Source organism: Oceaniferula marina, from assembly GCF_013391475.1.
Lineage (GTDB): Bacteria > Verrucomicrobiota > Verrucomicrobiia > Verrucomicrobiales > Akkermansiaceae > Oceaniferula > Oceaniferula marina.
Genome location: NZ_JACBAZ010000001.1, coordinates 1 through 115,343 on the forward strand (window position 1 = coordinate 1; position 115,343 = coordinate 115,343).

At 52.4% G+C, this 115,343-nt stretch carries 93 protein-coding genes, 2 tRNA genes, 2 rRNA genes and 1 other RNA gene (1 of these 98 running past the window's edge); 54 read left to right on the forward strand and 44 right to left on the reverse strand.

What is annotated here, in order from left to right; all coding sequences use genetic code 11:
* Positions 1-29: 29 nt before the first annotated feature.
* The 16 genes from HW115_RS00005 (at position 30) to dgt (ending at position 19,173) form a co-directional block, all read left to right on the forward strand.
* Positions 30-105, forward strand: a tRNA-Ala gene (locus HW115_RS00005).
* Between the two features lie 95 nt (positions 106-200).
* Positions 201-277 (forward strand) — tRNA-Ile (locus HW115_RS00010).
* Between the two features lie 444 nt (positions 278-721).
* Positions 722-3,566, forward strand: a 23S ribosomal RNA gene (locus HW115_RS00015).
* Positions 3,567-3,935: 369 nt separating this feature from the next.
* Positions 3,936-4,051, forward strand: a 5S ribosomal RNA gene (rrf, locus tag HW115_RS00020).
* A 142-nt stretch (positions 4,052-4,193) separates the two neighbouring features.
* A complete protein-coding gene (aqpZ, locus tag HW115_RS00025) occupies positions 4,194-4,898 on the forward strand; it encodes an aquaporin Z (RefSeq protein ID WP_178930531.1) in 705 nt (234 codons plus the stop codon).
* 178 nt (positions 4,899-5,076) lie between these two features.
* Positions 5,077-7,179 (forward strand): RecQ family ATP-dependent DNA helicase, encoded by a 2,103-nt coding sequence (locus HW115_RS00030; protein ID WP_178930532.1) that lies wholly within the window; start codon positions 5,077-5,079, stop codon positions 7,177-7,179.
* Positions 7,180-7,422: 243 nt separating this feature from the next.
* Positions 7,423-8,505 carry a BAR domain-containing protein gene (locus HW115_RS00035; protein ID WP_178930533.1) on the forward strand — a complete coding sequence of 361 codons (1,083 nt, stop codon included), beginning with the start codon at positions 7,423-7,425 and terminating at the stop codon, positions 8,503-8,505.
* 180 nt (positions 8,506-8,685) lie between these two features.
* A complete protein-coding gene (gene trpD / locus HW115_RS00040) occupies positions 8,686-9,738 on the forward strand; it encodes an anthranilate phosphoribosyltransferase (protein ID WP_178930534.1) in 1,053 nt (350 codons plus the stop codon).
* 123 nt (positions 9,739-9,861) lie between these two features.
* Entirely contained in the window at positions 9,862-10,905 is a 1,044-nt protein-coding gene (locus tag HW115_RS00045) for an LOG family protein (protein WP_227021186.1), read from the forward strand.
* A gap of 130 nt (positions 10,906-11,035) precedes the next feature.
* Positions 11,036-11,767 (forward strand): RDD family protein, encoded by a 732-nt coding sequence (locus tag HW115_RS00050; protein ID WP_178930536.1) that lies wholly within the window; start codon positions 11,036-11,038, stop codon positions 11,765-11,767.
* A 15-nt stretch (positions 11,768-11,782) separates the two neighbouring features.
* A complete protein-coding gene (locus HW115_RS00055; RefSeq protein WP_178930537.1) occupies positions 11,783-12,787 on the forward strand; it encodes a stage II sporulation protein M in 1,005 nt (334 codons plus the stop codon).
* A gap of 163 nt (positions 12,788-12,950) precedes the next feature.
* On the forward strand, positions 12,951-14,291 hold the full coding sequence (locus tag HW115_RS00060; protein WP_178930538.1) for a DUF4129 domain-containing protein: 1,341 nt from the start codon (positions 12,951-12,953) through the stop codon (positions 14,289-14,291).
* 20 nt (positions 14,292-14,311) lie between these two features.
* Positions 14,312-15,517, forward strand: coding sequence for a DUF4350 domain-containing protein (locus HW115_RS00065; protein WP_178930539.1), 1,206 nt, complete (start codon positions 14,312-14,314; stop codon positions 15,515-15,517).
* 4 nt (positions 15,518-15,521) lie between these two features.
* Entirely contained in the window at positions 15,522-16,511 is a 990-nt protein-coding gene (locus tag HW115_RS00070; protein WP_227021187.1) for an AAA family ATPase, read from the forward strand.
* Between the two features lie 118 nt (positions 16,512-16,629).
* A complete protein-coding gene (locus HW115_RS00075) occupies positions 16,630-17,850 on the forward strand; it encodes a DUF58 domain-containing protein (RefSeq protein WP_178930540.1) in 1,221 nt (406 codons plus the stop codon).
* Between the two features lie 42 nt (positions 17,851-17,892).
* Positions 17,893-19,173: a dGTP triphosphohydrolase gene (dgt, locus tag HW115_RS00080; protein WP_178930541.1), complete on the forward strand. Its 1,281-nt coding sequence runs from the start codon at positions 17,893-17,895 to the stop codon at positions 19,171-19,173.
* A gap of 79 nt (positions 19,174-19,252) precedes the next feature.
* On the opposite strand, the gene galK is transcribed toward dgt, so the two are convergent.
* The 4 genes from galK to HW115_RS00100 form a co-directional block, all read right to left on the reverse strand.
* Positions 19,253-20,410, reverse strand: coding sequence for a galactokinase (gene galK / locus HW115_RS00085; protein ID WP_178930542.1), 1,158 nt, complete (start codon positions 20,408-20,410; stop codon positions 19,253-19,255).
* 75 nt (positions 20,411-20,485) lie between these two features.
* Positions 20,486-23,569 carry a glycoside hydrolase family 2 TIM barrel-domain containing protein gene (locus HW115_RS00090; RefSeq protein ID WP_178930543.1) on the reverse strand — a complete coding sequence of 1,028 codons (3,084 nt, stop codon included), beginning with the start codon at positions 23,567-23,569 and terminating at the stop codon, positions 20,486-20,488.
* 177 nt (positions 23,570-23,746) lie between these two features.
* The gene (locus HW115_RS19625) at positions 23,747-25,771 is read right to left on the reverse strand and encodes a sodium:solute symporter family transporter (RefSeq protein ID WP_227021188.1); all 2,025 of its coding nucleotides are present in this window, start codon (positions 25,769-25,771) and stop codon (positions 23,747-23,749) included.
* A 137-nt stretch (positions 25,772-25,908) separates the two neighbouring features.
* Positions 25,909-26,985, reverse strand: a complete 1,077-nt coding sequence (locus HW115_RS00100) for an aldose epimerase family protein (protein ID WP_178930544.1) — start codon at positions 26,983-26,985, stop codon at positions 25,909-25,911.
* Between the two features lie 107 nt (positions 26,986-27,092).
* On the opposite strand from HW115_RS00100, the gene HW115_RS00105 reads away from it, so the two are divergent.
* Positions 27,093-27,956 carry a phosphodiester glycosidase family protein gene (locus HW115_RS00105; RefSeq protein ID WP_178930545.1) on the forward strand — a complete coding sequence of 288 codons (864 nt, stop codon included), beginning with the start codon at positions 27,093-27,095 and terminating at the stop codon, positions 27,954-27,956.
* Here HW115_RS00105 and HW115_RS00110 read toward each other — a convergent pair.
* The 3 genes from HW115_RS00110 to rpoD all read right to left on the reverse strand — a co-directional run bounded on the left by HW115_RS00110 (position 27,925) and on the right by rpoD (position 31,645).
* Positions 27,925-29,202, reverse strand: coding sequence for an inner membrane CreD family protein (locus HW115_RS00110; RefSeq protein ID WP_178930546.1), 1,278 nt, complete (start codon positions 29,200-29,202; stop codon positions 27,925-27,927). The two genes, HW115_RS00105 and HW115_RS00110, sit on opposite strands and share 32 nt — an antisense overlap.
* Before the next feature lie 148 nt (positions 29,203-29,350).
* Entirely contained in the window at positions 29,351-29,725 is a 375-nt protein-coding gene (locus HW115_RS00115) for an FKBP-type peptidyl-prolyl cis-trans isomerase (RefSeq protein ID WP_178930547.1), read from the reverse strand.
* Positions 29,726-29,824: 99 nt separating this feature from the next.
* Complete coding sequence (rpoD, locus tag HW115_RS20010; protein ID WP_178930548.1) at positions 29,825-31,645, reverse strand: RNA polymerase sigma factor RpoD; 1,821 nt, start codon at positions 31,643-31,645, stop codon at positions 29,825-29,827.
* Between the two features lie 198 nt (positions 31,646-31,843).
* On the opposite strand from rpoD, the gene HW115_RS00125 reads away from it, so the two are divergent.
* Positions 31,844-32,941: a substrate-binding domain-containing protein gene (locus tag HW115_RS00125; protein WP_178930549.1), complete on the forward strand. Its 1,098-nt coding sequence runs from the start codon at positions 31,844-31,846 to the stop codon at positions 32,939-32,941.
* A 9-nt stretch (positions 32,942-32,950) separates the two neighbouring features.
* On the opposite strand, the gene argH is transcribed toward HW115_RS00125, so the two are convergent.
* On the reverse strand, positions 32,951-34,303 hold the full coding sequence (gene argH / locus HW115_RS00130) for an argininosuccinate lyase (protein WP_178930550.1): 1,353 nt from the start codon (positions 34,301-34,303) through the stop codon (positions 32,951-32,953).
* Between the two features lie 272 nt (positions 34,304-34,575).
* On the opposite strand from argH, the gene gspG reads away from it, so the two are divergent.
* The 16 genes from gspG to rlmB all read left to right on the forward strand — a co-directional run bounded on the left by gspG (position 34,576) and on the right by rlmB (position 50,433).
* Positions 34,576-35,064 carry a type II secretion system major pseudopilin GspG gene (gene gspG, locus HW115_RS00135; RefSeq protein WP_178930551.1) on the forward strand — a complete coding sequence of 163 codons (489 nt, stop codon included), beginning with the start codon at positions 34,576-34,578 and terminating at the stop codon, positions 35,062-35,064.
* Complete coding sequence (locus HW115_RS00140) at positions 35,057-35,641, forward strand: pilus assembly FimT family protein (protein ID WP_178930552.1); 585 nt, start codon at positions 35,057-35,059, stop codon at positions 35,639-35,641. The genes gspG and HW115_RS00140 overlap by 8 nt, the downstream gene beginning before the upstream one ends.
* A 65-nt stretch (positions 35,642-35,706) precedes the next feature.
* Positions 35,707-36,099 carry a hypothetical protein gene (locus HW115_RS00145; RefSeq protein WP_178930553.1) on the forward strand — a complete coding sequence of 131 codons (393 nt, stop codon included), beginning with the start codon at positions 35,707-35,709 and terminating at the stop codon, positions 36,097-36,099.
* Between the two features lie 54 nt (positions 36,100-36,153).
* Positions 36,154-37,014: a PulJ/GspJ family protein gene (locus HW115_RS00150; protein WP_178930554.1), complete on the forward strand. Its 861-nt coding sequence runs from the start codon at positions 36,154-36,156 to the stop codon at positions 37,012-37,014.
* Positions 37,015-37,045: 31 nt separating this feature from the next.
* A complete protein-coding gene (locus tag HW115_RS00155; RefSeq protein ID WP_178930555.1) occupies positions 37,046-37,984 on the forward strand; it encodes a type II secretion system minor pseudopilin in 939 nt (312 codons plus the stop codon).
* Between the two features lie 63 nt (positions 37,985-38,047).
* Complete coding sequence (locus tag HW115_RS00160; protein ID WP_178930556.1) at positions 38,048-39,301, forward strand: hypothetical protein; 1,254 nt, start codon at positions 38,048-38,050, stop codon at positions 39,299-39,301.
* Positions 39,298-39,864, forward strand: coding sequence for a hypothetical protein (locus HW115_RS00165; RefSeq protein ID WP_178930557.1), 567 nt, complete (start codon positions 39,298-39,300; stop codon positions 39,862-39,864). Before HW115_RS00160 ends, HW115_RS00165 begins: the two co-directional genes overlap by 4 nt.
* A 79-nt stretch (positions 39,865-39,943) precedes the next feature.
* A complete protein-coding gene (locus HW115_RS00170) occupies positions 39,944-40,483 on the forward strand; it encodes a hypothetical protein (protein ID WP_178930558.1) in 540 nt (179 codons plus the stop codon).
* Positions 40,484-40,541: 58 nt separating this feature from the next.
* Complete coding sequence (locus HW115_RS00175; RefSeq protein WP_178930559.1) at positions 40,542-43,052, forward strand: secretin GspD/PilQ domain-containing protein; 2,511 nt, start codon at positions 40,542-40,544, stop codon at positions 43,050-43,052.
* A gap of 43 nt (positions 43,053-43,095) precedes the next feature.
* Complete coding sequence (locus HW115_RS00180) at positions 43,096-44,469, forward strand: alkaline phosphatase family protein (RefSeq protein ID WP_178930560.1); 1,374 nt, start codon at positions 43,096-43,098, stop codon at positions 44,467-44,469.
* 61 nt (positions 44,470-44,530) lie between these two features.
* Complete coding sequence (locus HW115_RS00185) at positions 44,531-45,061, forward strand: RNA polymerase sigma factor (protein WP_178930561.1); 531 nt, start codon at positions 44,531-44,533, stop codon at positions 45,059-45,061.
* A complete protein-coding gene (locus tag HW115_RS00190) occupies positions 45,048-45,548 on the forward strand; it encodes a hypothetical protein (protein ID WP_178930562.1) in 501 nt (166 codons plus the stop codon). The genes HW115_RS00185 and HW115_RS00190 overlap by 14 nt, the downstream gene beginning before the upstream one ends.
* A gap of 17 nt (positions 45,549-45,565) precedes the next feature.
* Complete coding sequence (locus HW115_RS00195; protein WP_178930563.1) at positions 45,566-46,360, forward strand: PDZ domain-containing protein; 795 nt, start codon at positions 45,566-45,568, stop codon at positions 46,358-46,360.
* Between the two features lie 119 nt (positions 46,361-46,479).
* Positions 46,480-48,315, forward strand: coding sequence for a GreA/GreB family elongation factor (locus tag HW115_RS00200; protein WP_178930564.1), 1,836 nt, complete (start codon positions 46,480-46,482; stop codon positions 48,313-48,315).
* Between the two features lie 92 nt (positions 48,316-48,407).
* A complete protein-coding gene (eno, locus tag HW115_RS00205) occupies positions 48,408-49,685 on the forward strand; it encodes a phosphopyruvate hydratase (RefSeq protein ID WP_178930565.1) in 1,278 nt (425 codons plus the stop codon).
* Between the two features lie 178 nt (positions 49,686-49,863).
* Entirely contained in the window at positions 49,864-50,433 is a 570-nt protein-coding gene (gene rlmB, locus HW115_RS00210) for a 23S rRNA (guanosine(2251)-2'-O)-methyltransferase RlmB (protein ID WP_178930566.1), read from the forward strand.
* 321 nt (positions 50,434-50,754) lie between these two features.
* Here the strand turns inward: rlmB and HW115_RS00215 are convergent, their stop codons facing one another.
* From HW115_RS00215 to HW115_RS00240, 6 genes are all read right to left on the reverse strand, one after another.
* On the reverse strand, positions 50,755-51,159 hold the full coding sequence (locus tag HW115_RS00215; RefSeq protein WP_178930567.1) for a DUF2752 domain-containing protein: 405 nt from the start codon (positions 51,157-51,159) through the stop codon (positions 50,755-50,757).
* Positions 51,160-51,213: 54 nt separating this feature from the next.
* Positions 51,214-51,741 (reverse strand): CD225/dispanin family protein, encoded by a 528-nt coding sequence (locus HW115_RS00220; RefSeq protein WP_227021189.1) that lies wholly within the window; start codon positions 51,739-51,741, stop codon positions 51,214-51,216.
* 183 nt (positions 51,742-51,924) lie between these two features.
* Positions 51,925-53,436, reverse strand: a complete 1,512-nt coding sequence (locus HW115_RS00225) for an OFA family MFS transporter (RefSeq protein WP_178930569.1) — start codon at positions 53,434-53,436, stop codon at positions 51,925-51,927.
* 278 nt (positions 53,437-53,714) lie between these two features.
* On the reverse strand, positions 53,715-54,551 hold the full coding sequence (gene pflA / locus HW115_RS00230; RefSeq protein ID WP_178930570.1) for a pyruvate formate-lyase-activating protein: 837 nt from the start codon (positions 54,549-54,551) through the stop codon (positions 53,715-53,717).
* Positions 54,538-56,829: a formate C-acetyltransferase gene (pflB, locus tag HW115_RS00235; protein ID WP_178930571.1), complete on the reverse strand. Its 2,292-nt coding sequence runs from the start codon at positions 56,827-56,829 to the stop codon at positions 54,538-54,540. Before pflB ends, pflA begins: the two co-directional genes overlap by 14 nt.
* Before the next feature lie 241 nt (positions 56,830-57,070).
* Positions 57,071-57,919 carry a hypothetical protein gene (locus tag HW115_RS00240; RefSeq protein WP_227021190.1) on the reverse strand — a complete coding sequence of 283 codons (849 nt, stop codon included), beginning with the start codon at positions 57,917-57,919 and terminating at the stop codon, positions 57,071-57,073.
* An 86-nt stretch (positions 57,920-58,005) separates the two neighbouring features.
* Here HW115_RS00240 and HW115_RS00245 point away from each other — a divergent pair, with 86 nt between their 5' ends.
* The 3 genes from HW115_RS00245 to HW115_RS00255 all read left to right on the forward strand — a co-directional run bounded on the left by HW115_RS00245 (position 58,006) and on the right by HW115_RS00255 (position 62,173).
* Positions 58,006-59,457: an NfeD family protein gene (locus HW115_RS00245; protein WP_178930572.1), complete on the forward strand. Its 1,452-nt coding sequence runs from the start codon at positions 58,006-58,008 to the stop codon at positions 59,455-59,457.
* A gap of 60 nt (positions 59,458-59,517) precedes the next feature.
* A complete protein-coding gene (locus tag HW115_RS00250; protein WP_178930573.1) occupies positions 59,518-60,207 on the forward strand; it encodes a response regulator transcription factor in 690 nt (229 codons plus the stop codon).
* A gap of 79 nt (positions 60,208-60,286) precedes the next feature.
* Entirely contained in the window at positions 60,287-62,173 is a 1,887-nt protein-coding gene (locus HW115_RS00255; RefSeq protein ID WP_178930574.1) for a sensor histidine kinase, read from the forward strand.
* Positions 62,174-62,211: 38 nt separating this feature from the next.
* Here HW115_RS00255 and HW115_RS19640 read toward each other — a convergent pair whose 3' ends face one another.
* From HW115_RS19640 to HW115_RS00270, 3 genes are all read right to left on the reverse strand, one after another.
* Entirely contained in the window at positions 62,212-65,199 is a 2,988-nt protein-coding gene (locus HW115_RS19640) for an alpha-amylase family glycosyl hydrolase (RefSeq protein WP_227021191.1), read from the reverse strand.
* 23 nt (positions 65,200-65,222) lie between these two features.
* Positions 65,223-66,056, reverse strand: a complete 834-nt coding sequence (locus tag HW115_RS00265; RefSeq protein ID WP_178930575.1) for an HAD-IIB family hydrolase — start codon at positions 66,054-66,056, stop codon at positions 65,223-65,225.
* Positions 66,057-66,276: 220 nt separating this feature from the next.
* Entirely contained in the window at positions 66,277-66,966 is a 690-nt protein-coding gene (locus HW115_RS00270; RefSeq protein ID WP_178930576.1) for a CHAP domain-containing protein, read from the reverse strand.
* A gap of 135 nt (positions 66,967-67,101) precedes the next feature.
* Here HW115_RS00270 and HW115_RS00275 point away from each other — a divergent pair, with 135 nt between their 5' ends.
* Both HW115_RS00275 and HW115_RS00280 read left to right on the forward strand, forming a co-directional pair.
* A complete protein-coding gene (locus HW115_RS00275) occupies positions 67,102-68,805 on the forward strand; it encodes a GspE/PulE family protein (RefSeq protein WP_178930577.1) in 1,704 nt (567 codons plus the stop codon).
* A 25-nt stretch (positions 68,806-68,830) separates the two neighbouring features.
* On the forward strand, positions 68,831-70,132 hold the full coding sequence (locus HW115_RS00280) for a type II secretion system F family protein (RefSeq protein ID WP_178930578.1): 1,302 nt from the start codon (positions 68,831-68,833) through the stop codon (positions 70,130-70,132).
* 108 nt (positions 70,133-70,240) lie between these two features.
* Here the strand turns inward: HW115_RS00280 and HW115_RS00285 are convergent, their stop codons facing one another.
* Together HW115_RS00285 and HW115_RS00290 are read right to left on the reverse strand one after the other, a co-directional pair.
* A complete protein-coding gene (locus tag HW115_RS00285) occupies positions 70,241-70,501 on the reverse strand; it encodes a DUF1844 domain-containing protein (protein ID WP_178930579.1) in 261 nt (86 codons plus the stop codon).
* Between the two features lie 59 nt (positions 70,502-70,560).
* Positions 70,561-73,077 carry a M16 family metallopeptidase gene (locus HW115_RS00290; protein WP_178930580.1) on the reverse strand — a complete coding sequence of 839 codons (2,517 nt, stop codon included), beginning with the start codon at positions 73,075-73,077 and terminating at the stop codon, positions 70,561-70,563.
* Positions 73,078-73,208: 131 nt separating this feature from the next.
* On the opposite strand from HW115_RS00290, the gene ssrS reads away from it, so the two are divergent.
* The 3 genes from ssrS to ppnP all read left to right on the forward strand — a co-directional run bounded on the left by ssrS (position 73,209) and on the right by ppnP (position 75,129).
* Positions 73,209-73,389: non-coding RNA, 6S RNA (gene ssrS, locus HW115_RS20275), on the forward strand.
* Between the two features lie 147 nt (positions 73,390-73,536).
* Positions 73,537-74,685: a homoserine O-acetyltransferase MetX gene (metX, locus tag HW115_RS00295; protein WP_178930581.1), complete on the forward strand. Its 1,149-nt coding sequence runs from the start codon at positions 73,537-73,539 to the stop codon at positions 74,683-74,685.
* A 123-nt stretch (positions 74,686-74,808) separates the two neighbouring features.
* The gene (gene ppnP / locus HW115_RS00300; protein ID WP_178930582.1) at positions 74,809-75,129 is read left to right on the forward strand and encodes a pyrimidine/purine nucleoside phosphorylase; all 321 of its coding nucleotides are present in this window, start codon (positions 74,809-74,811) and stop codon (positions 75,127-75,129) included.
* Between the two features lie 145 nt (positions 75,130-75,274).
* On the opposite strand, the gene HW115_RS00305 is transcribed toward ppnP, so the two are convergent.
* From HW115_RS00305 to kdsB, 3 genes are all read right to left on the reverse strand, one after another.
* Positions 75,275-75,733, reverse strand: coding sequence for a RidA family protein (locus tag HW115_RS00305; protein ID WP_178930583.1), 459 nt, complete (start codon positions 75,731-75,733; stop codon positions 75,275-75,277).
* Between the two features lie 63 nt (positions 75,734-75,796).
* A complete protein-coding gene (gene pyrG, locus HW115_RS00310; protein ID WP_178930584.1) occupies positions 75,797-77,413 on the reverse strand; it encodes a CTP synthase in 1,617 nt (538 codons plus the stop codon).
* A gap of 51 nt (positions 77,414-77,464) precedes the next feature.
* Positions 77,465-78,208 carry a 3-deoxy-manno-octulosonate cytidylyltransferase gene (gene kdsB / locus HW115_RS00315; protein ID WP_178930585.1) on the reverse strand — a complete coding sequence of 248 codons (744 nt, stop codon included), beginning with the start codon at positions 78,206-78,208 and terminating at the stop codon, positions 77,465-77,467.
* Positions 78,209-78,332: 124 nt separating this feature from the next.
* Between kdsB and HW115_RS00320 the strand changes: the two genes are divergently transcribed.
* The 4 genes from HW115_RS00320 (at position 78,333) to HW115_RS00335 (ending at position 83,728) form a co-directional block, all read left to right on the forward strand.
* Positions 78,333-79,922, forward strand: a complete 1,590-nt coding sequence (locus tag HW115_RS00320) for a sodium:solute symporter family transporter (protein WP_178930586.1) — start codon at positions 78,333-78,335, stop codon at positions 79,920-79,922.
* 378 nt (positions 79,923-80,300) lie between these two features.
* Positions 80,301-81,803: a chromosomal replication initiator protein DnaA gene (gene dnaA / locus HW115_RS00325; protein ID WP_178930587.1), complete on the forward strand. Its 1,503-nt coding sequence runs from the start codon at positions 80,301-80,303 to the stop codon at positions 81,801-81,803.
* A gap of 192 nt (positions 81,804-81,995) precedes the next feature.
* On the forward strand, positions 81,996-83,093 hold the full coding sequence (gene dnaN / locus HW115_RS00330; RefSeq protein ID WP_178930588.1) for a DNA polymerase III subunit beta: 1,098 nt from the start codon (positions 81,996-81,998) through the stop codon (positions 83,091-83,093).
* Positions 83,094-83,200: 107 nt separating this feature from the next.
* Positions 83,201-83,728: a rhodanese-like domain-containing protein gene (locus HW115_RS00335; protein ID WP_178930589.1), complete on the forward strand. Its 528-nt coding sequence runs from the start codon at positions 83,201-83,203 to the stop codon at positions 83,726-83,728.
* Positions 83,729-83,812: 84 nt separating this feature from the next.
* Here the strand turns inward: HW115_RS00335 and HW115_RS00340 are convergent, their stop codons facing one another.
* The 9 genes from HW115_RS00340 to HW115_RS00380 form a co-directional block, all read right to left on the reverse strand.
* Entirely contained in the window at positions 83,813-84,268 is a 456-nt protein-coding gene (locus tag HW115_RS00340; RefSeq protein ID WP_178930590.1) for a GNAT family N-acetyltransferase, read from the reverse strand.
* Positions 84,269-84,288: 20 nt separating this feature from the next.
* Positions 84,289-85,842: an FMN-binding glutamate synthase family protein gene (locus HW115_RS00345; protein WP_178930591.1), complete on the reverse strand. Its 1,554-nt coding sequence runs from the start codon at positions 85,840-85,842 to the stop codon at positions 84,289-84,291.
* A 157-nt stretch (positions 85,843-85,999) separates the two neighbouring features.
* Positions 86,000-86,545, reverse strand: a complete 546-nt coding sequence (locus HW115_RS00350; RefSeq protein WP_178930592.1) for a hypothetical protein — start codon at positions 86,543-86,545, stop codon at positions 86,000-86,002.
* 314 nt (positions 86,546-86,859) lie between these two features.
* Positions 86,860-87,846 carry a TlpA family protein disulfide reductase gene (locus tag HW115_RS00355; protein WP_178930593.1) on the reverse strand — a complete coding sequence of 329 codons (987 nt, stop codon included), beginning with the start codon at positions 87,844-87,846 and terminating at the stop codon, positions 86,860-86,862.
* A gap of 142 nt (positions 87,847-87,988) precedes the next feature.
* Positions 87,989-88,426 (reverse strand): LysM peptidoglycan-binding domain-containing protein, encoded by a 438-nt coding sequence (locus HW115_RS00360; RefSeq protein WP_178930594.1) that lies wholly within the window; start codon positions 88,424-88,426, stop codon positions 87,989-87,991.
* An 88-nt stretch (positions 88,427-88,514) separates the two neighbouring features.
* Positions 88,515-89,336 (reverse strand): TatD family hydrolase, encoded by an 822-nt coding sequence (locus tag HW115_RS00365; protein WP_178930595.1) that lies wholly within the window; start codon positions 89,334-89,336, stop codon positions 88,515-88,517.
* Between the two features lie 20 nt (positions 89,337-89,356).
* Positions 89,357-91,138, reverse strand: coding sequence for a POT-type proton-dependent oligopeptide transporter (locus HW115_RS00370; protein ID WP_178930596.1), 1,782 nt, complete (start codon positions 91,136-91,138; stop codon positions 89,357-89,359).
* Between the two features lie 57 nt (positions 91,139-91,195).
* Positions 91,196-91,849, reverse strand: coding sequence for an HAD family hydrolase (locus HW115_RS00375; RefSeq protein ID WP_178930597.1), 654 nt, complete (start codon positions 91,847-91,849; stop codon positions 91,196-91,198).
* Positions 91,850-92,140: 291 nt separating this feature from the next.
* Complete coding sequence (locus tag HW115_RS00380) at positions 92,141-92,971, reverse strand: mechanosensitive ion channel family protein (protein ID WP_178930598.1); 831 nt, start codon at positions 92,969-92,971, stop codon at positions 92,141-92,143.
* Between the two features lie 111 nt (positions 92,972-93,082).
* On the opposite strand from HW115_RS00380, the gene HW115_RS00385 reads away from it, so the two are divergent.
* From HW115_RS00385 to rnhC, 3 genes are read left to right on the forward strand one after another with little or no spacing between them, the layout of a single operon-like run.
* Positions 93,083-94,393: an aspartate aminotransferase family protein gene (locus HW115_RS00385; protein ID WP_178930599.1), complete on the forward strand. Its 1,311-nt coding sequence runs from the start codon at positions 93,083-93,085 to the stop codon at positions 94,391-94,393.
* Between the two features lie 58 nt (positions 94,394-94,451).
* On the forward strand, positions 94,452-95,303 hold the full coding sequence (locus HW115_RS00390; protein WP_178930600.1) for an aminotransferase class IV: 852 nt from the start codon (positions 94,452-94,454) through the stop codon (positions 95,301-95,303).
* A complete protein-coding gene (gene rnhC / locus HW115_RS00395) occupies positions 95,300-96,205 on the forward strand; it encodes a ribonuclease HIII (protein WP_178930601.1) in 906 nt (301 codons plus the stop codon). The genes HW115_RS00390 and rnhC overlap by 4 nt, the downstream gene beginning before the upstream one ends.
* A 7-nt stretch (positions 96,206-96,212) precedes the next feature.
* On the opposite strand, the gene HW115_RS00400 is transcribed toward rnhC, so the two are convergent.
* The gene (locus HW115_RS00400; RefSeq protein WP_178930602.1) at positions 96,213-97,382 is read right to left on the reverse strand and encodes a 3-dehydroquinate synthase; all 1,170 of its coding nucleotides are present in this window, start codon (positions 97,380-97,382) and stop codon (positions 96,213-96,215) included.
* A 69-nt stretch (positions 97,383-97,451) separates the two neighbouring features.
* Entirely contained in the window at positions 97,452-97,820 is a 369-nt protein-coding gene (locus HW115_RS00405) for an ExbD/TolR family protein (RefSeq protein WP_178930603.1), read from the reverse strand.
* Between the two features lie 178 nt (positions 97,821-97,998).
* Between HW115_RS00405 and HW115_RS00410 the strand changes: the two genes are divergently transcribed.
* The 5 genes from HW115_RS00410 to HW115_RS00430 all read left to right on the forward strand — a co-directional run bounded on the left by HW115_RS00410 (position 97,999) and on the right by HW115_RS00430 (position 103,503).
* Positions 97,999-99,852, forward strand: a complete 1,854-nt coding sequence (locus tag HW115_RS00410) for a carbon starvation CstA family protein (RefSeq protein WP_178931414.1) — start codon at positions 97,999-98,001, stop codon at positions 99,850-99,852.
* Positions 99,853-99,933: 81 nt separating this feature from the next.
* The gene (locus tag HW115_RS00415; RefSeq protein ID WP_178930604.1) at positions 99,934-100,617 is read left to right on the forward strand and encodes a hypothetical protein; all 684 of its coding nucleotides are present in this window, start codon (positions 99,934-99,936) and stop codon (positions 100,615-100,617) included.
* A gap of 149 nt (positions 100,618-100,766) precedes the next feature.
* Complete coding sequence (gene bioB / locus HW115_RS00420; protein ID WP_178930605.1) at positions 100,767-101,771, forward strand: biotin synthase BioB; 1,005 nt, start codon at positions 100,767-100,769, stop codon at positions 101,769-101,771.
* 20 nt (positions 101,772-101,791) lie between these two features.
* Positions 101,792-103,039, forward strand: a complete 1,248-nt coding sequence (locus HW115_RS00425) for a beta-ketoacyl synthase N-terminal-like domain-containing protein (RefSeq protein WP_178930606.1) — start codon at positions 101,792-101,794, stop codon at positions 103,037-103,039.
* 20 nt (positions 103,040-103,059) lie between these two features.
* Positions 103,060-103,503, forward strand: a complete 444-nt coding sequence (locus HW115_RS00430; protein WP_178930607.1) for a L,D-transpeptidase — start codon at positions 103,060-103,062, stop codon at positions 103,501-103,503.
* A gap of 24 nt (positions 103,504-103,527) precedes the next feature.
* On the opposite strand, the gene HW115_RS00435 is transcribed toward HW115_RS00430, so the two are convergent.
* The 11 genes from HW115_RS00435 to HW115_RS00485 form a co-directional block, all read right to left on the reverse strand.
* Positions 103,528-104,970, reverse strand: a complete 1,443-nt coding sequence (locus HW115_RS00435; RefSeq protein ID WP_178930608.1) for an NADH-quinone oxidoreductase subunit N — start codon at positions 104,968-104,970, stop codon at positions 103,528-103,530.
* A gap of 51 nt (positions 104,971-105,021) precedes the next feature.
* Entirely contained in the window at positions 105,022-106,458 is a 1,437-nt protein-coding gene (locus HW115_RS00440) for a complex I subunit 4 family protein (protein ID WP_178930609.1), read from the reverse strand.
* A gap of 127 nt (positions 106,459-106,585) precedes the next feature.
* Positions 106,586-108,418, reverse strand: coding sequence for an NADH-quinone oxidoreductase subunit L (nuoL, locus tag HW115_RS00445; RefSeq protein ID WP_178930610.1), 1,833 nt, complete (start codon positions 108,416-108,418; stop codon positions 106,586-106,588).
* A 195-nt stretch (positions 108,419-108,613) separates the two neighbouring features.
* Entirely contained in the window at positions 108,614-108,937 is a 324-nt protein-coding gene (gene nuoK, locus HW115_RS00450; RefSeq protein ID WP_178930611.1) for an NADH-quinone oxidoreductase subunit NuoK, read from the reverse strand.
* 56 nt (positions 108,938-108,993) lie between these two features.
* A complete protein-coding gene (locus HW115_RS00455) occupies positions 108,994-109,563 on the reverse strand; it encodes an NADH-quinone oxidoreductase subunit J family protein (protein ID WP_178930612.1) in 570 nt (189 codons plus the stop codon).
* Between the two features lie 118 nt (positions 109,564-109,681).
* Positions 109,682-110,248: a 4Fe-4S binding protein gene (locus HW115_RS00460; RefSeq protein ID WP_178930613.1), complete on the reverse strand. Its 567-nt coding sequence runs from the start codon at positions 110,246-110,248 to the stop codon at positions 109,682-109,684.
* A gap of 116 nt (positions 110,249-110,364) precedes the next feature.
* Positions 110,365-111,489 (reverse strand): complex I subunit 1/NuoH family protein, encoded by a 1,125-nt coding sequence (locus HW115_RS00465; RefSeq protein ID WP_178930614.1) that lies wholly within the window; start codon positions 111,487-111,489, stop codon positions 110,365-110,367.
* Positions 111,490-111,535: 46 nt separating this feature from the next.
* The gene (locus HW115_RS00470; protein ID WP_178930615.1) at positions 111,536-111,964 is read right to left on the reverse strand and encodes a GxxExxY protein; all 429 of its coding nucleotides are present in this window, start codon (positions 111,962-111,964) and stop codon (positions 111,536-111,538) included.
* 59 nt (positions 111,965-112,023) lie between these two features.
* Positions 112,024-113,775 (reverse strand): NADH-quinone oxidoreductase subunit G, encoded by a 1,752-nt coding sequence (locus HW115_RS00475; RefSeq protein ID WP_178930616.1) that lies wholly within the window; start codon positions 113,773-113,775, stop codon positions 112,024-112,026.
* Between the two features lie 35 nt (positions 113,776-113,810).
* Positions 113,811-115,205 (reverse strand): NADH-quinone oxidoreductase subunit NuoF, encoded by a 1,395-nt coding sequence (gene nuoF / locus HW115_RS00480; protein ID WP_178930617.1) that lies wholly within the window; start codon positions 115,203-115,205, stop codon positions 113,811-113,813.
* Between the two features lie 12 nt (positions 115,206-115,217).
* Positions 115,218-115,343, reverse strand: the 3' portion of a protein-coding gene (locus HW115_RS00485; protein ID WP_178930618.1) for an NADH-quinone oxidoreductase subunit NuoE family protein. The gene runs 405 nt beyond the window's last position; the window shows 126 of its 531 coding nt (coding positions 406-531); its start codon lies beyond the right edge, outside the window — the gene reads right to left on this strand; its stop codon occupies positions 115,218-115,220.

A 115,343-nucleotide genomic window follows, 5' to 3' on the forward strand; every position in this document is an offset into this window, starting at 1 on the left:
ATAAACAAAGTAACCGCCCTCTCTATTAAGGGGGTATAGCTCAGTTGGTAGAGCGCCTGCTTTGCAAGCAGGATGTCATCGGTTCGAATCCGGTTACCTCCACCAATGCCGCCTACGGCGGCAATTTGTAATGGTTTGGTTAGTGATGGGTGATTAAAGAATCGCCAATTATAAATCATCAATTGCAAATCAAGATTAAAGGGCCTGTAGCTCAGCTGGTTAGAGCACACGCTTGATAAGCGTGGGGTCACAGGTTCAAGTCCTGTCTGGCCCACCATTTACAAGAAAGTAAGTGGCAAATCGACCCTGGTTGAGGTGGTGAAAGCAAACAACATAGTAATTCGAAGGAACGCGAAAGTAAGTTCTTTGACATCTGTAGAGAAATTATTTCGGGCGAGCCTCACCCGCTTTTATAAGCCGGTGAAAGTCTGAAATGATTGATATTTCCTGTTCTGCGAAGGACATTGTCGAGAGATGATGATTCTTCAAAGTAAGATTACTCGTCAGAGTGATCGTTTACTGTATAAAACTATGATTTTTTTGAATGAGAGTTTTGTTCTGCAGTTCTTGGAAATACTCGAAACCAACCAAACTAACAAATCAGTAAAATGATTTAAACTAACTAACTGACGATCTTGAGAGAGATTGAAAGGAAGAACCAAATTTATGGCAAATTTCGTTAATACCTTTGGGTATTAACAGAGCTGAATTTCGAAAAAGGAATCAAGCTTTAAAGGGCACATAGTGGATGCCTTGGTGCTGGAAGGCGAAGAAGGACGTGATAAGCTGCGATAAGCATCGGTGAGCCGCAAACAGGCTTTGACCCGGTGATTTCCGAATGGGGTAACCTGGCTGGATTAATATTCAGTCGCCACTTGCTGAACACATAAGCAAGTGATCGCAATACCCGGTGAAGTGAAACATCTCAGTAACCGGAGGAAAAGAAAGAGAAATCGATTCCGTGAGTAGCGGCGAGCGAAAACGGAAGAGCCCAAACCGGGGGATTTATTCCCCGGGGTTGTAGGACCCCGCTGTGGGACCAGAGAAGATAGGAGAAGGCATTGGAAAGTGCCGGCATAGAGCGTGAGACCCGCGTAACCGAAATCTTCGAAGGCCCTAGGGGTATCCTGAGTAGCACGGAACACGAGAAATTCCGTGTGAATCTGCGCAGACCACTGCGTAAGGCTAAATACTAACCAGCGACCGATAGTGAACAAGTACCGTGAGGGAAAGGTGAAAAGTACCCCTGTGAGGGGAGTGAAATAGAACCTGAAACCATGTGCCTACAAGGTGTAAGAGCAAGGACTAGTCCTTGTGATTGCGTGCCTTTTGCTTAATGAGTCTACGAGTTAGTGTCTGTGGCAAGCTTAAGTCCTTCTGGGACGCAGGCGTAGCGAAAGCGAGTCCGAATAGGGCGAACATAGTTGCAGGCGCTAGACCCGAAGCGGAGGCGACCTACCCATGGCCAGGTTGAAGCGTCAGTAAAATGACGTGGAGGACCGAACCGATGTGTGTTGAAAAACGCTCGGATGAGCTGTGGGTCGGAGTGAAAGGCTATTCAAGCCCCGTGATAGCTGGTTCTCCTCGAAATGCATTTAGGTGCAGCGTTGCGTGTTGATGAGTGGGGGTAGAGCACTGACAAGGCTAGGGCCCATACCCGGGTACCAACCCTTATCAAACTCCGAATACCATTCAATAGAGCGCAGCAGTGAGACAGTGGGGGATAAGCTTCATTGTCGAAAGGGAAACAGCCCAGATCAGCAGCTAAGGTGCCAAAATCATGCTAAGTGGAAAGGAGGTGGGGTTTCTTAGACAGTGAGGATGTTGGCTTAGAAGCAGCCACCATTTAAAAAATGCGTAATAGCTTACTCATCGAGAGACCCTGCGCCGAAAATGATTGGCGATAAGCATGATACCGAAGCTCTGGATGTCATTGTCCTGCGGGACAATGGCGTGGTAGAGGAGCATAGTCATCTGGATTGAAGCGGAAAGGCGACTGACCGTGGACTGATGACTAGAGAGTATGTAGACATGAGTAACGATAGCCGGGTGAAATCCCCGGCCGCCGTAAACCCAAGGTTTCCCGGGCAACGTTTTTCGTCCCGGGGTTAGTCGGGACCTAACCCGAGGCCGATAGGCGTAGGGGATGGAAAGCAGATTAATATTTCTGCACCTGCAAAGTGAATGGGGACGCTTTTTGAATTGCAACTAAGTTATTGAATTCTGAGGGGATGCTTCGGCAGAACCGTATTGCATGAAAGAGAGCCAAGAAAAGCCATCACGACTAAAAGCAGCCCGTACCGTAAACCGACACAGGTGGGTGGGTAGAGTATACCAAGGCGTAAGAGTGAAACCTGGTCAAGGAACTCGGCAAAATAGCTCCGTAACTTCGGGATAAGGAGTGCCCCTCTTCGGAGGGGCCGCAGTGAAATGGGTCAACCGACTGTTTAGCAAAAACACAGCATTCTGCCAAGGTGCAAGCCGAAGTATAGGATGTGACACGTGACCAATGCCAAAAGATTACGGTGAGATGTTAGCGTTTTTATTAATGCGAAGCTTCGAGCCTAAGTCCTGGTGAATGTCGGCCGTAACTATAACGGTCCTAAGGTAGCGAAATTCCTTGTCGGGTAAGTTCCGACCTGCACGAATCGTGCAACGAGTTGACCACTGTCTCGACCAGGAGCTCAGTGAAATTGTAGTGCCGGTGAAGATGCCGGCTACCCGCAGAAGGACGGAAAGACCCTATAGACCTTAACTGTAAGCTGTTACTGTTTATTCGATTACAATGCTCAGCATAAGTGGGAGACGTTGAAGTGTGTTTTTAGGAGCACGTGGAGTCGCCAGTGAGATACCACCCTTTGTGATTGGATAATCTAACCCCGAGCCGTAATCCGGCCGGGGGACCGTGGCAGCCGGTCAGTTTTACTGGGGCGGTATCCTCCTAAAGAGTAACGGAGGAGCGCGAAGGTTGGTTCAGCACGGTCGGCAACCGTGTGTCGAGTGTAATGGCACAAACCAGCCTAACTGTGAGACCCACAAGTCGAGCAGATACGAAAGTAGGCCATAGTGATCCGGCGGTAGAAAGTGGAATTGCCGTCGCTCAACGGATAAAAGGTACCTTAGGGATAACAGGCTGATCGCGCCCAAGAGTTCATATCGACGGCGCGGTTTGGCACCTCGATGTCGGCTCGTCGCATCCTGGGGCTGGAGCAGGTCCCAAGGGTTGGGCTGTTCGCCCATTAAAGCGGCACGCGAGCTGGGTTCAGAACGTCGCGAGACAGTTCGGTCCTCTATCCTCTGTGGGCGCAGGAAAATTGAAAGGTTCAAACCCTAGTACGAGAGGACCGGGTTTGACGCACCTCTGGTGTTCCGGTTGTTCTGTCAAGGGCATTGCCGGGTAGCTAAGTGCGGCATCGATAAGCGCTGAAAGCATCTAAGCGCCAAGCGATTCTTAAGATTAATTTTCCCTGAAAGACCGTGGAAGACCACCACGTTGATAGGCTGGGGGTGGAAGTGCAGCAATGTATGCAGCTCACCAGTACTAATCGTCTGTCTGGCTTGATTCCTTCGAAATTCTAGTTTTTCGCCCTCTGGGTGAAACGATGATTTCAAGGAAAGCAAAATTGAAATTCAAGTTTGATTGGTGAAAGCCATGTTAAACGAGTAAGACAAGGACTGAGACAAAACTTGGTCATGGTTTTAAATGTAAAAGGAAATATCATTCTCTACAGTTGTCAGCGAACAAACGCGTCGCGTTTGTCAGAACCAAGACTTGAAGATAGAAGAAACAAGACTTGAACTGATAACTGATCTTTCCCAAGACCGAAGAACGAACACTCTAATCATCGAAGCCACAAGGCTAGGGTAATTGGAGGTCGCGATACAATCCAGTTAACGGATATCAGATAACGGTAACAGGAACACGTAGCCCGACCTCTGGTGACCATAGCATGGTGGAACCACCCGGTCCCATCCCGAACCCGGAAGTGAAACGCTGTTGCGCCGATGGTAGTGGGGCGATAGGCCCTGTGAGAGTAGGTCGTTGCCAGGTCTATGCCCGGTTTTTTCCTGACGGAAGAAACCGGGCTTTTTTTGTGCCCTTTGAGCCAAGAAAGGGGGGGGAGGAAAAGATATGCAGATACGAGATAGAACAATCTTGTCATGCTGTAGCTTTTTGATAGGATTCTGCTGTTATGACTAAAAAATTAGTAGCTGAATTGATAGGAACTTTCTGGCTGGTGCTCGGAGGTTGTGGTTCTGCGGTCCTCGCTGCCAACTTTCTAAGCGGGGATGCCCAAATGGGAATTACGCATTTGGGTGTCTCTTTTGCTTTTGGCCTGACGGTATTGACCATGGCTTTTGCCATTGGGCATATTTCGGGTTGTCACCTGAACCCTGCTGTGTCCGTTGGGCTTTGGCTGGGTGGTCGATTTTCCTCGTCCCAGCTTTTACCCTATATTTTGGTGCAAGTGGTGGGTGGTATTTTGGGAGCCGGTGTTCTTTACATGGTGGCATCGGGTAAAGCTGGATTTGAAGCTGGTGGTTTTGCCTCCAATGGCTATGGCGAGCTTTCGCCTGGAGGGTATTCCATGGGGGCTGTCTTACTCACGGAAGTGGTGATGACCTTTATGTTTTTAATAATTATTCTCGGGGCCACCGATGATCGGGCTCCAATCGGGCTCGCTCCGATTGCGATCGGTTTGGGGTTGACTCTGATTCACTTAATTAGCATCCCGGTCTCCAATACTTCAGTGAACCCAGCCCGTAGCTTGGCTGCTGCTATTTTTGCCACAGATTCGGCTTACCTTGGGCAGGTCTGGATGTTTTGGCTTGCTCCGATTGTTGGGGCCGCCCTTGCTGGTGTGGCCTATAAATGGCTCGGCCAGGAAGACGGATGATGTTAACGATCACGTTGCTCAGTTTGGGCAACTTCATCCTCAGGCTGAGGTGCTAGAGATTGCGTCGGTGGCTCCTTGTTGGGCCACCGGCACTTTTATGTTCAGCCAGCTGCATGATACGGGGGCTAGCTTGGCAAATCATGGTTGATTCGGCTAGTGGGATGGTTTTTAATCCGGCATGGCGCAAACGAGGGACCCATTAGAGGTATTGAAACATTACTTTGGTTTTGAGGGGTTCCTCGATGCGCAGGAGCAAGTGGTCTCGCAAATCTTATCGGGACGGGACGGGTTGGTGGTGATGCCTACCGGTGGAGGGAAATCCTTATGTTACCAACTTCCCGCACTTTGCCTTTCCGGGGTGACCTTGGTGGTATCTCCTTTGATTGCTCTGATGAAGGATCAGGTGGATGCCTTGTTGGAGAAAGGAATTGCCGCGACGGTGATTAACTCCAGTTTGGATCCGGGGGAACAGAGAGACCGTATCCGGCGAATGAAAGAGGGTGAGTTCAAGCTGGTGTATATCGCTCCTGAACGATTCAGGGCAGAATCGTTCATGTTGGCTTTAGCCGAGGTTGAAATAGCTTTGTTCGCTGTGGATGAAGCGCACTGTTTGAGCCAGTGGGGGCATGATTTTAGGCCTGAGTACATGCGACTTGGCAAGGCTTTGCAGCGATTGGGCAACCCGCAGGCTGTGGCCTTGACTGCCACCGCGACCCCAACGGTGCGAAAGGATATTTTACAGGTGTTGGCTTTGCGGGATCCTTTTGAAACCGTCAGCGGATTTAGTCGACCGAATCTTTCTTTGGCTATTTCGGCGACGGAAAAACATTCACAGAAATTTGCCCGGCTCAAGGAGGTCATTGCCCGTTGGAAGACAGGGATTGTCTATTGTGCGACCAGAAAACGGGTGGAAGCTGTTGCTGAAATGCTTCACGACTGGGGAGTGAAGAGTATTGCCTATCATGGAGGCATGAGTGATCAGGATCGCGAACGGGTGCAGAATGTGTTCATTAGCAAGGAGGCTGATGTTGCCGTGGCAACCAATGCTTTTGGCATGGGCATTGATCGGTCCGATGTTCGGTTTGTGGTTCATTTTGAAATTCCAGGCAGCATTGAAGCTTATTATCAGGAGGCTGGGAGGGCGGGGCGTGATGGGGAAGCTGCCTACTGCGAAATGTTTTATAACTATGCCGACACCCGGACGCAGGAGTTTTTTATTGAGGGTGCGAACCCTGGCTATGCCGCCATTTGTAATATTTACCAATTTCTTCAGAATGATGCGGATGAAAATTTTGAGATAAGGCGTTCCATGGATGAAATCTCAGCTGGTGCCGATGTCAAAAATGGGATGGCAGTTGGTAGTGCTTTGGTGGCGCTACGAAAAGGAGGATATATTGAACGATTTGATATTTCAGGCAAGAGGACGAAGGGAACACGGTTATTGAAGCCTGATGTCTTGGCTAGGAATCTGGCTATTGACCGAGATGCTTTGGATGAAAAAGAGCGCAGGGACCGGGAAAAGTTGGATAGCATGATCCGCTTAAGTGAGGTCAGGCAATGCCGCCAGCAAGCGATCTTGGAGTATTTTGGCGAAAGTCAGGCAGATACCTGCGGAACCTGTGATGTTTGTCGGGATGCTTTTGGTGGAGATGCCCGTCCGCCGAGCTGTGAACTCGAAACCACGATTGTACGAAAAGCTTTGAGTGGTGTGGCCAGAATGAGCAGAAAAACGAGCTCGGGCTGGCAGGGGAGGTTTGGTCGGGGGAAGGTGGTTCAGATGCTGATGGGCAGTAAATCTCAGGATATGACCAAAGCCCGATTGCATGAGCTTAGCACCTACGGCATACTTAAAGATCTGGGTACGGCGTATCTCAATGAATTATTCCGTGCAATGCAGCAAGCCGGATTGCTGCTCATCCAGCGAGGGGAATTTCCCTTGTTGACTTTGACTCCGCGAGGGGAACAGGTCATGTTAGGTAGGGTTTCGTTTCAATTGGTGTGGCCGGGAACCCAATCCCGAGGCTCCAATTTGGGTTCTGAGGTTGAGTTGTCCGAGTTTGGTTTTGATGCTGACCTTTATGGCCGATTGAGAGATGTGAGAGATCGTTTGGCCAAGTCCGAAGGCGTTCCAGCCTATCAGATATTCCCTAACGCAACTCTTGAGGGGTTTACTCGCATTCGTCCGCAGACCATGGAACAGGGGCTGCGAGTCAAGGGGGTGGGGCCGGTCAAGGCTGCCAAGTATTTGAATGCCTTTTTACTGGAGATTCAAAAGAGTTAGATTGAATCCGACCGCATACGGGTCGGCGTTGGGGTCGTGGGTTAATTTTTAGTCGGATGGGTCAACTTTTGGTGGTGTTGAATTTTGATTGTTGAGTGTCTGCCTGAGAATGGGTCAAAAAAGCCATAAGTTGGGGGGCTTTTCCCGTGCTGGCGGGGGTCAAAATTGATATAGCGTAGTTGGCTTGAGCTTGCCGGCACCCGTTACGCTGAGCGCTCTTGCCGAAATAAACATCTGACGATTATGAAAACACAGACGATAAACCTGCTTGCCGTATTGGCGCTGAGTGTTAGCTCCTCGGCGAAAGATAAACACGATTACCCGATCAAAAAGCATCGCGAGTTTGATGGTCGGAGTCTGGCGATTACCCAGAAATACTGGAATCAGTATCAGACATCCACCAAAATGATTCCATGGGAAGGTAAGAACATCTGCTTCATCACCATGGCTGAAAAAGAAGCGGAGACCGAAGTGAAAAAAGTGGAAGCGTTTACCCGCATTCTTGACCAGGGATGGGACGTGTATGCGGATATGCTCGAGCCGCATCAACCGAGACGGTTACGGCAGCATAAGGGGAAAAGTACCTTTATTGCTACACCTGGCCGCTATGCGGGAAAAAATACGATTGGTTGCGGCTACATTGGCCAAACCGGGGTAGAGGTCAGCACGTATTACAGTGAAGATCAGGCGGCCTTTGATGGTTATGTGTTTCCGATCTATTATTTTTACGAGTTGGGTCGTAACTGGTTTGTGTTTGGTAACCGGCTGAATTACATGAATGCCTGCCTCCCTGTGCACATGCGCGGGATTATCGGGGCAAAGCTCGATGTTGGGTATAAGGATAAGAAGAGACTGGAGCGTGAAATGGATTCGATGAAAAAAGGATTCGAGTCATTCACCAAATCAAAGGAGGTGTTTTCGAGTATTTTAAACAATGATCGTGGGCGCATCAGTCAGTATGGGAGCAGGGAGCTGCCGGGTGACAACAACACGCTGTATGCCGGGATGCTCTATCATTTTGCTGAAAAATTTGGTAGAAGCCGTGAATACGGTGATAAAGCAGGAGATGCATTCTATCGTAAATATTATCAAGGGGTGATGGAAACTCCTGATACCGGAGATAAAAAGACCAACACCTTGATGATTGTGGCGAGTTTGAGTCATGCCGCAGGAAAGGATCTCTCTACATACTGTAACAAAGAAATGCGGGTGGGGCTTACTCCAGAAGCTCTCAAGCTGTTTAAACGGCATCGTTGGAGCAAAGACAGAGCGGTGAAAGATTTTTTCCGCAAGGTGAAAAAAATCGACGATTACATTCAGTGGTAGATTCTTGACCTTCTCAGTATCCGGCCGTTTTGCTGAAACGCGAAACGGTCGGATGCCTGAGAGCTGGATCATGGTTCATCGGGGTGGGCTTTGATTGAGGAGTTTGGTTGTAGATACATTCCAAATACATGATGAAAAATCCTCGCCAATCTTCCGGTTTCGCGCTAGGATTACCTCGTTATGGACGCGCTGATACATCATGTGGAAGATGGACTGGAATTGGGCTTGCGTGAGGTCGATGCTGCGGCGGAGATGTTGCTGGATGGGTCGGTTTGTGATGATAAAAAAGCACGTTTTCTCAAGGGCTTGACTCTGAAGGGGGAAACCCCCGCGGAGATTGCTGGTTTTGTTGAGGCGTTTTTACAACGTGCGGTTGATCCGGGTGTCGGAGGGCTGGCATTCAATGGGCCGACGATCGATATTGTCGGGACCGGAGGGGATAAGTTGAACTTGTTTAATGTCTCCACCACAAGCATGTTTGTGATCGCAGCCGGAGGAGCTGTCGTTGTTAAACACGGTAACCGAGGGATAACGTCCAAAAGCGGCGGGGCGGATGTTCTGGAGGCCTTGGGGGTGAATATCGAACTGGGCCCGGAAGGTTTTCGTGAGTCACTTGAGGTTGCGGGAGTTGGATTTTTGTTTGCCCCGATTTACCATCCTGCATTCAAAGCTGTGGGGCCGGTCAGGGCGATGTTGGCTAAAGAGGGGGTGAGAACGATTTTTAATTTGCTGGGACCTTTGTTAAATCCAGTTAGACCGGAATGCCAACTGGTTGGTGTCTGTTTGCCGGAATTGGGATCGGCGTTTGCTGAGATCCTTCAGCGACTTGGCCGGGACAGCGCCTGGGTGGTACATGGGACAACGCCTGAAGGGGGATCGGTAGATGAAATGAGCCTGATGGGTCCTACCCGGATCTGTAAGTCCGGCCGATATCAATCGATTGTCGATGAAGTGGTGGAGCCTGAGGATTTTGGCCTTGTCCGTTGTGGGGTAGAGGATTTGCGAGGTGGAGACGCCCAGCACAATGCCACGATTCTGACTGACATTCTCAACGGCCATGAAACCGGTCCGAAGAGAGACATGGTGTTGTTGAATGCGGGAGCGGGATTAGCCTGTGCCGGATTGGTTGACACACTCGGACAGGGTGTTAGTTTGGCTAGGGATTTGATTGATTCGGGGCAAGCCTTGGAGCGATTGACCCGAATGCAGGAAATGTCCCGATCCCTGAGTTAGCTGGAGGCTGTCTATGGGCAGCAGAGTATTGTTTTTTGATCTATTTGTTTTTTTATATACCGTATAATGAGTCCACACGTTAAACCGACCAAAGTACCCCAAGAGAGAGATTTTACTGGAGGCATGTTGCAGTGTCATCCGTGCGCATTTATCGGATCGACCGGTGAAAAGTCGCTGGATGATAAGATTCGGCAGCTGGCTGATCAGGTGTGTGATAACCGGGATGCCGATCTCTTGGCTGAGATGCTGATCAATGCGGTTCGCACATCAAGAGGTTCCGTGACGGATGGAGATTTTAGGACCATGAACCGGGTGCTCAAGGAATTGCGCGTTGCGGATGAGGTGTTTGCCCCGTATCGCAGTTATCGTAAAGTTTCGATTTACGGGTCAGCCCGGACCAACCCCGATGAAGAGGAATACAAAGCTGCCGTGGATTTTGCCAGCAAGATGCGCGATGCCGGATTTATGACCATCACCGGAGCCGGCCCTGGAATCATGGCAGCCGGTAATGAGGGGGCAGGCCGGGATGATAGTTTCGGCTTGAACATCAACCTTCCATTTGAGGCCGTGCCCAACGCCTACATCTCGGGGGATCCCAAGCTTATCGGGTTTGATTATTTTTTCACTCGGAAGCTCTCGTTTGTTAAAGAAGGAGATGCCGTGGTCGCTTTTCCAGGTGGCTTTGGCACCATGGATGAAATTTTTGAAACCTTGACCTTGATCCAGACAGGGAAAGTGTCCATTTATCCCTTGGTTCTTATTGATGCTCCCGGAGGAACGTATTGGAAATTCTGGCAGCAATTTGTGGATGAGCATCTGATGCGCTTGAACTTGATTTCTCGAACCGATTTTTCACTTTTCAAGGTGACGGATGATGTCGATGAGGCAGTCGAGGAAATCTCACGGTTTTATTCCAATTTCCATTCATATCGCTATGTCGGGGACAAGTTAGTGATTCGTTTGATCAAGCCGCCAAGTGAGGATTTGTTGCGGAAGCTGAAAAATGAATTTAGTGATGTGCTCAAGAGTGGATCGTTTACCGCTACCGAGCCATTGCCTGCAGAAGAGGATGAACCGGAGTTGAGTCACTTGCCCCGGATTGTTTTCCGTCATGGCCGCAAGGACTTTGGTCGTCTGCGTGAATTGATCGATGTTTTGAATGAATAGGAGGTCGGGTGTTGATCCCCAATCACGGCTGGTGTTCTGCCTCGCCGGATGAAGGCTTTCATTCATCGGGCCTGTTCTTTCCAGCTTACAGGTTGACGAACCATTGATGATGCCTTGAGATAGCAAAAAGATGCCAGCATTAAGTTCCAAACGCGAAACTCGCTTGGACACCTTGCAGAGTAATGAACTCGCGGAAGGTGTGGAGATCCATTTGCGCACTGCCGGGCCTTATGTTCGGGTGTTGGCTTATTTATTGGATTTGCTCATCCGCGGGGCGGTTTGTTTAGTGGCGCAGTTGTTGTTGTTATTGGTCGGGGCGATTCTGGGTGCCCAGGTAGCTCAGGGGCTGATGTTGCTCCTGTTCTTTTTCCTGATGTTTTTTTATTACATTGTGTTTGAGGCTGGCAAGCGGGGGGCGTCTCCCGGTAAACGAGTGATGGGTCTCAGAGTGGTGGACACGTCAGGAGCTCCGCTTTCCTACGGGCAGGCTTTTATGCGGAATATGCTGCGGATTGCTGACGGTTTACCCTTTTGTTATGGGTTCGGTTTGTTATCGACCTTGCTGACAAAGCGTTTTCAACGCTTGGGGGATTTGTTGGCCAATACGGTGGTGGTTTACGACCGCCTGCCCAAGATGCAGGTAGCTTCTCTCCCCCCGGTTTTGGAATCAAGGGCTCCCAGTGTGCCTTTATCCCGCGAGGAACAGGCGGCCGTTTTGGGATTTCGTGAACGAGCCGGGATGTGGTCCGAGGCCCGTCGGGTGGAATTGGCGGATCATGCGAGTGCTCTGACTGGCTCATCAGGTCAACAAGGGATGACTCGTTTACTGGGGATTGCCCATTGGTTGGGAGAAAAACATTAAGGAGGAGTAGCCGGGATGCAGGGAAAGGAATTTGAAGAGAAAAACGCAGGGCGGTGGGCTGCCTATGAGCAATCGCTTGAAGTGCTCGAAAAAGGAGGACTTGGTTTGGATGTTTCCACCATTCCTTCGATGTTTCGCGAAGTCTGTACGGATTTGGCACTGGCCAGGCACCGGATGTACGGTATGCCGATGAACGAGCGGCTCAATGATCTGGTGATCCGCGGGCATAAAATGATTCACCGGCGTGCAGGAGGGACCTGGGAGCGGGTGCTGAAATTTGTGGTTGCTGATTTTCCGACAACGGTCCGCAAGGAGTGGCGTTTGCTTGTGGTTGCCACGCTGAGTTTTATTCTGCCCTTGCTCGGGATGATGCTTGCCGGGTTTTACTGGGTGGATTTCACTTGGGTGCAGGCTGTTTTAGGGCCGGATCAGATGGAGCAGGTCGATATGATGTATGGCCATAATGCGGATCAAATTTCCAGTTTGAGAGATGAATACGGGTCCAATTTTATGATGTTTTGTTTTTACATCATGAACAACATCGGGATTGATTTCAGAATTTATGCTGGTGGGATCCTGGCCTGTCTAGGCACCTTGTTTTTCCTGTTTTACAATGGGGTGTTTTTTGGGGCCTTTATTGCCTATATCCACAAAGCCTGTGATACCGAATTGTTTTATTCATTTGTTGCCGGTCACTCCTCGTTTGAGCTGATTGCGATGGTGATTGCCGGCATGGCAGGTCTGCGTGTCGGTATGGGCTTGCTTCACCCCGGTCGCCAATCCCGGGCTCGTTCACTGCTGGATGCCGGTAAAAAATCGCTTCCCTTGATTTATGGTGCTGCCGGAATGACGCTGATTGCAGCGGGTATTGAAGGGTTTTGGTCCGCCCAGCCTCTGCCTCCACACGTAAAATACACTGTGGGTATTACTTTGTGGGTTTTGTTGGTTTTATACTTTGCGTTTGCCGGGCTTGGTTCGCAACGCAGGGGGCACATGGGAAAGGAGGACTATGCGGCTTGAGGAAGTGACGGCAGAAATTCGGCCCCGTGTTCCTTGGGAATCGATCGATCTTGGTTGTGCCTTGGCTAGGCGGCATTTTGGCTCCCTGTTGAAATCTTGGGTGGTCACAGTAGTGCCACTATGGTTGTTGCTTGCTTTACTGCTGAGAAATCATCCGGTGTGGATGATGCTCGTTGTTTGGTGGCTTATCCCTTTATATGACCGGGTTCCCTTGTTTGTGGTGAGCCGTGCCTTGTTCGGGGACGTTCCCAAAGTCAGGGAGGTGATGAGAGCCTGGCCAAAGCTCTTGATTCGCAGGTTGCTGTTCGCCTTGGTGATTGGTCGTTTTTCTCCAGCCCGTGGATTGAGTTTGCCTGTAGCTGAGTTGGAGGGATTGCGAGGAAAGGCATATCGTCAACGGGTTGATTTGTTGGAGCGCAATGGTGGTGAGGGGGCAACCATGGCGACGATATCTGGCATGGTGTTGTGGTGGGTCTGCTTTTTTGGCACGGTCGGTACGGCGATGATGATGGTGCCCGAGGTGGTTCAGATGGAGTGGGTTTCAGGGATGGGAGATTTCTTTACCTTTTTTGATACGACCGATATTCCGGATGGTTTTTTCTGGATGTTAGTAGCTTTACAAATGTTTGTGATCACACTGATGGAGCCATTCTACGTCAGTGCTGGCTTTGCGTTGTATATTAACAGCCGAACATTGACGGAGGGGTGGGACATCGAGTTGGCTTTCAAACGTTTAGGTTCCAGGCTGGCATCGTTGGCCGGTAAAGTGGCGGTGGTGATGGCTGTCGGCTTTTCTTGTTTTTCTTCGCTAGCAGAGGCGGCGCCAGATACCAGCAAGGAGAAGATCGAGGCGATTATGGATGATGAAGATTTCATTATTCACCACCGATATGTTGATGTGCCGGTGGAAGAGCCTTCGAATGATTCGGACAGTGGATGGTTGGATTGGCTTAGCGACTTGTTTTCCGGTTCTGGCGTCCCCGACTTCATGGGGGCTGTAGGGACTGTGTTCTTTTATGTGATTTTGGCGGTGCTGATTGTGGGGATTATTTTTCTGATCATAAAAAATGCGCATGTGTTCCGTGGGGGCGGAGGGTGGAGACGTGGCGTTAAGATTGAACCTAAAACCGTGGCTGTCATGGGGATGGATGTCAGTCCGGAGTCCTTGCCTGATGATATTGCGGGGGCTGCGAGGGATGCTTGGCGTGCCGGGGATTTCAGGCTGGCGCTGAGTTTGCTGTATCGAGGCTCGCTCGCATGGATGGTGTATCGGGCTGAATTACCCATCGAGGAGAGTGATACAGAAGGTGATTGTTTAGCTCGGGTGGCAGCGCTTCAGGACCCGAATCAGGTTCGCTATTTTTCAGAGCTTACCGGTCAGTGGATTGCTTTGGCCTATGGGAAAATCGTGCCTGATGACCATGCCATGGTTTCCTTATGTGAACAATGGCCGTTTGATAACCAAGTTAAACACCCCCGTGGGGGAGAAAGGAGTGAAGGGTGAAATATTTCGCTTGTTTGCTGATGCTTGCGGTTCTGGTCGGCTGCGGCAAAACCGAAAAAAAGCGTCGGACTCTGGGATACAAGGGGGAGGCTGGTGTGAACCCGTTTCTGGCAGCCCAGCGTTTTCTCAGAAATGATGGTTGGGAAGTCGACAGCCAACACGGTGTGGGCTACCTGACTGAGGAAATATCAACATTATTTATTCCACCCTCATCCATTCATACCGAGGGAAGGGCCAAGCGCTTGATGCAGTGGGTGAGTGAGGGGGGGCATCTGGTGATCATGCTGGATGCAGGGGAACTCAGTGGTGATGATTTTGTCAAAAACCCGAGTTCCTGGTCATGGTTGGACATGGAAACCTCGCACCCGGGGTTGGATTATCTGAGCTCGGAACTTGAAGTGGAATTAGTCGAATGGGAGCATCAGCGGACCGATGCTTCAATCGATCCGGAGTCGTTGGACCTCGACGAGTGGGAAGTGATGGAGGAAAAAGACCGAGTGCTTCTTGGTTCGGAAAAAAGTGAAATCATGCTCGAGGGAGCACCGATGGCGATCTGTCATTGGTCCGAACAAGGGGTGCAATATTCTGAGTTGATGGAAGCCGAGTTTGGTAGTGGTGAGGAAAGTGGGGATGAAAAACACCGCTATCTCAGTGAAACGTATCTGCATGGCCGCGTCACTTGGATGACGGATGCAAGACCCATCCGTAACCGCTATATTGCTTATGCCGATCATGCGCAATTTCTCCATGAGTTGTGTGCCTTGTCCAGACCCGGGATGATTGTCTTTGCCAGTGGTGGGGGCGATGGGCTGTTTGATTTGATTTGGAGGTATTACCCATTGGCCGTAGTGACCTTTCTCTTGGCGGTAGTCTTCTGGCTTTGGTTACATTTACCTCGATTCGGGCCCGTTCAAGGGCTTCCCGAAGGGGGGATGAGAGAATACCTGAGTCTGATGCGTGGCATGGGGCGCTTCTTTTGGAAATACAAGCGAGATGATGTGATGTTATCGGCAATGCGGTCGGCAGTGAGTCGTAATTTATCGATGCAACCGGGGGCGAGCCAAGAGGGCATCTTTGAGCAGTTGGCGGAAAAGTCCGGTATTTCAGAAGAAGAAGTGATTGAAGCCATGACCCGTGAGAACGTGCACGAACCCGGAGTGATGGTTAGGATCACCAGAAATTTACAGAAGATGATGCAGCATTTAACAAATAACAAACAACGATAGAACGATGAATGAGACGATGGAGATGACGGGAACAGGAGAGGGAACATCCGCACAACAGATCTGCCAGCAGATCTATGCGGAATTACGCAAGGTGTTTTTTGGACAGGACCAGGTAGTCAGTCAGGTTTTGGCAGCCTTGCTGTCGGGCGGGCATATTCTTCTGGAGGGGAAGCCGGGTTTGGGGAAAACCCACCTTGTGTTGGCTTTGGCTAATACCTTTGGTGGGGAATTCGGGAGGATTCAGTTTACTCCTGATTTGATGCCTACGGATGTGACTGGTTTTACTTTGTTCGATATGAAAAGCCAGACGTTTCAAATGAGGCGAGGTCCGGTGTTCACCAATCTTCTATTGGGTGATGAAATTAACCGGGCCCCGGCCAAAACCCAGGCCGCCTTATTGGAGGTCATGCAGGAACGTCAGGTGACCATTGATGGGGAGAGTATTAAGTTAGACCCTCCATTTATGGTCTTGGCGACTCAAAACCCGATTGAGCAGGAAGGGACGTATCCTTTGCCTGAAGCTCAACTGGACCGTTTTTTGATGAAGGTGGTGATTGATTATCCTGATCAGGCGAGCGAGGAGCAAGTGGTGTCCCAGGTGACCTCCGGGGCATCGGCTTCCGGGATCGATGCTTCCGAGGTCGAGCGTATTTGTAGTCAGGAGGAGATCATTCAGGCTCAGCGCGAGTGCGCATCGATTCAAGCTGTTCCGGAGGTCGTCCGGTATGCGGTCAACATTTGTAGAGCAACTCGCGAATCTCAGGGGATTAGTCTGGGGGCGGGGACTCGTGGGGCGATCAGTCTGATTCAAGTGGCCAAAGCATATGCCTTGATCAATGGGCGGGGCTTTGTGACTCCTGATGATGTCAAATCAGCTTCGTTGCCTGTATTGCGCCACCGGGTGCAATTGGCACCTGAATTAGCGATCAGCGGCCAGAAGGTGGATGATGCGGTTGCTGGGATTGTGAATGCCGTCGAAGCCCCGCGCGTTTGACCCGACCTTCTTGGACTCTTCCTTTTTTTAATCATATATGATCCAGCCAAGTCGACATCTTGTTGCTATCACCCTGATTTGGGGTGTGGTGGGGTTTTGTGCTGGTCACTGGCCAGTGATGAAATCTGTTTGGATCTGGGGTGGAGTGGTGTTGCTGGTCTTCCTCTTGGTTGATTTGTTGGCTTGCTTGTTTTTGAAGCGACCCAGAGTTGAGCGTGATTTACCGGGACGATTTGCCAGTGGAATTGAACAGTCCGTGCCTCTGACTTTGCGTAACCCGGGAAGTTTGGCATTGCGCTTGTGTTGTTACGACGGCATTCCTTCGGATGCCAGCAGTCGGGAACTTCCGTGGTCTGGCAAGGTGCCGGCAAAAGGTTTTACCAAACTTGAGTATCCGGTGACGATCAAGGAGCGTGGGGCCAAAGAGTTTGAGCCTGCGCATATTCGTTTTTGTTCGCCACTGTTTTTGTGGACTCGAAAATGTCGGGCTGGGGTGATGCAAGAGACCCGGGTTTACCCCAACTATGAACCGGTGTTGCGTTATGCGCTGTTAGCCATGGCCAACCGGGCTGAACAAATGGGGATTGTTAAAAAGAATCGGGCTGGAATGAGTCGTGAGTTTCACCAGTTGAGAGACTATCAGTTAGGTGATATGCTTTCCCAAATCGACTGGAAGGCGACATCGAAACGTTTGTCGTTGATTAGTCGGGATTACCAGGAACAGAGGGATCAGACGGTGATTCTAGCGGTCGACTGTGGTCGGCGCATGAGGGCCCATGATGGCGGCGTGCCGCAATTTGACCATTGCTTGAATGCCATGCTGCTGCTCGCTTATACTGCCCTGCGTCAGGGAGATCATGTTGGGGTAATGGCCGTGGGTGGTGGTGAACGATGGCTTGCACCGGTCAAAGGGATTCAATCGATGACAACTATTTTAAACCACCTTTACGATTATGAGACCAGTACGGCGCCGAGTGATTTCTCCGAGGCCGCCGAACGTCTTTTGACGCTACAACGGAGGAGGGCCTTGGTGATTATGTTGAGTAATGTGAGGGGGGAAGACAGCCACCAGTTGGTGGAACCCTTGCGTATGGTCCGCCAGCGGCATGTAACGATTTTGGCAAATTTGCGGGAGGCCTCGGTTGTCCGGCGGATGCAGCAAAAGGCATCGACACTGGACGAGGCTTTGGAGGTTGGAGGAACGGCGATTTACCTTGAAGAACGAGAGCGGATGCTCGGTGAACTTCGGGCACACGGGATCTATACGGTGGACAGTCAGGCGAAGGAGTTGCCCGTTGTTCTTGCCAACGCCTATTTGGGCGCACGCGAGATGGTGTGATTTAAAATTGATAATAGATACGGATCGTGGAGAATGCGCGGGATGAATCGTTTTTACAATGCCTTTGATATTGAGCGGACAATGGAATGGCCGTCCGAGGACGACTACCGTTCGCCGTTCCAAGTTGACCGTGACCGGGTGTTGCACACCCCGGCATTCCGAAGCTTACAAAGCAAAACGCAGGTGTTTTGGAGTGGTGAGTATGATTTTTACCGCACACGCTTGACGCACTCCTTGGAGGTTGCCCAGATTGGGCGTTCGATTTGTCATTGGCTCAAGCATCAAGACCCACACCTTGACGACCAACATTATATTGATCCGGAATTAGTCGAGGTTATTTGTTTGTCTCATGATCTGGGGCATCCGCCATTTGGGCATGCGGGGGAGCGAAGCCTCAATCATTTGATGCGGGATTACGGTGGCTTTGAAGGCAATGCACAGACGTTACGATTGTTACGAGACCGGATTTTTTCGATCAAGCAAACCGGGATGAATCCGACCAGGGCCTTTGTCGATGGAGTTCTCAAATACAAGACGCTTTGGAGTGAACTGAAACGGGGTGACCAGATACCGGAGCATCATTTTATTTATGACAGCCAAGTCAATGATCTGGATTGGGCTATGGGGGGAGTGGATTTCCCCACTGAATTGACGCCAGGAAAACGCAGGGACAGCTTCAAATCGATCGAGTGCCAGATCATGGATTGGGCAGATGATACGGCATACTCCTTGAATGATCTATCGGATAGCGTCCGGGCCGGGTTTTTGACGGTGTCCAGAGTAGAGCGTTGGGCCGAGTCGGTCGGTGAGCCTTGCGGGCAAGGCACGCCACTCGGTGATTTGGTGGATGCAATCCGAGGTGACCGTGTGGAACCCTTTGCCGGAAAGAGGATCGGACGCTATATCCAGTCGGCCCGCATGGAGGAAGATGTGAATGGGATGAGCGCTCTGACCAACCGTTATAAGTTCCGTTTGGTGATTGATCCGGAGGTTCGAGCTGAGTCCAAAATTTTTAAACGCCTCGCCTATGAGGTTGTCTTTCTTTCCCCGGAATTGAAGCAACTGGAATACAAGGGAAATCACATGCTTGAGCGCTTGTGGCAGGTGTTGGATGGGTTTTATGTGCGTGCGGACCTGGGGGGACCACAATTTCAAATTTTACCCGAAGCGGCAGCTCGTGAAATCGAAGCCACGGATGACATGCATGTTCGAGCTCGTTTGGTTTGTGATTTTTTAGCGAGCATGACGGATGGATATGCGGCTAGGATGTACAAGCGTCTGTTCATCCCGGATTTTGGTTCGATCGGAGATCTGGTAGGCTAGTTCATGGGGAACAAAAAACCGACGACAATGCATGCCGCCGGTTTGTTTGATAGGATGAGTTTGGTTGCCCCGTCCCGGGTCAGATCAGTCTGGCTCCCTTGCTTGGCCGGGAGGTGAAAATCTCAGGATCGATGCCAGTCTGTTCCTTGTATTGCTCAGTCATGGCTGCAACGATGTCATCGGCCTTGTCTGACTCGCAGAGCGTGACCGTGGAGCCTCCGAATCCTCCTCCGGTCATACGGGCGCCGATGACGCCACCTTCTTTGCCCATGCTGCGGGCAATATCGACCATGATGTCGAGTTCTTCACAGGAAACTTCGAAGTCATCGCGCAGCGAGGCGTGTGAGGCATACATCAGCGAGCCGAGGGTGTCGAAATCATTGGCCTTCAGTGCGGCTGCGGCATCGATGGTCCGCTGGATCTCTCCGACGACATGGTGGCCTCGACGGTAGACGACATCGCCCATGGTGTCTTTGGCTGCGTCGACGTCTGACATGCTGACATCGCGCCAACTGTTTTTGCCGATGATTTTGAGTCCGTCTTCGGTTGCTTTCCGACGTGATGCATATCCTCCATCGGAGAGCTCGTGTTCGACACAGGTGTTGGCTACAATCACGGTGAGGTCAGGATTCTCAAAAGGGACCAGCGTGGGTTCTCCGGATTGGCAGTCGATCATGACCAGGCGGTCGGTTTCTCCGAAGGCTGAAGCAAACTGGTCCATGATGCCACAGGGGCAGTGAGCAAAGACGTGTTCTGCTTTTTGACAGAGCAGCGCCTTGGTTTTGGTGTTAAGTTTTTCACCGGTGATTCCTTCCAGCATGGTCGCCACGGAGAGTTCAAAGGCTGCTGATGAGGAAAGACCACCGCCGGAAGGTACGTTTGAGATGATGTAGGCATCAAACCCCGGGATTGTGCAGCCGGCCTCTTCCCTGAAATAATGCATCACGCCCCGTGGGTAGTTTGACCACTTGGGGGTGCTTTCCGTGATTTCTCCGGCAACATCAATCTCGATGATGCCTTCGACTTTGGCATCCCCGAAGCGTGCGGTAGTGGTGCCGTTCGGCGCTGCCGCGATGACGAAGTTTTGTTCGAGAGCAAAGGGCATGACAAAACCGTCACAGTAGTCGATATGTTCTCCGATCAGGTTGACCCGTCCAGGGGCTGCCGCGATCACGGTGGGTTCCTTACCGAATGTGCTGGTGAATCCGTCTTTGGCTTTTTCAATTAGAGTATTCATAGGTGTTTGGTGGAAGAATCGTTGAGTATTCAAAGAGGGGTGCAGGCATGAGTGCTTGCCTGCACCTGTGATGGGCTATTTGACTTCAAGCCGGAAAGCATAGGTGTAGGTCTCCGATTTGTTGAGCATATGTTTTTTCATGGGGAGGGCACCCCAGGAGGTAATGCCTCCAAGTCCTTGGGATGCGAGGTCGATGTTGACGGTAATGACGTCACGTTGTGGGATGTCGCACGGGTGATCACCTTGTTCTAAATCACTCATCAGGCAGGGGTAAGCACCACCTTGCAGCAAGTGTTTACCGAGCGCTGTGATGTGCAGCTTTTTGCCTGCATCATTAGTGAAGGTCATCCAGCGGATATCCATGCGGTTGCCTGTTTCCTGTGGTTTACTGTAGGGGTGGGCTAGCTCAGGCACGGTGCATGAAAACGTGCCGGTGTAGCCGCTGGCACGGCGGTCGAGATAGCATTCGTGTGGTCCGATGCCCCGCCACTGGAACTGCTGGTAACTCGCCGGGATAAGGCACTGCATACCGACGCGGGGGAGGTCGGCGATGGATTTTCCTTTGGGCTGGACCATGACCTCCACCTGAAGGCCGCCCTCTGTGAGGGTATAGCGAATCGTGCCCGTGGTGCTCGCAACGGGTATTTTTAATTGGTAGCTGGCGCTGCCATCCTTCAGCTCGGTTGCATCGGGGGTGGCTGTGGTTTTTGTGCCTGCCGTTTTCCAAGGAGCGCTGCGTTTGGTGTACTTATTGCGACGTTCATTGTCGTTTGGAGGTCTCCAGAAGTTCAGGTGCAGGGGGCCGGCCAGTTGTTCTTGCCCGGCTTTTTTTATCGATGTGACCTGGGCATTGGTGTCGTTGATGCTCACTTGCAGGTCTCCCTTGCTGAGCGTGGTGACGCCCTTCGCTTTTCTGGTGGTCGCACCTTTGGCTGCTTTATCGGCGACAGCTGGTAATGGTGCTTGTTGGACGAGGATGTCCTCACGAGCGACGACGTGTCCTTTCTTCGCCCATGGGGTGTCGTTTTTCAGGCGCAGCTCAAGGCGGACTCGAACTTCACTGTTACTTGCCGGTTTAAGTGGCGTAGTGAGCGTGCCGGTGCTGTCGGGTTTGATGTCGGGGGTGTCGATTTGTTTGGTTGGTTCTTCTTTGCCGTTGGTAACCGTGGTGATGAAGGTGTCGTAGGCAGAAGTATTGGTGAAATAGGCGGTGTTGTGCAGGGTGATCTTGAGATGGCCATTCTCGAGTTGGTGATCCTTCAGGCGAAGGTTCTGGTAGCTTTTATGCACTTCAGGAGCCTGAGGTGAGGGCGTGCGGTCTGACATGACGACACCGTTCATACAGAAGTTGCCGTCGTTATCCATGTCACCGAAGTCTCCGCCGTAGGCGAAAAAGGTGAGTGTTTTTCCGTCAGGCCCTTTTTTGGTTTTGGTAATCCCTTGATCGACCCAATCCCAGATGCAACCACCTTGGAGTAGGCGTTCTTTTTCGAAGAGCATCCAGTAGTCCCAGAGGCCTCCCGATGAATTGCCCATGGCGTGGGAGTATTCGCAGACCATAAACGGGCGCTGCTCGGCTAGTGGCTTTTTCTCTTCCTTGCGGCAGAATGCTTCGAGCCGTTGGTGGTTGGCATACATGGTCGAAATCAAGTCGATGTGTTTTGCCTGCCCGGCGCGGTCGTAGTGGACCGGGTATTTAACCGGGGATTTTTCGCGAAGCCATTGGGAGGCTTTAACGAAGTTGACTCCGTCTCCGGATTCGTTGCCCATGGACCACATGATTATTGAACTGAAGTTTTTATAGGCTCCGACCATATTGGTGATGCGGTCGAGGTGGGCTTCATACCAATCCGGTTTTTTTGCAAGTGAGCTTTTCCCGTAGCCCATGGCATGGGTTTCGATGTTGGCTTCGCAGATGACATACATGCCGTATTCGTCACAGAGCTCGTAGAATCGAGGATCGTTAGGGTAGTGGCTGGTTCGGACAGTGTTGATGTTGAGCTGCTTCATCAGTTCGATATCCTGACGCATGGATGCTTCGCTGACATAGTGCCCTGTGACTGGATCGTGGTCGTGCCGGTTGACCCCCTTGATGTAGATAGGCTTGCCGTTGACCAGGATCTGGCCGTTTTTCATCATGACGGATTTAAAGCCGATTTTCTGATGATAAAAATGGGGTGTTTGTCCGTCGGGTTGCACTTCGAGCAGAAGCGAGTAGAGGTTGGGTTTTTCAGCCGACCAAGGAAGAATGTCGAGGCTCGGGATTTCGAGTTTTTGATTGCCGCTGGTACTGGCGATCGTTTTGCCTGATGGGTCAATGACACTGGCTGTGACGTTTGTTTTGCCGGTGGTGGTAAGGTCAACGCTGAGCTTGCCTTTGCCGTTGGGGGTGAGGGTGGCGTTGACGGCGAAGTCGCTCAGACCTGATATGGGTCGTGAGCTGAGGAAGACATCACGGAAGATGCCGGACAGTCTCCAGAAATCCTGGCACTCGAGATAGGAACCGTCGGAGTACCGGTAAACCTCAACAGCGATGAGGTTTTTACCTGATTTGAGGTAAGGGCTTAGGTCAAATTCGGCCGGGGTGCGGGAGTCTTGGGAATAGCCGACCTTTTTGCCATTACACCAGAGGTAAAAAGCGGATTGCACCGCATTGAAGGTGATGGTCGTGTTGCGCTTTTCCCAGTCTGTTGGCAGGGTGATGGTCTTACGGTAGGAGGATACCGGGTTGCGCTCCTTGTAAGTCGTGCGTTTTTTTGGAGGTTCGCCCATGACGAACGGAGGATCTTGTTTGAAGGGATAGCGGACGTTTGCGTAGATCGGGGTGCCGTATCCCTCAAGTTCGACATTGGATGGAACCTTGATGGTTTTCCAGCTACTGGCATCGTAATCGGTTTTATAGAAATCCAGTGGGCGTTTGTCGGGGTGCTCCACCCAGTGGAATTGCCAGTCTCCATTAAGCATGATGCACCAGGGGGATTCCATCCGTAGTTTGGTCATGGCTTCCTGTTTGTCAGGAAATGCCATGCTCACCGAGCGAGGTGATGCTTTATTAATACGGAAAACCTGTTGGTTTTCCCAATCTGGAGATTCGGCAGCAAGAGGTAAGCTTGCTCCAAACACGATCGAGAGTGACGTGAGTAATCGGCGGTAGTTCATAGGTTGTTCTATTTGTTAGGTGTGTGTGATGATTTTCTGATTTGTCAGATGGATAGACTGAGGTCGCAGCCTGAACGGTGGATGGTTCATTCCTGGGGAGTGAAAAAATGGCCCCAACGGAATGTCGGGGCCATATGAGTCGGGGTAATGTTGGCCCTCAGGCTGGTGATGTGATGATTACCAGAAGATGATGTAGAGGGCGATGGTGGCAACGATGACAAGGCCGCCCACCACTTGGGCTCCCTTCGAGCCCTCGAGCTCGATTTCCTTATTTTCGGGCATGGTGACAGCTTCTTTCATCGGGCTGATTATTGTGAGGACGATTCCTACAATCAGGACGATAAAGAAGCAGAGGGCCATCCGGTCGAGGAAGGCGATTTGCTCAGCATACCACCATCCTTTGGAAACCATCCATGGTCCAATGGCCCATTTGAATGCACCGTAAGCCACGACGTTGGTTCCGATACCAACGGCACCAAAGTAACGTGGGGTCCGGGGTGAGAAGAAGCCAAAGATAAAGACCGCAAGAATACCCGGGGAAATGAACCCCTGGAATTCCTGAATGTAGGCAAAGATACTGGTGAAATTATCCAGCTTCGGAGCCACCATGGCTGCGAGAAGGACAAAGACGACCACAAACCCACGACCGATTTTCACCAGCTTATGCGACTCCGTTTCGCCGGAGAACTTGGCATAGAGGTCCATGGTGGCAATGGTGGATGCCGAGTTGAGCATCGATGCCAAGGAGCTGATGACCGCACCGCAGAGGGCAGCGAGGACAAACCATGAGATATACCAGTAATCTTTGATCAAGTTCCGCACCAGCACCGGGAAGGCCGCATCGTAGTCGTAACCTTTGAGTTCGGCTCCTTTTGTGATGGCTTTGTTGTTTGCAACAGCCTGATTGGAGAGTTCGTTGATCAGTGATGCCTTTGCCACGGCTTTATCATTTTCCGAGGCTTCAGGTGTAAGTTTTCCAATGGTATCCTTGGTTGCCTTTAGCGCAACCTCAGCTCCTGCCAGTTTGGTGTTGTGGGTGACGACTTGGCTGACCAGTTCGGGCTGGCGCAGGACAAAGTCGGCATCGACGACAAGGGTTTTATTATCTGTGACACCTTTGAGCGCATCGATGTTTTTCTTGGCAGCGGATTCATGCAAGTCCGAAGAGAACAAGTTGAACGCCATGATTCCTGGAATGACAACGAGGAAAGGGATGATCAGTTTGAGGGATGCCGCAAAGACGATACCTTTTTGACCCTCTGCCAATGATTTGGATCCGAGTGTTCGCTGGACGATATACTGGTTTAGTCCCCAGTAGAAAAAGTTGGGGATCCAGAGTCCAATGAGCAGCGCTGTCCATGGGATGTCCGAATCTTCCTTCGGGCGGATCATGTGCATTTTACCTCCAGAGAGGTTTTTACCGTTACGGGCTTCGGCTTCGCCGTCAACGCCATCGTTGAGTAGTTTGATTCTTTCCCAAGCACCTGCTTTTTCAAGGTCTTCGACGGTTGCATTTGAATTTTCTACTTTGGTGAGGATGAGTTCTTCGGCTGGCTTGTCCGCAATGGTGTCAAAGGCGAACCACATGACCACGACGCCTCCAAGAATCAGGGCGGCCCCCCAGATGAGGTCGGTCCAAGCACAGGCTTTCAAACCTCCAACAAATACGTATGCCGCCGCCAAAATCGCAATAAACCAGCACATATAGGTGAGGTTGTTGATGACTGGCACATCGTTGTAATATTCGGACACGAATTTGGCTCCAGAGAAGATAACAGAAGCAGTTGTGACGAAGACGAGTGTAACGATTGCGGGGATCGCCATCGCGAGGCGTGCAACACCATCAAATCGGTATTGAAGGAATTCGGGGATCGTGTAGAGGCCGGCTTTCAGGAATTTGGGTAGGAACCAGAATGCGACGCCGATGAGGGTGACCGCAGCCATCCATTCGTAAGAAGCAATGGCCATACCTAACCAGTTTGCCGCAGATCCTGACATACCGACAAATTGTTCGGTTGATATATTCGCTGCGATGAGTGAGAAACCGACGAGCCACCATGTGAGTCCCCGTCCTGCGAGGAAGTAGTTAGCGGCTCCTTTTTTGTGATCGGCATCGTCGCCGTCCTTGGATTTCCAAATACCAAGGGCGATGACACCGACCACGGCTATGATAAAGAGTGAGACTTCTAAGGCAGTGTTCATGGGTCTGAATTATTGAGTTTGTCTGTTGGGGTTATGAGTGGATGGGAAGTGTTGCCATACAGGATACCGTAAAAAATCACCCATAGGGAAGAAAAATAACGATAATCTCGGTCATTGGTAAAAATCGGCATAAGTGGTTATGCCTGAAACTTTACCACCATCGTGTGTTGGTAGGTTTCTCCGGGGTGTAAAATGCTAGATGGAAAATTTGGATGGTTAGGGGCGTCAGGGAAGCCTTCGGTTTCGAGGCAGAGACCGGTGCGTTTCGGGAAGGTGTTGCCATTGCGTCCCTGGACTGATCCGTCGAGAAAATTGCCGGTGTAAAACTGGACTCCAGGTTGGTCGGTGAGAACTTCGAGGCGGCGGCCGGATGCCGGGTGTTGCACGATTGCGGCGGTGTGAAGCTTGCCATCGCATTGGTTCAGAACCCAGCAGTGGTCGTATCCGGCGCCCAGATTGAGAGATTCGTAAGAGGTGTCGATGTCTTTGCCAATGGGTTTAGGCTGGGTAAAGTCCATGGGCGTGTTCTTGACGCTGCGGATTTCCCCTGTGGGTATCATCCCTGGATTGGTCGGGAGGTAGTGGTCGGCGTGGATTTGGATTTCGTGATCCGTGATGGCTTGGTTGAAATCGCCGCTGAGGTTCCAGTAGGTGTGGTTGACGAGGTTGACGGGGGTCGCCATGTCGGTGGTGGCCTTGGCTTGCCAAATCAGCTCATTGTCATCGCTGAGCCAGTAGGTGACTGTGACGTCGAGCTTTCCGGGATACCCTTCATCTCCATCGGGAGAGCTCAGGGTAAAGGCGACTCCTTGGCGCTTGCTTTCACCAAGGGGCGTGGCTTTCCAGATTTTTCGGTTGAAGCCTTCGTTGCCACCGTGGAGGTGGCAGGGGATGCCTCCGGGTTCATTGTTCGTTGCCAGCGTGTATTGTTTGCCGTTGAGGCTGAACTCTCCGTGGGCGATACGATTGCCAAAGCGTCCGCAGGTGGAGCCAAGGGAAGGTCCGTTATTGCACCAGCCTTCGAAGTTGGCATGTCCGAGCGTGAGTTCGATGTCTTTTCTATCGGGGCCGGGAATGGTGACGCTCGTGAGGTGGGCTCCAAGTTCACTGACTGTAGCTGTCATGCCTTGGCTGTTGCTCAGAGTATAACACTGAACTTGTTTGCCGTTGAGTATTCCGTGAATTTGGGCCGTGGGAAGAGAGCGTTCATTCATGATTCTGATTAAAGGGAGAGTGGGGGCGGAATCAAGAGAAAGTCCGGGCATAAAGAATATGTCTTCTTGTTGAACGAAGTGATTTGTGGTTTTTTGGTATAAAGGATATGAAGAAAGAGGCTATGAGTGTTTTAGCAATGTCGGAAGTTCGTTGTCGGCCGGGGTTATTGATGGTCTTGGCTGTTGGATTGAGTTTTGGTGCCTCAACAAAGCTAGATGCGGAGTCGTCTGTTGGAGATCCTCCGCCTTCCATGCTCAACGAGGAGAAAATACGTTTTGAGGGAGTGCCTTACCGGGTGTGTCGGATTCCGAAGAAGATGCTGTATCAGCTGAAGTTGGCTTGGTTGGGGAGCGATGGAAAACCCATGAGGAGTTTTGACCGCGTGCAGGCTCACTATGAAGCAAAGGGAGAAAAGGTGACATTTATTACCAATGCGGGGATCTTTGAACCGGGAGGGATTCCGACAGGGATGCACCATCAGCAGTTTCGCAGCCTACGCCCATTGAATTTGAGACCAGGCAAGGGGAACTTTTTTTTGAAGCCAAATGGTGTGCTGACGGTTTCTAAATCAGGAGCCAGGATTCAGTCATCGCATGCTCTGGCCCGTTTGTGGTCGCACGGGCGAAACTCTCAAGAGCAAGCGGTATGGTCTCAAAAGACGAGATTAGCAGTGCAGTCCGGGCCTTTGTTACTGGAAGGAGGAAGGATTCATCCCGCTTTCCGCAGGGCATCGACTTCAGCCTTGCATCGCAATGGGGTCGGGGTAAATGATCAAGGACTGATTTTTGTCATTACGGATAAAGAGGGCTGGGTTAATCTGCATGGATTTTCCCGCTTCTTTTTACATCTCGGCTGTAAGGATGCCTTGTTTCTGGATGGTGACATTTCCCAGATGGCGGTTCGGCCATCGGGAAAAGTCGAGAGCAATCTATTCGGGGCTATGTTGGTGATGACTCAGCCTGCTGAGTGAGATGACTATTGCTTGGGGGTGTTGGAGACGTTCCTTGACCAGGTTTGGTCATGTGCTCGAAGACCTCGGACCAGTTGATTTTAGCTGTTGCAGCCATGAGGAGGGCAAGCGTAGCGATCGAGCCCAGGGTGATGCTGAGTCCGGTGCCCCCTTTGAATAAAAAACTGTAGCTGAAGAGTGTCAGATAGAAAAATTGAGCGATCAGAGCGACTCCCATCAAGGTTTTACCACTTGCGGCACGGAGGTAGCCACCGATGAGTGTGAGTGAAACGGCAGAGGCAATCGCAAAGGCGAGATGCATATGAATGAGGTCCGTCAAATAGGCAAAAAGTAAATGGAAGGCAAAGAAGCCGGCGGATAGAAACAGATAGTTGACCGGGTGAAGGTTGTGCCCTCTCAGTAGACCGAATAAAATCAACACGGCAAAAAAGCAGAGCAGTGAGAGTGGCGCGTAGAAACTAATTTTGGCTGCGACGGCCCCCGGATTTTTCGCTGCTGGCATGTCCATGCCGATATCTTTCGGGTTGATCACATCGGGGTAGTCCCAGACGAGGTTCCATGTGCTTTTGTCGTGGTCGTAATGCCGGTCTGTGGGGGAGCTGGCATCATCCTGAAAATCGATATCAGCAAAGTTGGTGAGCATGGCCAGCTTGAATTGGTGAATACGTTCCACATCGTGGAAAAGATATTTCCATTGGTCTGTTCCTCTGCATGCGTAGGCAATGGAGATGACTCGACTTTCTCCTGCTAATAGGTTCAAGCTGTGATGGATGCCTCCATTTTGCGGAGCCGTGTCAGAGAAGTCTTGGTCATCGAGTTTGAGGGTGAAATCGTGATAACTGCTATCGAGCGACGGTAGAGGAAAAGTAAACTCATATCGCCGCTTGGTGTTCGACGCGTTATGGATGGTATAGTTCGCTCTGAAGTGGACGCGGTAGGTCCTGTTCCAGCTGAGGCCCTTTTTTTTGGGCTCGTAGTTGAGTTGCACGTCGATCTCGCTGGCGTCCGGTTGGCTTGCGATGCGGTGGTGGACGTTATCTTCTGTGCTATACCAGAGTTTAAGATGTTCCTGGTTCTGGGCTGGCCCCCAGACTTGATTGACGCTTGTTCTCGAGTGTCGGTTCGCGGAGTTGTTTCTTTTGCTCAGAGTGCCTCCAAGAATGATCCATGCGAGGGAAACGGCGGCGGCAATGGCTCCGATGCAGACGAGATTGGCGATGCTGAGGCGCTTGCTGTTTGTGGTCATGATGCTGCGAAGTCTCTCACAGCTTTGTGAAATAAAGATGAAGCCCGAATGAAAAAGTGGTGAATGTCCGGCCCGTGGAGAGGTGAGAGCACAAAAAAAGCGACCCAGGATGGAGTCGCTTTGAGAGATGCTGATGTCGGATCTGCGATTAAAAATCGATCAGTTCGACGTCGAAGATGAGTGTGGCACTCGGAGGAATGACCGGTGGATAGCCGTTGGCTCCGTACCCCAGTTCGGGAGGGATGATCAGGGTGCGCTTTTCTCCCTTGGTCATATCGAGAAAGGCCTCGTCCCATCCTTTGATGACCATGCTCATGCCAACCGGGAAGACGAAGGGTTGGTTGCGGTCGACGGATGAGTCAAATTTGGAGCCGTCAAGCAAGTAGCCAGAGTAATGAGCGGTGACGGATTGTCCTTTGCTTGGTTTTTCGGTGCCTGCGCCGGTTTCCGTGACGACGTATCTTAAGCCGGACTCTGAGGTTTCGGCATTCGGGTATTTTTCTGCGATGAGTTCTTCAGACATGATGGTTTGTAGAATGGACTGTGGCCCTTGGTGAAAGGGGGGGGGATAAAAAACTGCGGATCGAAGAGAGATCCGCAGTGGTAAAAGCTGAGAGGGTGCTTAGGGAAGGTTTGGCAGTTCGATGAATCCTTCCAGTTTGCGGATACGCGTTGGGTGACGCATTTTTCGCAGTGCCTTGGCCTCGATTTGCCGGATGCGTTCGCGAGTCACCTGGAACTGGCGGCCCACCTCTTCGAGAGTGCGGGAATAGCCGTCTTTCAGGCCGAAGCGTTGTTCGAGCACTTCACGCTCACGCTCAGTCAAGGTGTCGAGCACATCGCCGATTTTTTCTTTAAGCATAGCGAAGCCTGCTTCTTCCATTGGGTTTTCAGCCGCTTTGTCCTCAATGAAATCACCGAAGGATGTATCGTCGGAGTCACCAACCGGTGCTTGCAGTGAGATCGGCTGTTGGGCCATCTTCAGCACGGTGCGCACACGCTCAACGGGCAGATGGATTTCCTCGGCAATCTCATCCGGGCTGGGTTCGCGGCCGTATTCCTGAACGAGTTGTTTCTGCACACGCATCAGCTTGTTGATGGTTTCGATCATGTGCACCGGAATACGGATCGTCCGTGCCTGGTCGGCAATCGAGCGGGTGATCGCCTGACGGATCCACCAGGTTGCATAGGTGGAGAACTTATATCCGCGGCGGTATTCAAATTTTTCCACGGCCTTCATCAGGCCCATGTTGCCTTCCTGGATCAGGTCGAGGAATGAAAGTCCACGGTTGGTGTATTTCTTGGCGATGGAGATGACCAAGCGGAGGTTGGCCTCGACCATTTCGGTTTTCGCCTGATAGGCCTGGCGGGTGCGCTTGCGCAGTGCTTTGCGGGACTCGACAAAGTCCTCGGCCTTGTGCCATGAGAGTTGCTGGATTTCACGCACCTTGGTTTCGAATTCCTTGTCATCCGGGTGGACGTTGAGCTTGCGCTCATACTTCCAGAGTTTCTTTTGGAATTCTTCGACCTCGTTATTGAAGTCCTCGACGACTTTTTGCTTATAGTAGAAGCGGTTATAGAGTCGGGTGACGGAGGTGAGGTTCTTTTCGAAGTTTTCGATGAGTTTCTTCTTTCCTCGTGGGTTTTTCGCCTGAAGTTTACGGAAAATCTGGTCGTTGTCCTCGTGGAGGTTGCGGACTTGTTCGCAAAGTTTCGGAAGTGCACGCAAGTAGCGCTCGCGGCTTTCGATTTTTTTGTCCTGGATGATGCGGTCGAAGCGCTCTTTGCCTCGGCTCAGTCGGTCGGCGAGGTCGAGGTAGCAGTTAGCGACAAACCCAAACTTGTGTAGTTCGGCGTTGGCTGCGGTTTCGGCATCTTCGATGCGCTTCGAGATTTCCACTTCCTGTTCGCGAGTCAGCAGAGGGACTTGTCCCATTTGCTTAAGATACATACGGACCGGATCGTCGAGGATGTCGAGTTTCTGGTCACCCTTGGTGCCTGGATCGTCGGTATCGTCTTTTTTGCGGTCGCGGTAGGAGTCGACTTCCGAGGCATCGATGACATCAAACTCCATTTTGCGGAGGCGGTCGAGGATGGCTTCGACGTCTCCCGGATCGACAAGGTCGTTGGGGAGGCAGTCGTTGACGTCATCGTAGGTAAGGTATTCCTGCTCCTTGGCCAGCTTGATGAGTTCGCGGATTTTTTCCTGAATCTCAGGGGTGTCGATTCTGCTTTTGGGCGCTTTTTTAGCGGCCTTCTTGCTTGTTGCCTTTTTGGCAGCTGGGGCCGATTTTTTAGCTGTTTTTTTAGCAGCAGGTTTTTTGGCATCTAATTTGGATGAGGAAGAAGGATCTGCCTTGTCGCCTGATTTTTTGGCGGTGGTCTTTTTGGCTGGAGCCTTCTTAGCCGTCGCTTTTTTAGCGGCTGATTTTTTGGTTGCCATGAGAGTGGTTGAAATGATGTAGATTGTCGGGGTCGGGATAGACCTCACCCTATAACGCATTTCGTGAACAAAAGCTTGCACAAATTGGTCACGAGGGCGCGAATCTCATTGACGAATCGTTTAAGGTCAAGTGAAAAATAACCTCTGATCCCCCTTGAATCTGTCAGGTTTGGCTTCTAGCATACACCATGTATGGCCATGGTTCCTCAGCGAGTTTCTTTACTAGCCCAGACGGTTGATAGTCTTCGTAGCGGGATTGCCCACAGACAGTGGATAGATTACTTGCCTCCGGAGAGGGTGCTTTGTGAGCAGATGAAGATCAGTCGGAGTACTTTGCGGCGGGCGATCGCCAAGATTGAGGAAGAAGGCTTGGTGGATGCCGGCGGTTCAGGGAAACGGCGGCAGATTTTAAAATGTCCATATTTGGATAATACGGCGAAGCCTACCGCGGCTCATGGCACGAAGAGCATTGTATGGTTGACCCTTCGGGCTTTTTCCGAGATGCCGAGTATTAATCTGAGATTGATTGCTCAACTGCAGAGTCGTCTATTGCCTCATGACTGCTCCCTCAATGTGGTGCGCGTGCCGGAAAAAGTGTTGCAGCATCCTGATGAGTTGATGAAGGAGTGGTTGACCTCTTTTGGCGGGGATGTGTGGATATTGCATCAAATGCCCAGCGAAGTGCAGCGTTGGTTTTATCGAAACCAGCCGACGGCTTGTATTGTGGGAACCCGTTCCGAGGGGGTCGATCTCGCCAGTGTGGAGGTGGATAGTGCCGCTGCCTTGCAGCATGCGGTAGCGATGTTAGGTCGTCATGGGCATCAGCACATCACCCTGATTCGTCAGGCCCAGCATATGGTAGGTGAAGATCAGTTGGAACAGTTGCTTTATGAGCTTTGTGCCGAGAGTGGGAAAGAGGCCGATGTGTTGGCCTGTTCTGCTCAGTCGGATATGTTGCCGGGGGAATTTGAGAAGAAGTTTTCCAGAGCCAGTGCATGGCGTTCCACCGCATTGATCTGCAGTGTTCCGAGTGTGGCATTATTTGCGCTGACCTGGTTGCAGCGGCAGCAGATTCAAGTGCCGGAGCAGGTCTCGATCATATTGTTGAGGTCTCAGCCGATCTTAAGTTATACGAGTCCTCGGATGGCGCATTACATGGTGAACGAAGAACGTGCCGTGACACAGATTTTGCCTCGCTTGCTAGACCTTTTGAAAAGTCAGGTGTGCACGACCTCGCATATCAATTTGATCCCGGACTATGTAGCAGGGGAGACGGTCGGGCCGGCGCGGAGTTGATGCAGGAAGCTACAGGTTTTGCTGCCAGCGGGCGACCTCAGCCTCGACATTTTCGACACTTGGGGCCCCTGGGTTGGTCCGAGCGGCGAGAGCTGTTTGTAGGTTGAACACGGCTTGGGCATCGGCTCCGTAATGATCGGATATTTGCGTCAGATCGAGTTGGTCGAGTGGCGTTTTGGTATCGACGCTGACGGCGACGGCCTGTCCAACCAGTTCGTGGGCCTGCCGGAAGGGGACTCCATTTTTGACCAAGTAGTCAGCCAGGTCCGTGGCGAGTAGCAGAGGGTCGCTGGCTGCGGCTTCGCAGGCTTCGGTATTGATGGCCATTTCGGCGATCATCTCACTGTTGACTTTGAGGGCGATTTTCAGGGTGTCGATGGAGTCAAAAAGAGGCTCTTTATCTTCCTGGAGGTCGCGGTTGTAGGTTAATGGCAGGCCTTTGGCCGCAGTGAGTAGCGCAACCAGATTACCATAGAGGCGGCCGGTTTTCCCCCGGGTGAGTTCACAAACGTCCGGATTTTTTTTCTGGGGCATCAGTGAGGATCCGGTGGTGTGGGCGTCAGAGAGGGTGGCAAAACCGAATTCACTGGAGCACCAAAGGATCAGGTCTTCCGAAAGTCGGGATAGGTGGGTCCCGATCAGAGCCATGGCAAAAAGAAATTCAGCGATGTAATCGCGGTCGGAAATGGCGTCCATCGAGTTGGTGGTCACCCGGTCAAATCCCAATTCTTCGGCGATTTGCTGGCGATCGAGGTTGATGGTTGACCCTGCGAGTGCTCCGGAGCCCAAGGGGGAGACGTTGACCCGCTTCCGGCAGTCTGCCAGTCGGGAGGTATCGCGGTCGAGCATTTCCACATAAGCGAGCAGGTGGTGGCCAACAGTGACCGGCTGGCCGCGTTGCAGGTGGGTGTAGCCGGGGATAACGGCCGCCGCGTAGGTTTTGGCCTGAGCGAGCAGGGCGGATTGAAGGTCTGAGATGAGAGCCGTCAGGGTGTCGATTTCCTCACGGCAGTAGAGGCGGGTGTCGGTGGCCACCTGGTCGTTGCGGGATCGTGCGGTATGAAGTTTGGCTCCCGGGGCTCCTATTTTTTTCGTCAGAGCGCTTTCGATATTCATGTGGATGTCTTCGAGTTCGATGGAAAACTCAAAGGTTCCGGCGTCGATATCTTTTTCGATTGTCTGCAATCCTTCGCAGATGGCGGAAAACTCATCATCGTTGAGCAGTCCGGCCTTCACTTGGGCTCGTGCGTGGGCGATGGATCCTGCGATGTCATGTTTATAGAGTCTCCAGTCGTATGAGATGGATTCTCCATATTGTTGCACAAGATCGGCGGTGGCTTTTGAAAAACGTCCTTTCCACATGCGGGAGATCTAAGCATGGATGACGGATTTGGAAACCCCGAATCTCAGTAATCTTGCTGTGATTCGGGTGGCGCAGGCTGTGATTCCCTACCAATCGAGGAAAATAATGAAAAATCAGACAACTTTTCCCGAAATTGGCGTTTATACGATTGAAGAATCGGGGAAAGGCTGGCGTATACCTTCCGATGCAGGTATGAAAACCCGCGCATAGCTAATCGTCCGATTGATTCGCTTTTTCCGACTATTCCATTACTACCGACATTGATTGATCCATGAAAATAACCTGTCATACCCAGCCGTCCCGGTTTGTTTCCGCTCATTCTTCTCCTTTCTGCCATCGTTCACGACGTGTGCTTTCTTCCGGCTTCACCTTGCTTGAAATGGTGATTGTGCTTGGAATTATTGCGATGATCATGGGAGGGGCCATCTTTACCATGCAGAGAATTTCTGACAGTGGGGCGATTACCGTTGTGGAGGGGGATTTCTCATCCATCAACAATGCCTTGCAGTCGTATAAAACAAATGCCCGGAGTTACCCTTCTCAGCAGCAAGGCTTGCAAGCGCTTGTAGAAAAGCCGAGTACGGCACCGCGGCCGAAGCGTTGGACCCGGATCCTGGATGAAGTGCCCAAGGATCCATGGAATAACGAATACCTTTATAAATACCCCGGAAGCAAGGATCGCTCACGCCCCGAGATTATCAGCATGGGGAAAGATGGCCTGGAGGGCACTGAGGACGACTTGTCCAGTCAGGATGAATAATGCTCAACGTCAGATCCGGCAGGGGGTCCCCTTAGGTTTTACCCTGCTGGAAGTTGTGTTCGTGCTTGGCATGATTGCCATGCTCGCCGTCTGGTTGACGGTCAGTGTCACCACGGTGGATACCGAACAGCAATTGCGTGAGGCGGCAGGTGAGATCCAATCCCAAATCAAGCGGGGACGATCCATCGCGGTTACTCAGCAGCGGGCATATCAAGTGACGCTTGGTGAGGGGGATGTTTCCTTGGCTCCGCAATACGCGCGAAGCCAGATGCCTGAGAATGACCGGAGCTTACCTCGGCTTTTTGAAGAGGATGTAGACTCAAGCTCGATGTCGGATTACCAGGAAGTCTACAACAGCGTAGATCTGGATCCCGAAATTCGTTATGAAATTCGCCGATGGAGGTCGGATATCTGGGAGGAAATCGATGGGGATAAGAAGTTGGTGTTCATTCTTGATCCTGTCGGACTGGTCGAACCGATCACGATTCGGTGCAGCAAGGGCGATAGTTGGTTGATGCAGGAAATTCATCCTCTGACGGCGGATGTAAACTATGAAGAAATGACGGTGCAGGAGTAACCCGGCCGTAGGCAGGGGAAGAAAAGATGAGACGAGGAATAAAAAGAAAGAGGTTGGGATACGTAATGATGGAGATCGTCATTGCGCTTGGCCTGTTTTCCGCTGTTGCCGTGTCTTTGGTGAAGGCGTTGCACATGACCGGGGATACGGCATTGATTATTCAGCGGGAGTTGGAGATCGACCGCATTCTGCGCTCGGCGATGTTGGACGCCTTGAGCAACCCGAATTTGGAGGAAATGAATGAAACCGTCGATGTCCGTGACATCACCCAGGATGACCGCTCGGATGATACCGGCCAGATTCAAACGATTGTCGAACCGATAGAGTTGGAAAATGAAGACGGACAGCTACTCCAGAACATGTTCCGTATCGAAGTCATTTATTATTGGCAGGGCGAAGAGGGCTGGGAGCAGCAGAGTGCTGAAACCTGGAGATACGCCAACCTTTATAAACCGTAATTTGAATACCATGGGTTTTTCCTCATAGCGGATGGACCCATCTGAACCATCAAGATGACCCAGAACACCAAGTTGAACAGACGAACCCGCTCCGGCTTTACATTGCTGGAAGTGGTGATTTCGCTTGGCTTGATGGGGATGTTGATCGGGATGGTGTTTCGGGTAGCGCAATCATCGATTATGTTGAGCCAGACGGTGGTGGAGGAGCAGCAGGTCACGATGGAGCGTAGTGCTTTTTTCAATTTGCTGAAAAACCATTTTGAGCAGATCCCCGGGAATGCCGTCATGCGTTTGGAGACGACCGAGATCAGTAGCGGGCGAAAGTTGTTTACCCTGACCTTTCAGAATGTGCCGATGTCATTTAATTGGGGGGAGACTCCGATGACCGCTGAGGCCTTGGAATTGGCCACGGTAGAACAACGTGATGGCTTTATCGATGTGGTGCTGCGTTTTTACGATGTCAAAATCCTCGAAGATTCGACCTCGACCGGAGACCCGGAAGCGGAGCCTGTTGCCGAGATCACGCTGATTGACGATCTCTCGATGTGTGAGTGCGATGTCATCGATGGTAGGACACTTGAGCAATTATCCTATTGGGATAACAACAGCAAGTTGCCGCTCCAGGTGAAGCTGTATTGCCTGTTCGAGCCAAGCGCCAATATTGTTCAGCAAACGTTTTGGGTGACGCCGAAAGAAAACCCGGAAGTCTTGATGCGCCAGATCATGCAGCGAAACCCTGGCGGCCCGCAAGAAACCCCAGGCGGAGCAGAACCTCCCGAGGATGGTGGCGGGACCAATCCACCGGATATCGAAATCAAACCGGGGACGCCGACACCCCAGCCGCCAAACGGTGGGGGGCGTGGAGGTTCTGGAGCAGGAGGCGGCTTACCACCCGGGGTCGTTCCTGGAAGGTAGTTGGACGCAGAAATATGGAATCAGCATCGAGATGAAGAGAAGAATCACAGCATCAGGAAAAATGGCATCCGGAAGCGCATTGGTCGCGGTCTTCTGGATTATGGCGATTTTGTCTCTGGCTGTGTTTGCCGCTGTGCGGGTGGTTTATCACGATGCTGACGTGGCCTCGGCCCAGATTAATGGATTTGATGCCTTACAGGCTGCAGAGCGCGGGATAGCGGTGGCCTCGAACCCGGCAGTGGAAAAAATGGACCCCATTCTCGAGTGGTCCGACCCCGATCGTGATCTTTCTTATTCTGCGCGCATCACTTCTGAAGCTGCGAGGTTTAACATCAACGTGATCCTGCTGCGAAAAGACAAAACCCTGCTGACGGATATCTTTACGGATTGGGGGATGGAGCTGCAGGACGCCCAAATGCTGGTGGACAATCTGACCGATTGGATTGATGAAGGGGATCTGACTGAGTTGAATGGTGCGGAAGTGGATTGGTATGAATCGCAAGGACGACCGAATCACCCGTTCAACCGACCGTTCTATAATCTCGATGAAATGCGCTTGGTGAAAGATATGGTTTTACTTGAGCAGCTCAAACCGGACTGGCGAAGCTGGTTTACCATCTGGAGTGAGGGAAAGCTGGATATTAACGAGGCCGAGCCCGAGTTGATTTCTGCGGCGGCGGAGGTTTCGATTGATGATGCTCAGGATCTGGTGGATCACATTCTGGGGCCAGACCTTGAGCGTTACACGGAAGACGACCAGCCAGTGAGCCTGGCCGAGGGGCTTGCCATGCTCGGGGTTTCTGAATTCCAATCTCCTGTGATTACACCGCGCCTTACCGATAAGGATCAGACCACCCGGATCGTCAGTGATGGGCAGGCAGGGCCGATCAAGAGACGCATCACGCTGATTTTAAAAAACCGAACCGGGCAACCGGCGATACTGGAACGCAAAGAAGAAATTATTCCTTGAACAAATCTGACGCTCTGGCATCGCTATCCCCGCTAGTTATCCACCCTTAAACATTTAGCATCATTGAGTAAAAAAACCGACAATATCCTGATTCTTCCCGGCCCGGACGGTTGGGAACTCTGGCAGGGCACGCGTGAGCAAGGTTTCCGCCGGATTTTGGAGGACGGGCCGGCACTGGCATCCGAGCTGGATAAAATTCCTTCAGGCTTTTTGATGATGGGTTTTCCAGTGCGTGAAGCCTTGGCGGTTCCCTTTAAAGCCCAGACGGATGATGAGGCGATGTTTGAGGACTTGGCCGCCATGCAGCTCGAAAAGATCGGGGTTCGCCCCGAACTGGGTGCAGGGCAATTAACGGATGTTTTTGCCGCTGCGTGCAGTGAGGGGGAAACCACTTTGCTTTCGGTGGTGCTTGCGCCTCCGCCCGAAGGCACGATGCCGATGCGTTCGCCAAAGCAGTTTGATCTTTCGGCACGCATGTATCCGATGGAGGATAATGCGGTTACCTTGTGGTGCGAGCTTGGCCGTTGGGTGTTTGCCGTGACTTCAGGAGGGCGCTTGACCTATTTCCAATCCTTGCCCGGCACTGGCGTGACGGAACATGCTGTGCGGGAGGTGAAGCTCGCCTTGAATCAGTTGCGCCTTCAAGGGGTCGATCTGGATGTTCAGCGTGCCGTGGTCTGGGCAACCGACCGCGATGAGGACCCCAAGGAAAGTCAGATCCGCGAGTTTGTCGATGGTTTGGGTATGGAGCTTGTCTTTGCCGATAAACCTTCTCCGGTGCTACCGACGAACATGAGCAAGTTGGTTCCTGCGGACGTGCGTGCTGAGCAACGGTTGAAGCAGGAGCGTTTGAAGCGCAATCTGGGAATCGCGGCTGTTGTATTGGCCTACTTCGGTCTTGCCGCCTATTTCGGCTACGATTATTGGGGGCTGAGCCAAGAGGTGAATACCCAGCAGAAAGAACTTGATGCCGTTCGTCTGGAGCATAAGGAAATTGGTGCCTTCAACTCGGAATGGGATCAACTCGCCCCGGTGGTGGAAGACCAGTACTGGCCGATGATGGTGCTGAAGCGAGCGGCGGAGCAGATCCCTCCGAATCAGGACCTTCGATTCAAGGTGTTTGATGCGACGATGGGGCAGGTGACGATCCGTGGCGAGGCGGCCGACATTAAATTAATCAATGCGTTTAACTCCAAGCTAAGGCGTGCATTGCCCGATTATGATTGGGAGTTTCCTCCGGCGGAGGCTGATGCCAAGACCAATCGGAGGACTTTTAACTACACGGGCATTTTGGAAGGGGACACTGAGGAATTATGAATGAGCGGGAGAAAAAACTGGTTCTGATCCTTGCTGCCGCAGGCTTGCTTGTCGTGAGCTTATTCGGATACACCACGTATTCTGGAGCGATGCAGAAGAAGAAGGTTGAGTTGAAGAAGGGGAGCGACGAGCTGAAGCTTAAAAAACGGGAACTTGAACAAGCACTTCAGCGGATTGATGAGGTCGAGTGGTTGGCTCAAAACATGCCGACCTCCGGAACACACACCAAGATTCGTTCCGAGTTGGTTTCCTTTGTCGAGCAAAGCTGCGCGAAGTACAAGGTGAATGTAAAAAAACGCCCGAGTGCCTTGCGTGAAAACCTGGAAGAGCAGGGGGTGTTTAAGAGTGCCGTCGTCAAGGTGATGGTCAACTGCACCGACAAGCAGATGTATGATTTGTTTTGTTTGCTCCAGAATCCACGTGAAGCCCGCTCAATCACCCGCATGCGGATTATTCCACAGAGAGATGACGCCACCAAGGTGGACTGCGAATTGGAAATTACCCAGTGGTATAGCCCTGAAGACGAAGAATTTGCCGAAGATGCCCAGATAACCGACAATTGATGAGGGACGATGATTCCAACAGACAAATCACCCGCGATCAGGCGTTATTCGCTACACACCAACAGATAATTTTTTACCGATGACTCGATTTTATTCCATGCTTGTTTGTTTGTTACTGAGTGCCGTGGCGCTTCAGGCGCGGCCGCCGGTCCAGCCCAAGTCGCATCAGTTCAACCGTCTGATTCAGTTTTCACCTTTTACGATCAAGCCTGCCAAGGAGGCGCCGGTTACGGTTTCTCCCCTCGAGCGTGAGTGGTCTCTGGGGAGTATTCGTCCGAGTGGGGATACTTATGCCGTCACATTGATTAATAAAAAGGATCGCAAGAACCGGGTGCGTTTCCTCCCCGGGTTTTCCTCTGGGGAGTATCGCTTGCTTGAAGTGCGCCAAGACGTCAAATCACCTAAAATGTCGAAAGTGTTAGTTCAGCGAGGCACTCAAAAAGGATGGGTTGTCTACGATGCCAAAGTGGTGGCAGTCAGGACCTCGTCTGCAGCCAAGAAACCAAGTCCCAAAAAACCGACTTCCAGCACAAGCCGACGGTCCTCACCCCCAATCCCCGGTAAAAGCTCGTCGGGAACCTCTGCTCCAAGAGTTCGTCACGTCCCTCGGACCCGATAATTGTTTCACCACAGCCTGATTTCATTTTCTTATTTTCCGTTATTTCCTGCAATATCTCATGAAAGCCATTGTTCCTGCTCTTTTTCTCATCGGTCTGACCGCCGGCTTGTCCGCCCAGGCTCCAGCACCGCCAAAAGCCAAACCCGCGCCTGTGGTTCCTCCCGCAGCGGCCGCACCGACTGCACTGGTAAAGCCGGCAGCCGTGGAGAAGGCGGATGCCACTCCTCAGCCCGAAGATGCGGCAAAGCCAGCCGTCGTCAAACCACCGGTCCGTGCCGCAGTTCCGGCTGACCCTCGGGCCAATCCTCCGGTTCCCAATGTGCCGCTGGCCCAACCTGGTTTACCCGCCGGGGTGAATCCTCAGGCTGCTGCGCCTCAAGCAGGTGCGCGCCCCGACCCCAATGCGATTGTATGTGCTACGGGGCAGGCGATTGATGGCAGCAACTGGGATGATCAGGATGTGGCGGACGAATACACAAAATACACCGGCAAGCGGGTGTTGCTGAGTTCGGCTACCCAGAACATGGAGATTCGATTTTTACAGCGGGGACCACTGACCAATGCCGAAGCCGCCTCCTTGCTTGAGGAGCAGCTAGGAATGGAGGGCTATGCTTTTGTTCCCAGTGGCGCCAACAAGGTGAAACTTCTGCCCAAGGCCCAGGGAAGCGCAGTGGGGGCTCCGGAATATGTCGAGGAAATGATCGATGACCCCAGCTTGATTCCTGATGGGGACGTGTATGTTTCTTACTTCATGCGATTGAATTTTATCAAGCCAGAGGAAGCGGTGAGAACCTTCACCCAGAGTATCCACGGTTTGGGGCCTGGGGCGAAGATTGCGCCGGTTTTGAATGCCTCGGCCATTATTATTACCGGTAAGGCATCATTTATCCGGAAACTGATCAACCAGAAGCAATACATTGATGTGGCTGCTGGTAATGTGGATACCACCTGGGTGCAGTTGCAATACGGGGATGCCGAAGAGGTAGCCGCTACCTTGAATGAAATCATGAACGCCCAGCAGCAGCGGAAAACCACCGCCGGGGTGACCAATACCGCAGCGCGCACGAACCGGCCTCCGGTTCCCAATGCGGCCAAAACATCCACCCCAGGCGCCTCGTCTGCTGGGGAAGATATTCCGGTTCAGATTGTTGCCAGTCCGCGCCTGAACAAGATTTTCATCATGGGTCGCCCAGTGGATATTGTATTTGTCGAGGGCTTGGTTCGTGAGTTTGATGCTCCGCCGAACCGGAATAATTTTATCAAACGCAAGCTGCGTTTCATGATTGCCAGCGATTTTCTTCAGGTGGCCTCAGATGCGTTGGCTGCGGTTGAACCTCAGGGGACCGGAAGTCAGGGCGGAGCGAGAAATTCCAACCGATCAACCAATCAAAACAGGAATACCAACTCGAACAACAACCGGAACACGGGAGGTAATAGCGGTAACCGCAGCGCCGGTGCCGAATCCGTTCAGGAGTTCAATGTGAGTGATGTGCCTGAATCCATGATCGTCGGCAAGACGCTGATTGTGGCCGATAACCTGGCCAACAGTATTCTGGTTCAGGGACCACCGGAAAGTTTACGGATCGTATCCGAACTGATCGACAAGCTGGACGGTCGACCCCAACAGGTGATGATTTCCACCGTCTTTGGTGATATGTCTCTCGGCAATATGCAGGAATTTGGTATCCAGTGGGGATCCGTTTCCAATGCCGAGGAGGGCGGTGATAACAGTAAAGCTCTGGGTGCCGGATCGATTAACACGAGCACGAACAACCCGCTGGCCGACTTGGTAGCGCTCAGCACCACGGCTGGATTAACCGCCGCAGGTTCCGGAGGACTCAATTTGTATGGTCAGCTCGATAACATCAGCGTGGTCCTGCGGGCCTTGGAAACCCATACCGATTTCAAGGTGCTTTCCAGACCGACGGTGACCACGGCAAATAACCGGAAGGCGGTTATTTCTTCGGGTCGGCGGATCGCGGTTCCAACCAATACCTTTACGAGCGGAGCGAACGTGGGAACCACCCAAAGCACCAATATTGAATACCGGGATGTCTTACTGCGTTTCGAAGTGGTCCCTTTGATCAACTCGGAAGAGGAAGTCACGTTGCGTATTTCCTTACTGAATGAAGATACCCAAGGGTCGCAGATTATCGATGACAATGAGATTCCCACCATTGTTACGGAGTCGATCACCACAACGATTACGGTTCCCAACAATAAGACGGTGGTGCTTGGTGGTCTGGTGACCGAGAAGCTGCGCAATGGCACATCCGGAGTTCCGGTGCTCAGCAGCATTCCCTTATTGGGACGCTTGTTCCGCAGTGATGTCAAGGAAGTCGATTTGCGAGAGTTGCTGATCTTTATGCAACCTCGGATTCTCAACACGGATGCTTCGAAGGCCGCTGCCCAGGCAGACATGGAGGGCCGCTACAAGGTGACCCAACCTCTCAAAGAGTTTGCGGATGGACCGGAAGTGCTTCCGTCCCGCGATAGCTCGAAAGGAGGGATGAGCGCCCCTGCGTCCCAGCAGCCTCGTTCGGGCTTCCGTTATCCAACCCGGCGGTAATCATTTCGGATTGCGGTGTCGAGCCACCGCAATCCATCGTAAGATGAATCGAGTTGCCGTTATCAATGTTGTCGGGCTGACCAAGGGGCTGATAGGAGAGCATACCCCGGCGATCTCGGCATTTGCAGGTCGTGGGGACATCTCGTCATTTCCTCCGGCGTTTCCGGCGGTGACCTGCACTGCCCAGTCGTCGTATGTAACGGGTCGATCCGTTGCATCCCATGGAATTGTGGGAAATGGTTGGTATGACCGCGAAGCTGCGGAAGTGAAGTTCTGGAAACAGAGCAACCACATCGTTCGGGGTGAGAAGTTGTGGGATGAATTGCGTCGTGAGTACCCTGGGTTTACCTGCGCCAAGATGTTCTGGTGGTATAACATGTATGCGTCCGTGGATTGGTCGGTGACCCCAAGGCCCATGTATCCGGCGGATGGTAGAAAGGTCTTTGATGTTCATACGCAACCGATGGGGATGCGGGAGGAGATCAAATCCGCGCTCGGGGAGTTTCCTTTTCCTTCGTTCTGGGGACCGGCGTCAGGCATTGCCTCATCACGCTGGATTGCGGAATCGGCAAAATGGGTGGAAAACAAGCACCAGCCGACGTTGAATCTGGTTTACTTGCCGCATCTCGACTATTGTTTACAGAAGGACGGTCCGAATAGCCCCGGGCTTGCCGGGGAGTTGCAAGCGATTGATGAGGTCGTGGGGGATTTGATTTCTTTTTTTCAGAGTCGAGACATTGAGGTGATGTTGCTTTCCGAGTATGGGATTTCCCCGGTGAACCGACCGGTTCACATCAACCGTGAGTTTCGCAAGCGGGGGTGGATTCAGGTTAAAGACGAGTTGGGGCGTGAGACTCTGGATGCCGGGGGGAGCAAGGCCTTTGCCGTGGCTGATCACCAGGTGGCTCACATTTATATCAATGATCCAAGCATTCGGGAGGAAGTGCTGGATTGCCTTAAGCAAATCGATGGAGTGGAGGAAGTCCGCATGCCGGAACAATGGTTTCCTGAAGGTTCTGGTCGTGAGCGGGCGGGGGATCTGATTGCGGTGGCTGACCACGACGCCTGGTTTACTTACTATTACTGGTTGGATGATGCCTTGGCTCCGGACTTCGCACGATGTGTGGATATTCACCGCAAGCCGGGCTATGACCCGGTCGAGCTTTTCCTCGATCCGGATATTCGATTGCCCAAGCTGAAAATTGCACGATTTCTGTTGCGGAAAAAACTCGGTTTCCGCACCTTGCTGGATGTTATTCCTTTGGATGCTGGATTGGTTCGTGGATCACATGGGCGGGACCGGGTGCCTCGGGATGAACAACCGGTGCTGATTTCCCAAGGGCACGCCAATGTAGAGCGGGCAGAAGAGGTTTATCAGCGGATCAAACAGGCGGTTGTGGGAGAAGCCGGCGTGTAGGAATCGTCATTTTTACAGACAAAGCCGATGGATTAGGGCATTTTAGGAATAGATGGTATCAATGTCACATCCTCAGGCAGAGGCATGGAAAGACTGGCTCAAGGAACATGGAGGGCGGCTTTACATGTATGCGCGGCAGCGTAGTTCTTGCCGTGAGGATGCTGAAGACATGGTTCAAGATGCCATGGTTCGCTTGTGGCATTACCAGGAAGAACGGGGAAACACCCCCCCGGATCTGCCACTTGCTTATTCAGTGTTGCGCTTTGTTGCCATGGATTATGGCAAGAAGTTGGGGCGTAAAAAACGCAAAGAGGAAGCGATCATTTTTTTACATGACCGTGATGATTATTGGTGTGACTCGAGTGCTGAAGATGATGAGGACGCTCATCTCTTACGTCAGGCTGTCGATAGCTTGGGCGAAAAGCTTCGCGAAGTCGTGACGCTCAAGGTCTGGGGAGGGCTTACCTTCAATGAAATTGCCGAAACCATGGCGATCTCACCTAACACTGCGGCATCGAGATATCGGTATGCGCTCGAACAACTCGAACGAAAATTAGAGCATTTGAATCAGCAAGGTCATGGAAGCGCCTAAAAATATCGAAGAGAAATTGAGCCGATTGATGCCTCCGGCATTGAGTGATGGAGCGCAGCAACGTCTCGAGGAGACTCTCGATGACTTGGCCTCATCGCATGGTGAGGATCCTGATGCGCGGCAAGTTACCCAGTCCCGAGCACCTATTCTGGGCAAGGTATGGAAGGTTGCAGCCTTGCTCACCTTGTTGGCGGTTCCCGCGGTGGTGATTCACCATCAGGATGAGATGTTCCAAGATGATGCTTCCCTAGCCTCGATTTCTGATGAAATCCAGGTGCCGGATATGGTCTTGTTGAAATCGGTCAAGTTGATTGACGGTCGCGAAAACGATGGGCTGATTGTTCCGGACGACGGCAGCTCACCGCATTACCGCTACCGCTACCGCGTGATTGATGAAGAACAGGTGCAGGACCCCGAGACAGGAACGGTGATCACGCTCCGGCAACCAAGTCAGGAGGTTGTGACAATCCCTGTAACTGAATTTTAAGTAGATTGATGCTAGTGATGAAATCGATACAGTCATGGACCTTTTTATTATCCCTCTGTGGTTTGCTGGGGGGCGTATGCGCCCAACAAGAAACGGCTTCCCGCCAGGTGGTTCCTCCTTTACCTCCTTTGCCTGATGCTTCAAAAGAACAGGCCGAGCAGGCTGTCAGTTTGGGGGTTCAAGTGATCAAGCCGGGCGTTGCTCTTTATGCCCAGCTTCCCAGCTTGCCCAAAGGTAGTGGCTTTTTGTTGAAGGCCGTTATCCCGGATGGGGCAGCTTCGGTTGCCGGCCTCAAACCCATGGACCTGATTTGGAAGCTCGATGGTCAGATTCTGATCAATGAATCCCAGATGCTGGTGCTTCTGGCGATGCATCGACCGGGTGACAAGGTCGAGCTGAGCTACTTCCGTTCTGGCGAAGCCAGGTCTTCCACGTTGACCTTGCAAGCTCGCTCGGATCAAGAGACGCCTCAGCCGGATTTGTTGGCCATGCCCGTGGCTCCTCCGATGTTGCCGATGCGCGTGATCAGTTATGAGGACCGCTCGGCATCGATCAGTGATAAAACTGGTACGGCAACGCTGACTTATCGAGAAGGGAAGCTGTGGTTGAGGGTGGAGTCCGATCAGGGGATCGAAACGTTTAATAATTACGTGGAATCCTCCAAACAAATGGCCGAAGTTCCTATGGTTTGGCGTAGTCGCTTGCCCGTTTTGCAGCGTTCATTGGAAGAGTCCATTCGGATGCGGCGCTTGCCCAGAGTGCGGCATGTTCCCAGGAGCCGGACCAAAGCGCGCGTCGCAGGAGGGGAATAGAGACCTTGAGCTGCCATTCTTGATCGTGTTTTACGCAAATAATGGCGTACTATTCGCTTGATTTGACGGATTAGGATAATAAGATTGCCATTCTGCTCTGATGTTCCCATGATGGCGGCATGCATGCCGATGTAGCGAAACTTGTTCAGGCGGGAAGAATCCCGGAAGCCGTAGGTAAAAGATTATCCGAGATCGCTCCTGGCGAGTTTTGTAGCCACAAGGCATGGGGGGCTGGTAAAGTTGAGAGCTGGGATCTGCAGGCCGGTAAAGTGGTAATCAATTTCGAGCGCCAGCCGAATCAGGAAATGGCATTGAAGTTTGCGATCCAAAAAACAGAACCCCTTGATTCCGAACATTTTAGTGCACATAAGCTGGAGAATCTCGACCAATTGCGTGAGCTGGTTGAAACCGACCCCGTGGAGCTCGTCAAACGAGTTTTGGAAAGTCATGGAGGGACGATGTCCCTTGACCAATTGGACCGCGAACTTAGCGGGAGTGTGGTGCCTGAAGCCACCTATAAAAAGTGGTGGGATAAGGCGAAAAAAGCCCTGCGCGAAAGCCATATTTTCTCCGTTCCTAGTAAGCGTACCGATCCGTTGGTTTTGCGTGCGGATTCCGCCAGTCCACAGGAGACGCTGGTGATGGAGTTTAGTGATTCCAGAGACCCCCGGGTGAAAATCAAAGCTCTGGAGAACATCCGTAAGAATTTTGCAGTATTTGAAGGCAAAGGCGAAATCCTTCAGCAGGTGATTGATGAAATCAACGCCTACTGCCTCAAGGGACGCAAGTTGCATCTGAGCACGGTGCTTGAATTTCTCGTGGCCAGGGACGACATCATCGATTGTTTCGATGACTTGAACCTTGCGGATAGCGATATCCGTTTGGCTGATGTGATCACCACCGAGCAGGACCGCCTGGTGGATAGCCTGAAGGGGCGCTCTGCAGCAACTCAGCGCAAGATTTTTGAAACCTTTGAAGATTCCTTCGGTGAAGGCTGGCAGGATGAAATTCTCAAGGTGTTTGATGAAGTCGGATCTCGGGGTGTCACTGAGATTGCCCGCTTGCTTCAAGAAACCGGAGCCGACGATGTATTTGCGGATCACCTTAAAAAGTCGATCGCCAACCGCTGCCTCGGCCCGGATGCCTTGATCTGGTTGTGTCGTGAACGTGAGAAATCAGCTGCAGAGGTCTTTACTTTTGAGACCGGCAACTCGATTCTCAATTTGCTGGATCGTGATCACGTTGCCGATGGTCCTAACCGAAGCGTTCGTTTGCGGACGATGCTGATGAGTGATAAAACGTTGATTGCTGATATCCTGGCAGATGCCGATGAGGCAGAAGCCCGTCAATTCGGTCGTAAACTCTATCAGAGTCAGGTGTTTACCGAGCTCGACCGTAAGTCTTTGATGGCTCGAGTGATTAAAGCCCGCCCGGAAACCCATGACTTGGTCACCGGCGAGTTTGAGCGGAAAGTGGAAGGCGTCATTTCTTCCCAGGAGAGCATCGACCGCCGCAAAGCTGATCTCGACAAATTGCTCAAGGAGCGGATTCCTCAGAATGTTGAGGAAATTAAAATTGCCCGTTCGTATGGTGACCTACGCGAGAATTTCGAATACAAGGCAGCCAAGCAAATGCAGGCTGTTCTGGCACGTCGTCGCTCGCAGTTGGAAAAAGAGCTCGCTCACGTGCAAGCCACTGATTTTTCGGGTGCGGATACAGCTTGTGTCAACATTGGCACGCTTGTCACATTGCATGATGATGCAGGCAAGGCCATTCAATACACGGTTCTCGGAGCATGGGATTCGATTCCTGAAGAGAATGTCGTTTCCTATCTTTCCGACATCGGGATTGCTCTCATGGGAGCAAAGCCAGGCGAAAGGGTGGAAGTTCGCGATATGGAAACCGAGAAAAACCGCTTCCTTACCGTGAAAACAATCGAAGCTTACAAAGCATAATTTTCACTAATAAAACAACTTCTAGCTGTGAGCGCTGATGATAATTGATCTAGGCGTGAAGAGCTGAACACCAACAACTGAACACTAATAAAATGTCAGACACTACCATTACCAACATTGTCGGCCGCGAAATTATCGATTCCCGCGGTAACCCCACCGTCGAAGTAGACATTCTGCTTGAGTGCGGAGCATTCGGCACCGCTGCTGTGCCATCCGGAGCATCCACAGGTGAGCACGAAGCCTGTGAACTTCGTGACGAAGATCCTGCCCGTTTCCTCGGTAAGGGTGTGCTCAAGGCCGTCAACAACGTCAACGAGAAGATTGCACCCGCTCTTCTCGGACTCGACGCTACCGACCAAGCATTCATCGACAAGACCATGATCGAGCTTGACGGAACACCTAATAAGAAAAACCTCGGAGCCAACGCAATCCTCGGTGTTTCTCTTGCCGTAGCCAAAGCTGCTGCTGAAGCCTGTGGCCTTCCACTTTACAAGTACATCGGAGGACCCAACTCCAAGACGCTTCCCGTTCCAATGATGAACATCATTAACGGTGGTTCTCACTCGGATGCTCCGATCGCATTCCAGGAATTCATGATCCGTCCTGTTGGCGCTCCTTCTTTCAGCGAAGCCATCCGCATGGGTGCTGAAGTGTTCCACAGCCTGAAGAAAGTGCTTCACGACCGTGGTCTGAGCACCGCTGTTGGTGATGAAGGTGGATTTGCACCTACATTCGATGGCACGGAAGACGCCCTCGACACGATTTGTTCCGCTGTTGAAAAAGCTGGTTACAAAGTGGGTGAGGACATCACCTTCGCACTCGACTGTGCTTCCTCCGAGTTCTTTGAAAATGGCGTATACGACTACACCAAGTTCGAAGGCGAAGGCGGAGCCAAGCGCAACTCCGATGAGCAGGCAGCTTACCTTGCCGAGCTTTGTGAGAAGTATCCGATCGACTCGATTGAGGACGGCTGCGACGAAAACGACTGGGACGGTTGGAAAGTGCTTACCGACAAGATCGGTGACAAGGTCCAGCTTGTTGGTGACGATTTGTTCGTGACGAACGTTGACTTCCTCAAGAAGGGAATCGACCTCGGCGTTGGTAACTCCATCCTGATCAAGGTGAACCAGATCGGAACCCTGACCGAAACCCTTGACGCCATCGAAATGGCTCACCGTGCCGGTTACACTTCCGTGACTTCTCACCGTTCCGGTGAAACCGAGGATCACACCATTGCTGATATCGCGGTTGCCACCAACTCCGGCCAGATCAAAACCGGTTCCATGAGCCGTTCTGACCGTATTTCCAAGTATAACCAACTTCTTCGTATCGAGCAGCAGCTTGGTGAAGAAGCCATTTACGGTTGCTAATTCGATTCATCCCGAGTCGAGAGGAAACCTGATATTTCCCTACAGCCTCCGCCCGTGACCGGGCGGAGGTTTTTTTGTGGGGTCGTCCGGCAGGGCAGGTAGGCTGATCATTCTTGGCTCGGGCTCCGGATGCTGCTTGGCCATTGACTATTGCGTGGCTTGAGACTAATGCAATGACATGCGACGTCGAGGAAGAGACGGGGAAGCCCGTGAAAACAAACATGCACGTGGTGGCCGCCCGAATAAATCACGCCCTGAGGAAGACCTCTATGATTTGATTGAGGGGAAGGATGCTCCGTTGTTGCTGATTCTCGACTGTGTCCAGGATCCTCACAACCTTGGCGCCATTCTCAGGACCGCTGATGGTGCAGGCGTAACGGCCGTGGTGGCACCCCGTGACAAATCCGCGGGGATTACCGATACCGTACGGCGGATTTCGGTTGGGGCTGCGGACCATGTTCCCTTTATTCAGGTGACCAACCTTTCGCGGACGATGACACGTCTCAAGGAATCGGGCGTCTGGTTGGTCGGGACCAGCGATGCGGGAACCCAGAGTTTGTATGAAACTTCACTGACGGGGCCGCTCGGGATTGTGATGGGGGCCGAAGGAACCGGAATGCGACGCTTGACCGAAGACCAATGTGATTTTCTGATTCAGATTCCGATGGCCGGAAAAGTCGAGTGCCTCAACGTCAGTGTGGCAACGGCTGTCTGCCTCTATGAAGCAGTTCGGCAACGCTTGGGCTAGCAGAGCTAGATTTGGTTGCGTTTCTTGAGGGGGGCAATTAGCCGGGATGTTACCCTTGTGCTTCGTTTTTCGTATCGGATGGATTGATACCACTCCGCAAAACAGACGAGACGATTGATCGTTGTTGAGGTATTGGGAAAAGCACTGCGTGATCCATGAGCGTTCCGGATGAATGACTCCTTTGGCTGTGTTTCTCCTTAGTCATGGTGCTCGCACCATTCCTTCGTCGCGCCTTACCAAAGAACTCATTCATCTCGGCTATCGTCCCGTCTGTTTGACTACTTGGTATGAGGGTTTATCATCCCTATCAGGTGGGATTTTTTAACCTGGCGCAAGCAGGTTGAACGGGTACCAGGGCAGGTTGCGCAGGAGAAAAAAGAGAAGGAATGCCACCACGATCGTTCTGGCTCCGTAGCGACCGAATGAGAGTTTCCATGTTGGCTGTTGGCCCCGAAGCCATGCCGGAAGTTCGATCAGGAGACCTACGATAGCGATCGGGAAGACGATTACTCCGAGCAGGTTGAAGCCGAGAGCTGTGAAGAGTTCTCCATGGAGCAGGGCGTGGGTGGCCCGAGTCATGCCGCAGCCCGGGCAGTGGAGCCCGGTCCAGCGGTTGAACAGACACGCGAAGGGAAAGGCCGAGGGGCCACGCTGATGGACGAGAATGGCAAGGGCTGCAGCTCCGGCAGCAAACATCAGGACGAGCACCAGTCTCCAGCGAACCACGGGTCGAGGTTCGCTCTGTATCGGGGGCGGCGTCATTCCCTTGCTAAAGGCGGGTTACATTCCGGCTAATCCTCCGGCTATACCAATGAAGAAATAGATGACGAAGACCGCCAAGGTGAGACCTACCGACCAGAGGCACCAGGTTTTGGCGTTGTCGGATGCTGCTTTGGCGGCATGCCAGTCACCGGCCGCTTTGAGTCCGTCCACTTTGGCTGCGTAGACGATAGCGACGATACCGGCGGGGAGACAGCAGAGCAGCGTGACCACAATGGATTGCCAGAGGTAATTGGGAATGTGGTGTTGAGGGGCTCCGGTGTTGAACTGAGGAGCCGCTTGTGGAGTTTGATAGGGTGACGGCTGTGCCGCAACAGCTTGTCCGGGGGCGCTTGCCGCGGTCGGTGTTGTTTGAGGGGCTGCGAGTGCTGCCAATTCCGGAACCTGGCTGATGGGGAGCCAGTTAGGCATGCCATCGTGCCACGCCATATCCGTGGTTCGGATTTGTTGATTTGCGATAAGGTTTTTCAATTCCTGTTCTGGGACAGGTCCGTGTTGGGCTCCGTTTTGAGAATAATACCAATCCATAATTTGTTGGGGAATGTTGATTGAGACTTTCGCGGTGAGATCTTGATTTGGCAAGGTTCAAATGATTTAGAAACTCGAAGTTGTCGATTTCAGAATAAAAAACTGCCGCTGTCAGAGGCCCTTGCGGGAGTCTCGGTGACAGCGGCAGCTTGTTGTGTGTGTGTAGGTGATTCAGGGAATCGATTAGACGCCGTGGGCGTGGGTGCGCTGCTCTTCCACTTCCAGACTGCTGTAGTGACGTCGCATGCGTTTGATCTCGAAGTGCATCAGCACGGAGACGATCAGAGCGATGATGAAGGCGGCTCCGAAAATGTAGAGGCTTTGTTGATAGCTTCCGGTTTTTTCGTAAACAAAGGCATTGATCATGGGGCCAACGATGCCAGCTGCGGACCAGGCGGTGAGGATGTAGCCGTGAATGGTTGGCATTTCCTTCAATCCGAATAGGTCGCTGATGTAGGCCGGGATACTGGCAAATCCACCACCGTAGCAGGTGAGGATGATGAAGGTGACGGCCATGAAGGCGATGGGCATCGAGGTCAGGTTCGCCAGCAGAGGGAAGGCGATGATCTGGATAGCGAAGAAGGCAATGTAGGTGTTGGCCCGGCCAATCACATCGGAGAAGGACGCCCAAATGATGCGACCCAGACCGTTGAAGAGGGAGATCCCCATTACCAGAAGGCTGGCCATTTGGATATCGAGTCGAACCATTTCATAGCCCATTTTCTTAGCTGTGGCGATCACGGCGATACCACAGGAAACGTTGATGAATAGCATGATCCAGAGGCCATAGAAACCTGGGGTGCGGATGGCTTGCATGGCGGTCATTTCGCCTGCCGGGTTGTTTGATTTTTTGCCATTTTGGGCACCCTTGCCCTTGGCAAATTTGTCCGCATAGTCCGCTGGAGGGGGGGTGATGTAGAGTGAACTTGGCAGCATCACACAGAGGTAGATAATTCCGAGGAAGGCAAAGGCGGTAGCGATCGACTTCTTATCGTAGATAACAGCCTTTTTGTAGTCCTTGCCTACTTTCTCGAGCGCTTTGTATTCTGCACTGTCGGTTTGTTGCTTGCGGAACATTTCCGCAGCCTTGTTGGTTTTTGCCGTAAACTCTTTGACGCTTGGTGCCCCAGCGATCATTTGCTCGGCTGCAACCGGGTCCTTCTCCTTGAGTTGAAGGTAGTCGTAGGCTTTTTCTGTTGCCGGTAGCACGATCTCACCCTGTTTGGGCACAAAGACATCGATCAGGTTGGCGCAGATCAGGCCGCCGAATCCGAAGCCCATGATGGCGAGACCTGTCGCGAGCCCGCGTCGGTCCGGGAACCATTTAACCAAGGTGGATACGGGCGCGATATATCCAAGGCCCAAGCCGATGCCGCTGACGACACCAAAAAACAGGTAGAACATGTACAGGTTTTCAAGCCAGCAGGCAGCTGCGGATCCCAGCAGGCCGATGCAGAAGAAGGCCGCGGATAGCAGTCCACCTTTGGATGGTCCTTTTTTCTCGATGAAACGGCCGAGGAAGGCAGCGGAGATACCGAGGAAGAAAATGGCGATACTGAACGCGAACGAGGTGTTTTTGGTGGTCCAGCCGAAGGTGTTTTCGAGTGGCATTTTCCAGGCACTGTAGGCGTAAATGGATCCAATCGAAACGTGGATTCCAACGGCGGAGGCGGCAATGAGCCAGCGGTTTTTCATAATGATGGATGGATTGGTTGTAAGGGGGTGAAATTGGTGCTCACGTGCAAGGTTCGCAGAAAGGGTTCGTGGGGGATGAGACCCTTCCTTGGAGCGACTTGTTTATGCCAGATCCTTTATCCATCGTCTAAGCCGTATGTGGCGAAGATGTCTCGGATCTTGCTCGCAGCTTCGGGCTGGTGATGGGTTTTTAAAAACCCAAGGAACAGGCCGCATACACAGAAGTGCAGAGTGCGCTCGATGGGGCCACAAATGGGGCCACAAATGAGGCCTGTGGCTTATCGGGCATCGAGCCCGCAAGATCTGAAGATGTCGCGGATTTTTTCCATCTTATCCGCGCTGGGTGGTTGGGTCTCGGTCAGTTCGTAATCCATTCCGAGTTCTTTCCATTTGAATTCGCCCATTTTGTGAAACGGGAGGCATTCGACCCGTTCGATGTTGCCTTTCCGTGCGGCAAATTTGGCTAGTCCCCGGACCGCTTCTTCGCCGTCGGTCAGGCCGGGGACCACGACATAGCGGAGCCAGACCGGCTTTTTGTTTTCGGCCAGCATGCGGGCCGTGAGCAGGGTGGGGGCGAGATCAAAGTTGGTGACTTTACGGTAAATTTCCGGTTGGTAGCTCTTGATGTCGAGCAGAACAAGATCGGTGGCATCCAGCAGACGTTTACTGAAGCGCATTGGCATGGATCCTGCGGTATCGAGGGTGGTATGCAGCCCCATTTCCTTTGCTCCTTCGAACAAGGTGGTGACAAAGGGAGCTTGGCTAAGAGGCTCGCCACCGGAGACGGTGAGACCTCCACCTGAGGGAATCAGGAAGTTTTTGTAGCGGGAGAGATCATCGAGAATCTGGGATGCCTCGGTGAATTTTCCTTGTTTCAGCTTCTGGGTGTCAGGGTTGTGACAGTACAGGCAGCGCATAGGGCACCCGGTCAGGAAGACCACGTAGCGTAGTCCGGGGCCATCCAAGGTGCCGGCGGTTTCAAAAGAATGAACGAAACCGGAGTCCGCAGTTTCCCTCTTTGTGTCGAGGGGAACCGCGTCGTCCAATTCTTCTCCATCAAACGGCAGCGTGTTTGCTTGGCCGCATGATGGTAAAGGGGTGCTATTGATGCTCATGGAATGTGCGGGTAATGACGTCGAGCTGCTGCTCACGAGTCAGCTTGACGAAGTTTACCGCATATCCGGAAACCCGCACAGTAAGTTGTGGGTATTTTTCAGGGTGCTCCATGGCATCCTGCAGGGTTTCGACGTCGAAGACGTTGACGTTGATGTGGTGACCACCCTCGGAGAAGTATCCTTGCAGCAGGCTGCTGAGGTTTTGCTTACGGGCATCCATGTCGCGACCGAGTGCCTTGGGCACAATCGAGAAGGTATAGGAAATGCCGTCCTGGGCGTGTTCGTATGGCAGTTTGGCAACCGAGCACATTGAAGCGATGGCTCCTTTGCTGTCGCGGCCGTGCATCGGGTTGGCTCCAGGGGCAAACGGCTCTCCAGAACGACGTCCGTCCGGGGTATTACCGGTTTTTTTACCGTAAACCACGTTGGAGGTGATGGTAAGCACTGACTGGGTAGGCATGGCGTCGCGGTAGGTTTTGAGTGCACGGATCTTGTCCATGAAGCTCTCCACCAGATCCGAAGCGATGGTGTCTACTGCCGGATCGTTGTTGCCGTAGCAGGGGAAGTCGCCTTCGATCTTGTAATCGACGGCCAGGCCTTCCTCGTTGCGGATGATGTTGACCTTGGCATTTTTTACCGCTGAGATGGCGTCGGCGGCGACGGAGATGCCAGCCACACCACAGGCCATGGTGCGAAGGATTTCCGGATCGTGCAGTGCCATTTCCACGCGTTCGTAGGCATACTTGTCATGCATGTAGTGGATCGCGTTCAGGGCGCTGACGTAGGTTTTGGCGAGCCAGTCGAGCAGGCCGTCGTAACGCTCCATCAATTCATCGTATTCAAGTACGTCTCCGGTGATCGGTGTGCTTACCGGTGCGATTTGTTTACCGGTCATTTCATCCTTACCTCCGTTGATGGCGTAAAGCATGGCTTTGGCCAGGTTGACACGAGCTCCGAAGAATTGCATTTGTTTACCGATGCGCATCGCAGAGACACAGCAGGCGATTCCATAGTCATCGCCCCAGTAGCCGCGCATCAGGTCATCACTTTCAAACTGGATCGAGGATGTTTCGATGGCCACTTTGGATGTGTAGAGTTTGAATGCGTCAGGCATTTTCTCGGACCAGAGCACTGTGAGGTTGGGCTCGGGTGCCGGACCGAGGTTATACAGTGTGTGGAGGAAGCGGTAGCTGTTCTTGGTGACCAGTGGACGGGCGTCCTCACCAACACCACCGATGGCTTCCGTTACCCAAGTTGGGTCCCCGGAGAACAGGGCGTTGTATTCGGGCGTCCGGATGAAGCGGACCATGCGCAGTTTGATCACGAGTTGGTCCATCAGTTCCTGAGCTTCTTCCTCAGTGATCAGACCGGCGTCGATGTCGCGTTGAATGTAAATATCAATGAAGGTGGAAACCCGGCCGAAGGACATGGCGGCTCCGTTTTGCTCCTTGATCGCTGAGAGGAATGCAATGTAGGTCCATTGCACCGCTTCTGTGGCGTTGACGGCGGGGCGTGAAATATCAAAGCCGTAAATTTTGCCGAGTTCCTCGAGTTCGCCAAGCGCACGGTACTGTTCGCAGAGTTCTTCGCGCAGGCGGATGTTCTCTTCGGTCAGTTCGTCGCTGTAGTCGTTTTTCCAAATGTTGAGTCGCTCTTCCTGGAGATACTTGGTGCCGTAGAGGGCAACCCGGCGGTAGTCACCGATGATGCGGCCGCGGCCGTAGGCATCGGGAAGTCCCGTAACGATACCGGCGCTACGGGCGGCGCGAATATCATCGGTGTAGGCGTCGAAGACTCCGTTGTTGTGGGTCTTACGGTACTTGGTGAAAACTTCGGCGGTCTGCTCATCCATTTCGTAGCCGTTCGCACTGAGTGCATTCTGAGCCATGCGAAGTCCGCCGTATGGCATGAGAGCGCGTTTGAGTGGGGCGTCGGTTTGGAGGCCAAAGACAACTTCGAGCTCCTTGTTGATGTATCCCGGACCGTGGGAAACGATTGAACTGACGGTCTTTTCGTCCGCGTCAAGAACCGCACCTTCGCAGGTGAGTTCTTTTTTCATCAGCTCTTTGACTTCGTCCCAGAGGGCTTCGGTGCGTTTGCTTGGTCCTGAGAGGAAGGATTCGTCGCCTTCGTAGGGGGTGTAGTTGCGCTGGATGAAATCGCGAACATCTGTGGTTTCGGTCCAGGCTCCGAGTTTGAAACCTTTCCAGGCGTCTTGGCTGGGCGCCTGTTTTGAACTATCGGTATCGGGGGTAGTTTCTGTAGCAACGTTACTCATAATGAATTAATGGTTAGTTCTTTGGTAGGAAAATGAAGAATAGGGAATCCTATTCACCCTGTAAAAATTAGGGGGCTTATCGCGCCATTTATATAGCAGAGGATACACGAATACGCGTCCCGAATTAGACAGATCACTGTGCATATTTTGCTAAAACCGGTCAATTCTTGCATAGTGGAAGCAAAATTCTTCATTTAGAGGCTTAAACAAACGTTTATCTCGGCCCCTTGTTTTTATTGGTTTAGAGCGGTCTGGCGTAGGTGTTGCAGCGGTTGTGCCACCCGGCCTTCCAGCGTGATTCACCACGTGCTTTGGGTGAGTTTTGGATGCGTCTGTCGAGGCACCGTTTGGCCGCTGCCGCGAACTCGGATGCGGCAGCTTGTCCGGCGGGGACATTGCGCATTTCCATCAGCACCCACATGAGGCCCCAGCCTTGGTTGTTGTATCGCTCTTTCGGGTTGGTGCCATCGCCTTTGAAATTGACGTAATCGATCAGGGCGTAGGTTCCGTGGCTGGTGCTCGCAACCTTGTGGTAATTGTTTTTGATCGTGGCTCGTTGAGCTGCGGGGGCCGCTGCCATCATTTTCGGAAGGGCACTTTCGCTGGTGGCTATGATGAAGTCGGTTTGCAGCGTGACGTTATTGGCGAGGTATTGCCGCAGGCTGCTCAGTTTCTGGCCATTGAAGTCGTTTAAGAATGCCTGACGATTTGGCCAGGGGCAGTGTTGTGCGTTTGTGACCCATGCGGGGATGTTTTGGCTGCCGCGTTGCCGGGCGTAGTTTACAAAGCGTGGAAACGATTCGGTCCAAGGGCCTTTGAACCCTTTGGGATACCAGATGAAATGTCCGATGCCCATCGAAGGAAATTCTTCGCCAACGTTCCAGTGGGTGAGTCCGCTGACTTTGCCCCCGGATTCGTTTTGCCAGATTTTCATGCCGATTTTGTTGCGTTCGGACTGGCTGAGTTGGCTGATGGTGCTGCTTGGGTTTCCTGGATTCACCTGGGGAGAGCCAGAGTCGGGGGAGCAGGAAACGAGGCAGGAGCATGCGAGTGAGGTAAGCGGTAAAATGAGGGAAATGGAACGCAACATGCGTGCTAATTTAGTGGCAGATCGCGTGGAGACCAAGCAGGAAGTTGTGAGTTGTTATTTACGGGTCGGCGGGTTAGGGTCTGTCCATGAAGTCAATCGTTGCTTTGTTGCTGAATTTTTGTGTCTTGCTTGGGGTTGCTTTGCCAGGAGTTGCTGCCGAGGAGCCGGAGCCCAACAAAAGGGTTTTTGGGAAGTCTGAGGAGGCGAGTTACGCTGGAAAAGTGGTGGTGATCAAAGTCGGGGAAAAAGATCTGGTGAACAAACATGCCTTTAAATTTTGGCAACGAACCATCGAAAGGGTCAATGATGAAGGGGCCAGGGCGGTGGTGTTTGACCTTCACACTCCGGGAGGGTTGGCGATGGACACCGCCGAACTGATCATGGTGGACATGCAAAAAATCAAGGTGCCTTCCTTTGCCTTTGTGAACCAAAAGGCGCTCAGCGCAGGGGCTTTGGTTTCTGCGGGAACCGATGCCATCTATATGCATCCGGTGTCTGCGATTGGTGCGGCCGCCTTGGTGAGTAGCCAGGGGGAAATCCCTGAAGTCATGAGATCGAAGTTGGAATCGGCATTTAATGCCTTTGTCCGGGCCGTTGCGAAAAGCAAAGGTCATAATCCGGATGTGATTCGAGCCATGATGATTGGTGATGACTATTTTGATTTTGGAAAGATTCAGGTTGAGCAGGGGGAGTTACTGACATTGACGGCTGATGAAGCGATGCTGGAATTTGAAGGTAAGCCATTGTTGGCGAAGGGGATTGTTTCCAGTGTCGAGGAATTGCTCGAAAAAGAGGGGCTCGAAGGAGTGGAAGTCGTGGAGGCTCAACCGGCCGGGATGGAGCGTTTTGCCTATCTGGTGGCGACTTTTTCCGGTCTGTTGATTTTGGTTGGCATGGGCGGTGCGTATCTGGAAATGAAGACGCCGGGCTTTGGTCTCGGAGGAGGGATCTCGTTGCTGGCGTTCGGGTTATTTTTCTTTGGTAATTATGCTGCAGGCAACATGGCGGGGTATGGCCTCATGGCCCTGTTTGTTCTGGGGGTGGTTTTGGTGGTCATTGAGTTGTTTGTGCTGCCAGGCATGTTGGTTCCCGGGATTCTTGGGGCGATCATGATTTTGTTCTCCTTGTTTGTTGCCATGATTGACGAGGTTGCCTTTGAGCAGACCAAAGGACGAGGATTTGAGATCGACGGTGTGTTTAAGCTTATCAATGAACCGGCGATGCATCTTGCTGTCGGATTATTTGGTTCGGCTGTGTTAGCATTATTATTGATGCGTTTTTTACCAAATATTCCTTTGTTTAACTCCTTGGTGATGTCGAAAGAACTTGAGACCGGGGCCGCGATCAGTGAACCGGGGGACGAACATCAACACGAGGGGATGAAGGGCAGAACCATGACGGATTTACGCCCAGCAGGGAAAGCTGAGATTCGAGGAGAAGTTCTCGATGTCACTGCAGCCAATGGCTTTATCGAAGAAGGGAGAGAGGTTCGGGTCGTTTCTGAAGACGGCTTACGCATTCTCGTCGAGGAGTTGTGATGGTTTTTTACACGGCATTTACAATCGTAGCGTATCGGAAATGATAGCCTGTGATCTGGAATGAAAGAGAACCCGGTGATATTGGTGGTTGAAGATGATGACGCGGTGCGTCAGGGCATCGTGGATGCGTTGACCTTTGCCGGGTATGAGGTGTTGTCGGCTGCTGATGGCCGGGAAGGCATGCAACTGGCCTTGCGAGCATCTTACCAGTTGATGCTCTTGGATTTGGTGATGCCTCATCACAGTGGGTTCGAAGTGCTTGAAGCCTTGCGCAAAGATCGTCCCGGTCAGCCGGTGATTATTTTATCCGCTCGAGGCGAGGAGTCTGACCGGGTGCGGGGCTTGACGATGGGCGCTGACGATTATGTCGTCAAACCTTTCAGTGTGCGGGAGTTGTTAGCCCGTGTGGATGCGGTGTTACGTCGAAGCAGTGAGCGGATTGTCGGTGACCAGTGTTATGTCTTTTCCGGTGGGGAGGCTGATTTTTCGAGACGTGAATTGCGCATGCAGGATGGAAGCCGCTTGAAAATATCTGAGCGTGAGTCCGACTTGTTAAAGTATCTGGTTGCGAACCGGGGGCGGGCGGTTTCGCGTGAGGAACTGTTACAGCAGGTTTGGAGGATCGACCCCAAGCATATCGAAACCAGAACCATTGATATGCATATTGCGCATTTGCGGGAAAAGCTTGGAGCTGATGGTCAGAAGGTTCTGCTGACAGTCAGAGGAAAAGGATATATGGTGGGAGAGTAGCGAAAGGACATTGGAAATGAATCGACCGTGGATCATATGGAGTTTATCAGCTTTGTGCGCCTTTCTGGTGTTCGGAGCCATGGCTTTGATTACGCGGCACACCTTGAATTTGGAAAAAGAACGTGCCAGGGCGGAAGCCAAGGCGGAACTGGAAGAGCGGGTTCGTTTGGCACTTTGGAGGATGGATACCATCGCAGCCGGAATATTGGCCGAAGAAAACAACCGACCGGTATCGCATTTCAAGGATCTTGAGGTCGAGCCTGACCGCATTCCTCAATCGGGAAATGCCAAGCTTCATTTCGAGGTTGAGAACGGGGTGCTGAAATCCAACAATAAAACAAGTGAATGGGAGAGCTTTCAGTCATTTCTCAATGGACAGGCAAAGGATGTGGTAGCGTCCTATAGCAAAAAGAAGAAGCCGAGCAAGGTGGCTTATTTTTCCGGCGATAATAATCTGGATGTCTTGCAGGCGGTTGCAGGCAAGGCAGAGGAAGTGGAGGATCAACAAAGTCAGGCTTGGGAAGCCCAGGTGGATGTTGCCCGGCAGCAGCGGGAGATGAACCCGAATGTCGATGTTCGAAACAACGATAGCTACCAAGGGAATTACAATCGCGCGGAAAAGGCCAAACGCCAGGCGATTGTCAACAAGTCGATTGGGCAGGTGTTGCAGCAGAAGGGCGCTCAGAAAGAAGCCCCTGCGCACAATCAACCGGCGTCTCAACATGCTGAAGTTGACTCATCGGCGGAGGGTCTGGTTCCCAGAAGTTCCCAAGGTGCCGGCAAGCGAGGCGCGGAGCTTCCTGAGGTGAAACAAGAGTTGAAGTTGGCTGGCTTGATGGACGATGCGGCCTCGATGGATCAAGTCCACTTGTCGATTCTGAAACCGCTATGGTTAGGTCAGGATTTGATTTTGGCCCGGGAGGTGGTTGATTCCTCAGGTAAGCGAGTGCAAGGTGTCTGGTTGGATGCCAGGAAGATCCGGACGTCGTTGCTGGTGGAAATTGATGATTTGTTACCGAATGCCGTGTTGGAGCCCGTCAGGCGCGGGGTCGGGGTGTTGCTTGGTGAATTGCCTGACCCCTATGCTGATGATCCGATGGTGATGGCCGCCTTGCCTTGGAAACTGAGCCCTGGGGAGGTTGCTGTAGCCGATCCCGTAGGGTGGACTCCGATGCGAAAAACACTGGCCGTGGCTTGGGTTGGGGCATTGCTTGCCGCTCTGGCCGCGGTTGCTTTAATGCGAGGTGTTGTGAAACTCAGCGAACGTCGTGCTTCGTTTGTGTCATCGGTTACGCACGAATTGAGGACTCCCTTAACGACTTTTAGTTTGTATTCCGATATGCTGGCAGAAGGTATGGTCCGGGACGAAGATAAACAACAGGAATACCTCTATACCTTGCGGCGTGAATCGGCGCGTTTGACTCACCTCGTGGAGAACGTGCTCGCTTATTCGAGGATTGAGCGAGGTAGTGCCAGAGCCCGGGTGGAGAACATTGAGGTGGCTCGTTTGATTGATCGTATCCGTGACCGATTGCAGCAACGGGCGGATGAAGTAGGGATGAATCTGAGCTTTGAGATCGATGATCAAACGGGAGGGCGCCACTTGGATGTGGATACGACTGCCGTTGAACAGATCATTTTCAATCTCGTGGATAATGCTTGTAAATATGCGAGTGGCGATGACTACGGAAAAAACCTTCTGCTTCAAGTGGGCGGTGACACCCACTCATCCGGTGATGTGTACTTCCGGGTGTGCGATGAAGGCCCGGGGGTTGATCGCTCGGAGCACAGACGACTGTTCCGCGCTTTTCACAAGTCAGCCAAAGAGGCAGCACACAGCAAGCCCGGAGTGGGGCTGGGCTTGGCCTTGAGCCGCCGCTTGGCGCGTGCGCTTGGCGGAGATCTGGTGATTGTTCCTCGTGAGCGTGGGGCGTGTTTTGAATTGCGTCTCAAAGGCTTGGGCTAGGGCGGAGAAGCTTAAACCCGCAAGGGCTGATTTCGGGCTCAACCGTGGTTGGAAATCCAGACACAACCGTAGGGTGGGAGATGGATCGAGGTGTCGTTCTGGTCGTAGTGGTCACCGTTGAGGACATCATACCAGGTTTCGGTCGCAATCAGGTTCAATTCAACCAAGGGAATCGTCTGTGGCTGGTCCGAGATGTTATGCAAGGCAAAGATCGACTGGCTACGATCCAAACTTTCTCTCCAGAAGGCAAAGACCTGGGCTCCGAAGTGCAGTGTGTACTGGGTGGCATTCGGGTGGAAGGCCGATTGTTTTCTCCGGATATCGATTCGGCGGCGAAGCTCGTCAAAGATGATTTTGTGATGGCTATCCGGGGTGTTCAGTTGTTCTTGGAGTGCCTCGGCCGACCATTGATGGCGGTTGATGGACCGTGGTTCTCCACTCTCGGCCATACCTTGACGATCGTTTTCGGTCGCTAACAGGCTGTGGATGTAAAATGCCGGTAGACCTTCCAATGCGAGCATGATGGTGTGGGCACAGATGTAGCGATCTTGTTGCCACTGGTCCTCACCGTTAGCAATGGTTCCGGCCATGGACGAGTAGAGAGAAATATTGGCTTCATAGGGGGTGAGTTCACCTTCCGGTGTTCGACGCATGGAGATCTCTCCTCCAAAGGCCCGGATGGTTTCTATCAAGTTGTGCTGTTCGGTGCCGGAAAGTAATCCTTCGGCTGGGCGCAGGCCGATGCCGTCGTGGGAGGCAATGAAATTGAGGTAGGCTCGACCGCGCCTAGCCGGTGGCATGGACATCATCCATTTTTTCAAGTGCTGGCAGTTGCCGCTGAGCATCGTGTAGAGTAAAAGCGGAGGCAGCGAAAAATTGTAGATGAGATGAGCTTCGTTGCCGTTTCCGAAGTAGCTTAGGTTTTCTTTGTTAGGGACGTTGGTTTCTGTGATCAGAATGGCCGCGGGTTCGAGATGTTCGATGATGAGCCTGAGCAGCTTGATTAACTCGTGGGTCTCGGGTCGATGGACACAGTTGGTTCCGTCTTCTTTCCATAGGAAAGCGACGGCATCGAGTCGGAAGACATGAATCCCTTTATCCAGATAGAGCTGGATGATGTGGATGATTTCCATCAGGACTTCGGGGTTGGCAAAGTTCAGATCGACTTGGTCCTCACTGAAGGTGCACCAGACTTCTTTTTCCCCGTCGACGGTTTGCACGCTGCTAAGTAGCGGAGTGCTACGCGGTCTGACCACCTGACTGAGGTCGTTGAATTGGGCGGCATCAATGAAGTAGTCTTTGCCTGGTGTTGTGTTGGTGCAGAAGTTTTTGAACCAGAGGGATTCGCGTGAGCAGTGGTTCAGGACCAGGTCAGCCATCAGGTTGAAATGTTTGTGGAAGCGTTCGATGTCATGCCAGTCACCGTGGTCAGGGTTGACGCTGGTGTAGTCGATCACTGAAAAACCGTCATCCGAGCTGTAGGGGCAGAAGGGGAGGATGTGCAGGTTGTTGATGTGTTGTTTGAGTTCCCGTTGGCTGAACTCATAGAGGGTGCGGAGTGGTGCTTCACCGGGGCGTTTGATGCTGTCGGCGTAGGTGATGGCAAGGACGTCGTTTTCCGTCCACTTATTGAGTTCGGGGGTCCTGTGAATGGCTTTGGTTTCAAGCGGAGCCATTTGAAAGATCCGGTCCGTGACAGCGTCTACGTTGTCTTCGCCGTAGACGTTGCGGACGCGCTCTTCGACACGTTGACGTAACTGCACCACTTTCGGGTGGCTTGCCATATTGTAACTGGCTCCTTTGCCAAACTCTCTTTTGTCTTCCTCTACAGCGTCGAGAAGCATATCCATGATGTTAGGGACGGCTGCAATCACGCGTTTCCAGCTGGGCATGAAGGGGGTCGCCATCGATTGTTCGGGGTCGAGGAAGTCGTTACCCGCCTGCATGATATTTTCGGCAAAGACCTCGATGGCCGAACCTTCGGTATGCATATCGTAGTTCAGGCCGTTGATGGCGGCATCGCTGTGGTAGCTATCCACCAAGTCCAGTGCAATGCGGTAGTAGGTGGCTTTGATTGTCCGGATGCGCTCTTGAGTGAAGACTTCGCCCTGGGTTGCCATTTTCCGGTAGAGGGATTTGGAAATATCGCAGCTCATCTTCGATAGACCTCTGGTTTTGTCTTCGAGTGAGAGGTCTTGGTGCTTGTGGTCGTAGGTGTCGGCGATGTCGACCTGGCAGATCTGGTTGGTGGCGTAGTTACGATGCATTTCCGAAAGGGTTCCCATTTCGAGTCCCCAGTCGGATGGAATCCGTATGTCTTCGATCACATCCCGGGAGAGGGAAAATTCGCCTGCGAGCGGATAGCGGAAGCTGTCGAGAAATTCAAGGTAGTCGTTTGGTCCGCAGACTTTTTTCAGCGCCCGAAGCAAGGGGGTGACGAGCAGGCGGCAGACGCGGCCGTTCATCGAGTTGTTTGCAACTCTGGCGTAGTATCCTTTACAGAATTTGTAGCTGAGGTTCGGGTTGGCCACCGGGTAGATCAGGCGGGCGAGCATCGAACGGTCATAGGTGGTAATATCGCAATCGTGCAGTGCCACGGTTTGGGCTTTTCCCGATGCGAGAATATAGCCGAACATGTACCAGACGTTGCGGCCTTTCCCTGGCTCGAGTGGTGCCAGCCCCTTGTCTTGGAGGAGTTGATCGATTTTCCTCAGGCGGGGGCCATCGTTCCAAAGCACATCGGGGTGCTGGGGGAGTCGGTCAAAAAACTGGAGCGCGTAGCGATACTCGGATTCGTTTGCTCGGTCGAGTCCAACGACGATCTGGTCGAGGTAGGGGACTCTGGCGATTTCATCGACGATGGCATTAAGTGCCGGGCCTTCCAGTTCCGAGTAAAGCGATGGCAGCACCAAGGCCATGGGTTTCTTTTTTCTGAACTGCAGTAAGTCGTCTTCCAGGTGCTCCAGCGGGCGTTGGTTGAGTTGGTGCAGGGTGGTGATAATTCCGAATTGGTGAAAGTCTCCCATGGTGATGGATGCTTGGTTTTGTGTTATTTGAGAATGTCGAGCACAGCCTGGTTCCAGCCTTTGGATGCCGGATAGGATGCGTATTGGATGTGAGGTGCGTTGAGGGGAATTCGCGGGCCTTTGTCGTGTGGGATGATCACTCCGATATCTGCAGCTTCGAGCATCGACAGGTCGTTCGGGCTGTCGCCGAGAGCGAGGCATGTCCAGAGTGTATGGGGTTCACTCATGTGGTAGAGGTCGCAGACGGTTTTCAGTCCATCTGATTTATCGGCGTTTCCCATGAGGTGAATGAAGCGGCCGCCATGCAGTGCCCTGATGCCATGGGGTTCGAGTTGCTGATAGAAGTCTTCCCAATGTTGGGGGGTGTCATTCCAGAGAATGGGTTCGGATACATGACGGTCTTTTGCCATGACCGCTTGGTGTTTGCTCAAGCCGGTGACTGCGGCGAGTTCAGTGGGTGTCCAGTCAGCAAAGCCATCGAATTGATAGTCGAATGCGGAGCGAAGCGCATGTGCATGTTGCAGGATGATCCCCCTGTCGAGTCCCGTTTGAGTCGTCCAGTAATCCTGATGTTTGGTCCATGTTCCGTCTTTTGCTGATTTGCAAAGTTGGGCAAGCGGTGATTGGGCCGGCACGGCGACGATGCCTCCATTTTCCGAGACAAGTGGGGTGTCGAGTTGAAGCTCATCAATCAAGGCTGTAAGTTCGGGAATGGTTTTACTCGAGTTGAAAACCAGGGGGAAGCCTTCTGCTTTGAGGGCTTCTACCGCTTCCAGCGCGTCGCTGTAGCTGTAGTCGTCGTTCATGAAGCAGGCATCCAAGTCTGAGATAACGAGTAATTTTTGAATGTCTGGCATAGATATGTTGGGGGCAGATCCTTTTTTTTGAGGCGGGGTTCAGCAAGAGGTTGGCGCATGTGCCGCCTCATTTCGATTCTGCCAAGATAGGGAACGGGTATCGTATGAGCAATCAAGATGCCAGTCATACAAAAAATCGTAGAGCTTGGTTCGGATGCCCTATTGAGGGGCTTGCACCGCAGGGAGGCAGAGGGGGCGAGGGCGGTGCCGTTGATTTGCCTTATGATTTTGGCGATGATGGAGTTGCTCGCGGCGGGAGCCTCAGCCATCCGGCAACCGTGGGATGGTGAATCATCCAACGTTTACCGGATTGTTCCAGCGGGAGGTTCTCCCGGGTTTTAGCTCCGACATTTTGTTGAACAATTTCAATACGGTCTTTTTTCACCTGACTGATGATGGCGACATGTCCGTACTGGCCATAAACAAAGACAAGCAGATCTCCGCTGGCAGGGCGTGTTTGCTTGCCGTTGCTATACTGGATGAGTCCGCGGGTTGGGTTGAGTGTCCCGTGGGCGACGGATGGATCGAAAAAGCTTCGCGCATGTCCCCAGCCGTCGGGCATGCGGTGGCCGAAGTGGTCGTAGTAGTAGCGTTTGACAAATTCCACACATTGCCAGCGATGGCCATAGTAATAGCCGTCGTCGGAAAAATGCCTGCCATGACTGGTGTAGGTATCGTGCCCATTCGAGTAAACCACCACGCCATTGAATTCGTCAATGGCGGTTCCGAGTGGCTGAATCTGGTTTTGATTACGGTGAATTTCGATCAAGGCTCCGTACCAGATCATACTGATGGCTCCGATGGTGCCGAGAGCGAGGATCGAGATGAGCACCCACTTTTTTTTGCGGGCTGGTGGTGGGGAGCTTGTATTTGAGGTGGATTGGGCAAGCTGCTTACTCGGACGAGGCATGGCGGTATTGGATACTGGATAAGAGTGCTCTGAATTGAGCAAGATTCGAGAAAGTTCGCAACTTTTCTTTGAATCCGGGGATTTACAGACAGATGGTTGCCATTACGGCGTTATTGTTCATAGTGATTGCGACGCATGACTGATTTACTCATTGCACCAGCCCGCGAGAGCGGATGTGAAGACATGGAATCTTTGACGGAGGTGGTTGAAGCCGCCGCCGGTCAACAACGTTCTCCCATCGATGATATCCTGGATTCAGGAACCGTCGATGAGGAGGCCTATTTACGCGCCATGGCCGATAATATCGGCATGGAGTGGGTTTCCAGTATCCCTGAATTTGAAGGCGTGGATGTGCTTCGTGATGCCTGTGGCCCTCGGGTCGCTTTGGCTCATCGATTATTGCCACTGGATCTCGAGGGGGATGAGGGGAGCCAAAGTCTGGTGCTTTTGACCTATGATCCCTTGAACCTTGTCGCTCGACAGTCAGCGAACCAGCAGATCCAATTGCCGATCATCTGGAAAATGGCTTCCCGTCGCCGAATCCACGAAGCATTGCGCAAGCTGTATGGTGTGGGTGCTGATACATTCGAGCAAATCCTAGAAGGTCGCGACTTGGATTATGATAATCTGGAGCGCAATGATGAGGCGAATGTGATTGATGCCGATGAGGACGAGGAGGCCAGTGTGGTCAAGTTTGTCAACCAGATCATCCGGGAAGCCTTGCAACAGCAGGCAACGGATATTCACGTCGAACCTCTGCACGATAACCTGCGTATCCGTTACCGGATCGACGGCTTACTGATTGAGGTGACGGTTCCCGATAACATCAAGGCCCTGCAGAGTTCGGTGATCGCCCGATTGAAGATCATGGCGCATCTCGATATTGCTGAGCGGCGCCTGCCACAGGATGGCCGGATCAACTTGCAATTTGAAGGCGGCTCGATTGACGTCCGGGTGGCGACCGTTCCGACGGTCGAAGGTGAGAGTGTGAGTTTACGATTGCTCAACCAGCAGAAATTCACGATTTCGAGGCTTCAGATGGAGTCCTTCGTCGAGGATAAAATCAACCAACTCCTTAAATTGAGTAACGGGATTGTCCTGATTACCGGACCTACCGGGTCGGGTAAATCGACGAGTCTTTACTCTTTCCTTAGTGAGGTGAACTCACCCGACACTCGGATTGTGACGATCGAGGATCCGGTTGAGAACAAGCTGCCCGGGGTGATGCAGATTGCGGTGAAGTCCGAGATCGGGCTCACCTTTGCCAGTGGTTTGCGTTCGATCCTTCGGGCCGACCCCAACATTGTCATGCTCGGTGAGATTCGAGACCTTGAAACGGCGGAGATCGCCATTCGCGCATCCTTGACGGGACACTTGGTTTTCAGTACCTTGCACACCAATGACGCGATGGGCGGAGTTTCACGTCTCACGGATATGGGAGTGGAGCCCTTCCTCGTTTCTGCATCCGTTCGGGCATTTTTGGCCCAACGTCTGGTCCGTCGTTTGTGTCCAAGCTGTAAGAAACCACATGAGTTGACTCGTCACCAGCGCGAAGAGTTGGAGATTCCGGAGCACATTACCGGGCAATGTTATGACGCCGTTGGCTGTGACCGTTGCCGGAATACCGGGTTCAGCGGCCGTTTGGCGATTTATGAAGTCGTATTGCTGACCGAGCCGATGCAGGATTTGATTGTCAAGGGGGCAGATAGCCGGGCATTATTTGATCAGGCTTACCGTGATGGATATGTGCCGATGCGTGAGTATGGCTGGCACAAGGTGATGGGAGGGGAGACTACCCTTGAGGAAGTGATATCGGTGACCAGTGCCGAACTTTGTTAGTGCGGGGAATTAAGTTGAGCAGAACATGGCGGCATTTACATATAAGGCTCTCGGAGCCAACGGGGCAGTAAGCACGGGTGAGATTAAGGCGGATGACCGGTCTGAGGCTCTCCGTGTACTTAGCAAACGGGGGTTGCAACCTGTTAACCTGCGTGAAAGCTCAGCTACGGAAAAATCGGAGAAAAAGCAAAAAAGCAAACCCACCGGACGGGGGGATGCTGTGGCTAAGCCTGAAGAGAAGTCGGATGGGAAATCTGCTCCCCGCGATGCGAATGGGTTGCTAAAGCTCAAGCGCAACGAAGTGGTGTTGTTTACCGAGGAGCTCAGCGAGATGCTGGGTGCCGGCTTACAACTCGAGCCTGCATTGAAGTCCATGGAAAACCGTGAAGAGTTGGGATCTCTCAAAGATGTCTCACGCAGCGTGCGTCAACTCGTTCGTGACGGCAGCAGTTTTTCCCATGCCTTAAAGAAAGTGAGCGAGAGTTTTGGCCCGTTGTATTGCAGTCTTGCGGCTGCTGGTGAAGCGAGCGGGGCCTTGGATACCATCCTCAAACGTCAGGCACACTACTTAAAAACGCTTCAGGAAGTGCAGAGCAAGGTGACCTTGGCCTTGATTTATCCAGCGTTCCTCGTTCTCGCCGGTATTGGTGTGGGGGTGATTTTTGTTACCAAACTGATCCCTCAGTTGACGGATCTGATTTCGAGCACCCCAGGGGGTAAAATTCCGCTTGGGGCAAAAATTCTGATCGGCGCCAGCGATTTTTTCCAAAATTGGTGGCTGGTGATTTTGCTGGTCATCCTCGGTGGTTCCCTGGTGTTCAAAGCTTGGAAAGATGCCGAGGCGAATAAGATGACCTGGGACCGGGTGAAACTTCAGATTCCACTGATGGGTAAGGTGATTGAAAGCCGGTTTTACGTGCAGTTTCTTGAGACCTTGGCGAACTTGGTAGGAAACGGCTTACCCTTGTTGCGTTCGTTGGAGTTGGCGCGTGATGCTACCCAGAACCTGCATATTCGCCAGCATATGGATGGTGTCATCGAGATGGTGGGGGACGGGCGATCGTTTTCGCGCTCCTTGATTCGCTCCGGGATTTTTCCTCCTCTTTTGATCGATATGGTCTCAGTAGGGGAGAAAACCGGTAAGCTTGACCAATCGCTGCGCCGTGCCGCCGAGCGTTACGACACCGAGTTGAATAAAAACCTATCGCGGGTGATGGAATTGATTATGCCCATCGTGCTGGTGGTGATGGCCCTGCTGATTGGCACCATGGCTTATCTGATGATCACCGCTATCTTCCAGACGATCGATAACCTTGGAGGTCGATAGAGAAAAAATGTAGGGCAGGTTTTAACCAGCCGACATGTCAGGGAAGTTGTCGGTAAATTTTACCCTGACCGTGATGCTCAAAGGTTGCCGACAGCTTGGAAAGCTGTCCTACTTTTCGGCGATGTTGGCGTAGAGTGCTCGGATATTGAGCAGGGCTTTTTCGAGGAGTTCGGCCTCTTCCTTGGTCAGGTTGCCTTGGGTTTTTGCTGCGAGCATTTCCAAGGAGTCGAGCACGCTGCTGGCAGCTTTCAGGTTGACCGAGGTTTCGCCGGTGCTGGGGTTGGGCAGTTGTCCGAGAAAGAACCCGGCATTCTGTGCCTGGAGGTAGACGAATTCGTTGAAACGGTTATCGGGCTTAGGTGTGTTCATGGTTGATTGCTAGAATGGAGTTGGGGTTGATTGGAGGATGATTGGATTTTAGAAAATATTTAATGGCTGGGGGAGACACTGACAACCACCGCCTGATGGTTGCTCAGGAATTTGCGGGCAGCGGCGCGGATGTCATCGGCCGACAACTTGCGGATGTGCTCCGGTGCCTTTAGGTGATGGTCCGGCTCGAACCCTAGCAGGCTGTCGATGGCGCTGAGTCGAGCCAATGACCCTAGTTTTTGGTTGGCGAGTGCGTGGGATGCCAGCCAAGTTGTTTTGACGTTGTCTAGTTTTTCTTCCGGGATGCCGTTCTCGGCAATTTTATCAATTTCGGCGAGCAGGTGATCTTGAGCGGTCGCCAACTGATCGGGGGAGGTTCCGAGATAGAAGGCAAACATGCCGGTGTTGATACCATGAAACTGGGTGGCCGAGACATAGTAGGCGAGCCCGAGCTCCTCCCGGATCTTTGTGAACAGTGGTCCGGCCATGTCCGTGCAGTAATCGTTGATGAGTTCCAGGGCATGGGTGTCCGGGTCGGATGCTGAGGCACCGGGGAAACCGACGGTGAGCACGGCTTGCTGTTTGTCGAGCTTCAGAGCGTGTCGGCTTGCCTCTTGGAAGTCTTGGGGGACGGCTTGCATGCGCTCGCCTCGTGGCATGTTGGCAAATTGTTGTTGAACCATGGCGGCCGCGGCATCCGGATCAATATCTCCGAACACCGCAATGACGGTGTTGGCTGCGGTGAAGTATTTCTGGTGGTGAGCCAGCAGCGCATCCCGGTCGAGTTGGTGAAGCGAGTTCTCCGTGCCCAGACTGTGTAAGCCGTATCCTTCAGGCCCGAACAGGGACGGGCGCAGACGTCGGAAGGCAACCGAAAGCGGGTCTTCCTCTTGTTCGCGCAGGGCTGAGATCATGGCATTCCTCTCGCGGTCAAGAGCGTCATCCGGAAGGATCGGAGTTTGGATGACATCGGCGAGGATCGTCAGGGTGTGCTCCAGATCTGGAGCCAGGCAGGAGGCGCTGGCCAGTGTGGTGTTGTTCCCGCAGGAAACGCCGAAACGTGCTCCCATGGAATCCATGGTCAGTGCGATTTCCTTGGCGCTGCGGCTGTGTGTGCCTTTGGGCATCAGGCTGGCCAGCAGAGCGTTGATCCCTGATGTTTCCTGAGTTTCCGAGGGTAGGCCGGTTAGTGTTGCCACTGTGATCGAGACCGTGGGAAGTCTTGGGTCGCGCTGGGTAATCAGGGTCAGGCCGTTATCGAGTGTGCGCGATTGTATGGCTTCACGTTTGGCCGAAGCTTGTGCTTGTTCCAGGTTTTCACTGGTTCCCTCCGGATCAAGGGATGTAATGGTTAGTCGCTGGGGGACCAGGTAAGTTTTGATGACTCTACGCAGATCCGAGGCGGTGACATGGGAGAGCTCTTCGACGTAGTCACGGGTGAAATCGAGGTTGCGTGCTTCGTGCCAATTCGATGCGAGGTCTGATGCCCTTCCGGATGCTGTGGTGAGACTTCGGAATTGGCTCGACAAGGTCATCCGGACGGCTTTTTGGATTTCCTCATCCAGATCGGCATCTTGAAGTTCATTGATTTGTTGGAGGATGGCATCCTGCAGGCTGTCTCGCTTTTCCAGATCAACAATGGCGGAAACCGCAAATAAACCGGGCAGATGTGGTGGGATCATGCTCCAGGAGCCGATGTGATGGCAAAGGTCGGTTTTTTCACGGATGTTTTGATACAGTCGGCTTGAGCGGCCGGATCCAAGAATGGTGGCGAGTAAGTCGAGGGGGGCGGCATCCGGGTGCTCGAGGCTGGGGGTTTGCCAGGCGAGGGTGAGTTTTGAGCTGGGGATGGCGAAGGTTTCGCGTCGAATCCTGGTGCCGAGTTGGGCTGGTTCCGGGGAAAGGGAGACGGGCTGATTGAATTGGCGATCGATATCAGCGGTGATTTCTTCCAGGTAGCTGAGAAGTTCTTGGGTATCAAAGTCTCCGGAAATGCTGAGGAAGGTATTTTCCGTCGTATAACGCTGACGATGGTAGTCCAGCATGTCCTGGTGGGTGAGCCGGTTGAAGAGTTCCATGTGGCCGATGACCGGTTGCTTGCGTGGATCGTTGGCGAGTGCGGTAGAGTAGAGAAGACGCCCGTTGCGGTCGTCGGGGTCGTCCAGTCCCATATCGATCTCGCGGCGAATGACTCCTTTTTCTTTTTCGAACTCATCCTCCGGGAAGCTTGGCTTGAAGACCATTTCGCTGAGCACCTTGAGGAAGGTCTGGGTGCTCTCTGCCGGCCCGTCAATGTAGTAAACCGTGCGATCGAAGGTGGTGTAGGCATTCCATTCGCCACCTGCGGCCTGAACGACATCCGAGAGTTCGCTTCCGCTATAGCTTTCCGTGCCTTTGAAAACCATGTGTTCGAGCAAATGGGAAATGCCAGCTCCGAGGTGTGCTCCTTCGTGGATGCTGCCGGTTTCCACCCAGATCTGGGTGCTGATAACAGGGGCTGTGTGGTCAGCTTCGAGAATGACGGTGAGTCCGTTGGATAAGATGTGACTGCTTGCTCGGGTGGCGGGAAACTGCATGGCTGTAACTTGCTCGTAGATGGGTCCGATGCGCAAGTGTCGATTGCCCGACTGTCAACAAATAATTGAAGAATTAGTTTTTACAGAAGTGCATTATCGGGTTGCAGAAATCGGCCCTCAGGACTAATTTGCGCACGCTTCTGTGTGCGTCCGCTAATGGTAGCATGCCCGAACCGATAGACTATTACTGGGGGCGGCCCCTCTGGACTGATGTCATGCCTTTTTAGGAAGACAGAGGATCGGAGGATGTCCCCAACCTGTTGAGCAACGGGAACGTGGCTCTAGCTCCATGGACGGCACAGCGGCACTTTTTGATTTCTGGGGTATGGCGGGGGAAACCACGCAAAAAATGGCCATGCACGCAAAAAACAATGTTCATCATTGTAAATGTGTGAAGAATACCGAATCTTCCCGGTGCCGGGACCTTTGTTTGTAAAGATTGGCAGTGAACGAATACGCATGAAACCGACCACCCAGACAACCTTGATTCATCGTCTCGATGAGGAACCTCTTGAGCTGCGATGTGGTGGCTCTCTTCCTGTCGTGGATATCGCCTATCAGCGCTGGGGCGAGATGAATGAGGATAAATCGAATGTCATCCTGTTGTCACACGCACTATCGGGTTCCCATCACGCATCGGGATACAATCCATCGCTTCCCGAAGCCGGAGACCTTTGGAAAGAAGAGCTGCATGACGGCTGGTGGAATGATTTTCTCGGGCCGGGCAAGGCCATTGATACGGATCAATTCTGTGTCCTCTGTGTGAACTACCTCGGCGGTTGCTATGGCAGCACCGGTCCATCATCGATCAATCCGGAAACGGGTAAAGCCTATGGGAAGTCGTTCCCCCAGATTTCGATCTCAGACCAGGTGGCCATTCAAGTGGCTTTGCTCGATTCGATGGGTGTGGATGTGTTGCATGCGGCGATTGGGCCGTCGGTTGGCGGATTGGTTTCGCTGACCTTTGCCACCTTGCATCCCGGGCGGGTTAAAAACGTGATTCCGATTGCCAGTAGCATGAAAACGACGGTGCTGAATCGTCTGATTTTGTTTGAGCAGATCCTCGCGATTGAAAACGATCCTCATTTCAACGGTGGCGATTATTACGACGGAGCCCACCCGGATTATGGTTTGGCTCTTGCCCGGATGATTTCTCATAAGACCTTTGTGCATTTGGACGCGATTGAGCGCCGCGCTCGCCAAGAGGTCCATCAGGACAGTGAGACCCTGGCATGGTATCAGGTTCAGGATACCTTCCAGAGTTATATGCTCCACCAAGGAAAGAAGTTTGTGAAACGCTTCGATGCCAATACCTACCTCAGAATCATCGACATGTGGTCGCGATACGATGCTTGTCGGGAGATCGGGGTGGAGACGCCGAAAGAGTTGTTTGACCGCTGTGCCGCCCATGGTCAGAAGTTTCTGGTTTTCAGTATTGATTCGGATTTTTGTTTCTACCCGGAAGAGCAGGCTGCGATTGTGTCCGGCCTTGAGGAAAGCGGAGTGGAAACCATGCATATCACCGTACACTCGGACAAAGGGCATGACTCGTTTTTGCTCGAGCCCTCACTTTACACTCCACACATTGCTTACGCGTTGTCGTTGTAAGGAGAGAGCCAAGGGTAAGCACCATCAATGGTGCTCTGGCGGCGGGCGGCGGCCAATGTTTGTGCTGGCATTTTGACAAGCTTTTCTCTTGTCGCGATTCTGGGGATGCGCTGAATTGTGGGTATGCAATTCTCCAATGTAACAGCTGAAGCCAAGGCCAATGTGTATTTTGATGGTAAGGTCGTGTCCCATGGGATCACCCTGGAGGACGGATCAACCAAGACTTTCGGGCTGATTTACCCTGGGGTGTATCACTTTGCCACGGAAGCTGCCGAGAGAATGGAAATCATCGATGGTGAGTGCATCGTGGTTCTCGATGGCAGCGATGATTCCAGCGTCTACGCTGCGGGTCAATATTTTGAGGTCCCAGCCAATGCGGGCTTCACCATCACGGTGAGTGAGGGGATTGGTCAGTATATCTGCTCGTATATCGAGACTGTCTGATAGCGTTTAGGGGTATGGGGCGTGATGACGCCAATCTCCGCTCGGACGTTCACTTTTCCTCTACAAAGGAGAAAGCACAATAAAAAAGGGGAAGGCCTCTCGGACCATCCCCTTTTTGTGGTAGATTGTGTTTTGTGGGCTGAGATTATTCGACTTCGACCACCATGTTGATTTCAACGGAGACGTTCAGAGGCAGGGCTGCTGCTCCCATTGCAGTGCGGGAGTGGATGCCTTTGTCACCAAAAATTTCAACCAGCAAATCAGAGCAGCCATTAATCACTGCGGGGTGTTGATAGAAGTCCGGCTCAGAGTTGACAAAGCCGCCAACGTTGACAATGCGCACCACTTTGTCGAGGTCGCCGATTTCTTCTTTCACGACGGCGAGTCGGTTTAAGGTGATCAAGCGGGCCGCTTCCTGGGCAGTTTCCAGCGAGGTGTCTGTTGGAACCTTGCCGAGATAGGTATCGGTGTCAAATGGGGGAATACCACCGGCGAGGAAGAGCTGGTTGCCAGAGCGAACGCAGTTAACATAAGAACCGGCTGGTGCCGGGGCTTCGGGTAAGGTGTATCCGAGGGATTGGATTTTTTCTTCGATAGCAGACATGAGCTGTGGATGTTGGAGTTGTCGTGGAACAGATGATGCGGGGTGGATCGTTTCGACGGGTTTTTATTGTGACGAATGAGTCAGTGCCGCGGCAATGAAGCCGGAGAAGATCGGGTGAGGGTTGTTTGGTTTCGACTGGAACTCCGGGTGATATTGCGCCCCAATGAAAAATGGGTGCTCCGGGATTTCAACCACTTCGACAAGTCCTTCCTGGGCCGAAACGGCACTGATCTTGAGTCCCTTGGATTCCAGTTGCTCCCGGTATGCCGGGTTGAATTCATAACGGTGTCTGTGGCGTTCGCTGATGGTTTCCTTGCCGTAGAGCTCGGCGGTTTTTGTGCCGGGCAGGATATTCGAGTCGTTGGCTCCAAGTCGCATGGTCGCTCCCATATCCTTGATGCCTTTTTGCTCTTCCTGTAAGGAAATGACTGGATCGGGGCTGTCTTTGTCGAATTCGGTTGAGTTGGCCTCGGGCATGCCGCAGACATTGCGGGCAAACTCGATGGTCGCAATTTGCATCCCCAGACAGATTCCGAAGTAGGGGATGTGGTTTTCCCGGGCGTATTGGCAGGTGAGGATTTTGCCTTCGGTGCCCCGGTCGCCAAATCCACCTGGGATGAGGATACCATTGACTCCGCTCAGGTGGGCTGCGGCACCCTCTTTTTCGATGGCTTCGGCATCGACCCGCGTAATGGTGACTCGGGTGTCATGGGCTGCACCTGCATGGGTGAGTGATTCGTAGATCGATTTGTAGGCGTCCTGCAGTTCGATGTATTTGCCGACGACGGCGATCCTGACTTCGTGAGTCGGGTTGATGATGTGGTCAACAAAGCTTTGCCAATCACTCATATCCGGGGTTGGAGATTCGATACCAATTTTATCGCAGACCATGCGGTCGAGGCGGTCGCGGCGCAAGTCGATCGGGCATTCGTAAATCGTGTGGTCGACATCGCGGAAAGCCACGACATTTTTTTTCTCAACGTTACAGAACATGGCGATTTTCCGTTTGTTGTCCTCGTCGAGGTCATGTTCCGTCCGGCAGACGATGATATCGGGCTGGATTCCGATTTCACGCAATTTGGCGACCGACTGTTGGGTTGGTTTGGTTTTGATTTCACCGGCAGCCTTGATCAGAGGCAACAGGGTAACGTGAATGAAGCAGACGTTTTCTCTACCGACATCGAGGGAGAACTGCCGTAATGCTTCAAGGAAGAGGTGACCTTCGATGTCTCCTACGGTACCACCGATTTCGGTGATGATAATATCGGCATCAGTGCGTAGGGCCACATCGTTGATCCGAGCTTTGATTTCGTCGGTGCAGTGGGGGATGAACTGAACGGTTTTTCCGAGATACTCACCGCGGCGTTCTTTGCGGATGACGTTTTCAAAGACCTGGCCCGATGTCAGGTTGTTGAACTTGGACAAGGTGCAGTTGGTGAATCGCTCGTAGTGACCAAGGTCGAGGTCGGTTTCGGCACCATCATCAAGGACGTAGACTTCACCGTGTTGGAATGGTGACATGGTGCCGGGGTCAACATTGAGGTAGGGGTCGAATTTTTGAAGCATCACAGAAAGTCCTCTGTGCTCGAGCAAGGTTCCGAGGGATGCTGCGGCGAGTCCTTTTCCGAGGGAAGAAACGACACCACCGGTGACGAAGATATATTTGGTTGGCTGAGGCATGAGTAGATCTGGTAAGGTTTGGGATGGGCGTTTTTTATCGAGAGTGTGACGTCAGATTAGCAGGGCTTCGATGGCTTGGGCTTGTTCGAGGGTGTCGACCCCCGGCGATTCGTCATCGGTAATCAAGACTTTGATGCGGGCATTGTTTTCGAGTGCCCGGAGTTGTTCGAGGGATTCGGCAAGTTCGAGTGGGCTTGGGGGCCATGAGACGAACTGTTCGAGAAAATCGCGGCGGTAGGCATAGATTCCTTTGTGCCGGTAGAGTGTAAGTTCCGGACTCTTTGAGCGCTGGAAAGGAATGGCGCTACGGGAAAAATACAGGGCATCGCCATTGAGAGCCAAGACGACCTTGACCACATTCGGGTCTTTGATCAGATCGTCATCCATGAGGGGGTTGGCTGCAGTAGCCATGGAGATACCAGGATCCTCACAGAGGCTATCGGCAAGCTGGTCGATGAGTGCGGGATCGATCAAGGGTTCGTCCCCCTGGATGTTGATGACATGGGAGGCTTGGGGGAATGCCCGGGCTGCCTCGGCGATCCGGTCGGTGCCAGTCGGGTGGCTGTCTGATGTCATGATGACGGAGGCTCCGAATGCAGTGGCGGCCTCGCAGATGCGCACATCATCCGTGGCGATGGCGATGGCATCGAGGTTCCGGCACTGTTGACAGCGTTCCCACACGTGTTGGACCAGAGGTTTTCCGGCAATCAGGTGGAGGGGTTTTCCAGGGAAGCGGGTCGAGGCCCAGCGAGCTGGGATGATGCCGAGGATGTGATGTTTTCCAGAACTAGCCACGATGCGTAAATCTGGAATTGAGTTATGAATGATGTGGGGAAAACGACAAGACTCTTTTTACATTACTTTGAAGTTTTCAGTTTGGGGGTTGATGCGGGCATCGGTTCTGCTAGTTTCCGCGTCTATGGATCGAGCGGTGCACACGTATTTTACTTCCTGGGATTGGGCTGTGGTTTTGGTGTATATGCTGTTCACCACGTGGCTCGGTCACCGGCTTTCCGGCAAGCAGGCAAACATCAAGGATTTTTTCCTCGGGGGGAAAACCTTGCCATGGTGGGCCGTGAGCGGGTCGATGATCGCGACCGAGATCAGCGCTCTGACTTTTATTGGTGTTCCTGGGATCGTCTATGGCCTGGAAGGCGATTGGACCTATTTACAGTGGGGGCTGGGATCGATCGTTGCGCGTTTCGCCGTCGCTTATTGGCTGATTCCTTTATATTATGAGAAAGAGATTTTCAGTCCTTATGATTTTATGGGGGACCGGCTCGGGGAGGGGGTGAAGCGTTTGGTCACTTTGCTGTTTTCTCTTGGAGCCATCCTTGGCCAGAGTGTTCGGGTGCTGGTGACGGCGATTATTCTTCAGGTGGTCACCGGGATGGATGTTTGGTTGTGCATTTGTGCGATCGGTTTGGTTGCGGTGATTTGGACATTTATGGGGGGGATGCAGACGGTGATCTGGACGGATGTGATCCAGTTCTGTCTCTTTATCTTTGGCGGATTACTCGCATTTGGCATGCTGGTTGGCCAGCTTGGCTGGACTGAGATCTCTGCGCTGAACCAGATCGAGGTGAATGGGAGGTCCATCGACAAGCTTCAGATTCTCGATTTGACCACTCCATTCTCGGATCCGGCATTGAAATACACCTTGTGGGTGGGCTTGTTGGCGATGCCTTTTCAGAATGTTGCCGCGTTCGGGGTGGACCAACTCAATACCCAGAGGATGTTTTGTTGTGGGAGTGTCAAGGAGGCTCGCAAAGCGATGTGCTGGAGTAGCGTATCCATTCTTATTACCGTGCTGATGTTGGCCGTAGGCAGTGGACTATTTGCCTGGTATCAAAGTTACCCACCATCCGGTTCGATTTTGAAGAGCTTTGAGTCCGATCCCAATAATGTTTTCCCGACTTGGATTACTCTGGAGGTGCCCGTGGGGGTCAGCGGCTTGATCCTTGCCGGAGCCTTCGCCGCAGCTATTTCCAGCCTGGATTCCATTTTGGCTGCCTTGAGCCAGACCAGCTTGTCTGTTCTTTTTGGACGTGAGCGGCTGGAAGCCGAAGGCAAGGGGGCCGAAATGGTCAGGCTCTCCCGAATTGCTGTTTGTGTCTGGGGGGTGATATTGACCCTGGCTGCGCTCGGACTGATGGAAATCAGGAGCCGGAACACTGACAGCGATCTGATTAAGCTGGCCTTCGGGATGGTTGCCTACACCTATGGACCACTTTTGGGCGTTTTGTTGGCTGCTCTTTGCCCTATACGAAGCCATCTCACGGGTCTTCTGTTAGGGACTTTTTGTTCCGTCTGTCTGGTTGCCTGGTTCCGTCCCGAGTTGCCGCTCGTTTTGGAGATGCTTGATTTTGAATACCTTGCCGACAAGGTGAAGGATTCTCGACCCGGCTTGGCCTCAGAATGGTTTTTCCCGCTCAACGCCGCACTGACTTTCGGCTTTGGAATCCTCAGCGGTTGGCTGTTTCCTGATAAATCAAGGTTGCCGGGCTAGTCTGTGCATTCAAGATCAATGGGTTCGGTGTCGCGACCCTTCGGGGTCTATTCTGTCGTGTGACAGATTTGTCAGAGTGTTGAAATTGAATGTTAGGTGATGTTAGGTGGTGTTAGTTGTAGTTAGGGTGAGTCATTTCACTCCTATGTATTAAATTTTGAGTCAAGTTTTTTAAAATTTTTCTGTGGAACCGTTGTGGAATGGCTCGTTTGAGAAAAAAGACACCGCAGGGGTTGAAAAGTTTTGCGAAAAACGGTCGATCAGGCTTGGATGTCGTTGCTGCTCGATCAGCGCCTGCGCTCATCTGAGACCGCAGGGGGAGATCGGTAGTTCACCCTAATTTTTGACTATTTCACCACCCAAATCTTGAAGAATTCCATGAATCAAGCCTCGATCCCGACAGACGACACCCCCGCAATCAACGATGACCTTTGCTCCACGCTGGTGGAAGACATGAAGCAATTATGGGAGAGTGTATCGGGGGCCTTGAAAGGGCTTGTTAGTGGGGACGCCTTCAGTCGCTGGTTTTTGTCTGCAGAGTTGGTGGACATGAATGAGACCGAGGCCGTGCTCGCGGTTGAGAGTGATATGCATCAGGTATGGATCGAGACCAATTACATGCCTGAGGTTCAGACGGCTTTTTCCCAGGTTTCGGAAATGCCACGCAAGGTGCGAGTGGTCGTTGCGGATGAACAGGAGGTTCAAATGAGCCAGCCGAAGGCGAAGGAAGCCAAAGCTGAAGTCCCCGTGGTGGATCGGCAGCCCATTCAAGTCCCCGGGCAGGGGAAGGGTGAGTCCACCCATTCTGGTGGCGGTCAAGCCGGAGGGCAGGATGTGATGCAGAAGAAGCTTCGTTCTGCCGGATTGAATCCACAGTTTAGCTTTGACCGTTTTGTTGTCGGACAGAGTAATGAATTTGCCCAGGCCGCCTGTGTCGCTGTGGCATCGGCCAAGCAGGCGGTATACAACCCATTATTTATTCACGGCGGGTCCGGGTTGGGGAAAACTCACTTGATGCAGGCGATTGGTCAGCGCTTGATGAAGGAGAATCCATCGGCTCGGGTGGTGTATCTCACGTGTGAAAAGTTTATCAACGAATTCATTGAGATGGTGCGCAAGGGGGGGCTTGACCGTTTTCGGCGCAAGTATCGCCGAGCGGATATTCTCCTCATTGATGATGTTCAATTTCTTGCTGGCAAGGAACGCTCACAGGAGGAGTTCTTCCATACCTTCAATGAGTTGCTGGATTTGCAGAGTCAGGTTGTGCTGACCTCTGACCGTCCGGCGTCTGAGATCAAGAATGTTGAACCTCGTTTGATTTCGCGCTTCGAGTGCGGACTGACTGTGGAGCTACAGCCTCCAGGAATGGAGACTCGCTTGGCGATTTTACAGCGCAAGATGGAAGATTGGGACGTTTCACTTGGCGATGATATTCTGACGATGCTTTCGGAGCGCATTCAGAGTAACGTGCGTCGCCTTGAAGGTGGCTTGGTGAGGGTGGCAACCTTCGCATCGCTCGGAACGGAACAAATTACGGTAGAGCGTGCGGAATTTCTTCTTAAGGACATTTTGCGCGAGGAGGGACAAAAACGAGTCAATATCGACTCGATTCAAAAGGCCGTTTCGAAGCATTTCGATCTAAGGCTTGCTGATATGACCAGTCGCCGACGCCCTACCAATATTGCTTTCCCTCGCCAAATTGCGATGTATTTGAGTCGTAAACTAACACCAAGTTCTCTGGTTGAGATTGGAGACGCCTTCGGTGGTCGCGATCATGGAACCGTGATATATGCGTGTAAAAAGGTGAAGGACAGCATTGAGAGTGATGTGCATACCCGGGATTCCGTGGATATGTTGATCACGACATTGCAGAGAAAATAGCAGTTTGTCGGGGACCGGAAGGTCTTGTCGACAGATGAGGGATCTTCAGCCGAGTCCGGTTTTGCCTTGGCTCGGCGATGGACGTATTGGGGGTTGAAAAATGTTCAAGATTTGTTAAAGAGTGCTTGCCTTGGTGCGTGAATGCTTCAGTATTTGCGCATACTGATTCCTTAACAACCTGATTTACCGTCTATGAAATTTTCAATTAGCAAAGAAGCCTTTCTGGAGGCGCTCCAGCAAGTGCAACATGTCGTCAGCACTCGGGCCACGTTACCAATTTTATCGAATGTTCTCATCGAGGCTGTCGGTGGCAAACTGAAACTGACGACCACGGATCTCGACGTGGGGGTGAGTGGTTCTGTCGATGCCAATATTGAAAAAGAAGGTTCTACGACCTTACCGGTGAAGCGTCTCGTGAGTATTGTCGCCCAGCTTCCCGCCAGTGAAGTGGAAGTCACAGTGGATGCGAAAAACCATGCGAGCATCAAGTGTGGCCCCAGTTTTTTCAAGATCATTGGTTTGGGCGAGGAAGAGTTTCCTCCCTTGCCGAAGTTCGAAGAGGCAACCGAGTTTAAAATTGCCCAGAGTGTATTGCTCGATGCGATTAAAAAAACTTCCTATGCCATTTCCACGGATGAGACCCGCTATGTCTTGAATGGTATTTATGTTTCTTTCAGCGAAGGAAAAATGACCTTTGTCGCCACCGATGGTCGCCGCTTGGCCATGGTGGAAAACGATCTGGAGTTCCCAGCCAGCCATGAGATGGATATCATCATTCCAGCCAAAGCGATTGGAGAACTTCAGCGGATGCTCGGAACTGAAGGTGATGCCTTGGTTCTGCTGAGTGGAAACCAGATTAGTTTCGACATTGGTGGCAGCGTGATCGTCAGCAAGTTGATTGAGGGGAACTACCCGAATTACAAGCAGGTGATTCCCGGACAGCGTAAAGAGCGGGTCACGATTAATCGTGAAGAGTTTCTCCACACCGTGCGTCGTGTCTCACTCCTGACTTCGGAAAGTTCTAATTCTGTAAAGCTGACATTCAGCACGGGCAACATTGATGTCCAAGCGAATTCGAAGGACATTGGTGAGGCAAAGGAACCGATCGTCGCCGACTATGATGGTGAAGAATTTGCAATTGCCTTTAACCCCGAGTTTTTGATGGCACCTCTGAAGAACCTGAGCGATGAGTCAGTCTATCTTGATCTCATCGATGGAATGAGCCCCGGAGTGATCCGTTTGGATAGTTCGTTCCTCTATGTCATCATGCCGATGCGGGTGACCTCATAAGGCGGAGATCGAAGAGGAAATGAATCGCCCGGTAAGTTTGAGGCTTATCGGGCATTTTCTTTGATCATCACTTTGCAACGTATTAGCTTTGTGTCAGAGTTTTCACTATGAAGAGTGCGGTTGATTGTTTCTCATGTTCGCTACTGGCGGCTGTTTGTTTGTTGTTTTATTCATGTGCCGACCCGTCTGCTGAGAGCCTGCAGGCCGAGGGTAAACCTCAGCAAGAGGTGCCAGTTGCCAAGGCGGATGAAGGTGGACCAACGCGTGATGCTGTTCAGTCACCCGGGGACCGAGAGGCGGGAGAGATTACAGTCATTCGTTTGGAGCATCTGTTTGCTCTGAAACAATCTGGTCAAGTGTTGTTGGTCGATTGCCGGCAGCCTCTGTTTCATCGGATGGGGAGTATCCCCGGGTCTGTGAACCTTCCAGTTAAAAAGTTTGATTCCACATTTTCTGAAATGAAGCCCTCATTGGACGAGGCCCGGCAAGCGGATCAAATCATCGTGTTATATTGCCAGAATGAAAAATGTCCGTATGCCTATCAGGTGGCGAAAAAATTATCAGCCAAGGGATACAAGGTCACGATCTACAATGGTGGCTGGGATGAGTGGAAGCATGCGGGCTTGGAAGATTGATAAAAACGCCACAAAGGTGGGGTATAGGAGCTGAGAGTCCAGGCTGGGGGGATGGTAGGATCGAAGGCGTGCTGAAGCCTTGGCTTATGGGTTCTCGATTCGTGCAATTCTCCAATCCGACATGACGGTAGCTCCGAGCGACCGATAGAAATCGATGGCTTTTTGGTTCCAGTCGAGCACTGCCCAGTCGACTCTCGGGCAATTGTTTTCTCTGGCGTAGCGAAGGACTTCAAGAATGAGTTTTTTTCCAATGCCGGTTCCTCTGTGATCTGGTCGAACGTAGATGTCCTCGAGGTAAATACCCTGTTTTCCGGTGAAGGAAGAATAGTTGTGATAGAAGAGAGCAAAAGCGGCGAGGCTTTGTGGGGCTTTGGCTTCTGCGACCAGGCATTTGGCCACGATGGGTTTTTCAAACAATGCTTTTTTGAGATCATCTGATTGGGAGCACACTTTGTGTTCCAATTGTTCAAAGCTGGCTAACTCACAGATCATGGTATGAATTTCCTGACAGTCGTCTGGTGTAGCGTTTCGGATGGTCATGGTTTTTGTGTGATGTGGTCTCAGGCTGGAGCGGGTGCCGCTTCCTTTGGGCGGTGGCATTCCATCATACGGCGGATGATCTTACAATCTTCGTCACAAGGGCAGGGTGAGGACCGGTCATAACCGAAGAGGTCTTTGAAGGATGTCGTTCCCAATTGTCCGTCGAGGATTTCAAAGTGATTGGTGGTCAGAAATGCAGGATGGCAAAATCCGGCTGCATGACAGAGTTTGATGATTTCATAGCGTAGCGTAACCACATAGTTGGCGAGCCTGGCTGCTTTTAATTGTGGATCTAGCCCCCGCATGAGCCACCGGTTATGGGTTGCGACTCCTGCTGGGCAGTGACCGGTGTGGCAGCGTTGCGCTTGGATACAACCGATGGAAATCATGGCTTCGCGGGCCACGGAAATCATGTCACAACCGAGACCAAAAGCGAACAGGGCGTCCATCGGGAAGCCCAGTTTTGCCGAGCCTATAAAAACGATGTTTTGGCTGAGCCCGGCGCGTGCAAAAATGGAGAACACCTGGGGGAAGGCATATTTAAATGGGAGGGAAACGTGGTCGGAAAAGGCCAGGGGCGAGGCTCCGGTTCCTCCTTCTCCACCATCGATGGTGATGAAATCAACGCCTCTGGATCCATCTGCCATCAACTCGGCGAGCTCGTCCCAAAACCCGAGTTGTCCGACTGCGGATTTGATGCCCACCGGTAGTCCCGTATGTTTTGCGATGGCCTCAACAAGGTCAAGCAAGCTGTCAGGGTCGTGGAAAGCACTGTGGTGGGCCGGGCTGTTGCAATCGCGGTCTGTTGGGATTCCCCGGGCACTTGCAATTTCTTGTGTGATTTTTTGTTTGGGTAGGAGTCCTCCCAATCCTGCTTTGGCTCCCTGACTTAGCTTGATTTCGATGGCTTTAACGTGGGGGTGTTTCTCAATGGTATTGAGTAATTGCGCCATTGAAAAGTGGCCGTTGGCATCTCGGCATCCAAAATACCCGGTCCCGATCTGGAGCATCAGTTCTCCTCCATGGCAGTGATGCTCGGAGACTCCACCTTCACCTGTATTCTGCAGGCACCCGGCAATGCCACATCCTTCATTGATGGCTCGGGTCGCTGCGCTGCCGAGAGCACCAAAGCTCATCCCAGAGATGTTGACGATGGAAGAAGGACGAAAGGCCTTCGCTCGTTTCCTGGCAGCGCCCAGAACCTTGGCACAGGGCGCGGGGTGGAGAGGGTCCGGGGGTTGAGGCGGTGGGTGAGGAAAAGTCGATTGTTTCAGAATCAGATAATTGGGTGTCAATTCCATGTCGTTGTCCGATCCAAACCCAAAGTAGTTATTCTCGTTTTTTGATGAGGCATAGATCCAACGACGTTGGTCCCGGTTAAATGGCCGCTCCTCATCGTTGTCGGTTACAATGTATTGCCTGAGCTCCGGCCCGATGGCTTCTAAAAAATATCGAAAGTGGCCGATGATTGGAAAATTCCTTAATATCGCGTGTCGCTTCTGGATCAAATCATAGACGACCACAATGATCAGAATAACAATAAAGACGAGGGATAGAATCTGGATGACACTCATGGCTGGATAGACGGATATTGAACATGATAACAGCAGAAAGCGCTCAGTGCGTCGAGGTGATTCAGAGATTGGCTTTTTTCCATACAATAAGAAAGGGGCCCCGGATGTGATCCGAGGCCCCTTTGAGTGATGATGTGTCAGTAGCGGAACGAGCGCGTTAGCCCTTTTTCTTAGCTACTTTTTTAGCTTTTTTGACCGCCTTTTTTTTGGCTGGTTTGGCTGCTTTTTTAGCTGGCTTTTTAGCCTGCTTAGCGGCTTTTTTCTTGGCCTTTTTTACGGGCTTTTTCGCGACTTTCTTTTTGGCTGCCTTTTTCGCTTTTTTAGCGACTTTTTTCTTTGCTGCCTTCTTCGCTTTTTTTACGGCCTTTTTGGCGACTTTCTTTTTGGCTGCCTTCTTCGCTTTTTTTGCTACCTTTTTCTTAGCTGCCTTTTTGGCTTTTTTGACGGGCTTTTTCGCGACTTTCTTTTTGGCTGCCTTTTTCGCTTTTTTAGCGACTTTTTTCTTCGCTGCTTTTTTGACAGCCTTCTTGGCTACTTTCTTTTTGGTCGCTTTTTTTGCTACCTTTTTTACAGCTTTCTTTTTGACCGCTTTTTTAGCAGTCTTTTTTGGAGCTGCTTTTTTGACGGTTTTTTTTGCAGCGCGTTTGGTTGGGGCTTTTTTAGCCTTTTTCGCGACTTTCTTTTTAGCGGTCTTTTTTGGCATAACGTTACGTTAGGTTGTTTCTTGGTGTAGTTGATTCGTTTGTCTCTCTTTTGTTTAGGTTCTGGATTTGATTTTCCTGGAACTGTTTTTCAATGTTGAGGTAAAACGAACAGCGTTTGTTTCGTTAGAGAGTTCTAGTGTTTTAAGTGGATAGTTAGTTATGTCACTTAATAGCTACAACTCTCTTATTGACACATACAATGCCCTAACGGATTGGGTAGGTCAAGAAAGGAGTTAAACTTTTATGAAGTTTTTTTTATGTAAGGTTTTGATTCAGAATGGATAGTTGGCAGTGAAGTGTGTTGGAATCGTCATTAATGAGTGCACCCTTCGTCGTGTGTGTGACCAGGAAGATTATTGTTAGTCTTTGCTGGGCGTTCTATTTTCGGGGCGATGGTTTGCAGGTTGTCCCAGAACTCACTTTTTGACGGGTGGCCGTTATAGAGGATCTTACCTTCGCTTGAGATAACGACCATGGTCGGGATGTCGGTGATACGAAGCAGGTTTGTCAGGGACCCTTGTTTGGGATCTTTGATCCAGGAACATCCGGCATTTTTTGCATCTTCCTTGCGGACAATCTCGGCATCCTTTAGGACGAAGTCATTGTAACCAACAAGAACAGAGATGACTGCGAGTTTGTTGTTGGTGCATTGCTGGGAAGTGTGGATGAATTCATCCATGTATTGGTGCACTTCCTGGCTCATGGGGGACCAAAAGTGAAGCACGGCTCCTTGTTTGTCTTTCATCAATTGGCCAAGGGTAATGGCTTTGCTTCCATCTTGAGGTTGGAGCTCAAGCTCTGGCTTGAGCGTGATTTTAGCCATGGCTTCCTTCATTCGAAGACGGTTGATATGAGGGGTGAATGCCTGGCCTTGTCGAGGGCTGAGCCAGAATGCTTCGGTGATGTGTTTTTTGAAGGATGCTTTGTCCTTTTGTTCGAGAGCCGCGAGTGCTTGGGCGTAATGAATAATGGCAAGCCAGTCTTCTTTGACCGCAAAAATTTCAGAGTTATCTGGATTGAATTGGTCTTTTTGTTTGAGTAGTTCAGGGACCAGTGCCGCCATGGCTTTGAAGTTGTCGTGATCTACGAGATGGAGGAAGTGTCCTTCGAGGATGACCTGTTGGTTGACTCCGGCTTTACGTGCTGTCTCAAGCGCCGATGGTAGTTCGTCAGGGGTCATCGCTGAAAACAATTTTTCAATGGCAGCTTGTTTGGGATCGCTTGCGGGTTCCTCGTTGCTTGTGGATGTTTGTGCCTGACTGAGTGTGATGCTCAGTAGGAGTGTAAGAATAGTCCTCATGTTCTTCATTGTTTGGCTTGGTTGGTTTGAATGGGGTGTTGGCTTGGAAATAAAACAGGCAGGCGATAAGCGCCTACCTGTGTGATTCACAATATGATTGAGAGTGGGGCGGTTTTGATACCCTTCTCAACATGCAATGGGATTATTGGCCGGATGGAATGTTGAGTGTTTGTCCGATACGGATGGTATTGTCGTTCATTCCGTTGGCTGCCTGAATGGACTCGACGGAGGTTCCGTATTTTTTAGCCAAGGCCCAGAGGCTGTCGCCTGCGACGACTTTGTGTGCCGTGGTGGGGCCGGTGGGTGCAGCTGGCGCTGCAGCCGTTGCCGGGTCAGAGCCGAGCGGTGGCTGGGGTGACGGGGCTGGGTTGACGCCGGGAAGTGGCTGGTAGGGCGCTGCGCCCGAAGGTGTGTAAACGCCTGACTCGCCTCCTGCCTGGGGAACGCCATATTGGTTACCTGAAGATTGGGCTGCTTGTTGCTCTTTCCAAGCCTTGTATTCCGGATCGTTGGTTCCGCATGCGCTGAAGGCCAGACAGGCCAGCCCGGCTGTGATCGTGATGGTGGTCGTGGTTTTCATGATGAAGTGGTATGATAAGGTTGCTAGTTATTTAGCATTTAATCTCAATTTGTAAAACGGAAGTTTTCTCTTTGATCTTTCATGGCTCTCAGGAAGTTGTGGAAGATTCGGGAAACCTGTAGAATGTTTCCGCGGTGGCCGTGGTGTGTTCTGCCAGGTCTTCCAGCGGTTCGTTTCTTGCAGATGCGATGCTTTCGGCCGTGTGCCGGGTGTATGCCGGCTCATTGCGTTTTCCTCGATGGGGAACGGGAGCTAGGTAGGGGGAGTCGGTTTCTAACATGAAAGAGCCTCGAGGGCATTGGCGGGCAGTGTCCAGAACCAGACGGGCATTTTTGAAGGTGGCGATTCCGGTGAAGGAGATCAGGCCTCCGAGTTCGAGGATGGGGGCTGCTGATGCGAAATCGAAGGGAAAGCAATGGAAGACTGCCCGAACCTTGTCGGCGTGCTTACGGTAAATTTCAAGGGCATCGTCCAGCGAGTTTTGTCCACTGCGGTCTCTGGTATGGATGACGATATTTTTTTCGAGCTTGTGGGCCAGTTGGAAATGTTGCTCAAGGAATGCGCGTTGTCGGGCATGGTAATCGTCATCGCTCCAACCATCCGGTGCCGGATGATAGTAGTCGAGCCCTGTTTCGCCGATAGCGACACAGCGAGGGTGGCGGGCGTGGCCTTCGAGCTCGGCTAAGTAGTCATCGGGTGTTTCATGAACATCGCAGGGGTGGATGCCGATGCAGGCAAAAACTTCTGGGTGCAGCGCAGCAATATCCAGATTGGTTTTGGCGTCCTCCAAATTGGTGGCCAAGGTAACCATGCGGGTGACGTCATGGTCTTTGGCCCGCTGGATCAGTTCGGAGATTTCAGGTTCTTTGAATTGATGGGATGCCAGGTGGCAGTGGGAATCAATGAGCATGAGCTTGTGAATGAAGTGGTTTATTGCTGCATGTAGGTTTTGGTTTTATAGACGCAGGCAAAAGGAATGAAGATCAAGGAAGTTGCGAGCATGAGTTTGGTGAAAAACCAAAAGTAGGCGGCACCTTCAAGCTTGGTTTGACCACCGGCGTAGTAATCGAGTTTGAAGGTTTGATCTTTGTCTTCTTTGGCGCCGGTACTCATTTTCCCCTGACGTTGTTTTTCGCGATTGAGCCAGGTATTTTCTTCCTCTTTCTTGGATTTTTTTGCGGATAAAATGATGCCGAGATCCCATTTCGTCAGATGGGTTTGGTCTGGCCCGTCGGATGAGATACGCGCTTTTTCGTTACTGATCAAAGTGTAGCGAAGCGGGTTGCCCCACGGGTCCTTGAGTTGATTCAGGGTGCCATTTCCTACTTCTGTTGTGGGGAGAGCTTCTTCTTTGTCGTAGTAGGTTTCGATCTCTGCAGCGGCTTCGGCGAGTGTCGCTTGGGCTGGAGAGATGATTTTATCATCGGCGAAGCTGAGGTCGTCCTCGGTGCCTTTCTTTTGGTCAAACCCATCGTGGTGGGTTGATTTTTCCGAGAGTGTGATGCTCGGGATTTCAATGTAGAGGTTGATGACGCCGGTGAGTGCGTTACCTGCGAATACCGAGAGCAGGTAGATCCCCATGACGAAGGATTTCATTTTTCGTGGAGATTGGGTGTAGGCGAATTCCAAGCAGACAATGGAAACGAGAATTTCTGCGGTGGTGAAAATGAGGTAGGCGAGCAATTGCCACCAAACGCTGGGAGTTTCTCCCCGGTCGATCGCTTCCTGGGCCAGCGAAATCACGGAAAAGGAAATGGTCATCAGGAAGAGGCCCATTCCAATTTTTCGGAGAGGGGTCAGCGGTACCAGTTTGTTGACTCCAGGGTAGATGATCCATGTGAAAATCGGGATCAGGACAAGAATTAAGAAGGGGTTGGCGGCTTGGATCTGAGATGGGAGCACCTCAATGCCAAACACGTTGCGGTCCATTTTCTCTGCCTGGAAGACCAGTGACGAAGCCGTTTGGTCGAATAAGCACCAGAAGACAGCAACAAAGAGAAACAGGGGGACGAGCTTACCGATGGCCGTTAGGCCGTCTCTGCTTTTGAGTTCATCAAAGAAGGCCTCTCCGTGTGGAGGAACGTGAATGAATTTGTTTCTGCCCAACCAAAAGGCAAAGGTGGCGAGTGCCATCAAGACTCCTGGAATGCCGAATGCCCAGTGGGGGCCATACCATTTGAGGATCCAAGGAATTGAGAGATTGGAAATAACAGCACCGAAGTTGATGGAGAGATAAAAGATGTTAAAGACCTTTGTCAGCAGGTGCTGATTGTTTTTTCCAAATTGGTCACCTACGTGGGCCGAGACGCAGGGTTTGATGCCTCCGGCTCCGAGCGCGATAAGTCCGAGTCCTCCAAGTAACCAGAATTGGACGATGCCGCCGACTCCCATGAAGGCGAGTGACAGGTGGCCGAGGCAGTAGACCACGGATAGGCGGACGATGGTGTTGTATTTTCCCCAGAGAATATCCGCGAGCAAGGCTCCGAGCAGAGGGGTGAGATAGACGGCTGAGTTGAAGAATGAGACGTAAGCGGTGGCCTTGGTTTCACTCATGGATTCCCCTCCGAGAACGCCAAGGTAGTTTGCCAGAAAAATGGCGAGGGCCGCTTTCATTCCGTAAAAGGAAAAGCGTTCGGCGGCTTCGTTGGAGATGATGTAAGGGATGCCGCCTGGCATCGACTTTGTATCACTTGGGTGGCTGCGGTAAGACATGAATGGGTGTGGTGGATTGATTGGTGAAGGGAAGGGGGAACGTATAGAGGACGACCGTTAGTTCAGACTTTCGAGCAAAGGGATGAGTTCGGTGATATCGTGCAGCAAGTGATGGGGGTGTTCTTTTTCCAAGCGATCTTGGTTGTGGTATCCCCAAGTGGCGGCAAGCGCCAGCATGCCTGCGTTGTGGGCGGTGGCAATGTCCATGGTGGAATCTCCAACAAAGGCGGTGTCTTCAGCTGGGATGCCGAGAAGCGCCGCGGTTTCCAAAGCTCCAGTGGGATCAGGTTTGACAGGGACACCCTCCCGTTGACCAATGACAACCATGAAGGTGCCGGGGAAGAGGAATTCGGCAAACTCTTGGCAAAAATGATGTGGTTTGTTGGAGAAAATTGCGAGTGGTATGCCTCGCTTTTTAAGCTGATCCAGAGTCTCGATGATGCCCGTAAATGGAGGGCTGCCGGTTTGCCACGTGTCAGCGTAGGCTTTGACCATGTCTTGTTCGATAAGTTGAATTTGCTCATCCGAGTAATCTGCAGGGCAAGCGCGCTCGACGAGTTTTTTGATGCCGTCGCCAATAAACCCGCGCACAACGGCTTCAGGGTGTGTCGGCAGTTTGTGTTTTTGAAGCACTCGATTAAGAGCTCTAGCCAAACCCGGAAGGGAGTGAACCAAGGTGCCATCCAAGTCGAAAATAATAGATCGAATCATGTGGGCGACATCATTAGGGGATCATGGTTGTTGTGCAAGACATACTCATCAAAAGGAGAGAACTCATGAGGGAAAGGTCAGCCCCCAGGCTGGAGGGCTTGGAGGCTGACTGTGTAGTATTACAACAAACACGCTGGGGGGGCTTGAACTGACAATAAAAGCATCACCTAGCGAAGTCGCGAAATTAAACACCACCATTCGCCCAATCAAGCTAAATTATAAAAAATGCAATCTAAATCGGCCGGCGGTGGTATAAATGTAAATTTAGGAGCCTTTCCGGGTGAGTTTGAGTTATTGAGTCGCGTCCACTTTGTGGATGTGAACGTCGCTTTGAGGGAAGGGGATTGAGATTCCTTTTTGGTCGAAGGCTTTTTTGACGTTTTCGGTGAGGTCGAAATGGATTCCCCAGTAGTTGGAGGCGTCGGCCCAGACCCGGACGACGAGATTCACCGAACTATCGGCGAGTTCTTTGACAGCGATAAAGGGGGCTGGGTCGGTGTCGATACGTTCATCGGCCTTGATGAGGTTCATGATGATGTCCTTGGCCTGATCGATGTCATCGTCGTATCCAATGCCAAAAAGCATGTCGACCCGGCGTTTGGATTCGGCGGAATAATTGATCAGAGCGCCGGTTGCAACGGGTCCGTTGGGGAGGATGATCCGTTTGTTGTCTCCGGTGTTGATAATGGTATTGAAAATCTGGATTTGGCGGACGGTTCCACTATGACCTTGGGTTTCGATGAAGTCGCCGATTTTGAATGGTTTGAGGACGAGCAGGAGAACGCCACCTGCGAAGTTTTGCAGTGTGCCTGAGAGGGCCATGCCGATGGCAAGTCCGGCGGCACCGATGATGGCGACCAGAGAAGTGGTGGGGATGCCTGCGATTCCGGCAGCTGTAACAAAGAGCAGGGCTTTGAGTCCCATACCGGTCAAACTGAGCAGGAATGTTTCGAGCGCTTCGTCGTAATCCGCTTTTTCGAACCAGTGGGCCATGCCTTTGCAGAGCATCTTGATGACTTTCCAACCGATAACAAAGACGGCAAGCGCGATCAGGAGGTTGGTTCCATGTTCGGTGACGGCTGCGATACCTTGATTAAGTAGGGCGTTGAAGTTAATTTCCATAACGCGATCAACTTAGGTGAAGGACTCTGAGTGACGCAATGCTAAAGCATGTTCTAGAGGTTTTTCTTGCAGGCTCTCGACACTGCGGGATGGGCTGTTTAGGATTGGCTTATGCTTCCCGAGCTGATCACAGAAATCCCCGGGCCCGCATCTGTGGCCCTGGCAGAAGAACTCAGGCGTTATGAAAGTCATAACGTAACTTATGTCGATGAGGCTTGGCCGGTATTCTGGAAGCGGGCCGAGGGCGTCAATGTTTGGGACGAGGATGGGAATCGATTTTTGGATATGACGGCGGCCTTTGGTGTTGCCGGGTTGGGGCATGGGTGGTCGGCGCCGGCGATGGTCGAGCAGTCGCAAGTGTTGGTGCATGGGATGGGGGATGTGCACCCGACCCGTTTGAAGGTAGAGACTTGTCAGATGTTGTCGGCATTGACGTATGAGCGCTGGGGGGCTGGTCGAGGGAAGGTGGTGTTAAGTAATTCCGGTTTTGAAGCCGTTGAATCAGCCATGAAAACGGCGAGGGTGGTGACAGGGAGGGCCGGAGTGCTTAGCTTTGCCAACAGCTACCATGGCATGGGTTATGGTGCTTTGTTGGGGAGCGGGTTTGAAAAATTCAGGCAGCCGTTTGAAGATCAGTTAGCCGCTCGGCGGGTGTCCTTGGCTTTTCCCCGGGATGATGCCGGGATGGAACGGTTCGAAGAGGCGTTGGCGGGAGTGGATGCCTCGGGCATTGGCTTGGTTCTGGTGGAACCCATTCAGGGACGTGGTGGTAAGATTGTCCCTCCCGACGCATTTCTTCCGATGTTGCGAAGCTGGTGTGACCAACATGGTGTGTTGTTGGCATGTGACGAAATTTTTACAGGCTTTAATCGGACGGGTCGATTGTTTGCCTGTGAATGGAGCGGCGTGGTGCCTGATCTGATCTGTGTCGGCAAATCCATGAGTGGTGGATTTCCGATTTCGGCTTGTGTTGGCAAGGCTGAAATCATGGACGCTTGGCCGGTGTCGAGTGGTGAGGCTCTGCACACCAGTACCTTTCTGGGTAACCCCGTGGGTTGTGCAATGTCGGTGATGTCGATGAAAGAGCACGCCCGTGCTGAGCTTGCGGAATCGGTTCAAGGGATCGGTGATTATCTGAAGGCCCGCTTGCATGGCTTGCGTAGTCCTTTGATCCGGGATGTCAGGGGGCGCGGGCTGATGTTGGGCGTGGAGTTGGCCCATCAGGATGGATCACCAGCAAGTGATGTGGCGGGAGGAATTCTTGGAGAAATGATGCAGGATGGCGTGTTTATGTTGGCCGATGGTCCGGCTGGTAATGTGTTGGCCTGGACTCCTCCTTTCGGGGTGAACCGTGAGGAAGTGGATTATGTGTTAGCGTGTTTACAAGCTCGCTTGGAGCATCACGGCGGAATCTCTGCATAGATGCGAGTGGAGTATTCTAGCGATAGAGGTTGACCGCACGTTTGCCAGGAGAATAGATATGATGCATATGAATCAGGTGACGGTAGTAGCGGATGACGGCCAATTGATGCCAGCGGACGAGGTGAGGGTATCACCTTTTGATTTGGGGCTGAGTGTCGGCTTGGGAGTCTTTGAAACAATGCAGTCGTATGACGGTCGGGTGTTTGCCATGGATGCTCACATGGAGCGACTGGCTGCGGGGGCGAAGCGTTTGTCCTTGTCTCTTCCATCGGGTGCTGAAATTCAACATACGATAGGCGAGGTGCTTACCGCGAATAATTTGTTGGTCGGTCGGGGGCGGGTCAGGGTTGCTGTTTCTGACCGGGGGGGGACTTTGACTAAGACCAGCGGAGCATCGCGGGTTCTTGTCAGTGCTGTTGCTCTCGATCCCCCGATGCCCGATGCCCGGGTGGTGACTTCTCCCTATGAATTTGCAGTGCATGGAGGTTTGGTGGGGGTGAAATCTGCATCTTATGCCGGCCATGTGCTGGCTTTCCGGGATGCAATTGCTCGGGGGGCTGATGAGGCTTTGCTGTTTGATGCTCAAGGGCGCTTGTGTGAGGGCGCGATGTCCAATGTGTTTCTTGTGGTCGATGGTATGGTGATGACTCCGGCACTGGATTGTGGTTGTTTACCTGGAGTGACACGATCAATGATCGCTGGGATCTGTGATGGATTGGCATTGGGGTATAAAGAATGTGAGCTTGATCGGAATCTACTGAAGGCTGCGGACGAGGTGTTTCTAACCAGTTCAATCCGAGAGGTTCAAATGGTGCGATCCGTGGATGATGGTGCCGATTTAACATCGGAAGTGACCGGGAAAATCGCAGCCGTTTATCAGGAGCGTGTTCAGCGGGAGCTTGGCTTATGAGTGTTTCCAGTTATACCAGCCCATTGAGTTTGGCACAGGCTGATCAATTAAAGTCCTGCCTTGCCGGGGCTGGATTTGAGTTTAAAGATCGGGCGTATGCCTTGTTTTCAGCCAAGAAAGGAAAGCTCAATGTGACGGTTTATGAAAAAGGCCCCAAGGTCTTGATCCAAGGGAAAGAAACCGAGGATTTTGTGCGCTTTGTCTTGGAGCCTGAAGTGCTTGGAGAGGCTCGCTTGGGGTATGAGCATATTCATGACCCGGAAATGTTTGAACCTCATTTCGGTATCGATGAGAGTGGTAAGGGAGATTTTTTCGGGCCCTTGGTGATTGCCGGTGTTTATACCGATGCTTCGATTACTCGTTCTTTGATGGATGCCGGGGTGATGGATAGCAAGCGGATCAAGAGCTCTGCGAACATTGCCAAATTGGCGGAGCTTATCCGGTCGACGCCCGGGGTGGTCTCCGAAGTGGTGAGTCTCGGACCCGAACGCTATAATGAAATGTATGGTGACTTTAAGAATTTGAACCGTTTGTTAGCCTGGGGGCACGCCCGAGTGATTCGCAGTTTGTCGGGGAAGATGCCGGGGTGTGGTCGGGCCTTGAGCGATCAGTTTGCTCGCAAGGAAGTGCTGGAGCGTGAGCTTGCACGGCATGGCGTGGCCATCACACTGGACCAACGCACCAAGGGGGAAAGTGATGTTGCAGTGGCGGCGGCTTCGATTTTAGCTCGCGAACGATTTATTCGGTGGATGCAGCAATCGAGCGAAAAGTCAGGAGTCGACATTCCGATGGGGGCGGGGGCTCAGGTGGTCGAGGCTGCCCGTAAACTGGTCGACGGATACGGGCAGGAAATCCTACCCAAGGTGGCAAAGATGCATTTTAAAACAGCCGGCGAGCTGTGATGTCCACTTACGCTCTGGCTTGCAGGGTGTGATGCGTTGCCAACCACTCGATGCATTCGTCGAGGAGTTCGGTGTCCATGTTGTGAACGTCTTCCCCCTGGCCAATCTCTTTAAGTAAAAGCACGGTGAGTTCTCCTCCCAGATGCTCGCGGAACTCTTCCAGGCCGGTGTAAATGGCTCGCTGAGGAGGCGTTGCCTGATCGCTTTGTAAATCCAAGGCGTCGTGCCAAATGGGCAGTTTCAGTTCTTGAAGAACGTGGAGGACGCGCATGGCGGCTGATTCGCTGAGTTTACCACATTTCCACGAGTAAATGGTGTCCAGAGCCACACCCACGCTGACAGCATCCGCATGGCTGAGTTTGAAGTTTGTGAGTTGCTCCATTTTGTGCGCAGCCCAATGACCGAAGTCGAGTGGGCGGCTGTTTCCTGTTTCGAAGGGGTCTCCACCGTAGGCAATGTGGGAGGCATGCAGCAGGGCGGAACGTTCGACCGCTTCCTCCAAGGTGTGAGGGTGAAGCTTGCTGAGTTGATGCGCGTTGTTTTCTATCCACTGGAAAAATGAAGCATCCTTGACCAGCGCCACTTTAACCGCCTCAACGATGCCGGCTTTGCGTTCCAGGGCAGGCTGACCGTGGATAAAACTGAAATCGTTGACCACGGCGTAGGGCACGGCGAAGGTGCCAAGGAAGTTTTTTTTGCCGTAGGCGTTGATGCCGTTCTTGACCCCTACGCCGCTGTCGTCCTGAGCCAGTGTGGTGGTGGGGAAGCGGACCAATCGAATCCCCCTGTGAGCGGTGGCTGCTGCGAGTCCGATCACATCCAGATAAGCTCCACCGCCGATGCAGAGGATGTATGAGTGGCGGTCGATACCTGCTTTTTCGATAGCGTCCCAGGCTTCTTGCAGTGTTTGCTGGTTGCGTTTGCAGGGTTCTCCTCCGGTTTGAATGATGCATCCGCGGGAGTCGAAGCCCGGCATGCATTCCATGTAGGTATTGACCTGTTGTTCAAGCCCTGGAAAGGTTTCAGCCACTCCACGGTCGATGAAGGCAATGACCTTTGCCCGGCCATTGGTATCCAGGAGGTCGATCAGCATGCGGTTTTCCCGTTGGAACGCGTCGCGGGTGAAGCGGATCCGGTGGGTGCTGCTGATGCGGATGTCGAAGTTTTTACCGTGCATGGAATGATGATACGTGAGTAGGGAGGGATATCTTAGACTTGATTTGCCGGAGATCAAATGGTCTGGGGATTAGGGGGCTTCGGGCTGAATGAAGGTGACGGCCGAAATATGGTGTTCAGCTAGTAGGTTAAGGACATCAACAACGCGTTGTTGTTTGACCTCGGCGGAGGCGCTTAATTGGACTTTTGGTTTTCCCTCGGCTGCTTTGACAGCCGCAGAGTAGGCTTCAAGTTTTGCTTTAAGGAGCGGGAGCTTTTGGTTTGCCGTATCGGCATCAAGCGTTTCTTTCTCGGCGCCTGTCCCCAAATAAATGACGCCCTTATCATCGATACTGATGACGAGAGGGGCGATTCCTTTGTTTTCCTCTTTTTCCTCTTGGCCTGCATGGATTTCAACCATTTCTTGAGGTTCGCGGTGTTCCATTTCGATGGGTTGCATGGCCAGTCCTCCGTTTATGGCCTGAACGAATAATCCGATCGAAAGCAGGCTCTGGTGACCATGAAGGCTGATGAGCAAAACAGGCAGGTGCATGCCCCTCTCTATCGTGATGGATAAATAGTCCAAGCGTAATCTTGTGATTGCTATTGCAGGTGTTCTTGTGTCAGGGTTTCCGGGTATGACAACACTGGCGATCGCGCTTGGAGCAATGGTTTTTTATTTGGTGGCGTACCATACCTATGGGCGGTGGTTGGGGCACAAGATTTTTCGTTTGAGTACAAGTGCTGAGGTTCCCTCGGTGGCTATGGAGGATGGGAAGGATTACGTTCCCACCAGCAAAGGGGTGGTGTTTGGGCATCATTTTACCTCAATTGCGGGAACCGGACCGATTGTCGGGCCGGCATTGGCTGTGATGTGGGGATGGCTTCCAGCGCTGCTCTGGGTTTTGTTTGGCTCGGTGTTCATTGGTGCGGTGCATGACTTGGGCGCTTTGGTGGTTTCGATGCGGAACCGGGGGCACACGGTTGGGGACATTGCCGGGCGGGTGATTTCTCCCAGAGTTCGAGTGTTGTTTCTACTCATCCTGTTTTTGGCTTTGACGATTGTTCTGGCTATTTTTGGTTTGGTGATTGCCTCGGTCTTCGAAACGTATCCGCAATCGATCGCTCCGTGTTTATTGCAGATTCCGCTGGCTGTGGCGATCGGGCTGTTGATTCACCGCAAAGGCGGAAACATCATGTGGGCTTCGCTTCTGGCCTTGGCTTTGATGTATCTATCGGTTGTCTACGGTAATGTAGGCTGGCTTGGCGAAATGAATACCTGGTTGAAAGCCCAGGGGGTGATGTGGTGGGTGTCGGTATTGTTGGTGTATTCGTATGTGGCCTCGGTATTGCCTGTCTGGGTGCTGCTTCAGCCCAGGGACTATATCAATGCCTTACAGCTTTTGGCCACGTTGGCCTTGGTTGTGATGGGCTTGGTGGTTGCCGGGGTGTTTGGAGGTGCTGTCGTTGATGGCATTCGACCGGAGTTGAAAATGGTGGCTCCGGCCGTGGAGTCGTCATTGGAGCTCAAGCAGGTGCCGGCGATTTTTCCGTTTTTGTTTATCACGATTGCTTGCGGGGCGATTTCGGGTTTCCACTGCCTTGTTTCATCCGGGACGTCATCGAAGCAGCTTCGTTGTGAGACGGATGCCCGGTTTGTCGGTTATGGTTCCATGTTGACCGAGGGGTTTCTCGCGGTGTTGGTCATTTTGGCCTGTGTTGCCGGTCTGGGATTAGGGATATCAGGTGCTGGCGGGGAGACCTTGCTTGGGACTGAAGCCTGGGACGCCCGCTACCAAGGATGGGGGAGCATGAACCTCGCGGCCAAAGTCGGAGCCTTTGTCGATGGTTCCGCCAATTTCCTCAAGGCGCTTGGCTTGTCCGCAGAATTTTCAACCGCTCTCATGGGGGTGTTTGTGGCATCCTTTGCCGCAACCACACTGGATACGGCATGTCGTCTGCAGCGGTATGTGGTGCAGGAGTTGGCAACATGCCTGATGCCGGCAGACGGAGTGCGTCGGCCGGGTGTTGGATTCCGTCGACCTTTGTCATGTTTGGCCAACAAACATGGCGCGACGATTTTTGCCATCGCGGTGGCGTGGTGGATGGCTTCTCTTCCCGGGGCTCCCGGAAAACCGGCGGGAACCGGCGGCTTGATACTGTGGCCACTTTTCGGGGCGACCAACCAGCTATTGGGGGGGCTTGCCTTTCTCGTGATCTTATTCTGGATGAAACGTCAGCGTATGCCGCTGTGGTTTCTTATCGTTCCCGCATTTTTGATGTTGGTATTGCCGGCCTGGGCGATGGCCCATCAGATATTTGTCCAGGCAGTGGGAGGAACCGAGAGTTGGATCGGGCAGCAGCGCTGGTTACTGGTCGGGATTGGCTTGCTTTCGTTGGTTCTCGAACTGTGGATGATTTTGGAAGCCGTCTGGGCGTGGAAGAAGCTGAAAGCTGGTGGGCTGGACGAGTCTCAGGAACGAGCGGAGTGAGCAAAATAAGGGCAGAAATTGATTGTTTGTCAGCGAGTTTACACTCGACACCCTCGTGCAAGTGTTGAGAATCTATGCCTCATGCGTGTACGACTACTCATTTTATTGATGCTGGGTCTGCTTGGCCTGGCAAATGCGGCTGAGCACCACGTCATCCTCTGTGGGGGGCCTGCTCTGCGGAAGTGGGAAAACTTACGGGTTGAGCGAGACCAGCACGACCGCTGGTGGGCTAATTTCATTCGGGCGTCCACCCTGAGGATGGTGGAAATTCGTCGAGCCTACGGCAAAGAGGCCAAGATTACCTGGATTGTATACCGCCCCGGTTATGTTGCCCGCGGTGCGGAAGACGGCAAGCCGTATACCAAGTGGATTACAGAACAAGCGACAAAGCGCAATGTCACCTTGCGCTGGGTGAGCAGCGGGAGTGCTGCCATCAGTGCGATCAACAACCATCCATCAAAATCGGTGGTCACATTTGATTTTTTCGGGCATTCGAATAAGTTCTGTTTCCTGCTCGACTACAGCTCCTACATCATGGGGGTGAGTAAAGCATGGATCCACCAGAACGAACTCGGAAAGATTCGGAGTAGCATTTTTGCCAGACATGCCCAGTGTCAAAGTTGGGGGTGTCACACCGGAGAAAGCATGAGTGCCGTTTGGAAACGCCAGACAGGTAAAACCCTGATCGGAGTGCGTGGAAAAACAAACTACGAAGCGGTCGGACAAGGGCGTATGCCCACGGTCAACGGCAGCTGGGTTCGTTAACACACTAAGCCTAAAACAGACACGAGACCGGGGTGATCTGACCGGATCTCACGCACCTCTCCGATTGTATCCTACTTCCCATTGATGCCTGCCTCAGCGGCACGCCATTCCATTTCCCATTATCAACTACATTTCCTACGCATAACGATATGAAATTCGAAGAACTCAACGAACTCTACAAACTCCCGTTTTTTGACCTGCTTCAGAAGGCCCGTGAATGTCACGTTGCCAACTGGCCGAAAAAAGAAATCCAACTCTGCACCTTGCTTTCCATCAAGACCGGTGGTTGCTCCGAGGATTGTTCCTATTGTTCGCAGTCGTCCCGTCACAGCTCCAACATTGAACGTGAGCCATTGATGGAAAAAGAAGCCGTCATGGAGCGTGCGCTCGCAGCACGCTCGAGTGGGGCGACCCGATTCTGTATGGGCGCAGCCTGGAAGGGGGTGCGTAAAAATACCAAAACCTTTGATGCGGTTCTCGATATCGTCAGTTCAGTCGCTGATCTCGGTATGGAAGTCTGCGTGACTCTTGGTGAACTCGGACCAGATGAGGCAAAGCAGCTCAAGGAGGCCGGGGTGACCGCTTATAACCATAACCTCGATACCTCACGCGAGCATTACCCGAACATCGTGACCTCGCATACCTACGACGACCGTCTGCAGACGATTCGCCACGCCCAGGATGCCGGAATGAGCGTTTGTTGTGGTGGTATCCTTGGTCTTGGCGAAACGGTAGAAGACCGCCTGAAAATGATCGAGGTGATTTCCGAATTCAACCCCCAGCCAGAGAGTGTGCCCATCAACTCACTGATGCCCATGCCGGGCACTCCACTTGCGGAAGCGCATTCGGTGGATATTTTCGAAGTCATCAAGATGGTGGCCATTGCCCGGATTGCGTGCCCGAAAGCCAAGGTGCGCTTGTCCGCAGGCCGCAGCCAGATGTCTGAGGAGGGACAATCGATGTGTTTCTTCGCCGGCGCCAACTCGATTTTCTACGGTGAGAAGCTACTGACCTCCGAGAACTCGGCGATCAAGAAGGACATTTCTCTGATCAACAAACTGGAAATCAACCCGCTTCAGCCCAACCCGGACATGGAGGCCCCTGAAGTCGAGTGTGACAAGGAGTTGTCACCTGCTCCATGCTGCGCTGAATAACTCATTCATCGCAACCAATCATGCACGTTGCCATCACGGGAATCGCTGCCGTCAGTGGGCTGGGTGAAAACCTGTCTGTCCATGCGCAGAGGATGGAGGCCGGAGAGAATGCTCTGCGGCCGCTATCCGCAATGCCTGGTGCCGACGCCCGTTATGAAGCTTTTGACGGTTTGCATGCCGGATGGATTGAGGACCGGGGGCTATTGGTGTCCCGAAAATGGGCACCGGGGTCCACGCTTTCGTTGCATGTGGCCCGACAGGCGATTGCGGATGCTGGCCTGACATCGGAAGACCTGGTGGACGCCGCTGTGATGGTGGGCAGTAGCCGGGGAAATGTCGGTGGTTGGGTTGGCCCGTGGCCCGGGCGCAGACCATTCAAGTTGATGGCTGCAAGTAACTCAATGCACGGTGAATTGGCATCGGCTGTGAGTATTGAGCTTGGGATTCGCGGTCCTTGGCAGGTGATTGCCAGTGGCTGTGCCGCGAGTCTGGATGCCATGGGTATGGCTTGGATGATGATCCGAACCGGAGTGGTTAAGCGTGCGATTGTTCTAGGGGTGGAGCTTCCATTGATTCCGGAAGTATTGCATACCTACGCCAAGACCGGAGTGCTTGCCACGAGCCCGGTGAATGACCCGTATTCGCCACAGGCTGGTGGATTTTTCCCCGGAGAAGCGGGGGCGGCCGTGGTGTTGGAATCGGTGACGGCACTGGCGGAGCGTCGCCGAGCCGCCGAGTCGTCTTACCCGGGTGGGCACGTGGATTCAGCAACAGATGAACAAAGTGTGGCGAAGTCTGTGCCTCTCATGACCGGGTTCTGGTGTAATTCTGATGCTGATTCTCCGATCGGTATGCCCAATGATGGCGCGGGCGTTCGCGATTGCGTAAAGCGGGCTGTGCAAGAGCTTGAGGGCGAGCCTCCGATAGCTGCGGTTTGCCCACATGCCAGTGGAACCTTGTTACATGGTATTGCCGAACTCGCAGCATTGCGTGAATCGTTACCACGGGATCAGCAGATTTCCTTACATCCTTTGAAACCCTACACGGGGCATACCGTTGGAGCCAGTGGTGTGCTGGATGCCGCGATCATGGCTCATTATCTTCGAAAGCAGGCGCTGCCTCCGAATTTACCGGGCTTGACCCCTCCAGGTGAGCCGTATGACCTGAGCTCCCGACCTCTCGACTCACAAGGTGCGACGGTGATGAAAATTGCCGTTGGCATGGGCGGTCATAATTCGGTGATTGCCATGCGTTCTCCTTCTTTGTGATTGTTCATTCATCGAGTGATATGCCGATCCGTGTCTCCATCCGTGACCAGCGTCTGAGATTGTTCTCTGGGAGCCAGCTCGTGCGGGAGTATGTGATCTCGAGCGCTGCCAATGGAACGGGCTTCGAAGAAGGGAGTTACTGCACACCGATGGGACGCTTTGAAATCAGCGAAATGATTGGAGCCGAAGAACCAGAAGGTACGATTTTTCGAGCACGTGAAGCGGTTGGGCTCTGGGATGGATCGTCAGACGGAGGCGATCTGGTTTTGTCCCGGATATTGTGGCTGCATGGATTGGATGCCGACAATGCGAATACCAAAAGCCGCTATATTTATATTCACGGAACGAACCATGAGGATCGTCTCGGGATTCCCGCAAGCTGTGGATGCATCCGTATGTCCAACGAGGATGTGATCGATCTTTTTGATCGTGTACAGCCAGGTGAACGCGTTGAGATCCTTTGAGCCGGAGGGAATGGACAAATGGTCTTACTGTCCGAGTAGGCAGATAATCGGCTGGGGGAAGATGCCGATTATCACGATGGCGGCCGTCAGCGTGATGAGAACCGCCTTGGTGATACTCGGAATGGTCAGCGCTTTTTCATTGCGTGCCGCATTCCAATACATGGCTTTAACCACCTTGAGGTAGTAGTAGAATCCGGCAGCCACGCAGATGAAGGCAATGGTGATCACACACCAGGAGACAGCTTGAGGTTGCGCTGTCAGGGCGGCTTTGAAGATGAAAAATTTCCCCCAGAAACCGGCGGTCAGCGGAATGCCGGCCATGGCGGCCATGGTGATCGTGGTTGCTGCTGCGAGGAGTGGGTTGCGTTGACCGAGCCCGTCAAAGGCTTCGATGGCATCGCTGTCCTCCTGGTTGCGAACCAAGGCAAGGATGAAGAAGGCGGAAAAGGTCATGACCAGATAGGTTGCCAGATAGAAAGAAACCGCGGTGATATCGTAGCAAGCGATGCCGATGGTGAGGAAGCCTGCGTGTGCGATGGAGGAGTATCCGAGCAAGCGCTTGAAGTTGGATTGTTTGATGGCTCCGAGGTTTCCGTAAAGCAAGGTGGCTCCCGCCATGATCGACAGAATCAGGAATACCTGAGCCTGGGTAGGGGCATCGGCTTCGAGGAAAGGGTTGAGAATTTTCCACATCACAATGAATCCAGCCGCTTTGGAGGCTACCGAGAGATAGGCGGTGATCGGAGTGGGGGCACCTTGATATACGTCCGGAATCCAGAGCTGCATCGGCACGGCACCGATTTTGAATCCGAGGGCTATGATCATCAGAGCGAGACCGAAGAGCAGGAAACTGAGGTTGAGGTCCTGGGATGCGAGAGCTGTAGGAATGAGTGCAAGGTCGGTGGTTCCCAGTGACCCGTAGACCCAGGCGATACCGTAGACAAGGAAGCCGGTGGACAGCCCGCCGAGGATTAGATATTTGACCCCGGCTTCAAGTGAGCCAACGTTGCGGCGCATGTAGGCAACCAGCACGTAGAAGGTAATCGTGACCAATTCCAGAGCGACAAAGATGGAGACCAGATCTTTGGCTGAGGCCATCCACATCAAGCCGGCACAGGCAAAGACAGGGAGGCAGAAAAATTCCCCCATACTCTCTTCACTGCGGTCGCCACAGGTGAAACGGGCAAGAATCTTGCGGAAGTCGAATGCCATCAGCAGGACCAGAATGGTGCTGACCAGTGCGATCAGTTTGTAGAATCTGGCGAGAGCATCATAGGCGTAAAAACGAGACATCCACGAAGGAACCTCGGCATGTAAGGGGGCGGTGCATTGGAGTAGGAGAATGACCGTCAACCCTGCTGCGGCGATCAAAGCGATACGCGATTTCTTGCCATCGGTGAAGGCTTCGAACATCAGTAGGAAGACACCAAATGCAACGGTGAGGAATTCGAGGTAGTGAGCTTGCATGGTGGGAAAGAGTGATTGGAAAATACAGAATCGGATAAGGCCTGGCTGGACTTATTGTTGAGGAAGGAATTGAAGGATGATTTGCGGGTAAATGCCCACGATGAGTAGCACGGCGCCCAGCATGTAGGATGGGATTTTACCGCAGAGGCTGAGGTCACTGGCATCTTCGGTGGATTTGACCAGTGGGCCTTGGAAGCAGTCGCGGTAGGCTCGTAGAACATAGACGGCGGAGATGACCACCCCCCAGAGGGCGATGATGGTGGTTATCTGGACCAGCCCCAGAGGTTCTCCTGCCTTCCAGCTGGCAAAGCCGGCGAGGAAGACCATGATTTCGCCTGCAAAGTTGGCCAGGCCTGGCAGTCCGATGGATGCCATCCCGGCGAGACCGAAGATGAATGCCAGTGCCGGAGCCTTTTTGGCAAGTCCTCCAAGTTGATTGATTTCGAGGGTCCCGGTTTTTTCTTCGACCACGGAACTCAATGAGAACAGGAGAGCGATGGAGATACCGTGGGCAAACATCAGCAGCACAGCCGCGGGTTCGGCGATCTGGTTGCTAGGATCGGCAGCCAGTGCTGCGATGGCGAGGAAGATATAGCCCATGTGCATCACCGAGGAATTACCGAACATCAGGTCGAGTCGTTTCTGGTTGATGGTAACCAAGCCTACCCAGATGATGTTGCCCAGCAGTAGTGAGCAGAGCAGTGGCAACCAGTGGGCCATGCCATCGGGGGCGACATTCATGCCCACGACCAGCAGTCCGTAGAGACCGAATTTTTTAAGCACTCCGGCATGCAGCATGGAGACTGGAGCCGGGGCACTGGCGTATGCCGGAGCAGCCCATGAGTGCAGAGGGAAGAGGGAGATCAGCGTGCCAAAGCCAATAATAAGAAGTAGGGCGATGGTCTTCTGGGCCTCGAGTGGAACTTTGGCGTTAGCGAGGTCGGCCATGGCGAAGCTACCGGCGTGGTAGGTGGCCAGCAGGAGACCGGCGAGTAAAACAATCGATCCAAACGCGAGGTAGATGGTGATTTTCCAGGCAACTTGTTTACGCTCTCCCCGACCGAGGATGCCGATCATCAGAAAGGTGGGGATCAGTGCGAGTTCGTGGAAGGCATAGAAGAAAAAGACGTCGGTGGAGAGGAAGGCTCCGATGCATCCGGCAGCGATGAACAGGGTGCTTGAAAACCAAAGTTTTTCACGACCTTCCGGGCATTTGCCGGAATACACGGCGGCCAGGGTGATCAACACGCTGAGAAGCAGCATCACGGCCGAAGCTCCACTGCTGTGAAATCCGAGGCTGAGGTTGATTTCAGGATCTGCAAGAACCTGGAATCCGGTGTTCCAGTTTGGACTGGACGCATTCATCAGGGGGAAGGATGCCAGCACGATGTTGCCGAGGGCCGCCGCCAAGGCGGTCTTGCGGGCTGGAGCACCGCAAAGAATGGCGATGGCTGCGAGCAGTGGTAGAAGAATGAGAGTAAAGAGCATGGTTGTTTTCTATTGAGGCCTGCGGCGCAGACTGGATGAACAAGATTGTCTTTGGACGATTTACAGGGTTTTGTTTGAGGTGTTGGCGTGAGTTGATGATTCTTGAATCTTCTTGTCTTGTATCTCTTTAGGCAAAAACAGTGAAGTAAATGACGAGTAGAACACCTACAGCCATGAGAGCCGCATAGTGGCTCAGACTTCCGTCCTGAATGTAACGACGGAAGAAATTGCCAGTTCCCGCAGCACAGCGTGAGAGGCCGCCGACAATCAGGCCGTCGATCACAAACTCATCGATGAAGTGAATGATCATGGCAACGCAGTCCTGAGCCACCTTGACCACGGTCGAGTAGATTTCGTCCAGATAGAATTTATTCTCGAATAGCGGAATGTGGATGGGGTCCTTGTCCTTGCCGAAATAGAGGACATAGGCGGCACCCGCACCGAGGATGAGGGCGATCAATGAGCAGATGAGCTCGATGCCGACGCTTGGAAGGTAGTGCAGAGGCATGTTCCATTCAGGAGCGACCGGGAAAATCTTGACGATGAAGGGGGAAACCAGAGCCATCAGTCCGAGCAGCATGAGAGGTAAGGTCATGATCAGCGGAGCTTCTTTGGCTTCTTCCGCTCCGTGGGCTCGAGGCTTTCCGAGGAAGGCGATGAAGAAGAGTCGGAGCATGTAGAAGGTAGTCAGGGCTGCGACGCCAACGGCGATCAAGAAGAAAATCATTTTATCGGCCACTACAGCAGCGTGGAGAATGCCTTCCTTGGAGTAGAATCCGGAAGTGAAGGGCACGGCGGTCAGAGCTGCGGTTCCGATGAGGAAAGTCATGCCGGTGATGGGCATTTTTTTCCACAGACCTCCCATTTTCCAGATGTCTTGTTCGTGATGGCAGGCGTAGATCACGGCTCCGGATCCAAGGAAGAGAAGCGCCTTGAACCAAGCGTGGGTGAAGAGGTGGAACATTCCGGATTCAGGTGCCAGCAAGCCGACAGCCATGACCATGTAGCCGAGCTGCGACAGGGTGGAGTAAGCCAGGATCTTTTTGATGTCGTTTTGCTGGGTGGCCATTAAGGCGGCGAGCAGAGCGGTGAGGCCTCCCACCCAGGCGATGGTGTTGGCACTCCAGACAGGGACGATATCCGTGAGGGCCATGCCCTCGGGGGTGATGGAGAGGAAGAGTCGGGCCATCATGTAGACACCGGCAGCCACCATGGTGGCTGCGTGGATCAAGGCGGATACCGGAGTAGGGCCTTCCATCGCGTCCGGCAACCAGACGTGGAGCGGAAGCTGGGCGGATTTACCAATCGCTCCGCAGAAGATCAGCAGGATGATGCTGCCGACGAGGCACGGGTCACCCAGAGCGGTCAGTTTAGATCCATCCATCTCAGGCGATGAAAAAACGAGTGTTCCCATGACACCCCAGAGCATCAGGATACCGATCATGAAGCCGAAGTCGCCAATCCGGTTGGTGAGAAAGGCTTTTTTAGCGGCATCTGCAGCACTGTCTTTCTGATACCAATGACCGATCAAGAGATAAGAACTCAAGCCAACCAGCTCCCAGAAGATGAACATCATGATGAAGTTGGATGCCAGAACGATACCGGTCATCGAAAACATGAAGATGGAAAGGCCTGAAAAGTAGCGGGCTTTGGCTTCATCATCCTTCATATAACCAAGCGAGAAAATGTGTACCAGCATACCGATGCCAGTGACCACGATCATCATCCCGGTGGAGAGTTGGTCGAGTTGGAAGCCGATATCAAAGGTGTAGTTGCCCACTGTGATCCAGGGGATCGTGTCACCAGCGGTTCCTCCCAGAAGGTTGAGGGAGAAGATAAAGGTGAGGATGACGGATGCCGTCGAGAGGTAAGCCGAGGCATCGGCCTTGCGTTTCAGCCCGAGCTGAATAATCGCGGCGCTAGCCAAAGGGAGGATGAAAAGTAACCAGGTTGGATTCATTTTTCGATAGAATTATTATGGAGAGAGTTTTGGAGTGCGGTGGCTTGACACCGCTATTGGCAGTGTCGCACTCATGAGTAGTGCGGATGAGGAAGTCTTGTTGCCTTGGTTTTAGGCGGGGGGATGAGATTGGTGGATGAAGAGTTGATTGGTAGCAATGGAAAGCGGTGTCGAGCCACCGCACTCCAAGTCTGTTTATCCCTTGAGCGTTGTAAGTTGATCGGTGTTGATCGTTTGTCTGGCTCGGTAGAGGGAGACGATGATGGCGAGCCCCAGGGCCACTTCGGCTGCAGCCACGGTGATGACAAAAAAGACGAGCATTTGGCCGTCGTAGTCGGGGAGCCCTTTGACTGTATTGAAACGGGAAAAGGCAACCAGTGTGAGCGAAGCAGCAGCAAGCATCATTTCGAGGCACATAAAGATGACGATGATGTTGCGCCGGATGATGACTCCGCCAAGGCCGATGGCGAAGAGGAGGCCGGAGAAAAACAGATATTCGTTAAGCGTAGGAGTGGGCATAGGGTTATCCGTTATGAATGAATAATGAGGATAGGTTCGGCTCGGGTGTGCCGAGGTTAATCAGAGGATTTGTTGGATGTTTTTTTCGAAAGGGTAACGCAACCAACCGTCGCAGAGAGGAGGAGAACGGCAATCACCTGAAGCGGGAAATTGTAGTCCTTGTAGAGTTTTTGTCCGATCAGATGCACATCGGGCAGGCGCTCTGTTTTGAGTTTTTTGTGAATGATACTTTCTTCGGGGTAATCATCGACCGTTTCGGTGAAATTGAGTTCGGGGGCGGTGGGGGACGTTTGCTCGGTCATGAGAACTCCAGCCAGTTGAAGCATGAAGACCGACGGAAGAAGGATACCGATAAAAAGAACCAAGCCATTGTGGTGGATTTTTTCCTCCTTTTTCAGATCGAGCAGCATGATGATGAAAATAAACAAAACCATGATGGCTCCTGCATAAACCAGGATTTGCAGAATCCCGACGAGATACGCGTTCAGTCCGGTGAAAATACCGGCAAGGCCCAGAAAACTAAGCACCATTGCCAAGGCACTCGATACCGGGTTGCGCAGGAGCACAACCATCAGACCGCCGGCAATCATCATCGCGGCGAAAATATAGAAAATTGGTGAGATCATCGTATGGGAAGTGGAAGGTGGAATGCCTGCGGGGCAGACAGGATTAACATGATTTTATGAGATTTACGGGAAGTTTCAGTGGAGAGTGCTTGGATCTTCTATCTTGAGTTCTTCTATCTTACTTGAGCTCATTCCACTTGTTGACAAGGCCTTCGCGAACGCCTCCGATTTCGTAGAGTTTCTCTTTGTCGTGAACCATCTCTTTGCGGTCGAGCCCGATGACGAGGTAATCTTTGCGGAGGAAGATCGCTTGTTCCGGGCAGACTTCTTCGCACATGCCGCAGTAAATGCAGCGAGTCATATCGATATCGAATTCCTGAGGTCGTTTTTCGACTTTTGCCCATGGATCATCGGATTCGATTTCTCCCGGAGTGATGGCGATGGCTTTGGGTGGGCAGATGAATTCGCAGAGTTGGCAGGACACGCAACGCTCCCGTCCTTGTTCATCGGTCACCAGTGCCGGGGTTCCACGGTAGTATTCCGGAAGGTGGTCATCCCAGCGGGTTTCCGGATATTGCATGGTTACGCCGGTTCCCGAGCCGTTGAAATTTTCAGCTCCCGGAGTTTTTCCGCGCATCGAATTGATGGCGTGTTTCAGGGTGATGGCCAATCCCTTGAAAACTGCAGGCAGATAGAGTTTTTCCATCAGCGTGAGCTTGGGGCGGGTAAGTTTTTTAACTGGCATTTTTATGGAAATTTGATGCCTGCGGCGCAGACAGGATTAACTGGATGTGTGATGGCGATCAGGAGGGGAGTGGAAGTTTTTGATGTCTTGGATCTTCTATCTTGCAGTCTTGAATCTTAGTTGCAAAGCATGATGATGCCAGCCGTGATGAAGATGTTAACCAGTGCCAATTCGAAGAAAACGATCCAGCCTAGTTTCATCAATTGGTCGTAACGGAAGCGGGGGACGGTCCAACGCACCCAGATGAAGAAAATAATAAAGGCAATCACCTTCGCGAGGAAGATAAGGATGTGGATCAGTCCTCCCCATGCCAGTTCGTTGATCATGGCATCCAGTCCAAAGCCTGCCGACCAGCCACCGAAGAAGAGGGTGACAATCACTGCAGAACCAACAACCATGGCGGCATATTCACCGAGGAAAAACAGAGCGAATTTCATCGAAGAGTATTCCGTGTGGTATCCGCCGACGAGTTCGGTTTCGCATTCAGGAAGGTCAAAAGGCATACGATTGGTTTCGGCAAAGATGGAAGTGGTGAAGACCACAAAAGAGATGCCGAGCGGGATCAGCAGGAGCCAGCGCTCCATACTCAAGCCTTCACCCCAGAGGGGTAACAAGAGCCAACCGTTGTCGGCCTGTTGTTGCACGATATCAGAAAGGTTGAGCTGACCAAAGATCATCAGAACCGGAATGACTGAGAGACCGAGGGCAATTTCATAGGAAATCATCTGGGCGCACGAGCGGACACCTCCGAGGAAGGAGTATTTGTTGTTGGATGCCCAACCGGCGAAGGTGATGCCGTAAACACTGAGTGAAGCGATGGCAAAAACAAAGAGTGGGCCGGCATCGATGTCGGCAATGACAAGTTTGATTTCTTCTCCGAAGAGCGTGATGCTGCTGCCGAAGGGGATGATGCAGATGCAGAGGAATGCCGGGGCGGCGGTGAGTGCCGGAGCAATCCAGAAGAAAAACTTACGGACATGTGCCGGGACAAAGTCCTCTTTGAGGAAGGCCTTGAATCCGTCCGCCAGCGGTTGCAGCAGACCTGCGAGATGGATGTCCTTTTTTCCTCCGAATAAGGTGAGCGGGATACCCACACGGTTGGGGCCGACCCGGTCTTGGATAATCGAGGAAACCCGGCGTTCAGCATACGTGGAATAGGCAATGATCGGCAGGGTGCAGACAAAGGTGAACACAACAATCTTCACTGCTGTGCTGAGGATGAGGATAAGAAGAGGATCCATGGGTAGTGGAATTGATGCCTGCGGCGCAGACAGGATTTCAAGAGGATTAAGGATTTACAGGATGATCGGGTGAGCGTTGATGTAATCTGACAGCTTGAGAAGGGGGCTTTTTGTAAGTCTTGTATTTTCTTTTAATTTGAAGGCTAGGGGCTCCAAAGTTGAGTAAGAGACCTAAATCGATATCAGTGGCTTTAAGATAGTTAACAACTTGGGTTTCGTGTATCGGTAACAGGTTTTCGATAGCTTTGAGTTCAAGGATGAGATGGTCGGATATCTTGAAGTCTGCCTTGAATTCACCGATGATTTTGTTGTCGTAGAGAACATCGATTTTGGCTTCTCGAGTGTATGTGATTTTTGTTTTTTCTAATTCATGGGCTAATGCGTTAGCGTAGACACTCTCCAGAAACCCGGCACCAAGCGCTCTATGAACTTTCATAGCGCATCCAATGATGGTTTCAGTGGTTTTGTCTTCCATGCAATTTTTATCTCATTTGTTTGAAAATCTTGTAATCCTGTCAGCGCCGCAGGCATCGTTTAACCGACGATCTCACCGTTGGCGCGGCGTTGGTTTTCGCGTTCGACCAAGGGGATGGTGACGCCTGTTTCAGTGATGACCTGACCGAGGTCGGGGATGCTGGCAAGTTTGATTTCTTGGAATTCATCCACCGTGTTGGCCAGAGTTTCAAAGACGGCGTCGATGCTGCCAGGTCCCTCATGCGGGGCATCTCCACTCAGGGCGAGAATGAGGTCGGTAATGATTTCCCAATCACTGCGTGCGTCTCCGGGAGGGACACAGGCTGCGTTGAGTTTTTGTAAGCGTCCGGTGACGTTGACCATGCTTCCTCGTTTTTCGGCGGGGGCGGCACCGGGAAGAACCATGTCGGCCGCCTGGGCGGTGGCACTTGTTTGGTGATCGATGACAATCAGCAACTCCAGTGCCCGAAGGTCGTCTTCGGTGAAGCTGGCCGCTTCAAGTAGATCTTCGCTGGCAACGACGAGGGCTTTGGTTTTTCCGTCGCGGATGTTGCCGAGAATGTGACACAGACTCGCTCCCGGATCGTCACTCGCAAGGACGAGTTTGGCTCCGGTCGTGTTGGGATTGCGATCGGAAGAAATCAGCATATCGTCGGATTCTTGCAAGCGGCTGACGATGCCGATTTGCTCGGTTTCCAATTCCGCGGCGAGAGTGCGCATCATCAGGAGCTCTTCGTTGGTCTGGCGACCTGAGGCGATGACGGCAATTTCACTTGGGTCAAATTGCTTGAGGGCGTCGGCGGCTCCACGGATGCTTTGATTCCAGCAGGTTTCCTCGTGAATGCCATCGGCCTTGATCAGCGGGGCCGTGAGTCGGGTTTCATCGGTCGGGCAAGAATAGGAAAGGCGGTGGCTGTCCGGCATCCAGCATGAGTTGACATCATCGTTTTGGCGCGGGGTGATACGGAAGATTTTGTTGCCGCGGGTCCAGATGGAAATATTGGTTCCGGTTCCACAATGGGTGTCGATGCTAGGAGTCTCCTTGAGGAACCAAGTGCGCATCTTGAATCGGAAGTCGTTACTGGTCAGGGCTCCGACGGGGCAGAGATCGACGGTGTTGAGTCCGTAGTTATTGCTGAGTTCGCGGCCTGGATAGACGCCTACGGTCGTGTGGGTTCCCCGGTCAGAGAATCCGAGCACGGGCTCGTGCGCCACTTCGTCCATAAAGCGGATGCAGCGGGAGCACATGATGCAGCGCTCGTCGTCGAGGGTGATGCGTGGGCCGATCTTGACGTTTTTCGGCTTTTTCACCTTGTCCTCTTTGAATCGTGACTCGCCTTGTCCATGTTCAACGGAAAACTCCTGGAGACGACATTCGCCAGCTTTATCGCAGATCGGGCAGTCGAGCGGGTGGTTGATCAGGAGAAACTCAAGGACGTTCTCTCTGGATTTTTTGATCGCATCGGTATTGGTGCGGATCCCCATATTTTCGGCCACGGTGTTGGCGCAGGCGATGACCGGGCGGGGCATCCATGAAATTTCCTGGTAGCCGTCGTCTTGATAGGCAGGGTCGGCTCCCGGGGCGGGCCTTGGGGGCATGCCCATCTGGACCATACACATCCGGCAGTTGCCCGGAGACGACAATTTGGGATGGTAGCAGTAGTGGGGGACTTCTTTTTCCGCTATTTTGCATGCCTCGATCATCCGGGTGCCGCGAGGCACCTGGATCCAGTGGCCATCAATTTGGACGTTGACCATGCCCTTTTCAGCGGCGATGTCTTTGGGGCGGGGAGATGTTTCTGTGGAGCTCATTTTGTGATGGGTCTTATAGGTCCTATAGAACTCATTTATTGGCTGATGTATTTCATCTGCTGCTTGGCTTCAGCGGAGATGAATTCGTTGTCTTCGGAGGTTTCCGACGTCAGTTCATCGCGGAACTTGTCGATGATGGCTTCGACTGGCCAGGATGAGGCTTCACCAAAGGCGCAGACGGTTTTGCCGTCGATTTGGTAGGCGACCTCTTCGAGGGTGGTGATGTCTTCCGGGGTGGCCTGGCCGTTGGCAATGCGGTCGGAGATCTTTTTCATCCAGCCGTTTCCTTCGCGGCATGGGGTGCATTGGCCGCAGGATTCATGGGCGTAGAAGTGGTTCAGGTTGTTGAGCACCCAGGACATTTTACGGGAGTCGTCCATGACGATGACTCCTCCGGATCCTGCCATGGAGCCACAAGCGGCGATGGTGTCGAAATCCATCGGGATATCAAAGAAGCCGAGTTCTTTTTTATCTTCCCCCTGGCCGATGCTGTAGCTGTCGTCACAGCGCATGATCTTGGCTGATGACCCGCCGGGAATCACGGCCTTGAAGCTGCGCCCCTCCTTGGGGCCGCCGCAGACGTCATTGAGCAGTTCGCCCATGGTGATTTTTCCAACTTCTACTTCGTAGTAGCCTGGTTTTTGAACATCGCCGGAGACACAGAGGATGCGGGTGCCTGTGTTGCGGGCGACTCCGAGTTTGGCGTATTCCTCACCACCCATCCGGATGATGTGTTTGACATGGCAGAGGGATTCAACGTTGTTGACGATGGTCGGGGCCATGTAAAGGCCGAGAGCTGCCGGGAAATAGGGTGGTTTGATTCGTGGGTAGGGGCGTTTGCCTTCCAGCGATTCGATCAAGCCGGTTTCCTCACCACAAATGTAAGCTCCTGCTCCACGGTGAACGTAGATTTCGAGATTGAAGCCTGATCCGAGGATGTTTTCTCCGACAAAATGCTTTGCTTTGGCCTCGGCGATGGCTTGTTCCATGATCTGAGCTCCCTCGGGAAACTCTTCCCGCATGTAGATATAGGCGGTGTGGGCTCCAACCGCAAAGGCGGAAATAACCATGCCTTCGATCAGTTGGTGCGGGTCCTGGTGGACAATGTAACGGTCCTTGAATGTTCCTGGCTCGGACTCGTCACAGTTACAGATGAGATAGACTGGCTTGGTGTTGTTGGGTGGGATGAACCCCCACTTGATACCGGTGGGGAAGCCGGCTCCACCTCGGCCGCGGAGGCCTGAGGTCTTGACTTCATTGGTGATGGCTTGAGGTTCCATGCCGAGCGCCTGCTTCAGCTGATCATAACCGCCATCCTTGAGGTAGCAATCAATGGACGTATCCCAACCGGAGCGGTCGACATTTTTGAAGATGAGTCGGTGCTCGCAGGGGTGAGGCTCTTTGCCCGGAATGTAGGTGATTTCACTCATGTTGAAAGTGGTTTAGCCTTTGTATTGATTGAGGAGAGCTTCGGCCTTTTCAGGGGCGACAGCTTCGTGGAAGTCATCATTGACCAGGCAGACCGGCCCGGTTCCGCAGGACGCGAGGCACTCGGCATATTCGACCGA

Coding starts and splice junctions, on each gene's coding strand:
- aqpZ (WP_178930531.1), top strand. CDS start 4,194: ATGACTAAAAAATTAGTAGCTGAATTGATAGGAACTTTCTGGCTGGTG.
- HW115_RS00030 (WP_178930532.1), top strand. CDS start 5,077: ATGGCGCAAACGAGGGACCCATTAGAGGTATTGAAACATTACTTTGGT.
- HW115_RS00035 (WP_178930533.1), top strand. CDS start 7,423: ATGAAAACACAGACGATAAACCTGCTTGCCGTATTGGCGCTGAGTGTT.
- trpD (WP_178930534.1), top strand. CDS start 8,686: ATGGACGCGCTGATACATCATGTGGAAGATGGACTGGAATTGGGCTTG.
- HW115_RS00045 (WP_227021186.1), top strand. CDS start 9,862: ATGTTGCAGTGTCATCCGTGCGCATTTATCGGATCGACCGGTGAAAAG.
- HW115_RS00050 (WP_178930536.1), top strand. CDS start 11,036: ATGCCAGCATTAAGTTCCAAACGCGAAACTCGCTTGGACACCTTGCAG.
- HW115_RS00055 (WP_178930537.1), top strand. CDS start 11,783: ATGCAGGGAAAGGAATTTGAAGAGAAAAACGCAGGGCGGTGGGCTGCC.
- HW115_RS00060 (WP_178930538.1), top strand. CDS start 12,951: ATGATGCTCGTTGTTTGGTGGCTTATCCCTTTATATGACCGGGTTCCC.
- HW115_RS00065 (WP_178930539.1), top strand. CDS start 14,312: ATGCTTGCGGTTCTGGTCGGCTGCGGCAAAACCGAAAAAAAGCGTCGG.
- HW115_RS00070 (WP_227021187.1), top strand. CDS start 15,522: ATGAATGAGACGATGGAGATGACGGGAACAGGAGAGGGAACATCCGCA.
- HW115_RS00075 (WP_178930540.1), top strand. CDS start 16,630: ATGAAATCTGTTTGGATCTGGGGTGGAGTGGTGTTGCTGGTCTTCCTC.
- dgt (WP_178930541.1), top strand. CDS start 17,893: ATGAATCGTTTTTACAATGCCTTTGATATTGAGCGGACAATGGAATGG.
- galK (WP_178930542.1), bottom strand. CDS start 20,410: ATGAATACTCTAATTGAAAAAGCCAAAGACGGATTCACCAGCACATTC.
- HW115_RS00090 (WP_178930543.1), bottom strand. CDS start 23,569: ATGAACTACCGCCGATTACTCACGTCACTCTCGATCGTGTTTGGAGCA.
- HW115_RS19625 (WP_227021188.1), bottom strand. CDS start 25,771: ATGAACACTGCCTTAGAAGTCTCACTCTTTATCATAGCCGTGGTCGGT.
- HW115_RS00100 (WP_178930544.1), bottom strand. CDS start 26,985: ATGAATGAACGCTCTCTTCCCACGGCCCAAATTCACGGAATACTCAAC.
- HW115_RS00105 (WP_178930545.1), top strand. CDS start 27,093: ATGAAGAAAGAGGCTATGAGTGTTTTAGCAATGTCGGAAGTTCGTTGT.
- HW115_RS00110 (WP_178930546.1), bottom strand. CDS start 29,202: ATGACCACAAACAGCAAGCGCCTCAGCATCGCCAATCTCGTCTGCATC.
- HW115_RS00115 (WP_178930547.1), bottom strand. CDS start 29,725: ATGTCTGAAGAACTCATCGCAGAAAAATACCCGAATGCCGAAACCTCA.
- rpoD (WP_178930548.1), bottom strand. CDS start 31,645: ATGGCAACCAAAAAATCAGCCGCTAAAAAAGCGACGGCTAAGAAGGCT.
- HW115_RS00125 (WP_178930549.1), top strand. CDS start 31,844: ATGGTTCCTCAGCGAGTTTCTTTACTAGCCCAGACGGTTGATAGTCTT.
- argH (WP_178930550.1), bottom strand. CDS start 34,303: ATGTGGAAAGGACGTTTTTCAAAAGCCACCGCCGATCTTGTGCAACAA.
- gspG (WP_178930551.1), top strand. CDS start 34,576: ATGAAAATAACCTGTCATACCCAGCCGTCCCGGTTTGTTTCCGCTCAT.
- HW115_RS00140 (WP_178930552.1), top strand. CDS start 35,057: ATGAATAATGCTCAACGTCAGATCCGGCAGGGGGTCCCCTTAGGTTTT.
- HW115_RS00145 (WP_178930553.1), top strand. CDS start 35,707: ATGATGGAGATCGTCATTGCGCTTGGCCTGTTTTCCGCTGTTGCCGTG.
- HW115_RS00150 (WP_178930554.1), top strand. CDS start 36,154: ATGACCCAGAACACCAAGTTGAACAGACGAACCCGCTCCGGCTTTACA.
- HW115_RS00155 (WP_178930555.1), top strand. CDS start 37,046: ATGAAGAGAAGAATCACAGCATCAGGAAAAATGGCATCCGGAAGCGCA.
- HW115_RS00165 (WP_178930557.1), top strand. CDS start 39,298: ATGAATGAGCGGGAGAAAAAACTGGTTCTGATCCTTGCTGCCGCAGGC.
- HW115_RS00170 (WP_178930558.1), top strand. CDS start 39,944: ATGACTCGATTTTATTCCATGCTTGTTTGTTTGTTACTGAGTGCCGTG.
- HW115_RS00175 (WP_178930559.1), top strand. CDS start 40,542: ATGAAAGCCATTGTTCCTGCTCTTTTTCTCATCGGTCTGACCGCCGGC.
- HW115_RS00180 (WP_178930560.1), top strand. CDS start 43,096: ATGAATCGAGTTGCCGTTATCAATGTTGTCGGGCTGACCAAGGGGCTG.
- HW115_RS00185 (WP_178930561.1), top strand. CDS start 44,531: ATGTCACATCCTCAGGCAGAGGCATGGAAAGACTGGCTCAAGGAACAT.
- HW115_RS00190 (WP_178930562.1), top strand. CDS start 45,048: ATGGAAGCGCCTAAAAATATCGAAGAGAAATTGAGCCGATTGATGCCT.
- HW115_RS00195 (WP_178930563.1), top strand. CDS start 45,566: ATGAAATCGATACAGTCATGGACCTTTTTATTATCCCTCTGTGGTTTG.
- HW115_RS00200 (WP_178930564.1), top strand. CDS start 46,480: ATGCATGCCGATGTAGCGAAACTTGTTCAGGCGGGAAGAATCCCGGAA.
- eno (WP_178930565.1), top strand. CDS start 48,408: ATGTCAGACACTACCATTACCAACATTGTCGGCCGCGAAATTATCGAT.
- rlmB (WP_178930566.1), top strand. CDS start 49,864: ATGCGACGTCGAGGAAGAGACGGGGAAGCCCGTGAAAACAAACATGCA.
- HW115_RS00220 (WP_227021189.1), bottom strand. CDS start 51,741: ATGGATTGGTATTATTCTCAAAACGGAGCCCAACACGGACCTGTCCCA.
- HW115_RS00225 (WP_178930569.1), bottom strand. CDS start 53,436: ATGAAAAACCGCTGGCTCATTGCCGCCTCCGCCGTTGGAATCCACGTT.
- pflA (WP_178930570.1), bottom strand. CDS start 54,551: ATGAGCATCAATAGCACCCCTTTACCATCATGCGGCCAAGCAAACACG.
- pflB (WP_178930571.1), bottom strand. CDS start 56,829: ATGAGTAACGTTGCTACAGAAACTACCCCCGATACCGATAGTTCAAAA.
- HW115_RS00240 (WP_227021190.1), bottom strand. CDS start 57,919: ATGTTGCGTTCCATTTCCCTCATTTTACCGCTTACCTCACTCGCATGC.
- HW115_RS00245 (WP_178930572.1), top strand. CDS start 58,006: ATGAAGTCAATCGTTGCTTTGTTGCTGAATTTTTGTGTCTTGCTTGGG.
- HW115_RS00250 (WP_178930573.1), top strand. CDS start 59,518: ATGAAAGAGAACCCGGTGATATTGGTGGTTGAAGATGATGACGCGGTG.
- HW115_RS00255 (WP_178930574.1), top strand. CDS start 60,287: ATGGCTTTGATTACGCGGCACACCTTGAATTTGGAAAAAGAACGTGCC.
- HW115_RS19640 (WP_227021191.1), bottom strand. CDS start 65,199: ATGGGAGACTTTCACCAATTCGGAATTATCACCACCCTGCACCAACTC.
- HW115_RS00265 (WP_178930575.1), bottom strand. CDS start 66,056: ATGCCAGACATTCAAAAATTACTCGTTATCTCAGACTTGGATGCCTGC.
- HW115_RS00270 (WP_178930576.1), bottom strand. CDS start 66,966: ATGCCTCGTCCGAGTAAGCAGCTTGCCCAATCCACCTCAAATACAAGC.
- HW115_RS00275 (WP_178930577.1), top strand. CDS start 67,102: ATGACTGATTTACTCATTGCACCAGCCCGCGAGAGCGGATGTGAAGAC.
- HW115_RS00280 (WP_178930578.1), top strand. CDS start 68,831: ATGGCGGCATTTACATATAAGGCTCTCGGAGCCAACGGGGCAGTAAGC.
- HW115_RS00285 (WP_178930579.1), bottom strand. CDS start 70,501: ATGAACACACCTAAGCCCGATAACCGTTTCAACGAATTCGTCTACCTC.
- HW115_RS00290 (WP_178930580.1), bottom strand. CDS start 73,077: ATGCAGTTTCCCGCCACCCGAGCAAGCAGTCACATCTTATCCAACGGA.
- metX (WP_178930581.1), top strand. CDS start 73,537: ATGAAACCGACCACCCAGACAACCTTGATTCATCGTCTCGATGAGGAA.
- ppnP (WP_178930582.1), top strand. CDS start 74,809: ATGCAATTCTCCAATGTAACAGCTGAAGCCAAGGCCAATGTGTATTTT.
- HW115_RS00305 (WP_178930583.1), bottom strand. CDS start 75,733: ATGTCTGCTATCGAAGAAAAAATCCAATCCCTCGGATACACCTTACCC.
- pyrG (WP_178930584.1), bottom strand. CDS start 77,413: ATGCCTCAGCCAACCAAATATATCTTCGTCACCGGTGGTGTCGTTTCT.
- HW115_RS00320 (WP_178930586.1), top strand. CDS start 78,333: ATGGATCGAGCGGTGCACACGTATTTTACTTCCTGGGATTGGGCTGTG.
- dnaA (WP_178930587.1), top strand. CDS start 80,301: ATGAATCAAGCCTCGATCCCGACAGACGACACCCCCGCAATCAACGAT.
- dnaN (WP_178930588.1), top strand. CDS start 81,996: ATGAAATTTTCAATTAGCAAAGAAGCCTTTCTGGAGGCGCTCCAGCAA.
- HW115_RS00335 (WP_178930589.1), top strand. CDS start 83,201: ATGAAGAGTGCGGTTGATTGTTTCTCATGTTCGCTACTGGCGGCTGTT.
- HW115_RS00340 (WP_178930590.1), bottom strand. CDS start 84,268: ATGACCATCCGAAACGCTACACCAGACGACTGTCAGGAAATTCATACC.
- HW115_RS00345 (WP_178930591.1), bottom strand. CDS start 85,842: ATGAGTGTCATCCAGATTCTATCCCTCGTCTTTATTGTTATTCTGATC.
- HW115_RS00350 (WP_178930592.1), bottom strand. CDS start 86,545: ATGCCAAAAAAGACCGCTAAAAAGAAAGTCGCGAAAAAGGCTAAAAAA.
- HW115_RS00355 (WP_178930593.1), bottom strand. CDS start 87,846: ATGAGGACTATTCTTACACTCCTACTGAGCATCACACTCAGTCAGGCA.
- HW115_RS00360 (WP_178930594.1), bottom strand. CDS start 88,426: ATGAAAACCACGACCACCATCACGATCACAGCCGGGCTGGCCTGTCTG.
- HW115_RS00365 (WP_178930595.1), bottom strand. CDS start 89,336: ATGCTCATTGATTCCCACTGCCACCTGGCATCCCATCAATTCAAAGAA.
- HW115_RS00370 (WP_178930596.1), bottom strand. CDS start 91,138: ATGTCTTACCGCAGCCACCCAAGTGATACAAAGTCGATGCCAGGCGGC.
- HW115_RS00375 (WP_178930597.1), bottom strand. CDS start 91,849: ATGATTCGATCTATTATTTTCGACTTGGATGGCACCTTGGTTCACTCC.
- HW115_RS00380 (WP_178930598.1), bottom strand. CDS start 92,971: ATGGAAATTAACTTCAACGCCCTACTTAATCAAGGTATCGCAGCCGTC.
- HW115_RS00385 (WP_178930599.1), top strand. CDS start 93,083: ATGCTTCCCGAGCTGATCACAGAAATCCCCGGGCCCGCATCTGTGGCC.
- HW115_RS00390 (WP_178930600.1), top strand. CDS start 94,452: ATGATGCATATGAATCAGGTGACGGTAGTAGCGGATGACGGCCAATTG.
- rnhC (WP_178930601.1), top strand. CDS start 95,300: ATGAGTGTTTCCAGTTATACCAGCCCATTGAGTTTGGCACAGGCTGAT.
- HW115_RS00400 (WP_178930602.1), bottom strand. CDS start 97,382: ATGCACGGTAAAAACTTCGACATCCGCATCAGCAGCACCCACCGGATC.
- HW115_RS00405 (WP_178930603.1), bottom strand. CDS start 97,820: ATGCAACCCATCGAAATGGAACACCGCGAACCTCAAGAAATGGTTGAA.
- HW115_RS00410 (WP_178931414.1), top strand. CDS start 97,999: ATGACAACACTGGCGATCGCGCTTGGAGCAATGGTTTTTTATTTGGTG.
- HW115_RS00415 (WP_178930604.1), top strand. CDS start 99,934: ATGCGTGTACGACTACTCATTTTATTGATGCTGGGTCTGCTTGGCCTG.
- bioB (WP_178930605.1), top strand. CDS start 100,767: ATGAAATTCGAAGAACTCAACGAACTCTACAAACTCCCGTTTTTTGAC.
- HW115_RS00425 (WP_178930606.1), top strand. CDS start 101,792: ATGCACGTTGCCATCACGGGAATCGCTGCCGTCAGTGGGCTGGGTGAA.
- HW115_RS00430 (WP_178930607.1), top strand. CDS start 103,060: ATGCCGATCCGTGTCTCCATCCGTGACCAGCGTCTGAGATTGTTCTCT.
- HW115_RS00435 (WP_178930608.1), bottom strand. CDS start 104,970: ATGCAAGCTCACTACCTCGAATTCCTCACCGTTGCATTTGGTGTCTTC.
- HW115_RS00440 (WP_178930609.1), bottom strand. CDS start 106,458: ATGCTCTTTACTCTCATTCTTCTACCACTGCTCGCAGCCATCGCCATT.
- nuoL (WP_178930610.1), bottom strand. CDS start 108,418: ATGAATCCAACCTGGTTACTTTTCATCCTCCCTTTGGCTAGCGCCGCG.
- nuoK (WP_178930611.1), bottom strand. CDS start 108,937: ATGCCCACTCCTACGCTTAACGAATATCTGTTTTTCTCCGGCCTCCTC.
- HW115_RS00455 (WP_178930612.1), bottom strand. CDS start 109,563: ATGATCTCACCAATTTTCTATATTTTCGCCGCGATGATGATTGCCGGC.
- HW115_RS00460 (WP_178930613.1), bottom strand. CDS start 110,248: ATGCCAGTTAAAAAACTTACCCGCCCCAAGCTCACGCTGATGGAAAAA.
- HW115_RS00465 (WP_178930614.1), bottom strand. CDS start 111,489: ATGGATCCTCTTCTTATCCTCATCCTCAGCACAGCAGTGAAGATTGTT.
- HW115_RS00470 (WP_178930615.1), bottom strand. CDS start 111,964: ATGGAAGACAAAACCACTGAAACCATCATTGGATGCGCTATGAAAGTT.
- HW115_RS00475 (WP_178930616.1), bottom strand. CDS start 113,775: ATGAGCTCCACAGAAACATCTCCCCGCCCCAAAGACATCGCCGCTGAA.
- nuoF (WP_178930617.1), bottom strand. CDS start 115,205: ATGAGTGAAATCACCTACATTCCGGGCAAAGAGCCTCACCCCTGCGAG.